General features: G+C 64.1%; 110 protein-coding genes, 1 tRNA gene and 1 pseudogene (1 of these 112 only partly in view). 28 read left to right on the forward strand and 84 right to left on the reverse strand.

Going from position 1 to position 113,193, the window contains the following annotated elements; all coding sequences use genetic code 11:
* The coding region (locus GGQ64_RS27640; RefSeq protein ID WP_210300354.1) for a hypothetical protein at window positions 1-181 on the forward strand (181 nt) is incomplete at its 5' end.
* A 101-nt stretch (window positions 182-282) separates the two neighbouring features.
* Here the strand turns inward: GGQ64_RS27640 and GGQ64_RS21690 are convergent.
* The 15 genes and pseudogenes from GGQ64_RS21690 to phnG form a co-directional block, all read right to left on the reverse strand.
* On the reverse strand, window positions 283-789 hold the full coding sequence (locus tag GGQ64_RS21690) for a TIGR00645 family protein (RefSeq protein ID WP_183807434.1): 507 nt from the start codon (window positions 787-789) through the stop codon (window positions 283-285).
* A 77-nt stretch (window positions 790-866) separates the two neighbouring features.
* On the reverse strand, window positions 867-1,460 hold the full coding sequence (gene phnN, locus GGQ64_RS21695) for a phosphonate metabolism protein/1,5-bisphosphokinase (PRPP-forming) PhnN (protein ID WP_183807601.1): 594 nt from the start codon (window positions 1,458-1,460) through the stop codon (window positions 867-869).
* 23 nt (window positions 1,461-1,483) lie between these two features.
* Complete coding sequence (locus GGQ64_RS21700) at window positions 1,484-2,623, reverse strand: alpha-D-ribose 1-methylphosphonate 5-triphosphate diphosphatase (RefSeq protein ID WP_183807435.1); 1,140 nt, start codon at window positions 2,621-2,623, stop codon at window positions 1,484-1,486.
* A 1-nt stretch (window position 2,624) separates the two neighbouring features.
* The gene (locus GGQ64_RS21705) at window positions 2,625-3,335 is read right to left on the reverse strand and encodes a DUF1045 domain-containing protein (protein ID WP_183807436.1); all 711 of its coding nucleotides are present in this window, start codon (window positions 3,333-3,335) and stop codon (window positions 2,625-2,627) included.
* 111 nt (window positions 3,336-3,446) lie between these two features.
* Window positions 3,447-4,793, reverse strand: coding sequence for a phosphonate ABC transporter, permease protein PhnE (phnE, locus tag GGQ64_RS21710; protein WP_183807437.1), 1,347 nt, complete (start codon window positions 4,791-4,793; stop codon window positions 3,447-3,449).
* Entirely contained in the window at window positions 4,793-5,713 is a 921-nt protein-coding gene (gene phnE, locus GGQ64_RS21715; protein WP_246422854.1) for a phosphonate ABC transporter, permease protein PhnE, read from the reverse strand. The genes phnE (GGQ64_RS21710) and phnE (GGQ64_RS21715) overlap by 1 nt, the downstream gene beginning before the upstream one ends.
* Before the next feature lie 126 nt (window positions 5,714-5,839).
* Window positions 5,840-6,745 (reverse strand): phosphonate ABC transporter substrate-binding protein, encoded by a 906-nt coding sequence (gene phnD, locus GGQ64_RS21720; RefSeq protein ID WP_183807439.1) that lies wholly within the window; start codon window positions 6,743-6,745, stop codon window positions 5,840-5,842.
* 91 nt (window positions 6,746-6,836) lie between these two features.
* Window positions 6,837-7,691, reverse strand: a complete 855-nt coding sequence (phnC, locus tag GGQ64_RS21725; RefSeq protein ID WP_183807440.1) for a phosphonate ABC transporter ATP-binding protein — start codon at window positions 7,689-7,691, stop codon at window positions 6,837-6,839.
* Window positions 7,692-7,821: 130 nt separating this feature from the next.
* A pseudogene (locus GGQ64_RS21730) lies at window positions 7,822-8,440 on the reverse strand (DapH/DapD/GlmU-related protein).
* Window positions 8,437-9,144 (reverse strand): phosphonate C-P lyase system protein PhnL, encoded by a 708-nt coding sequence (phnL, locus tag GGQ64_RS21735; protein WP_183807441.1) that lies wholly within the window; start codon window positions 9,142-9,144, stop codon window positions 8,437-8,439. Before phnL ends, GGQ64_RS21730 begins: the two are co-directional and overlap by 4 nt.
* Window positions 9,145-9,199: 55 nt before the next feature.
* Window positions 9,200-9,976 (reverse strand): phosphonate C-P lyase system protein PhnK, encoded by a 777-nt coding sequence (gene phnK, locus GGQ64_RS21740; protein WP_183807442.1) that lies wholly within the window; start codon window positions 9,974-9,976, stop codon window positions 9,200-9,202.
* A gap of 196 nt (window positions 9,977-10,172) precedes the next feature.
* The gene (locus GGQ64_RS21745; protein WP_183807443.1) at window positions 10,173-11,066 is read right to left on the reverse strand and encodes an alpha-D-ribose 1-methylphosphonate 5-phosphate C-P-lyase PhnJ; all 894 of its coding nucleotides are present in this window, start codon (window positions 11,064-11,066) and stop codon (window positions 10,173-10,175) included.
* Window positions 11,063-12,175, reverse strand: coding sequence for a carbon-phosphorus lyase complex subunit (locus GGQ64_RS21750; protein WP_183807444.1), 1,113 nt, complete (start codon window positions 12,173-12,175; stop codon window positions 11,063-11,065). Before GGQ64_RS21750 ends, GGQ64_RS21745 begins: the two co-directional genes overlap by 4 nt.
* Window positions 12,176-12,178: 3 nt before the next feature.
* Window positions 12,179-12,787 carry a phosphonate C-P lyase system protein PhnH gene (phnH, locus tag GGQ64_RS21755; protein ID WP_183807602.1) on the reverse strand — a complete coding sequence of 203 codons (609 nt, stop codon included), beginning with the start codon at window positions 12,785-12,787 and terminating at the stop codon, window positions 12,179-12,181.
* Window positions 12,784-13,254: a phosphonate C-P lyase system protein PhnG gene (phnG, locus tag GGQ64_RS21760; RefSeq protein WP_183807445.1), complete on the reverse strand. Its 471-nt coding sequence runs from the start codon at window positions 13,252-13,254 to the stop codon at window positions 12,784-12,786. The genes phnH and phnG overlap by 4 nt, the downstream gene beginning before the upstream one ends.
* A 130-nt stretch (window positions 13,255-13,384) precedes the next feature.
* On the opposite strand from phnG, the gene phnF reads away from it, so the two are divergent.
* Window positions 13,385-14,107 (forward strand): phosphonate metabolism transcriptional regulator PhnF, encoded by a 723-nt coding sequence (gene phnF, locus GGQ64_RS21765; RefSeq protein WP_183807446.1) that lies wholly within the window; start codon window positions 13,385-13,387, stop codon window positions 14,105-14,107.
* A gap of 62 nt (window positions 14,108-14,169) precedes the next feature.
* On the opposite strand, the gene GGQ64_RS21770 is transcribed toward phnF, so the two are convergent.
* Both GGQ64_RS21770 and GGQ64_RS21775 read right to left on the reverse strand, forming a co-directional pair.
* The gene (locus tag GGQ64_RS21770) at window positions 14,170-14,334 is read right to left on the reverse strand and encodes a DUF1328 domain-containing protein (protein ID WP_183807447.1); all 165 of its coding nucleotides are present in this window, start codon (window positions 14,332-14,334) and stop codon (window positions 14,170-14,172) included.
* 168 nt (window positions 14,335-14,502) lie between these two features.
* Complete coding sequence (locus GGQ64_RS21775; protein WP_183807448.1) at window positions 14,503-14,700, reverse strand: CsbD family protein; 198 nt, start codon at window positions 14,698-14,700, stop codon at window positions 14,503-14,505.
* A 187-nt stretch (window positions 14,701-14,887) separates the two neighbouring features.
* On the opposite strand from GGQ64_RS21775, the gene GGQ64_RS21780 reads away from it, so the two are divergent.
* Window positions 14,888-15,043: a DUF3309 family protein gene (locus GGQ64_RS21780; protein WP_112599171.1), complete on the forward strand. Its 156-nt coding sequence runs from the start codon at window positions 14,888-14,890 to the stop codon at window positions 15,041-15,043.
* A gap of 34 nt (window positions 15,044-15,077) precedes the next feature.
* Complete coding sequence (locus GGQ64_RS21785; protein WP_183807449.1) at window positions 15,078-15,338, forward strand: glycine zipper domain-containing protein; 261 nt, start codon at window positions 15,078-15,080, stop codon at window positions 15,336-15,338.
* Between the two features lie 75 nt (window positions 15,339-15,413).
* Here GGQ64_RS21785 and GGQ64_RS21790 read toward each other — a convergent pair whose 3' ends face one another.
* On the reverse strand, window positions 15,414-15,599 hold the full coding sequence (locus GGQ64_RS21790; RefSeq protein WP_183807450.1) for a NepR family anti-sigma factor: 186 nt from the start codon (window positions 15,597-15,599) through the stop codon (window positions 15,414-15,416).
* A 150-nt stretch (window positions 15,600-15,749) separates the two neighbouring features.
* Here GGQ64_RS21790 and GGQ64_RS21795 point away from each other — a divergent pair, with 150 nt between their 5' ends.
* Complete coding sequence (locus GGQ64_RS21795; protein ID WP_183807451.1) at window positions 15,750-16,553, forward strand: response regulator; 804 nt, start codon at window positions 15,750-15,752, stop codon at window positions 16,551-16,553.
* Between the two features lie 88 nt (window positions 16,554-16,641).
* On the opposite strand, the gene GGQ64_RS21800 is transcribed toward GGQ64_RS21795, so the two are convergent.
* From GGQ64_RS21800 to GGQ64_RS28225, 8 genes are all read right to left on the reverse strand, one after another.
* Window positions 16,642-16,989 (reverse strand): RidA family protein, encoded by a 348-nt coding sequence (locus GGQ64_RS21800; RefSeq protein WP_183807452.1) that lies wholly within the window; start codon window positions 16,987-16,989, stop codon window positions 16,642-16,644.
* 158 nt (window positions 16,990-17,147) lie between these two features.
* A complete protein-coding gene (locus tag GGQ64_RS21805; RefSeq protein ID WP_343059538.1) occupies window positions 17,148-17,669 on the reverse strand; it encodes a gluconokinase in 522 nt (173 codons plus the stop codon).
* A 10-nt stretch (window positions 17,670-17,679) separates the two neighbouring features.
* Window positions 17,680-18,507: a dipeptide ABC transporter ATP-binding protein gene (locus GGQ64_RS21810; RefSeq protein WP_183807454.1), complete on the reverse strand. Its 828-nt coding sequence runs from the start codon at window positions 18,505-18,507 to the stop codon at window positions 17,680-17,682.
* Window positions 18,504-19,358, reverse strand: a complete 855-nt coding sequence (locus tag GGQ64_RS21815; protein WP_183807455.1) for an ABC transporter ATP-binding protein — start codon at window positions 19,356-19,358, stop codon at window positions 18,504-18,506. The genes GGQ64_RS21810 and GGQ64_RS21815 overlap by 4 nt, the downstream gene beginning before the upstream one ends.
* Window positions 19,358-20,275: an ABC transporter permease subunit gene (locus GGQ64_RS21820; protein WP_183807456.1), complete on the reverse strand. Its 918-nt coding sequence runs from the start codon at window positions 20,273-20,275 to the stop codon at window positions 19,358-19,360. Before GGQ64_RS21820 ends, GGQ64_RS21815 begins: the two co-directional genes overlap by 1 nt.
* Before the next feature lie 12 nt (window positions 20,276-20,287).
* Entirely contained in the window at window positions 20,288-21,292 is a 1,005-nt protein-coding gene (locus GGQ64_RS21825) for an ABC transporter permease subunit (RefSeq protein WP_183807457.1), read from the reverse strand.
* 97 nt (window positions 21,293-21,389) lie between these two features.
* Window positions 21,390-22,985 (reverse strand): ABC transporter substrate-binding protein, encoded by a 1,596-nt coding sequence (locus GGQ64_RS21830; protein WP_183807458.1) that lies wholly within the window; start codon window positions 22,983-22,985, stop codon window positions 21,390-21,392.
* A gap of 194 nt (window positions 22,986-23,179) precedes the next feature.
* The gene (locus GGQ64_RS28225) at window positions 23,180-23,545 is read right to left on the reverse strand and encodes a hypothetical protein (protein ID WP_343059546.1); all 366 of its coding nucleotides are present in this window, start codon (window positions 23,543-23,545) and stop codon (window positions 23,180-23,182) included.
* Between GGQ64_RS28225 and GGQ64_RS21835 the strand changes: the two genes are divergently transcribed.
* Both GGQ64_RS21835 and GGQ64_RS21840 read left to right on the forward strand, forming a co-directional pair.
* On the forward strand, window positions 23,486-24,076 hold the full coding sequence (locus GGQ64_RS21835) for a helix-turn-helix transcriptional regulator (protein WP_343059544.1): 591 nt from the start codon (window positions 23,486-23,488) through the stop codon (window positions 24,074-24,076). The two genes, GGQ64_RS28225 and GGQ64_RS21835, sit on opposite strands and share 60 nt — an antisense overlap.
* A 197-nt stretch (window positions 24,077-24,273) precedes the next feature.
* A complete protein-coding gene (locus GGQ64_RS21840) occupies window positions 24,274-24,681 on the forward strand; it encodes a response regulator (RefSeq protein ID WP_183807460.1) in 408 nt (135 codons plus the stop codon).
* Window positions 24,682-24,756: 75 nt separating this feature from the next.
* Here the strand turns inward: GGQ64_RS21840 and rirA are convergent, their stop codons facing one another.
* Window positions 24,757-25,221, reverse strand: a complete 465-nt coding sequence (rirA, locus tag GGQ64_RS21845; protein ID WP_183807461.1) for an iron-responsive transcriptional regulator RirA — start codon at window positions 25,219-25,221, stop codon at window positions 24,757-24,759.
* A 168-nt stretch (window positions 25,222-25,389) separates the two neighbouring features.
* Here rirA and GGQ64_RS21850 point away from each other — a divergent pair, with 168 nt between their 5' ends.
* The gene (locus tag GGQ64_RS21850; RefSeq protein WP_183807462.1) at window positions 25,390-26,424 is read left to right on the forward strand and encodes a Fe(3+) ABC transporter substrate-binding protein; all 1,035 of its coding nucleotides are present in this window, start codon (window positions 25,390-25,392) and stop codon (window positions 26,422-26,424) included.
* 110 nt (window positions 26,425-26,534) lie between these two features.
* Here the strand turns inward: GGQ64_RS21850 and GGQ64_RS21855 are convergent, their stop codons facing one another.
* Window positions 26,535-28,031, reverse strand: a complete 1,497-nt coding sequence (locus tag GGQ64_RS21855; RefSeq protein WP_183807463.1) for a CoA-acylating methylmalonate-semialdehyde dehydrogenase — start codon at window positions 28,029-28,031, stop codon at window positions 26,535-26,537.
* A 119-nt stretch (window positions 28,032-28,150) separates the two neighbouring features.
* Here GGQ64_RS21855 and GGQ64_RS21860 point away from each other — a divergent pair, with 119 nt between their 5' ends.
* A complete protein-coding gene (locus GGQ64_RS21860; protein WP_183807464.1) occupies window positions 28,151-29,032 on the forward strand; it encodes a LysR family transcriptional regulator in 882 nt (293 codons plus the stop codon).
* Window positions 29,033-29,364: 332 nt separating this feature from the next.
* Here GGQ64_RS21860 and GGQ64_RS21865 read toward each other — a convergent pair.
* Window positions 29,365-29,441: transfer RNA gene (locus tag GGQ64_RS21865), tRNA-His, on the reverse strand.
* A gap of 168 nt (window positions 29,442-29,609) precedes the next feature.
* Window positions 29,610-30,059 carry a phasin gene (locus GGQ64_RS21870; RefSeq protein ID WP_183807465.1) on the reverse strand — a complete coding sequence of 150 codons (450 nt, stop codon included), beginning with the start codon at window positions 30,057-30,059 and terminating at the stop codon, window positions 29,610-29,612.
* 233 nt (window positions 30,060-30,292) lie between these two features.
* Between GGQ64_RS21870 and GGQ64_RS21875 the strand changes: the two genes are divergently transcribed.
* Both GGQ64_RS21875 and GGQ64_RS21880 read left to right on the forward strand, forming a co-directional pair.
* Window positions 30,293-33,922, forward strand: coding sequence for an ATP-binding protein (locus tag GGQ64_RS21875; protein WP_183807466.1), 3,630 nt, complete (start codon window positions 30,293-30,295; stop codon window positions 33,920-33,922).
* 246 nt (window positions 33,923-34,168) lie between these two features.
* Window positions 34,169-35,752 (forward strand): ABC transporter permease, encoded by a 1,584-nt coding sequence (locus GGQ64_RS21880; RefSeq protein ID WP_183807603.1) that lies wholly within the window; start codon window positions 34,169-34,171, stop codon window positions 35,750-35,752.
* 274 nt (window positions 35,753-36,026) lie between these two features.
* On the opposite strand, the gene GGQ64_RS21885 is transcribed toward GGQ64_RS21880, so the two are convergent.
* A complete protein-coding gene (locus tag GGQ64_RS21885) occupies window positions 36,027-37,979 on the reverse strand; it encodes an acetoacetate--CoA ligase (protein WP_183807467.1) in 1,953 nt (650 codons plus the stop codon).
* A gap of 183 nt (window positions 37,980-38,162) precedes the next feature.
* On the opposite strand from GGQ64_RS21885, the gene GGQ64_RS21890 reads away from it, so the two are divergent.
* Window positions 38,163-39,998 carry an AsmA family protein gene (locus GGQ64_RS21890; protein ID WP_183807468.1) on the forward strand — a complete coding sequence of 612 codons (1,836 nt, stop codon included), beginning with the start codon at window positions 38,163-38,165 and terminating at the stop codon, window positions 39,996-39,998.
* 40 nt (window positions 39,999-40,038) lie between these two features.
* Here the strand turns inward: GGQ64_RS21890 and GGQ64_RS21895 are convergent, their stop codons facing one another.
* From GGQ64_RS21895 to GGQ64_RS21915, 5 genes are all read right to left on the reverse strand, one after another.
* Entirely contained in the window at window positions 40,039-40,857 is an 819-nt protein-coding gene (locus GGQ64_RS21895) for an ABC transporter permease (RefSeq protein WP_183807469.1), read from the reverse strand.
* 2 nt (window positions 40,858-40,859) lie between these two features.
* Complete coding sequence (locus tag GGQ64_RS21900) at window positions 40,860-41,771, reverse strand: ABC transporter permease subunit (RefSeq protein ID WP_183807470.1); 912 nt, start codon at window positions 41,769-41,771, stop codon at window positions 40,860-40,862.
* A gap of 4 nt (window positions 41,772-41,775) precedes the next feature.
* On the reverse strand, window positions 41,776-42,915 hold the full coding sequence (locus GGQ64_RS21905; protein WP_183807471.1) for an ABC transporter ATP-binding protein: 1,140 nt from the start codon (window positions 42,913-42,915) through the stop codon (window positions 41,776-41,778).
* Between the two features lie 75 nt (window positions 42,916-42,990).
* Window positions 42,991-44,091, reverse strand: coding sequence for a polyamine ABC transporter substrate-binding protein (locus GGQ64_RS21910; RefSeq protein ID WP_183807472.1), 1,101 nt, complete (start codon window positions 44,089-44,091; stop codon window positions 42,991-42,993).
* A gap of 179 nt (window positions 44,092-44,270) precedes the next feature.
* Window positions 44,271-45,683: a helix-turn-helix domain-containing protein gene (locus tag GGQ64_RS21915; RefSeq protein WP_183807473.1), complete on the reverse strand. Its 1,413-nt coding sequence runs from the start codon at window positions 45,681-45,683 to the stop codon at window positions 44,271-44,273.
* Between the two features lie 240 nt (window positions 45,684-45,923).
* Here GGQ64_RS21915 and aceA point away from each other — a divergent pair, with 240 nt between their 5' ends.
* The 3 genes from aceA (at window position 45,924) to GGQ64_RS21930 (ending at window position 48,873) form a co-directional block, all read left to right on the forward strand.
* Complete coding sequence (aceA, locus tag GGQ64_RS21920; protein WP_183807474.1) at window positions 45,924-47,213, forward strand: isocitrate lyase; 1,290 nt, start codon at window positions 45,924-45,926, stop codon at window positions 47,211-47,213.
* A 99-nt stretch (window positions 47,214-47,312) separates the two neighbouring features.
* Complete coding sequence (locus GGQ64_RS21925; protein WP_183807475.1) at window positions 47,313-47,552, forward strand: SMc00767 family acetate metabolism repressor; 240 nt, start codon at window positions 47,313-47,315, stop codon at window positions 47,550-47,552.
* 220 nt (window positions 47,553-47,772) lie between these two features.
* Window positions 47,773-48,873, forward strand: a complete 1,101-nt coding sequence (locus tag GGQ64_RS21930) for a helix-turn-helix transcriptional regulator (protein WP_343059539.1) — start codon at window positions 47,773-47,775, stop codon at window positions 48,871-48,873.
* A gap of 138 nt (window positions 48,874-49,011) precedes the next feature.
* On the opposite strand, the gene GGQ64_RS21935 is transcribed toward GGQ64_RS21930, so the two are convergent.
* From GGQ64_RS21935 to GGQ64_RS21950, 4 genes are all read right to left on the reverse strand, one after another.
* On the reverse strand, window positions 49,012-50,847 hold the full coding sequence (locus tag GGQ64_RS21935; RefSeq protein ID WP_183807476.1) for a methyl-accepting chemotaxis protein: 1,836 nt from the start codon (window positions 50,845-50,847) through the stop codon (window positions 49,012-49,014).
* A 151-nt stretch (window positions 50,848-50,998) separates the two neighbouring features.
* Window positions 50,999-53,530, reverse strand: coding sequence for a methyl-accepting chemotaxis protein (locus GGQ64_RS21940; RefSeq protein ID WP_183807477.1), 2,532 nt, complete (start codon window positions 53,528-53,530; stop codon window positions 50,999-51,001).
* 276 nt (window positions 53,531-53,806) lie between these two features.
* The gene (locus GGQ64_RS21945) at window positions 53,807-53,959 is read right to left on the reverse strand and encodes a hypothetical protein (protein ID WP_183807478.1); all 153 of its coding nucleotides are present in this window, start codon (window positions 53,957-53,959) and stop codon (window positions 53,807-53,809) included.
* Between the two features lie 228 nt (window positions 53,960-54,187).
* A complete protein-coding gene (locus GGQ64_RS21950; RefSeq protein WP_183807479.1) occupies window positions 54,188-55,369 on the reverse strand; it encodes an aminoacetone oxidase family FAD-binding enzyme in 1,182 nt (393 codons plus the stop codon).
* A 429-nt stretch (window positions 55,370-55,798) separates the two neighbouring features.
* Between GGQ64_RS21950 and GGQ64_RS21955 the strand changes: the two genes are divergently transcribed.
* From GGQ64_RS21955 to edd, 5 genes are all read left to right on the forward strand, one after another.
* Window positions 55,799-57,235: a glutamine synthetase family protein gene (locus GGQ64_RS21955; RefSeq protein WP_183807480.1), complete on the forward strand. Its 1,437-nt coding sequence runs from the start codon at window positions 55,799-55,801 to the stop codon at window positions 57,233-57,235.
* Between the two features lie 96 nt (window positions 57,236-57,331).
* A complete protein-coding gene (locus GGQ64_RS21960; RefSeq protein WP_183807481.1) occupies window positions 57,332-58,618 on the forward strand; it encodes an NAD(P)/FAD-dependent oxidoreductase in 1,287 nt (428 codons plus the stop codon).
* A 93-nt stretch (window positions 58,619-58,711) separates the two neighbouring features.
* Window positions 58,712-60,184, forward strand: coding sequence for a glucose-6-phosphate dehydrogenase (gene zwf / locus GGQ64_RS21965; protein WP_183807482.1), 1,473 nt, complete (start codon window positions 58,712-58,714; stop codon window positions 60,182-60,184).
* Window positions 60,185-60,193: 9 nt separating this feature from the next.
* The gene (pgl, locus tag GGQ64_RS21970; RefSeq protein WP_183807483.1) at window positions 60,194-60,892 is read left to right on the forward strand and encodes a 6-phosphogluconolactonase; all 699 of its coding nucleotides are present in this window, start codon (window positions 60,194-60,196) and stop codon (window positions 60,890-60,892) included.
* A 157-nt stretch (window positions 60,893-61,049) separates the two neighbouring features.
* A complete protein-coding gene (edd, locus tag GGQ64_RS21975) occupies window positions 61,050-62,870 on the forward strand; it encodes a phosphogluconate dehydratase (protein ID WP_183807484.1) in 1,821 nt (606 codons plus the stop codon).
* A 252-nt stretch (window positions 62,871-63,122) separates the two neighbouring features.
* On the opposite strand, the gene GGQ64_RS21980 is transcribed toward edd, so the two are convergent.
* From GGQ64_RS21980 to GGQ64_RS22005, 6 genes are all read right to left on the reverse strand, one after another.
* Entirely contained in the window at window positions 63,123-63,533 is a 411-nt protein-coding gene (locus GGQ64_RS21980) for a hypothetical protein (protein ID WP_183807485.1), read from the reverse strand.
* Between the two features lie 107 nt (window positions 63,534-63,640).
* Window positions 63,641-64,732 carry an ABC transporter ATP-binding protein gene (locus tag GGQ64_RS21985; protein WP_183807486.1) on the reverse strand — a complete coding sequence of 364 codons (1,092 nt, stop codon included), beginning with the start codon at window positions 64,730-64,732 and terminating at the stop codon, window positions 63,641-63,643.
* 38 nt (window positions 64,733-64,770) lie between these two features.
* On the reverse strand, window positions 64,771-66,423 hold the full coding sequence (gene bglA / locus GGQ64_RS21990) for a beta-galactosidase BglA (RefSeq protein WP_183807487.1): 1,653 nt from the start codon (window positions 66,421-66,423) through the stop codon (window positions 64,771-64,773).
* Between the two features lie 26 nt (window positions 66,424-66,449).
* Window positions 66,450-67,595: a carbohydrate ABC transporter permease gene (locus tag GGQ64_RS21995; RefSeq protein WP_183807488.1), complete on the reverse strand. Its 1,146-nt coding sequence runs from the start codon at window positions 67,593-67,595 to the stop codon at window positions 66,450-66,452.
* Between the two features lies 1 nt (window position 67,596).
* Window positions 67,597-68,607, reverse strand: a complete 1,011-nt coding sequence (locus tag GGQ64_RS22000) for a carbohydrate ABC transporter permease (RefSeq protein ID WP_183807489.1) — start codon at window positions 68,605-68,607, stop codon at window positions 67,597-67,599.
* A 123-nt stretch (window positions 68,608-68,730) separates the two neighbouring features.
* On the reverse strand, window positions 68,731-70,071 hold the full coding sequence (locus tag GGQ64_RS22005; protein WP_183807605.1) for an ABC transporter substrate-binding protein: 1,341 nt from the start codon (window positions 70,069-70,071) through the stop codon (window positions 68,731-68,733).
* 319 nt (window positions 70,072-70,390) lie between these two features.
* Between GGQ64_RS22005 and GGQ64_RS22010 the strand changes: the two genes are divergently transcribed.
* Entirely contained in the window at window positions 70,391-71,446 is a 1,056-nt protein-coding gene (locus tag GGQ64_RS22010) for a LacI family DNA-binding transcriptional regulator (protein WP_343059540.1), read from the forward strand.
* Between the two features lie 41 nt (window positions 71,447-71,487).
* On the opposite strand, the gene folD is transcribed toward GGQ64_RS22010, so the two are convergent.
* Window positions 71,488-72,387 (reverse strand): bifunctional methylenetetrahydrofolate dehydrogenase/methenyltetrahydrofolate cyclohydrolase FolD, encoded by a 900-nt coding sequence (gene folD, locus GGQ64_RS22015; protein WP_183807491.1) that lies wholly within the window; start codon window positions 72,385-72,387, stop codon window positions 71,488-71,490.
* A 408-nt stretch (window positions 72,388-72,795) separates the two neighbouring features.
* Between folD and GGQ64_RS22020 the strand changes: the two genes are divergently transcribed.
* On the forward strand, window positions 72,796-73,578 hold the full coding sequence (locus GGQ64_RS22020) for a WecB/TagA/CpsF family glycosyltransferase (RefSeq protein WP_183807492.1): 783 nt from the start codon (window positions 72,796-72,798) through the stop codon (window positions 73,576-73,578).
* A gap of 94 nt (window positions 73,579-73,672) precedes the next feature.
* On the opposite strand, the gene GGQ64_RS22025 is transcribed toward GGQ64_RS22020, so the two are convergent.
* The 23 genes from GGQ64_RS22025 to GGQ64_RS22135 all read right to left on the reverse strand — a co-directional run bounded on the left by GGQ64_RS22025 (window position 73,673) and on the right by GGQ64_RS22135 (window position 96,294).
* A complete protein-coding gene (locus GGQ64_RS22025; RefSeq protein ID WP_183807493.1) occupies window positions 73,673-74,200 on the reverse strand; it encodes a hypothetical protein in 528 nt (175 codons plus the stop codon).
* A complete protein-coding gene (locus GGQ64_RS22030) occupies window positions 74,197-74,565 on the reverse strand; it encodes a hypothetical protein (protein ID WP_183807494.1) in 369 nt (122 codons plus the stop codon). Before GGQ64_RS22030 ends, GGQ64_RS22025 begins: the two co-directional genes overlap by 4 nt.
* A gap of 14 nt (window positions 74,566-74,579) precedes the next feature.
* Entirely contained in the window at window positions 74,580-75,152 is a 573-nt protein-coding gene (locus GGQ64_RS22035) for a rod-binding protein (RefSeq protein ID WP_183807606.1), read from the reverse strand.
* 319 nt (window positions 75,153-75,471) lie between these two features.
* Window positions 75,472-75,870 carry a hypothetical protein gene (locus GGQ64_RS22040; protein ID WP_183807495.1) on the reverse strand — a complete coding sequence of 133 codons (399 nt, stop codon included), beginning with the start codon at window positions 75,868-75,870 and terminating at the stop codon, window positions 75,472-75,474.
* A gap of 8 nt (window positions 75,871-75,878) precedes the next feature.
* Window positions 75,879-76,628 (reverse strand): flagellar biosynthetic protein FliR, encoded by a 750-nt coding sequence (gene fliR / locus GGQ64_RS22045; RefSeq protein ID WP_183807496.1) that lies wholly within the window; start codon window positions 76,626-76,628, stop codon window positions 75,879-75,881.
* Window positions 76,625-78,712, reverse strand: a complete 2,088-nt coding sequence (gene flhA, locus GGQ64_RS22050; protein ID WP_183807497.1) for a flagellar biosynthesis protein FlhA — start codon at window positions 78,710-78,712, stop codon at window positions 76,625-76,627. The genes fliR and flhA overlap by 4 nt, the downstream gene beginning before the upstream one ends.
* A gap of 159 nt (window positions 78,713-78,871) precedes the next feature.
* Window positions 78,872-79,138 (reverse strand): flagellar biosynthesis protein FliQ, encoded by a 267-nt coding sequence (fliQ, locus tag GGQ64_RS22055; RefSeq protein WP_183807498.1) that lies wholly within the window; start codon window positions 79,136-79,138, stop codon window positions 78,872-78,874.
* The gene (flgD, locus tag GGQ64_RS22060) at window positions 79,131-79,559 is read right to left on the reverse strand and encodes a flagellar hook assembly protein FlgD (RefSeq protein WP_183807499.1); all 429 of its coding nucleotides are present in this window, start codon (window positions 79,557-79,559) and stop codon (window positions 79,131-79,133) included. The genes fliQ and flgD overlap by 8 nt, the downstream gene beginning before the upstream one ends.
* Complete coding sequence (gene flbT, locus GGQ64_RS22065; protein ID WP_183807500.1) at window positions 79,553-79,999, reverse strand: flagellar biosynthesis repressor FlbT; 447 nt, start codon at window positions 79,997-79,999, stop codon at window positions 79,553-79,555. The genes flgD and flbT overlap by 7 nt, the downstream gene beginning before the upstream one ends.
* Window positions 79,996-80,343 carry a flagellar biosynthesis regulator FlaF gene (gene flaF, locus GGQ64_RS22070; RefSeq protein ID WP_183807501.1) on the reverse strand — a complete coding sequence of 116 codons (348 nt, stop codon included), beginning with the start codon at window positions 80,341-80,343 and terminating at the stop codon, window positions 79,996-79,998. Before flaF ends, flbT begins: the two co-directional genes overlap by 4 nt.
* A gap of 37 nt (window positions 80,344-80,380) precedes the next feature.
* Complete coding sequence (locus GGQ64_RS22075; RefSeq protein ID WP_183807502.1) at window positions 80,381-81,442, reverse strand: flagellar hook-associated family protein; 1,062 nt, start codon at window positions 81,440-81,442, stop codon at window positions 80,381-80,383.
* 4 nt (window positions 81,443-81,446) lie between these two features.
* Window positions 81,447-82,880, reverse strand: a complete 1,434-nt coding sequence (gene flgK, locus GGQ64_RS22080) for a flagellar hook-associated protein FlgK (protein ID WP_183807503.1) — start codon at window positions 82,878-82,880, stop codon at window positions 81,447-81,449.
* A gap of 38 nt (window positions 82,881-82,918) precedes the next feature.
* Window positions 82,919-84,145, reverse strand: coding sequence for a flagellar hook protein FlgE (locus tag GGQ64_RS22085; protein ID WP_183807504.1), 1,227 nt, complete (start codon window positions 84,143-84,145; stop codon window positions 82,919-82,921).
* Between the two features lie 128 nt (window positions 84,146-84,273).
* Window positions 84,274-84,945: a transcriptional activator Rem gene (gene rem / locus GGQ64_RS22090; protein ID WP_183807505.1), complete on the reverse strand. Its 672-nt coding sequence runs from the start codon at window positions 84,943-84,945 to the stop codon at window positions 84,274-84,276.
* Window positions 84,946-85,214: 269 nt separating this feature from the next.
* The gene (locus GGQ64_RS22095) at window positions 85,215-85,757 is read right to left on the reverse strand and encodes a transglycosylase SLT domain-containing protein (protein ID WP_425488532.1); all 543 of its coding nucleotides are present in this window, start codon (window positions 85,755-85,757) and stop codon (window positions 85,215-85,217) included.
* The gene (locus GGQ64_RS22100) at window positions 85,717-87,186 is read right to left on the reverse strand and encodes a flagellar hook-length control protein FliK (RefSeq protein WP_183807506.1); all 1,470 of its coding nucleotides are present in this window, start codon (window positions 87,184-87,186) and stop codon (window positions 85,717-85,719) included. Before GGQ64_RS22100 ends, GGQ64_RS22095 begins: the two co-directional genes overlap by 41 nt.
* Window positions 87,183-88,526 (reverse strand): chemotaxis protein MotC, encoded by a 1,344-nt coding sequence (gene motC / locus GGQ64_RS22105; protein WP_246422846.1) that lies wholly within the window; start codon window positions 88,524-88,526, stop codon window positions 87,183-87,185. The genes GGQ64_RS22100 and motC overlap by 4 nt, the downstream gene beginning before the upstream one ends.
* Before the next feature lie 4 nt (window positions 88,527-88,530).
* On the reverse strand, window positions 88,531-89,685 hold the full coding sequence (locus GGQ64_RS22110) for a flagellar motor protein MotB (protein ID WP_183807508.1): 1,155 nt from the start codon (window positions 89,683-89,685) through the stop codon (window positions 88,531-88,533).
* Window positions 89,682-90,407 carry a hypothetical protein gene (locus GGQ64_RS22115; RefSeq protein WP_246422847.1) on the reverse strand — a complete coding sequence of 242 codons (726 nt, stop codon included), beginning with the start codon at window positions 90,405-90,407 and terminating at the stop codon, window positions 89,682-89,684. The genes GGQ64_RS22110 and GGQ64_RS22115 overlap by 4 nt, the downstream gene beginning before the upstream one ends.
* A gap of 294 nt (window positions 90,408-90,701) precedes the next feature.
* Complete coding sequence (locus GGQ64_RS22120; protein ID WP_183807509.1) at window positions 90,702-91,691, reverse strand: flagellin N-terminal helical domain-containing protein; 990 nt, start codon at window positions 91,689-91,691, stop codon at window positions 90,702-90,704.
* Between the two features lie 400 nt (window positions 91,692-92,091).
* A complete protein-coding gene (locus GGQ64_RS22125) occupies window positions 92,092-93,270 on the reverse strand; it encodes a flagellin N-terminal helical domain-containing protein (RefSeq protein ID WP_183807510.1) in 1,179 nt (392 codons plus the stop codon).
* A 270-nt stretch (window positions 93,271-93,540) separates the two neighbouring features.
* The gene (locus GGQ64_RS22130) at window positions 93,541-94,716 is read right to left on the reverse strand and encodes a flagellin N-terminal helical domain-containing protein (RefSeq protein WP_183807511.1); all 1,176 of its coding nucleotides are present in this window, start codon (window positions 94,714-94,716) and stop codon (window positions 93,541-93,543) included.
* Window positions 94,717-95,118: 402 nt separating this feature from the next.
* Complete coding sequence (locus GGQ64_RS22135) at window positions 95,119-96,294, reverse strand: flagellin N-terminal helical domain-containing protein (RefSeq protein WP_183807512.1); 1,176 nt, start codon at window positions 96,292-96,294, stop codon at window positions 95,119-95,121.
* Window positions 96,295-96,707: 413 nt separating this feature from the next.
* On the opposite strand from GGQ64_RS22135, the gene GGQ64_RS22140 reads away from it, so the two are divergent.
* Window positions 96,708-98,618 (forward strand): O-linked N-acetylglucosamine transferase, SPINDLY family protein, encoded by a 1,911-nt coding sequence (locus GGQ64_RS22140; RefSeq protein ID WP_246422848.1) that lies wholly within the window; start codon window positions 96,708-96,710, stop codon window positions 98,616-98,618.
* Window positions 98,619-98,792: 174 nt separating this feature from the next.
* Here GGQ64_RS22140 and fliP read toward each other — a convergent pair whose 3' ends face one another.
* The 14 genes from fliP to GGQ64_RS22210 form a co-directional block, all read right to left on the reverse strand.
* Window positions 98,793-99,533 carry a flagellar type III secretion system pore protein FliP gene (gene fliP, locus GGQ64_RS22145; protein WP_183807514.1) on the reverse strand — a complete coding sequence of 247 codons (741 nt, stop codon included), beginning with the start codon at window positions 99,531-99,533 and terminating at the stop codon, window positions 98,793-98,795.
* Window positions 99,530-100,033, reverse strand: coding sequence for a flagellar basal body-associated FliL family protein (locus GGQ64_RS22150; RefSeq protein ID WP_183807515.1), 504 nt, complete (start codon window positions 100,031-100,033; stop codon window positions 99,530-99,532). The genes fliP and GGQ64_RS22150 overlap by 4 nt, the downstream gene beginning before the upstream one ends.
* A 36-nt stretch (window positions 100,034-100,069) precedes the next feature.
* Window positions 100,070-100,780, reverse strand: coding sequence for a flagellar basal body L-ring protein FlgH (gene flgH, locus GGQ64_RS22155; RefSeq protein ID WP_183807516.1), 711 nt, complete (start codon window positions 100,778-100,780; stop codon window positions 100,070-100,072).
* Window positions 100,777-101,319 (reverse strand): MotE family protein, encoded by a 543-nt coding sequence (locus GGQ64_RS22160; protein WP_183807517.1) that lies wholly within the window; start codon window positions 101,317-101,319, stop codon window positions 100,777-100,779. The genes flgH and GGQ64_RS22160 overlap by 4 nt, the downstream gene beginning before the upstream one ends.
* Window positions 101,316-102,431: a flagellar basal body P-ring protein FlgI gene (locus tag GGQ64_RS22165; protein ID WP_183807518.1), complete on the reverse strand. Its 1,116-nt coding sequence runs from the start codon at window positions 102,429-102,431 to the stop codon at window positions 101,316-101,318. Before GGQ64_RS22165 ends, GGQ64_RS22160 begins: the two co-directional genes overlap by 4 nt.
* Window positions 102,428-102,943 (reverse strand): flagellar basal body P-ring formation chaperone FlgA, encoded by a 516-nt coding sequence (flgA, locus tag GGQ64_RS22170; protein WP_183807519.1) that lies wholly within the window; start codon window positions 102,941-102,943, stop codon window positions 102,428-102,430. The genes GGQ64_RS22165 and flgA overlap by 4 nt, the downstream gene beginning before the upstream one ends.
* Window positions 102,944-102,963: 20 nt before the next feature.
* Window positions 102,964-103,746 (reverse strand): flagellar basal-body rod protein FlgG, encoded by a 783-nt coding sequence (flgG, locus tag GGQ64_RS22175; protein ID WP_183807520.1) that lies wholly within the window; start codon window positions 103,744-103,746, stop codon window positions 102,964-102,966.
* Window positions 103,747-103,757: 11 nt separating this feature from the next.
* Entirely contained in the window at window positions 103,758-104,102 is a 345-nt protein-coding gene (gene fliE, locus GGQ64_RS22180) for a flagellar hook-basal body complex protein FliE (protein WP_183807521.1), read from the reverse strand.
* Window positions 104,099-104,518: a flagellar basal body rod protein FlgC gene (gene flgC / locus GGQ64_RS22185; RefSeq protein WP_183807522.1), complete on the reverse strand. Its 420-nt coding sequence runs from the start codon at window positions 104,516-104,518 to the stop codon at window positions 104,099-104,101. Before flgC ends, fliE begins: the two co-directional genes overlap by 4 nt.
* A 2-nt stretch (window positions 104,519-104,520) precedes the next feature.
* Entirely contained in the window at window positions 104,521-104,904 is a 384-nt protein-coding gene (gene flgB / locus GGQ64_RS22190) for a flagellar basal body rod protein FlgB (protein WP_183807523.1), read from the reverse strand.
* Window positions 104,905-105,086: 182 nt separating this feature from the next.
* Window positions 105,087-105,641, reverse strand: coding sequence for a flagellar protein (locus tag GGQ64_RS22195; protein WP_183807524.1), 555 nt, complete (start codon window positions 105,639-105,641; stop codon window positions 105,087-105,089).
* A 3-nt stretch (window positions 105,642-105,644) separates the two neighbouring features.
* Window positions 105,645-107,054 carry a flagellar protein export ATPase FliI gene (fliI, locus tag GGQ64_RS22200; protein ID WP_183807525.1) on the reverse strand — a complete coding sequence of 470 codons (1,410 nt, stop codon included), beginning with the start codon at window positions 107,052-107,054 and terminating at the stop codon, window positions 105,645-105,647.
* Window positions 107,055-107,066: 12 nt separating this feature from the next.
* Window positions 107,067-107,792 carry a flagellar basal-body rod protein FlgF gene (gene flgF / locus GGQ64_RS22205; protein WP_183807526.1) on the reverse strand — a complete coding sequence of 242 codons (726 nt, stop codon included), beginning with the start codon at window positions 107,790-107,792 and terminating at the stop codon, window positions 107,067-107,069.
* Window positions 107,792-108,571: a DUF1217 domain-containing protein gene (locus GGQ64_RS22210; protein ID WP_183807527.1), complete on the reverse strand. Its 780-nt coding sequence runs from the start codon at window positions 108,569-108,571 to the stop codon at window positions 107,792-107,794. The genes flgF and GGQ64_RS22210 overlap by 1 nt, the downstream gene beginning before the upstream one ends.
* Window positions 108,572-108,756: 185 nt before the next feature.
* Between GGQ64_RS22210 and motA the strand changes: the two genes are divergently transcribed.
* The 5 genes from motA to flhB all read left to right on the forward strand — a co-directional run.
* Window positions 108,757-109,635 carry a flagellar motor stator protein MotA gene (gene motA / locus GGQ64_RS22215; RefSeq protein WP_183807528.1) on the forward strand — a complete coding sequence of 293 codons (879 nt, stop codon included), beginning with the start codon at window positions 108,757-108,759 and terminating at the stop codon, window positions 109,633-109,635.
* Window positions 109,636-109,650: 15 nt separating this feature from the next.
* Window positions 109,651-110,586 (forward strand): FliM/FliN family flagellar motor switch protein, encoded by a 936-nt coding sequence (locus GGQ64_RS22220; RefSeq protein ID WP_246422850.1) that lies wholly within the window; start codon window positions 109,651-109,653, stop codon window positions 110,584-110,586.
* 52 nt (window positions 110,587-110,638) lie between these two features.
* Window positions 110,639-111,232, forward strand: coding sequence for a flagellar motor switch protein FliN (fliN, locus tag GGQ64_RS22225; protein ID WP_183807530.1), 594 nt, complete (start codon window positions 110,639-110,641; stop codon window positions 111,230-111,232).
* A gap of 38 nt (window positions 111,233-111,270) precedes the next feature.
* Window positions 111,271-112,305, forward strand: a complete 1,035-nt coding sequence (gene fliG / locus GGQ64_RS22230; protein WP_183807531.1) for a flagellar motor switch protein FliG — start codon at window positions 111,271-111,273, stop codon at window positions 112,303-112,305.
* Between the two features lie 152 nt (window positions 112,306-112,457).
* Window positions 112,458-113,193 carry the 5' portion of a flagellar biosynthesis protein FlhB gene (gene flhB / locus GGQ64_RS22235; RefSeq protein WP_183807532.1) on the forward strand. The gene runs 341 nt beyond the window's last position, so 736 of the gene's 1,077 nt are visible here — the first part of the coding sequence; the start codon lies at window positions 112,458-112,460; its stop codon lies off the right edge, out of view.

Below are 113,193 nucleotides of genomic sequence, written 5' to 3' on the forward strand. Positions count from 1 at the left end.
CTTCAGAGCGAGTTCGTCGGTCGCCAGCAGCGCCGCCGCCCTCGTTGGTGAGCCGGTTTCTAAGACCAACATCAAACCAAGTCAACAGGGATTTTTCAAAAATGTCGCAGAAAGTTCATTTTGGAAATCGATCAGAGAATCACCCCCAGCGCCCGGTTCATTGGTCGAATTGCGGGGATAACGGCGACCAGCCCGCTTGACACGGAAAAGGTGCCAACGGTTCCCCGCGGCGCCCTCCTATTTCCCGTCGCCCCCTCAAGGGCCGATCCGCAGGCCCGACGGTCAGGCCTTGATCTTCAACTGCGTCATGATCTTTTCGAGATAGCCCAGCAGCACGGCGGAGGCGACGAAGGCGAGATGCATGAAGGTCAGCCACATCAGCTGGTTGTCGGTGAACCTCTGGGCGTTGAGGAATATCTGCAGCAGGTGGATCGAGGAGATGGCCACGATCGAGGAGGCGACCTTGATCTTGAGGCTGCCGGAATCGAGCTTGCCGAGGAAGGAGACTTCGGCCTCTGCCTCGTCGAAGCGACTGACGAAATTCTCATAGCCCGAGATCATCACCATCAGGACCAGGCTCGCAACCAGGGCGGCATCGATGAGGCCGAGCATGGCGAGGATCATCTCGGCATCGTCGAAGACGAAGACGTTCTGGGCGACCTTGTAGAGCTTGTAGACGAAGGAGACGGCGTAGATGGCCAGTGCCGCGACGAGCCCCAGATAGAAGGCGACGAGGATCCACCGGCTGGAAAGGATGATCCGTTCGACCAGGATTTCTAGGGACTTCATGAGGCGCTCCGTCAACGTCTTTCGATTTGCTGGCCCTGATTAGCCAATGGCCGGAATTCGGGCAAGTGCGACCGCCGTCAGCTTTCGACGGTTTGATCCAGCAGGCGGACGAAGGCCGTCCCGGCCGTCTCGAGCGCGCCGCTGTTGTCGATGATGACCTGGTCGAGGTCCATGTCCGGCCCGCGCGGCTGGCGATCAAGGCGGCCGGCGATGGCATCGCCGCTTTCGCGGCCACGTCGCGCGAGCCGCTCGGCGCGGACCTCGGCATGGGCCGTGATGGTGACCACCTTCAGGCGCGGAAATGCGGCGACGAGGGCCGGCAACGCCTGCCGGCTGCCGTTGACGATCGCCACCGCGCCGCGCGCGATCTGCGCCTGAACCTCGGCCGGAACGCCGTAGCTGAGGCCATGCGCTTCCCAGGAAACGCAGAAGCTGCCCTCGTCCTTCATCCGGGCGAAGGTGGCCGCATCAACGCCGATATGCGCCTCGCCGCCTGCATCCGACGGGCGGGTGATCACCCGCCTGGCGAAGACGAAGCGTTCGTCGCCCGAAAAATGCCGGGCAGCGTAGCCCATCACGCTGTCCTTGCCGGCGCCGCTCGGCCCGACGACGACGATCGTCGTGCCCATCTGCCCGCCGGCTGCGGGTGTCGCCGTATCCCCGGCCGCCATCCCTGCCCTGCCCGTCATGCCGGTCATGCCACGCGCGTGCCCTGGCGCCAGACGGAACGGACGACCGGGACGCCGTCGGGGCGACGCACGCGGACGAGATCGGCGCGCAGGCCGACGGCAATGCGGCCGCGATCGTCGAGGCCGACGGTGCGCGCCGGCGTCGCCGAGACCATGGCGATCGCCTTCGGCAGGCTGATCGCCTCGTTCTCGTCGGAGAGGATGAAGGGCGCCTGGATCAGGCTGAGCGGCACATAGTCGGACGAGAGCACGTCGAGCACGCCCATCGTCGCGAGGTCGCGCGCGGCGATGTTGCCGGAGTGCGACTTGCCGCGGACGATGTTCGGCGCGCCCATCAGCACGCTCATGCCGGCGCCGTGCGAGGCCCTGGCCGCCTCGACGCTGGTGGGGAATTCGGCGAGCCGGATGCCGTAGCCGATCGCTTCCTCGACATGGTCCAGCGTCGCGTCGTCATGGCTTGCCACCGCAATGCCGCGGGCGGCGCAATGGGCTGCAATCGCGTCGCGGTGCCGCTTGGCATAGCGGGCCGACAGATCCTGCTGGCGCCGGCAGAACTCGGCAAAGGCCTCGTCGGTCATGCCGCGCTTGGTCTTGTAATAGAGCGTGTACTGTTCCATCGTCTGGAACTGGCGCTGGCCCGGCGCATGGTCCATCAGCGAGACGAGCCGCACCTGCGGATCGTTCTCGAACTCCTCGAAATGGTCGAGCACGTTATCGGTGGAAACTTCGCAGCGCAGGTGGATCAGGTGATCGGCGCGCAGCCGGTCTTCCCGCCCCGCTTCTGCGAGCGCATCGGCCATGGCCCGCATCTCGCCCTTCTCGAAGCCGCCGTCTGCGTCCGAGCCCATGCGCAGGCAGTCGAAGACGGTGGTGATGCCGGAGGAGGCAACCTGGGCATCATGGGCCTGGATTGCGGCGGTCGTGTTCCAGCGCACGCCGGGGCGCGGCGAATAATGGGCCTCGAGGTGGTCGGTATGCAGCTCGACGAGGCCCGGCAGCAGATAGTCGCCACCGATGTCCTCGCCGGCCACCGTCGGCGTGTCGGAAATCTCGGCGATCAGGCCGTCGCGGATCACGACCGCGCCGTGGACGATGTCGTCCTCCAGCACGATCCTGGCGTTGGTGAGGGTCAGTTCGGTCGACATGTCAGGCGATCTTTCTGTTGGCTGCGCCGCTGCTGAGGGGGAACAGCGAATGCACGGTGAAATCTGCGCCGCGGGACGGTTCGCGGAAAAGGGCTATGCCGGAGATGGAAAGCGGGCGTCCATGGAACTCGGCGAAATACCGCAGCAGCGCCTCTTCCATGGCCGGCGCGATATCGGCAGGCACCCTGCCCGTCAGCGTCATGTGGAAGCGGAAGGTGTCGAAAACGTAGGGATAGCCCCACTGTACCAGGTTCTGGCGCTCCTCGCCGGTCAGCTCGTCCGGCCTGCGCCTTGCGATATCGGCCGAAGACAGGGGCGCGCGGAAACCCTCGAACCGACGCACGACCTCGCCGGCGAAGGCCTGCAGCGGCGCGCATTCCTCTGAGGGGACGAGGGCGAAGAAGGATCCGAGACGGTCGACGACAACTTCGGGAATGTCGAAGCCCTCCATGGCGGCGGCAAAGCGGGCGACCTCGGCCACAAGCTCGGCTTCGCTGCGGCCCTCGGCGAGCTCGAACGGCGCCTTCAGGGTGGCATGGAAGCCGTATCGACGCGGATCCGCCGTCAACGCGCTCAATGCCGGCAGGTCGAAGCCGGTCACGGCCGGCTGCTCCAGCGGGGCGCCGTTGAAGGCGTTACGGCCGAGCCAGCGGGCGCCGGCGAGCGTCAGGCTGTCGCTCGCGGCCGGGGTGAAATAGAGGGCATATCGCACAATCAGACGTCCTGTTTTTAGTTCCTTGCGCCCGATGGGCGCGCCTTTAGCGCCTTAGAGGAGATTCGTGTGGCAGCATCATGCCATTGCCGGCTGCAATTTCCATTCCTCTCAATGGTGGGTGCGGCCGATCAGCCGCGACCGCAGCGCATTCGAAATCCCGTCGAAGACGAAGACGACGAGAAGAATGAGCAGCACCATATAGGCGACTTTGTCCCAATCCGCATTCGTTCCCATCGCCTCAAGCAACTTGAGGCCGATGCCGCCCGCGCCGACAGCGCCGATGATCGTTGCCGATCGCATGTTCGATTCCCAGAAATAGAGCGACTGCGACACGAAGACGGGGAGGACCTGCGGCAGAACACCGAAACGGTTGACGATCACGGGCGACGCGCCGACCGATTTCACGCCCTCTCGCTGCTTGTCATCCACGTTCTCCAGCGCTTCGGCATAGACCTTGCCCAACGCGCCGGTGTCGGTAAAGAAGATGGCGGCGATGCCGGGGATCGGCCCGGGGCCGAAGCCGCGGGTGAAGAACAGCGCCCAGATCAGCATGTCGATCGAGCGCAGGAAATCGAACAGGCGCTTCATGCCCCAGTTGGCGATGCGGCTCTGGGTGATGTTTCGCGCCGCGACGAAGGCGAGCGGCAGGGCGACCAGCGTCCCCAGCAGCGTTCCGACGAACGCCATGACCAGTGTCTGCATCAGCTTCGACAGAATGTCGGCGTGCTGCCAGGTGCCGTTGGCGAGAAAGTCGTCGACCATGGCGGCGATATTCGAGCGGGCCGGGTCGACGCGTTCGCCGGAGACGGCAAGCCAGGCGAGCTCGGAGAACGACTTGCCCCAGAACGGCGAGTTGATGTCGAAGAAGAAGTTGGCCCAGCCGAGGAACCGGCGCTGGACAAAGACTTGCGAGGTGCGAATCTCCGCACTCCCCTCGAAGCCGAAGTCGACGTTCACCTTGCTGCCGTCCTGCACGAGTGCGCCGGGCGCACCTTCCGGCAGAATTGCTGCATCCGACGAGATTTCGACGGGATAGGCGACGCCGTCGACATAGACGTCGACGCGTGCGGGACGGACGTCGAGCCGGTTTTCCGCCCCGTCATAGATGACGCTGTAGCCGCCGTCTGCCAGTGGACGGAGCCAGGCAATGTCGGCGCCTTCCGGGTATTGCCGGCGGCTCGACCATTGCGGCTGGACGGCGCCATCGACGAAGCGCAGGCGCGGTTGCGCGCGCCAGGAATACCAGTCCTGAACATAGACCGTCGCGCGGTCCCAGCGTCCGTTGACGAACGCCGGGCCGACGTTGAAGGCGACAAAGCAGACAGCAAGATAGACCAGCGTCACCCCGACGCCGATCGCAAGGCCCCAGCGCTGCCAGAAGCTGCGGCGGAAGACCTCGGGATAGGCGGAAAGCAGGCGCTCGCGTTCGGCGGTGTTGAGCGTGGTCGGCGACATCAGGCGGCTCCCCGTCCGAATTCGAAGGACTGGTTGCCGATCAGGCGGCGGCGCAGCCAGGCGGAAAACTGGTCGACGGCGATGACGGTGACGAACAGCAGGATGACGATGGCATAGGTCTTTGCGGCGTGGTCACGGCCGATCGCCAGCCGGAAGACCTCGCCGATGCCGCCACCGCCGACGGCGCCGATGATGGTGGACGCCCTGATGTTGATCTCGGCACGCAGCAACGCGTAGGACACGAAGTTCGGCAGGACCTGCGGCACGATGGCGAAACGGACGCGCTCGACCCAGCTGGCGCCTGCCGCGCGCAGCCCCTCATCCGGACGCATGTCGGCATTCTCCACGACCTCGAAGAACAGCTTGCCGAGCGCACCGATGGTGTGGACCGTGATCGCGATGATGGCCGCGATCGGGCCGATCGACAGGATCGCGGTCAGGAGGCCGGCGATGACGATCTCGGGAAAGGCGCGCATCACCTCCATGATGCGGCGCACGACCCAGCGCGTGGCACCGGCACCGACAAGATTGGTGGAGGCGAAGAAGCAAAGCACGAAGGCGATGGCCGAGCCCAAGATGGTCGCGATCAGCGCGATATTCACGGTGATGATGAGCTGGTAGATGAAGTGCGGAATATAGAAGTTTTCCGTCACATAGACCCGCTCGGAGGTGTAGTCGTATTTCAGCGAGCCATCGTCATAGGGCGACGGCAGGTCGAACATGGCGCGCACGATCTCCATCGGGCTATCCGGAACGAAATTCCGGATGAAATCGAACATGTAGGGCAGCCGTTCGAAGAACTTGCCCGAATTGGCGGCATTGGCAAAGTCGAGCGAGGCCCAGAGCGCAACCAGGAAGATGGCGATCGCGATCAGCGTGTAGATGCGCCGCGTCCTCAGTTGCTGCTGGTAGTGGTGCATGACCGAGGCGGCTGAAGGACCGAGGCCGCCGATCGCATTTCCGGCCGTCGCATTGGCCATGCCATTCTCTCCTTGGAAAAACGGGCGGCACCCGCATGGATGCCGCGCGCTGTCTTCGATGACCGATCAGCCGCCGATGACGGACTTACGGGCGTCGATGATCGTCTGGTAGAACGACTGGTCGACCTGGATGTAATCCTTGTTGGCGCCCTGGGTGTAGGCCTGGAAGCAGGCCAGATCCTTCTTCGGCAGCTCAAGGAAATAGGCTTCGACCTTGGCCTTCATGTCGTCGGGAAGCTTGTTGGAAAGCATGAGCGGGCCGTTCGGGATCAGCGGCGACTTCCAGACTTCGACGATGTCGTCCATGTCGAGGTTGCCCTTGTTGACCATCTGGTAGAGGTTGCCGCCGGTGTAGCCTTCCTCCCAGTTTCCGACGCCCGATCCGAAGGTCGTGCCGACGTCGAACTTGCCGTCGAGGACGGCGAGGACGAGGTTCTCATGGCCGCCGCCGAAGCCGCTTTCAGCGAAGTATTCCTTGACCGGTGCGCCGATTTCCTTCGGGAGAGCAACGTTCGGAACGAGATAGCCCGAGGTCGAGTCCGGGTCGGCGAAGCCGATCTTCTTGCCCTTGGCGTCGGCGAGCGTCTTGATGCCGCTATCCTTGCGGGCGACCATGATCGAGTAGTAGCCGCTGGAACCGTCCGACTGCGTGTAGGTCAGGATCGGGTCGACGGCATTCTCGTCTTGGAGGTAGATGGCTGCGTAGGAGGACGCGCCCATCGAGGCGATGTCGATCGTGCCGCCGAGCAGACCCTGGATGACGCCGTTATAGTCCGGCGACGGGAAAATCTGGACTTCGGCGACGCCGGTCGCGGCCTTCAGGCCGTCGGCGACGCACTGGGTGTTGCGGATCTGGTCGGCTTCGTTTTCCGAGCCGTCGAGGCCGATACGCAGAACCTTGACGTCCTGGGCCAGGGCGGACCCGGTCACGACGGCCATCGCAACGGCGGCGAGCAGAGCTTTCTTCAACATTTCGTTCTCCTTGTTGCCGGCCCCCAGCCGGCGATCGCTTCAAAGCGTGTATGGTCATGCCCTTGACGCGGGCGGTCGATCCCGGCGGGCGTCAGATGCCTGCCAGTGCCAGCGGCTTGACGCCGGCGGATTCCTTGAGATTGTCCTGCACGGGCGCACCGGCGCCGCGGATGCTGGTGGACGTCACGGACTCGTCGATCTCCGCGCCGTCCGCGCCGGTGCCATAGATCGCGCGGACCGCGTCGGCGTCGAGATCGCGCGGCGCGCCGTCGAAGACGACCTTGCCGGCCGACATGCCGATGATGCGTTCGCAATAGTTGCGGGCGGTATCGAGCGTGTGCAGGTTGGTGATGACGGTGATGCCCTCGCGCTCGTTGATGTCGCGCAGGGCGTCCATCACCACCTTGGCGTTGAGCGGGTCGAGCGAGGCGATCGGCTCGTCGGCCAGGATCATCTTCGGCTGCTGCATGAGGGCGCGCGCAATCGCCACGCGCTGCTGCTGGCCGCCCGACAGCGTTCCCGCCATTTGCAGCGCCGTCTGCTCGATGCCGAGGCGCTCGAGTGCAGCGATCGCCATGATGCGCTCCTCGCGGGTGAACATGTTGAGGATGCTGAGCGCGGTGGAGCGATGGTTGAGGCGGCCGAGCAGGACGTTGGTGAGAACGTCCAGGCGCGGCACGAGGTTGAACTGCTGGAAGATCATGGCGCAGTCGCGCTGCCAGTTGCGAAGGGCAGCCCCCCGGAGCGAGGAGACCTCGACGTCGCCGAAATGGATGGAGCCTTCGGTCGGATCGACGAGCCGGTTGATCATGCGCAGCATGGTCGACTTGCCGGCGCCCGAGCGGCCGATGACGCCGACCATCTGGCCCTGGGGAATGTCGACACTGACGGCGCTGACTGCGGCTTTGCCGCCGAACCGGCGCGTGACGTTCATCAGGCGGAACATGGCTTCCCCTTCAAGGCTTGTTCATTGACACTGCTGCGGCTTTAAAGGCGGTCAATGAAGGCCGAATGTCAGTTTCGTGTCCGTTTGATAACAATCCACACAGCCCGGATTTCCAGGGCTTTGACGGAATTCAGGCGCCGTATTTGACAAGGAAGGCTTCGGCGTCGAGCGCGCGGAAGTCATCGAGGGCGCCGCGCAGGCGGGCGTGGTCCCAGTCCCACCAGGCAAGCCTTTCGAAACGCTCGGCAATATCGCGGCCGAAGCGTTCGCGGATCAGCTTTGCCGGCACGCCGCCGACGATCGTGTAGGGGGCGACGTCCTTCGTCACCACCGCGCCGGAGCCGATGATGGCGCCATTGCCGACCGTGACGCCCGGCAGCACCGATCGAGCCATGGCCGATCCAGACGTCGTGACCGATGACGACACGATGCGCGCGCCGCCAGGCGAAGAAATCCTCCTCCTTGTCGGCATCCGGCCAATAGTCGCCGGCGCGATAGGTGAAGTGGTGCAGCGTCGCCCGCCACATCGGGTGGTTGGTGGCGTTGATCCGGACCGAAGACGCGATGTTGGCGAACTTGCCGATCGTGGCGCACCAGACCGAGCCGTCCTCCATGATGTAGGAATAGTCGCCGAGTTCGGTCTCGCTGACACGGCAACGCTCGGAGATCTCGACGAAGCGGCCGAGCGTGCAATCGGTGACGGACGCCGTTTCGTGGACGAGCGGGGTGTGTTCGGACAGCTTGGTCATGCCGCTGCCCTCCTGGGCGAGAAGGCGGAGACGTCGACGATGGTGCCCGCGACCTTGGTGCGCACGTCGTCGTCGTGGAAGATGCCGAGCAGCGCCACCCCTGCCCGTTTCTTCTCCTCGATCATGCCGACGACGACCTCGCGGTTCTTCGCGTCCAGCGAGGCGGTCGGCTCGTCGAGCAGCAGGATGCGGTGGTCGGTGATGAAGCCGCGGGCGATATTGACGCGCTGCTGCTCGCCGCCGGAGAAGGTGGCCGGCGGCAGCTGCCAGAGCTCGCGCGGCAGGTTGAGGCGGGCCAGCATCGCTTCGGCCCTCTCGCGCGCCACCGCCGGGATCGCCCCGCCTTCGACCAGCGGCTCGGCCACCACGTCGACGGCTGCGACCCGCGGCACGACCCGCAGGAACTGGCTGACATAGCCGAGCGTGACCCGGCGGACGGCGAGCACGGTGCGCGGATCGGCGCTGGCGAGATCGACGAACTGCCCTTCGTGCTCGACCAGGATCTGGCCGAGGTCGACGCCGTAGTTGCCGTAGACCATCTTCAGCAGCGAGCTCTTGCCGATGCCGGAGGGACCGCCCAGGACCACGCATTCGCCGGCCTTGACGGAGAAGTTGACGTTTTCGACGACCGGCAGGCGGATGCCGTCCCGCAGGTGCATGGTGAAGCTCTTTGCGACTTCGGATACGACGAGTGGGGTCGCCATGTTCGGTGTCCTTTGTGCTGGAAACGCGTGCCGGAAGGCGGCTCGGGCCTGTGGCTCAGACCTGCAGGATGGAGGAGACGAGAAGCTGGGTGTAGGCCTCGCGCGGATCGTCGAGGACGCGGTCGGTCAGGCCCTGCTCGATCACGTGGCCGTCCTTCATCACCATCATCCGGTGCGACAGCAGGCGGGCGACGGCGAGGTCGTGGGTGACGACGATCGCCGACAGGCCGAGGTCGTGGACGAGGCCGCGGACGAGGTCGAGCAGGCGCGCCTGCACCGAGACGTCGAGGCCGCCGGTCGGCTCGTCCATGAAGACGAGGCGCGGCGCGGTGACGAGATTGCGGGCGATCTGCAGGCGCTGGCGCATGCCGCCGGAAAAGGCGCGCGGCTGGTCGTCGATGCGGTCGAGACCGATCTCGACGCGGCGCAGCCAGTCGCCGGCGGTCTCGCGGATGTTGCCGTAGTGGCGATCGCCGACTGCCATCAGCCGCTCGCCGACATTGGCGCCGGCCGAGACCGTCATGCGCAGGCCGTCGGCGGGGTTCTGGTGGACGAAGCCCCAGTCGGTGCGCATCAGGAAGCGGCGTTCAGCCTCGCCCATGCGGGCGAGATCGCGCATCTGTCCGTCGCGCATCCGGTATTGGATCGTGCCGGAGGTCGGCATCAGGCGGGTGGCAAGGCAGTTCAGCAGCGTCGTCTTGCCGGAACCGGATTCGCCGACGATCGCCAGCACCTCGCCCGGCCAGAGATCGAAGGAGACGTTGCGGCAGCCGATCCGCGCGCCATAGAATTTCGAGATGTCGCGGACCTTGAGTAGCGGGGCGTCGGTCATCGGGTGGCCTCCATAGTGCGGGAGGCCATGGCACCCCCCTCTGCCCTGCCGGGCATCTCCCCCTCAAGGGGGGAGATCGGCCAGAGGCAGGAACCTTGTTCACATTGCAACGTCAACGAGGAGCGAAACGTCGCTCCATGCAATCTCCCCCCTTGAGGGGGAGATGCCCGGCAGGGCAGAGGGGGGTAAGCGCAGCTCATTCGGCAGCCGCCTTGCCATAGGCCAGCATCGTGCCGCAGTGGCCGTGGTCGCGGCGGTCTTCGCAATGGTCGGTGTCGGAGCAGACGAACATCCGCCCGCCGCGGTCGTCGAGCACGACCTCGTCGAGGTAGACGTTCTCGGCGCCGCAGAGCGCGCAGGGCCGCTCGAATTTCTGCACCTCGAAGGGATGGTCCTCGAAATCCAGGCTGACGACATCGGTAAACGGCGGCAGAGCGTAGATGCGCTTCTCGCGGCCGGCGCCGAACAGCTGCAGCGCCTCCGACATGTGCATCTTCGGATTGTCGAACTTCGGCGTCGGCGACGGGCTCATCACGTAGCGGCCCTCGACCTTGACCGGATAGGAGTAGGTCGTGGCGATATGGCCGTTCCGGGCGATATCCTCGTAGAGCTTGACGTGCATCAGCCCGTATTCCTCGAGCGCGTGCATCTTGCGGGTCTCGGTCTCGCGCGGCTCGAGGAAGCGCAAGGGCTCGGGGATCGGCACCTGGTAGACCAGCGTCTGGCCGGCGGTCAGCTTTTCCTCGGGGATGCGGTGGCGCGTCTGGATGATCGTCGCCTCGCGCGTCTTCGTCGTCACCGCGACATTGGCGACCTTCTGGAAGAAGGCGCGGATGGAGACGGCGTTGGTGGTGTCGTCGGCGCCCTGGTCGATGACCTTGAGCACGTCTTCAGGTCCGAGGATCGCCGCCGTCACCTGCACGCCGCCGGTGCCCCAGCCGTAGGGCATCGGCATCTCTCGGCTGGCGAAGGGGACCTGGTAGCCCGGAATGGCGATCGCCTTCAGGATCGTCCGGCGGATCATCCGCTTCGTCTGCTCGTCGAGATAGGCGAAGTTGTAGGTGGCGAGTTCGGACGGAACGGCATTCATTGGGCAGCCTCCAGGGTGTCGTCGCCGGGTTCTTCGCGGCTGCGCTCATCATGTTCCCGCCGCATCCGCCGCATCAGATCGAGTTCGGCCTGGAAATCGACGTAATGCGGCAGCTTCAGGTGCTCGACGAAGCCGGTCGCCTGGACGTTGTCGGAATGGGAGATGACGAATTCCTCGTCCTGCGCGGGCGAGACGACGTCCTCCTCGAACTCATCGGTGCGCAAGGCGCGATCGACCAGCGACATCGACATCGCCTTGCGCTCGTTCTGGCCGAAGACGAGGCCGTAGCCGCGGGTGAACTGCGGCGGGCTCTTCACCGAGCCCTTGAACTGGGTGATCATCTGGCACTCGGTGACCTGGATGCGGCCGAGCGAGACGGCAAAGCCGAGTTCCGGCAGGTCCAACTCGACCTCGACCTCGCCCATGCGGACCTCGCCGACGAAGGGATGGTTGTTGCCGTAGCCGCGCTGGGTGGAATAGGCGAGCGAAAGCAGGAAACCCTCGTCGCCGCGGGCCAGTGCCTGCAGGCGCAGGTCGCGCGCCATCGGGAACTCGAGCGGCTCGCGCGTCAGGTCGCCGGGGACGTGGCCCGCCGGCAGTTCGCCGTCGCCCTCGACCAGCCCCTCTCCCGCCAAGATGTCGGACACGCGCATGACGGGCTCCTGCTCGCCGTCGCGCTGCAAGGGCTCTTCCACCTGTTCGTCGCGAAGAAGCGAGGGATCGAGCAGACGGTGGGTGTAATCGAAGGTGGGGCCGAGCAACTGGCCGCCCGGCAGGTCCTTGTAGGTGGCGGAGACCCGGCGCTCGACCAGCATCCGCGACGTCTCGACCGGCACCGAATAGCCGAAGCGCGGCAGCGTGGTGCGGTAGGCGCGCAGGATGAAGATCGCCTCGATCATGTCGCCGCGCGACTGGCGGATGGCGAGTGCTGCGATGGCGCGGTCATAGAGCGAAGCCTCGGCCATCACGCGATCGACGGCCAGCCCGAGTTGGGCAACGATCTGCTCGATCGTGATCGACGGCAGCGAGCGGTCGCCGCGGCGACGGTCGGCGAGCAGGCGATGGGCATTGGCAATGGCGGCCTCGCCACCCTTGACGGCAACATACATGGCTCAGGCCTCCCGGTTCTTGATGACGGTGGTGCGCGGCAGGCAGAGGACGCGGTCGCCGGCAACGAGGATCAGGTCGACGCCGCGCGGAAACATCGCCCGGTTGGCTTCGGCCAGCGCCACGAACGTGTCCGGCAGACCCTGCGGGGCGATCACCGCCTCGTCGCGGATCCCGGGGCCCGACAACTTCAGCGGGCGTCCGTCCTCGAAGCTGTCGACCTCGACCACCAGCGTCGCGGAGCGGTCCGGATATTCCTGAGTGCCCGGCGAGAACAGGGCGAAGCCGGGCAGCACTGCCTCTTTCTCGACGAAGGCGAAACGGGCCTCGTGCTTCTCCCCAGTGATGGGGGCGCCGGTGTGGAACGACAGCCAGCCGGGCAGCTTCGATCTTGCCAGCTGCGGCGTCAGCCAGACGGGCGTGTCGTGGTCGCAGAGCGTCAGCGCGACGGCACCGGCAGCAACGCCGAGCGGCTGCGGCGGCCGTGCCGTGGCCGCGATCGTGCCGATCGTGCCCGGACGGGCCATGCAATCCATGACCGTGCGGAACACGGATTGGGCGGCAAGGACCGGCTCGGCGAAGGCGCCGGAAAAGATCTGCGTATCGGCCATCAGTCGTCTCCCCGGACCATGGTGAAGAAATCGACGCGAGTGGCGGCCGTCTCGCGGGCCTTGCGCGTGTCCTCGCCTTCGATGCGCTCCGCGATTTCGGCGAGCAGGCGCTCGGCCGCCGGTGCGTGTTCGGGCAGTTGCAGCAGCGCATCGAACACGGCCGCCAGCCGGGCCTTTTCGCCGTCGGTGCCGAGCGCCTGGCCGTGGCCGACGACGCCTTGAAGGCGGACGCTGGCGCGCGTCGCCGTCACCTCGCCGAGATTGAACGGCTGGCCGCCGCCGCCGATCCGGCCGCGCACCATGACGAGCCCGGTCTCCGGGCCGCGGACCGGCTCGGCTTCCGGCCTCTTGGGCAGCGCCGCCCAGGCCTGCTCCAGCTCGCTCCGCGTCGCCTTCGCAAGCAGCCCCATGGCTTCTCTTCGCCTTTCCGGCGCAATGTCCGAGGGGATCTGGTTCACGCCAGGTGCCATCGCCAATTCTCCAACTGTGTCTCACCAGTTGTCTATTGATCTAGACAACTATACATCGTATGATCCCGTCTTACCGGTCGAAGATGACAGGCTTGTGACGGAGCGGAGAGAGACGAATGCGGGGACAGGAATGATCGAGCGCCGATCAGGCGTGGCGCTGTGGCGGCAGATCGCGGACAGGATGCGCCTCGCCATCAACAATGGCGACTATGACGAAACCGCCATGATGCCGTCGGAGGCGACGCTGGCGGAGAAATTCGGCGTCAACCGGCATACGGTGCGGAGTGCGCTTTCGGCGTTGGCGGACGAAGGCATGGTGCGGGCGGTTCAGGGCGTGGGTACGCTGATCGAGCGGCGGGACCGGCTGACCTTTCCGATCTCGCGCCGGACGCGCTTCTCGCAAGGCCTCGGGGACCAGGCGCGGGAACTGCAGAGCAAGCTGATCGAACAGACGATGGAACGGGCAACGCCGGTCATCGCGACCGCGCTCGAGATCGCGCCGGGGACCGACTGCATCCGGCTGGATACGCTCGGGATCGCTGATGGAAAGCCGATTTCATCGGCGACGAGCTATTTTCCGGCCGAGCGGTTCGCCGGGATCGGCGCGGCCTACCAGCGCACGGGCTCCATCACCAAGGCGCTGGCCGAGCTCGGCGTCGACGACTACGTGCGCCGCTCGACGGAGATCTCGGCGATCCACGCCGAAGGGGCCGACGTCCGGTTGCTGAAGCTCTCGCCCGGCGCCATCCTGCTCGTCACGACGGCGATCAACGCCGATACCCGCGGCGACCCCATACAATATTCCCGGTCGCGCTTTGCCGCGGACCGGGTCAAGTTCTTCGTGGAATCCTGAATAGAGAAAGGGCGGAGCCCTGAGGCCTCGCCCTTATCGCTGTGCGTCATTTCATGCGCGCATCAGACCCGCCGGGACCAACCGAACAGCAGGGATATGACCAGCAGCGCCAGGAATACGAAGAACAGAATCTGCGCGATGCCTGCGGATGCGCCGGCAATACCACCGAAGCCAAGAACGCCAGCGATAAGCGCGATGACCAGGAAGACAACAGCGTAGTAAAGCATACCGGGAACTCCTCTTTTCATTGTCGGGGGAAGAACGGGGATGCCAGTAAAAAGTTCCGCGACGAATATTCGCACAACGCGGCAAATTTCATTTCGACAAACATAAACCGCCGCGACGACGGTCGCGGCGGTTTCCGAACGCCGGTCGTGGACGCCGGCCATGAATGATCAGTGGCGGCGCTGCCATTCGTCGATCTGGCGCTCGGCCTCATCCTTAGCGATACCGTAGCGCTGCTGGATCTTGCCGGCGAGTTCGACACGGCGACCGTTGATGACGTCCAGATCATCGTCCGTCAGCTTGCCCCACTGTGCCTGGGCCTTGCCCTTGTATTCGGTCCACTTGCCTTCGATGATGTCCCAGTTCATGTGCATCTCCTTTCGGATTGGGTTACGGGACATAAAACGCCCGGGTCCCGCGATCGTTCCGCCGAAACACGAAAACCTAAGGCCCGGACTTCGTTTTCGAATTTCTATTTCGCCGGGGAACAAACCTGTTTGTCACGCATTTACCGGCCATCGAAACAGAACTGCCTATCCTCTGGGGAGACGACTGATGCTTGGTACGGTACTACTCATCATCCTTATACTGCTTCTGATTGGCGCGCTGCCGAACTGGGGCTACAGCCGAGGCTGGGGATACGGGCCCTCCGGCGGGCTTGGACTCATCGTCGTCATTCTGCTTATTCTCGTCCTGATGGGACGCATCTGACGCGCACGCCATTTCAACAAAGGAAGACAAAACAATGAGGAATCTTATCGTCGCCGGCGCCATCGCCCTTTCCGCCCTGGCGGTCACGTCCTGCACGCAGACCGAAAGGGGTGCCACGATCGGTGCCGCGTCCGGTGCGATCATCGGCGGGGCTGCTACGGGTAAAGTCGGCGGCGCCGCAGTCGGGGCCGTGGCCGGCGGTGCAATCGGTGCCTTGATCGGCAATGCCAACGAGCCCGGGCGCTGCATCTACCGCGACCGTTACGGCCGCCGTTATGAGGCACGCTGCCGCTAGGCGACGAGCCAGGGAAACAGGAAACGGGCCAATGGCCCGTTTCTTTGCGTGTGTCGGCCAGCGACGCGCTGTATGCTACGGGGTCCGGGCCTTGCGCTCGGCCTCGTCCAGCTTCTCGAGAAGATCGAGCAACTGGTCCGGCAGCGGTTCCGTCTCTATTGACTCGTAGAAGGACTTCAACTTGCGGCCGACGACACTGTTTGGATCGAGGGAATCCAACGAACTGCCCGGCTTCCGTCCGCCTGTCGCGGGCTTACGCATCACCGTGTGCTCCTTGATCCTCGCTCAACCATCTTCGTTTGGCCCCAAACCACCCGTATCGAACCGGGTTTCATTTCGCACCAAATTCGTTTCCGTGAGATGAATTTACAGGAAACGCGCCGGTTTCGAAACAAATTCAGGGAGAAGTAAATGTCACTATCCACCCGTATCGCACCTCATCTGCCCTTATTGCGGCGATTTTCGCGTGCCGTGACGGGATCCCAGACCTCCGGAGATGCATATGTGGCAGCGATGCTCGAAGCGCTTGTCGATGACATAACGCTTTACCCGGAGCGTTCGAATGACCGCATCAGCGTTTTTCGCCTCTACTGCACGGTCTTCGACAAGGTCCATGTGAGCATCCCGCAGACCGCCGAGTCTCCCTTCGGCTGGGAGCGGCAGGCCGCGGCCAATCTCGCCCATGTCACGCCTGCAGCCCGCAAGGCGTTCCTGCTCGTCGCCGTCGAAGGCTTCGAGCTTGCGGAGTGCGCCGATATTCTCGACGTTTCCGAGGACGAGGTGAGAGAGGCGCTGAACCAGGCGTCGCGCGAGATCTCCCAGCAGGTTGCGACCGACGTGATGATCATCGAGGACGAGCCGTTGATCGCGATGGACATCGAGGACATGGTGACGGCCCTGGGCCACCGCGTCACCGGTATCGCACGCACGCATGCCGAAGCGATCGAGCTCTACAACCGCAAGAAGCCCGGCATGGTGCTGGCCGACATCCAGCTCGCCGACGGCAGCTCGGGCATCGACGCCGTCAACGACATCCTCAAGACCAGCACCATCCCGGTGATCTTCATCACCGCTTTCCCGGAGCGGCTTTTGACCGGCGAGCGGCCCGAACCGGCCTTCCTCGTCACCAAGCCGTTCAACCCGGAAATGGTCAAGGCACTGATCAGTCAGGCGCTGTTCTTCGACGAACGCGCGCGGCTCGCCAAAAGCGCCTGACACAAGACGGCGCCGGGACGAGAGCCTGAGAACGAAAAGGGGCGGACCAGTTTGCCGGTCCGCCCCTTTTTTCTGACTTCCGCGCAGCTTAAGCCTGCACGGCGGTGACGATGATCTCGACGAGATATTCCGGGCCGGCAAGCTTGGATTCGCCGGTTGCGCGCGCGGGGGCATGCCCCGGGGCGACCCAGGCGTCCCAGACGGCGTTCATCTTCTGGAATTCCGTCATGTCGGCCATCCAGATCTGGGCGGAAAGGATGCGGGTCTTGTCGGAGCCGGCGAGCGCCAGCAGGCGATCGATCGAGGCCAGCACCTGCTTCGTCTGGGTTGCGACGTCTGCTCCGGGTTCGCCGACCTGGCCGGCCAGATAGACGACGCCGTTGTGGACGACGGCCTGGCTCATGCGCGCGCCGGTTTCAAAGCGAGTAATGGTCATCGGTTCGTTCCTGTCTTTATTCGTCTAGCCCTGTGGCCTGCACTCGCCTAAGCGCGCGGCGACCACCCGCCGGCGGGTATCGGAAGCGGCGGAAGGTCTATACGATTGCCGGCGCCGCTTTGCCAGCGCGATTGTGCCGGAGGGCGCTGCGGGCGGCGTTACCGCCGCCACTGCGCGCGCAGCCGTTCCAGGCTCGTCGCGACAATTTCGTCCAGCGGCGCATCGATATCGACGGTGACCACGCCCTCTTCCCCGCTTGGATCCTCCAGCGTCGCAAGCTGGCTGTCGAGCAGGCTTGCCGGCATGAAGTGGCCCTTGCGCTCCTGCATGCGGCCGATCAGGAGCTCGCGGCTGCCGCGGAGAAAGACGAAGGACAGATCGCCCCCCGCTTCCGCCCGCAGGCGGTCGCGGTAGGCGCGTTTCAGAGCCGAGCAGGAGGCGACGATGGGCGCCCCTGCCCCGGTTACCGTGTGCAGTTCGGCGCCGATCCGGTCGAGCCAGGGCCAGCGGTCGGCGTCGGTCAGGGGAATGCCCTTCGACATCTTGTCGATATTGGCCTGCGGATGAAGCTGGTCGCCTTCCAGGAAGCCAGCGCCAAGCGCTGCGGCCAGGCCCTCGGCGACCGAGGTCTTGCCGCAACCGGAAACGCCCATGACGACGACGGCCCTGCCGGTGCTCACCCCGAGGATCCTAGGCGCGCTTGCGCCGCTCGAGGCGGGCGCGGATCGCATCCACGTCGACGCGCGGCGTCGCGGCGAACAGCGTCTTGGTGTAGCTGTGCTGCGGATCGTCGAAGACCTGGTCGCGGCTGCCGTATTCGACCGCCTCGCCGAAGTACATCACCATCACTTCGTCGGCGATGTGGCGCACGACGGATAGGTCGTGGCTGATGAAGACGTAGGTCAGGTGGAACTCGTCCTGCAGGTCGGCCAGAAGGTTCAGCACCTGCGCCTGCACGGACAGGTCGAGTGCCGAGACCGGCTCGTCCAGCACGAGGAGGCGAGGATTGAGCATCAAGGCACGGGCGATCGCCACGCGCTGGCGCTGGCCGCCGGAAAACATGTGCGGATAGCGCGTGTAGTGCTTCTCCTCCAGCCCCACCTTCTTCAGCATCGCCATGGCCCGGTCGCGACGCTCGCCGGCCGGGATCTTCGTGTTGATGACGAGCGGCTCGGTGAGGATATCGCCGATCTTCTTGCGCGGGTTCAGCGAACCGTAGGGGTTCTGGAAGACGATCTGCACCTTGCTGCGCATGTCGGAGGACAGCGGCTCGCTGGCGATGTCGACTTTCGTGCCGTCGATCAGCATATCGCCGGCGGTGACCGGATCGATCATCGTGACCATGCGGGCGAGCGTGGACTTGCCGCAGCCGCTCTCGCCGACGATCGCGAGCGTCTTGCCCTCCTCGACCTTGAAGCTGACGCCCTTGACCGCGTGGACGGTCTTGCCCTTCTTCAGCAGGCTGCCGGGAATGTGGTAGTCGCGCACGAGATTGCGCGCTTCGAGAACGGGGGTCATCGTACGGCTCCCTCGAAGATCTGTTGGTCGGTGAGGTTTTCCGTGATCGTCGGCAGGCGGCCGCCGACGGCGTTTTCCGGCAGAGCCGAAAGCAGCGCCTTGGTGTAGACGCTCCTGGGGTTCTGGAAGAGCGACAACACGTCGGCCTCCTCGATCTTCCTGCCCTTGTACTGCACGATGACGCGATCGGCGGTCTCGGCGACCACGCCCATGTCGTGGGTGATCATGATCAGGCCCATGCCGTGCTCGGCCTGCAGCTTCATCAAGAGGTCGAGGATCTGCTTCTGGATCGTCACGTCCAGCGCGGTGGTCGGTTCGTCGGCGATCAGGAGCTTCGGATTGCAGGCGAGCGCGGTCGCGATCATCACGCGCTGGCACTGCCCGCCCGACATCTGGTGGGGGAAGTGGCCGAGGCGCTCCTCGGGATTGGGGATGCCGACCAACTGGAACAGCTCGATCGCCCGGTCACGGCGCGCCTTGCGGTTCAGGTCGGTGTGCACCCGCAGCACCTCCTCGATCTGGTAACCGACGGTGAAGCAGGGGTTGAGGCTGGCGACCGGCTCCTGGAAGATCATGGAGATCTCCCGGCCGATGATCTTGCGCCGGTCGGCGTCGCTCATCTTCTGCATGTCGCGGCCGTTGAACAGCAGCTTGTCGGCGGTGACCTTCGCCGTCCAGGGCAGAAGACCCATGGCGGCGAGCATGGAGACGGACTTGCCCGAGCCGGACTCGCCGACGATGGCGAGAACCTCGCCCTCGTCGACCTTGAGCGAAACGCCGTCAACGGCCCGGAAAGGTCCCGATGCCGTCTGGAACTCGACGACCAGGTTTTCGATTTCGAGGAGCGACATCACGACCTCTTCAACTTCGGATCAAGGGCATCGCGCAGGCCGTCGCCCATCAGGTTGATGGCGAGCACGGTGATGAGGATGGCCAGACCGGGGAAGGTGACGACCCACCAGGCGCGCTGGATGAACTCGCGCGCCTCGGCGAGCATCGTTCCCCATTCCGGCGTCGGCGGCTGTGCGCCCATGCCGAGGAAGCCGAGGGCGGCCGCATCGAGGATCGCGGCGGAGAAGGCGAGCGTCGCCTGGACGATCAGCGGCGCCAGGCAGTTCGGCAGGATCGTCAGGAACATCAGCCGCAGCGTGCCGGCGCCTGCGACCTTCGAGCCGACGACATAATCCTTGGTGCGCTCCGTCATGACGGCGGCGCGCGTCAGGCGCACGAAATGCGGCTGGTTGACGAGCGAGATCGCGATCATGGCGTTCAGGAGGCCAGGGCCGAGCACCGCGACCAGGACGAGCGCCAGCAGCAGCGACGGGAACGCCAGGATGATATCCATGATGCGCATGATGAAGGTATCGATCCGGCCACGGAAGTAGCCGGCAACGAGACCGATCAGCACGCCCGAGACCACCGACAGCGTCACGACGACGAGACCGATGAAGAGCGAGAAGCGCGCACCGTAGATCAGGCGCGAAAGGATGTCGCGGCCGACGGCGTCGGTGCCGAGGATATGGCCCCAGCTGCCGCCCTGCTGCCAGACCGGCGGCATGAGCAGCATGTCGCGGTTCTGGATGCTGGGGCTGTGCGGGGCGACGAACGGCGCGAAGACCGCGACGAAGAGGATGATCAGGAAGACCACCAGGCCGATGACGGCCCCCTTGTTGCGGGAGAAGTAGAACCAGAATTCGGACAGGCCGGACGGCGGCGGCGTGACCCCGGCGACCTTCGGATCAGCGGCCTTGGTATCGATTACAGTCATTTGAGCCACCTCCTAGTGCCGGATCCGCGGGTTGATGAACCCGTAGAGCAGATCGACGATGAGATTGACCAGCATGATGACGCCGGCGATCAGCATCAGCCCGCCCTGAACCACCGCATAATCGCGCTTGAACACCGAATCCACCATCCACTTGCCGATGCCCGGCCAGGAAAAGATCGTCTCGGTCAGGATCGCGCCGGCGAGCAACACGCCGACCTGCAGGCCGATCGTGGTGATGACGGGGATCATGGCATTGCGCAGCGCATGGATGCCGACGACGCGCAGCGGCGCCAGCCCCTTCGACCGTGCGGTGCGGACATAGTCCTCGCCCAGAACCTCGAGCATGGCCGACCGCGTCTGCCGCGCGATGACGGCGAGCGGGATCGTCGCCAGCACGATCGTCGGCAGGATCAGGTAGGTGACCGCCGACTTGAAGGCGCCGGCCTGCCCCGACAGGAGGCTGTCGATCAGCATGAAGCCGGTGACCTGCGGGAAGAAGTACATCAGCGAGATGCGTCCCGAGACCGGGGTCCAGCCGAGATAGCCGGAGAAGAAGATGATCAGCAGCAGGCCCCACCAGAAGATCGGCATGGAATAGCCGATCAGGGCGGCGCCCATGACGGTCTGGTCGATCCAGGAACCCCGCTTCACCGCCGCCAGCACGCCCGCCGGAATGCCGAGGCACACGGCAACGATGATGGCGCAGAGCGAGAGTTCCAGCGTCGCCGGGAACAGTTGCAGGAAGTCATCGAGCACCGGACGCTTGGTGACGATCGAGCTGCCGAAATCGCCGGTGACGAGCCCGCCGAGATAGTCGAAGTACTGGATGTACATCGGGCGGTCGAGGCCGAGCTGGTTCATCAGTTCGGCGTGGCGTTCGGGCGACATCACCCGCTCGCCGGACATCAGCATGACCGGGTCGCCGGGAAGAAGGCGGATGAACGAGAAAGCGATGAGCGATACCCCGAGGAACGTGGGTATCAGGACGGCGAGCCGTCCGAGTATGAAGCGTAGCATGGGAGCCAGATCCCTTATTGGAAAACCGGCGACCCGAATGTCCTCGAGCCGCCGGCCATTGCACGCTCTTTGCGGCGTGCCGTTCTCGTAGCCGATATTACTCGGCGATGTCCACGCCTTCGAAGACGAAGTCGCCAAGCGGGGACTGGACGAAGCCCGAGACCTTCTTGCTCATCGGAACGACGGCGAGCGAGTGGTCCAGCGTGTTCCAGGGCGCTTCGCGCTTGAAGATGACCTGGGCCTCTTCATAGAGCTTCGTGCGCTCGGCAACGTCGGAGGTTGCCTTCGCCTTCGTCATCAGGTCGTCGAACTCCTTGTTGCACCACTGCGCGCGGTTGTTGCCGCCCACGGCATCGCAGCCGAGCAGGGTGTCAAGGAAGTTGTCCGGGTCGCCGTTGTCACCCGTCCAGCCGAGGATGGCCGCACCGTCGCGGTCCTTGGCGGAGGAGAGCTTGAGGTACTCGGCCCATTCGTAGGAGACGATCTCGGCCTCGACACCGATCTTGGCAAGGTCAGCCTGCATGAGCTCGGCGGCACGGCGCGCGTTCAGCATGTAGGGACGAGCAACCGGCATGGCCCAGATCTTCATCTTGAGGCCCGAAACGCCGGCGTCCTCGAGCATCTTCTTGGCCGCTTCCGGATCGTACTTGTCGTCTTCGACGGCATCGTTGTACGACCACATGGTCGGCGGGATCGGGTTCTTGGCGACGGTTGCCGCGCCCTGGAAGACCGCGTCGACGATGGCCTGCCGGTTGATCGCCATGTTGAGGGCCTTGCGGACCTCGACCTTGTCGAACGGCGCAACCAGCGTGTTGTAGGCGAGGTAGGCGACGTTGAGGCCGGCCTGCTCGGAGATGTGCAGGTTCGGATCGGCCTTCAACTCGGCGACGTCAGCTGCGTTCGGATAGGACATCAGGTGGCATTCGCCGGCCTTCAGCTTCTGCGCGCGAACGGCAGCATCGGTCGTGATCGCGAAAACGAGATCGTCGATCGGCTGCTTGCCGCCCCAGTAGTCCGGGTTGGCCTTGTAGCGGATTGCAGCGTCCGGCTGGTAGGCGACGAAGGTGAAGGGACCGGTGCCGAGCGGCTGCTGGTTCATCAGCTCCATCTTGCCGTCAGCCTGAAGCTTGTCGGCATATTCCTTCGACACGATCGAGATGAAGGGCATGCCGAGGTTCGCCAGCAGCGGCGCTTCCGGGCGCTTCAGCGTGATCTTGACCGTCAGATCGTCGACCTTCTCGATCTTGTCGATGACATCGGGCAGGCCCATGCCGGAGAAGTATTCCCAGGACGCACCCGGAACGTACTTGTTCCAGGCATTGTCTTCCTTGTACTGGCGCTCGAACGAGAAGATGACGTCATCGGCGTTCAGTTCGCGCGTCGGCGTGAAATACTCGGTCGTCTGGAACTTCACGCCCGGACGCAGCTTGAAGGTGTATTCGGTGCCGTCCGCCGAGATTTCCCAGCTCTCGGCCAGCGCAGGCTCGACTTCGGTCGTGCCGCGCTTGAATTCCACCAGCCGGTTATAGACCGTGTGCGCGGCCGCGTCGAAGGTCTGACCGCCGGTGTAGAGACCGGGGTCGAAACCTTCCGGTGACGCTTCCGAGCAATAAACGAATGTCTTCGACCAGGCGGCGGATGCCATCATCGAGGCAAGTGCCGTGGCGGCAAGGAGAGTTGTCAGCTTTTTCATAGCGTGCTTCCCAGATTTTGCTTCTTATTCTCGTGTTTTCGGTCTCGGGAGCCGCGGGGCCCCGGCCTTGCGCGGATGGAACGATATTTGTCGCAGGAATGCAATAAGCCCGCTAATAAATTTATCCAGATGTAAAACAGTAGAGAAAAATCCTCCAACACAGGTTTTTCGGCGCCAATTTTAGCGGATGTACCCTACAGCTGGCAATGGCGCATGCCATGCGGCGTCGCCGTTCGGCATCCATCACGTTCCCATCGGCCGATAATCCCAAAAAAGGCGAAAATGCGTTGGCCGACGGTAAAGATGGCGTGATAAGTCTTGCCCCGACCGCCAGCAACGCTAGACTCCGCGGCAGAAATCTGGGGAACCGCGTGGCCGCACTCTCTCAGCAGCATCGTCGGTACGACTTCGAAGGCGATTTGGACAAGGCTCTCAATCGCGTCGACTTCTTCCGATTGTTTCACGGCATCGCCTTGCGATACGGGTTCGAGCACTTCTGCTTGTTCCAGGTTGCAGCCGAGATGGAGGGAAGCAATTTCTCCAGCAAGCTCGTCCTGCACGATTTGTCCGCCGGCCTCGCGGAGACCTATGACAAGCGGCACCGCTTCAGCGAATCGGACATCTGCAAGAGCCTGCGCCGTTCCGTCATCCCGACGGTCTGGCGCGCCCGGGACCAGGGCGCCTCGGGCGACGATGCGGAACACAGCCTCCTCGTCCATCTCGGTTTCGACCTCGCGGTCGTCGTGCCGTTGCAGGCGACATCGGGCGCGCGCTACGCGGTCATCTTTCTGGGCGACAACGGAGACATCGCACGCCAGCAGCATGTCGAGCTCTGCTATGAGGCGAACTGCGTGTTCGACTATTTCCACCGCGCCGTCCTTTCCGTCAGGACGGGCATGGGCCTCACGCCGCGCGAGACCGAAATCCTGCGCTGGATCTCTTATGGAAAGACCGCCAGCGAGATCGCACTGATCGTCTCCGTCTCGGAGCACACGGTCAACTCGCACACGGCAACGATCCTGAAGAAGCTCGATGTCGTCAACCGCACCCAGATGGTCGCAAAGGCGATCCGGGAGCAGATCATTCTCTGATAACCCAATATCCCTTGGGTAAAGCAACGCAGGGCAGGCAATCACAGGGCCGGGGGTTGTGAAGTGTCTCAGGTTGAACCAAAGTCGCATCGAGCTGGAAGAAGAAGAATCCGGCAGTTCGGCCAACAGTTGCTTCGCGCCGCCGCCAGTTATCGCTCTGGCGACAGCATCGAGCACCAGATCAACCCGAGTTCGTCATGACAGTCCCAGTAAACATCCTGCTCGTTGACGACGATCCCGCGGAAAACGTGATCATGCGGGCGGTGATGCGCAAGGTCACCAACGTCACGATCAAGCTGCACTACGTCGAGACGGTGGAGGCCGCGCTCGCATTCATCCGGTCCGCCGAGCCGCAGCTCGACCTGATCCTGATGGACAATCGCCTGCAGCCGCAGGCCGACTTCCGCGAAACCGTGCCCGAGCTTCGGCAGAACGGTTACATCGGCCCGATCGGCGTGATCTCGTCCTCCATCACGGACGCCTATTTCCAGAGCATCGACGACTACGGCGTGGATTTCCGAATCGACAAGGCGGAGCTGGACCCGACCGCCATAGGCTTCATCATCCAGGAATTTGTCGGCAAGGACATCCGCGCGGCCCAATAGACAACCGTTCCGGCACAACGAAAAAGCCCGCTCGGAGCATCCGAAGCGGGCCTTTGTTCATTCAGGACCGTGTGGTCAGGCAGCGGGCTGGCGCCGGGCCGCCGTTTCCTCGAGGCCCAAAAGGAAGCCGATCTGGGGGCGCGCCTTGACGAGATCGTCGATCGTGTACTGCTGCAGGACGTCGAAAAAGGCGTTCAGCGCCTTGCGAAGCGCCGCATTCAGCCCGCAACTGTCGACCAGCGGGCACTCCACCTCGCCAGCCTCGAAACACTCGGCCATCGCAAAGGAATCCTCGGTCACCCGGACAACGTCGAAAAGGGTGATCGCGCTGGCCGCCTTCGGCAGGCGGACGCCGCCGTTGCGGCCGCGCACCGTCTCGATCAGCCCGGCGCGGGTCAGCGGCTGCAGGATCTTGAAGAGGAACAGCTCCGATACGCCGTATGCCCTGGCGATCTCCGGAACCCGGCTCAGCTTGCCTTCATTCGCCGCGCAGTACATCAGCATCCGCACGGCGTAGTTAGTCTGCTTCGTCAGGCGCATTGCCGGCTCCAAATCCGTTCGATTGAATCTACATATAGGATGGATCGTAGTTTGGAACAATTCAAAAAAGCGGAAAATCAAATTCATGTTAGCGCTGGGTCACGTGTTGACTTGGCAGGGTACCGGACTAAAGGTGACTGCTCCAGTCCAGAAAAAAGGAGGATACCCGTGACCAACTTGAGACGATACGCGCTGGCTGTTGCGCTTACGACAGGAACGGCCGTGCCCGCGTTGGCCGACGGCGAAGTCAACATATACTCCTATCGGCAGCCGGACCTGATCAAGCCGCTGCTGGACCGCTTCACGGAAGAGACCGGGATTGCGACGAACGTGCTCTTCCTCGACAAGGGCCTGGTCGAGCGAATCCAGGCGGAAGGCGAGAACTCGCCGGCCGACATCATCCTGACCGTCGACATCAGCCGCCTGACCGAAGCCAAGGACGGCGGGGTGACCCAGCCGATCAAGAGCGCCGTCGTCGACAGCGACATTCCGGCCCAGTATCGGGATCCGGACGGCGGCTGGGTGGGCCTGACCACCCGCGGACGCGTGGTCTACGCGTCGAAGGACCGCGTCTCCCAGGACACAATCACCTATGAGGAACTGGCCGATCCGAAGTGGAAGGGCAAGATCTGCACGCGTGACGGCCAGCACTCCTACAATATCGGCCTGATCGCCTCGATGATCGCCGAGCACGGCGAGGCGGAAACCGAAACGTGGCTGACGGGGCTGAAGAACAACCTCGCCCGCAAGCCCGACGGCGGCGACCGCGACCAGGCCAAGGCGATCTTCGCCGGCGAGTGCGATCTCGCCCTCGGCAACACCTACTATGTCGGCCTGATGCAGACGAACGAAAAGGAGCCGGAGCAGAAGGACTGGGCCAATGCCATCAAGGTGCTGTTCCCCAACACCGACGACCGCGGCACGCATGTGAACATCTCCGGCGTGGCGATGGCCAAGTATGCCCCGAACAAGGAAAACGCACAGAAGCTCGTCGACTTCCTCGCCTCCGGCGAGGCGCAGGAGATCTATGCCGAGCAGGTCTTCGAATATCCGGTGATGCCGGGCAAGGAACCGGCGGACGTCGTCAAGGCCTTCGGCACCATCAAGCCGGCCACCCTTCCGCTCGCCGACATCGCTGCCAACCGCAAGAAGGCCTCCGAACTGGTCGACAAGGTCGGCTACAACGAAGGGCCGGAAATGTAAGCCAGGCGGCACCCATCGCAAACAGGAACGGCGGCCCTTGGGCCGCCGTTTTCATTTTCACCAAGCAGCGCAGAGCCGGGCGCATGCGCCCCCTGCCCCGCATCATCGCCTCACTTCATCGTCGGCATGACGAATTCGGCGCCGTCCTTGATGCCCGACGGCCAGCGGCTCGTGACCGTCTTGGTGCGCGTCCAGAACCTGATCGAATCCGTGCCGTGCTGGTTCAGGTCGCCAAAGGATGAGGACTTCCAGCCGCCGAAGGAGTGATAGGCCAGCGGCACCGGGATCGGTACGTTGACGCCGACCATGCCGATGTTGATGCGGCTGGCGAAGTCGCGGGCCGCATCGCCGTCGCGGGTGTAGATGGCGACGCCGTTGCCGTATTCGTGCTTCATCGGCAGCGACAGCGCTTCCTCATAGTTCTTCGCGCGGACGACCGACAGGACCGGGCCGAAGATCTCGGTCTTGTAGATGTCCATGTCCGGGGTGACGTGGTCGAACAGGCAGCCGCCGACGAAGTATCCGTCCTCGTAGCCCTGGAGCTTGAAGTCGCGGCCGTCGACCACGAGCTTGGCGCCTTCCTCGACGCCGCGGTCGATCAGGCCACGGATGCGCGCCTGGGCTTCCTTGGTGACGACCGGGCCGAGATCGGCCTTATCGTCGGTGTAGGGGCCGATGCGGAGGCTTTCGACCATCGGCGTCAGCTTGTCGATCAGGCGGTTGGCGGTTTCCTCGCCGACCGGGACTGCGACCGAGATTGCCATGCAGCGCTCGCCGGCGGAGCCGTAGCCCGCGCCCATCAGCGCGTTTGCAGCCTGGTCGAGGTCGGCGTCCGGCATGATGATCATGTGGTTCTTGGCGCCGCCGAAGCACTGGGCGCGCTTGCCGTTCATCGCAGCCGTGCCATAGACGTAGCGGGCGATCGGCGTCGACCCGACGAAGGATACGGCCGAGATATCCGGATGTGTCAGGATCGCATCGACCGCAGCCTTGTCGCCGTTGACGACGTTGAGGATGCCCGCCGGCAGGCCAGCCTCGATCATCAGTTCGGCCAGCCGCAGCGGCACCGACGGATCGCGCTCGGACGGCTTCAGGATGAAGGCGTTGCCGCAGGCGATCGCGGGTGCGAACATCCACATCGGGATCATGGCCGGGAAGTTGAACGGGGTGATGCCGGCGCCGACGCCGACGGCCTGGCGGATCGAATACATGTCGATGTTCGGGCCGGCACCTTCGGTGAACTCGCTCTTGGCGAGATGCGGGATGCCGATGACGAACTCGCAGACCTCAAGGCCGCGGACGACGTCGCCCTTGGAATCCTCGACCGTCTTGCCGTGCTCCTTCGACAGCAGCTCGGCCAGTTCGTTCATGTTGTCGTTCAGGAGCTGGACGAACTTCATGAAGACGCGGGCGCGGCGCTGCGGGTTGGTCGCGGCCCAGGCGGGCTGGGCGGCCTTGGCCACCTCGACGGCTGCGGCAAGCTCGGCGTCGCTCGCAAGCGCAACCTTGGCCTGGACCTCTCCGGTCGCCGGGTTGAAGACGTCGGCCGTGCGGCCGCTCCTGCCAGCGACGTGCTTGCCGCCGATGAAATGTCCGATCTCGCGCATGGGATATCCTCCGCTGTTTATGGAGAGATGATCGCACTACAAATTGCTCAACACAATCGCCTGATGTAAGCAACCGTTGTGCAAGAATTATAGCCCGCGGGATCGGAGAAGGCGAAACGATGAACTGGGACGACGTGCGCATGTTCCTGGCTGTGGCCCGGACCGGGCAGTTGCTTGCCGCCTCCCGCCGCCTCGGCGTGAACCACGCCACCCTCAGCCGCCGGGTCACCGCCCTGGAGAAGGAGATGAAGACGCGGCTTCTGGTCCGGCGGACGAACGGCTGCGACCTGACGGCGGAGGGAGAGGTGTTCCTGCATGCCGCCGAGCGGATGGAGACCGAGATGCTGTCGGCGCAGGAGAAGATCGGCCGGATCGACGCCGCGGTCGCCGGAACGGTGCGCATCGGCGCGCCGGACGGTTTCGGCGTGTCGTTTCTGGCACCCCGGCTCGGCAGGCTGACGGCACGCCATCCCGAGCTGAAGATCCAGCTCGTGCCGGTGCCCCGCTCCTTCTCGCTGTCGCAGCGCGAAGCGGACATCGCGATCACGCTGGAGCGCCCGGAACAAGGCCGCCTCGTCTCCTCCAAGCTGACCGACTATACGCTCGGCCTCTATGCGGGCCGCAGCTATCTCGCCGAGCGCGGCGCGCCGGAGGATATCGAGGCGCTCAAGGACCACCGCCGGATCGGCTATGTGGAGGACCTGCTGTTCACCGCCTCGCTCGACTTCACCGGGGAAGTGATGCGCAACTGGAACGCCGCCTTCGAGATCTCGAGCGCCACGGGCCAGACGGAGGCCGTGCGTTCGGGCGCCGGCATCGGCATCCTACACAACTACATCGCCCGGCAGGATAAGGACCTGGTCCGCATCCTGCCGGAGACGACGATCCGCCGCGCCTACTGGACCACCTTCCATGAAAGCGCCCGGGACCTCGCGAGGGTGCGCACGGTCACGGCATTCGTGCAGGAGCTGGTCGAGAGCGAGCAGTCGATCTTCGTGTAGGAACGGGGAGCCGCGCTGAACGGTGTCGCGTCCGGGGGCCTACTGGGGGTCAGGACCTAGGAGCGCCCGTTCATGTCAAAGACCACCCAGCGGAAGAACAGGTAGACTGCGACGGATACGATGACGAGCGGGGTCAGCACGGAGAGATCAAGCATATCATTGCCTTGTTGCCGTTGGCGCTGCCTCATGCAGCACATCTAATATGCCGCCGGCGCCTTAACGCGCGGTGGAGCGGCATGGTAAACCGACCGGAAAGACAGTCTCTTGCGGGGAATGCGCGGCACTTTCGCGAACGCGCGCATCGGGACGAGGGAAGGGATATCAAGAAAAAATGGTACGGTTGGAGGGGATCGAACCTTCGACCTCAGGTGCCACAAACCTGCGCTCTAACCAACTGAGCTACAACCGCACACGAGCGCTGATCGCGCTTGGGGGCTCACATACGGGGGCGATGCGGATATTGCAAGCCCCTTGTTGCCCCTTTGCATACTAAAAAGGGCCGGACGATGCGTCCAGCCCTTTCTGGTATTTCCAATGCCCTGCCGGCGCTGCGCGCGGCCGGGCCAGGACCGCGCTATCAGGCGGCCTTGAAGGTCTTCAGCGCCTTTTCGGCGGCAGACTTGCCGGGTTCGGCGACCTTCTCTGCGACCTTGCGGGTGGCTTCCTGCATGGTCTTGGCCTGCTCTACCACGACTTCGGCCTGCTTGCGCAGGAAGGCGGTCTGCAGTTCGAACAGTTCGGACACGGACTTCACGCCGAGCAGCGCTTCCATGTGGGACAGCGAGTTTTCGGCATTGATGCGAAGCGCGTCGATCGCCGTCAGGCCGAGTTCCACCGTGCCGGCCTGGGCGCTTTCGAGGGTGGCCTCGACCACCTTGGTCGCGTCCTCGGTGGCGGTCTTCAGCTTGGCATAGGCGTCCTTCGTCTGGGCGGCGCCCTTTTCGGCGAAGTCGCGGAAGCTCTCGGAGACCTTTGCCGGGTCGAATGCGGCAAGGGAAAATACATCATCAGTCTTCTTGGTTGCCATTTCGATCGTCCTTGGTTCGGCCCTCGTCGTGAGGGCCGCTCTATAGTGATGAGGCGCTTATATACGATCTTATTGTGCATTGCAACATAATTGTGCGGCGCACAATGTTAACCCTGCCGCCGGAAAGACGGGGAGCGAGCCGGGCGCAAAGCTGGACCCTGCGCGGGCGCGCCGCTATTAATAAAGCGTTAAGCGTGCGGCGGTGGCCGCCGTCAACTCATGTCAGGCTGCCGATGTCCGCTCATCAGTACCCCTTTATCGATGTCGCCGTCCACGAACGCGTGCGCCTGCCGTTTGCCCGCGGCGAGGCCGTGGTGCTGTTTTCGATCGACATGCGCCAGGTGCTGTGGAGCAACGGCCGCGGGGCGGCGCTGTTCGGCCATGGCTCGATCTACGATTTCCTGGATGCGCCCGTGCCGGAAGGCGACGTGGTCTTCCGGCAGCTCCAGACCGCAGCACGGCAACTCGGGCAGAGCGGACTTGGGCGCAACCTCCTGCTGCGGATCGGCACCGGCTATCGCGGCCTGCCGGTGAGCGCCCATGTGGAGCGCATTTCGCTGGCGCCGGGGCAGGATGCGGTCCTGTTCAGCACGCCGGCTGCCGGCAAGGGCGAGCCGATTTCCGAGCGCGCGGCCTCGCTGCTGACCGGCTTCGACGACCCCGACACGCACATGGCCGTGCTCGACGGCGAGGGCGATATTCTTGCCGCATCCTCCGGTTTCGCGGCCCTCGGCATCAGCGAGGACGCGCGCCGGCGGATGGTCGCGGCGGCGCGGCGGGAGAGCGACGGGCTGGTAAAGCGCCCGGTTCCGACCGGCAAGGGCCTGCTGCCGGCAGCGCTCGGCCGGATCTCGGTCGATCCCGCGCTTAACCTGCTCTTCGCAGTGGAGACCATCCTCGGCCACATGGATCACGAGCAGGACGCGGCGACCGCGGCCGAGATCGAGGCGCCCGTTCCCGCGGATGAGGCAATCCCGTCCGCTGCCGCACCCGCAGTCCCGGCGGACGGACAAGACGAACCGGGCCACGAGGCGGAAGAGCGTGCCGCAGCAGACCTGCCGGACGGCGAGATTGCCGCTTCGGCGGACCGCGAACCGGATGAGAGGGACGTCGGTGATATCGGTCCCGGCGACGCTCCCGCTGCCCTGCCCGCCGAGGCGGAGGACGACAGCGCGATGGCGGAGACGAACGCGTCTGCCGAGGCAGCGACGTCTGCTGCGACCGCCGATCCGGCCGCCGCGTCGTTCGCCCCCTTCGAGCGGGCGTCGCGCCCGGTCCGTTTCGTCTGGAAGATCGATGCGGAAGGGCATTTCAGCGAACTTTCGGGCGAATTTGCCGAGGTGGTCGGACCTCAGGCGGCCGACGTCATCGGCCTGCCGTTCGCCGAGGTTGCGCAGCGCTTCGGCTTCGACAGGGACGGCACGATCGCCGAGCTACTGCGCCGGCGCGACACCTGGTCCGGCAAGACGATCCATTGGCCCGTCGAGGGCACGCGCCTGCGCGTCCCGGTCGATCTCGCCGCCCTTCCCACCTATTCGCGGACCCGAGAATTCGACGGCTTTCGCGGCTTCGGCATCGTCCGGACGGCCGACGCGATCGAGGACGAGAACGCGCTCGGGCTTGCGATCGCAGGCGCGGCGGAAGCGGAAACGGAAGCGGGGATTGCCGCGGAGCACGACGAAGCCGAGGCTCCGCCATCCGCCGACCCCGACACCTTCGGCGACGAAACGGCTCCTGCCCCCGCCCCGTCCGTGCTTGACGAACTTCTGGCGGAGGAGGCCGAGGGAGGGGTCCCAGTTGCCGAAGACACCACGGCGGGCGCCGAGACGGGCGACGACGATGCACCCGACAGCGCGCTGGAGGACGATGGGCTGGGGGACGATGCGCCCGGAACCGGGACGGACAGTCATGCGGACGACGACTTCCGCGGCGAGCGCCCGGCATTGCGGCTGGTCGACACCTCAGTGCGGCGCCATTCCGAGAAGGTCGTGCAGCTGGACAACCGCCGCGGCCGCGTCGGCGCGCTGACGACCGGCGAGCAGGCCGCCTTCCGCGAGATCGCACGCCAACTGGGAGAGACCTTCGGCAAGCGTCGATCCGGCGAAGTTCCTGCCGCCTCGGGCGACGGCGAAGCTGCGCCCGGCGACACAGCGCCATCGCCCACCTTACACGAAGAGCGAAACGATATCGATGGCGGACAGATGGCGGCTTCGGCATCCGTCGACGTGCCGCCGGAGGACCGGGACGAAATTCCCGGCCTCGAGGTCGGCGAGCATGCGGACGACGTACCCGCCAAGAGCGTCTCGATCACCGGGCGGCGCACGGCCATGGACTACGGGCTCACCGCATCGGTCGTAGATGCCCTGCCCGTCGCGCTCTTGATCCACGCCGGCGATCTCTTGATCCACGCCAACCCGGAATTCCTGGAACTGACCGGCTTTGCCTCGCTGGATGCGCTGGAAGGCGCCGGCGGCCTCGCCGTCCTGCTCGATCGTCCCGCGGCGGAAGACGCCGCACCCGACGGGACGATGCTGCTGCGGCATGCGGACGCGAAAACCCCGATGGCCGTCAATGCGCGGCTCCAGTCGATCCGCTGGGAGAGCGGCACCGCATTGATGCTGGCCCTTTCGCCGGCCGCCTCGCCCGTTCCGTCGCCGGCGGACAAGGCCGCTGTCCAGGCGCGCACCGAGGCCAAGGCAGGTGGCACGTTACCCGAGGACGACGAGGAGGAGACGCTCGAGGCCCTGCGTGACGAGGCGAGCGAGTTGCGCTCGATCCTGGAGACCGCCACGGATGGCGTCGTGATCGTCGACCAGGAAGGCGAGATCCGCTCGATCAACCGCTCGGGCAGCGCCCTGTTCAACTATGACGAGGGCGAGATCCGCGGAAAGCCGTTCGCCATCCTCTTTGCCCATGAGAGCCAGAAGGCGGTCATCGACTATCTCGCCGGGCTGGCCGGCCACGGGGTCGCGAGCGTCCTGAACGACGGCCGCGAGGTGATCGGTCGCGAGGCTTCGGGCGGGTTCATTCCGCTGTTCATGACGATGGGGCGCCTTTCCTCCTCCAACGGCTACTGCGCGGTCATCCGCGACATCACGCAGTGGAAGCGCACGGAAGAAGAGCTGCGCAACGCCAAGCGTGCAGCCGAGACGGCCAATGCGCACAAGAGCGATTTCCTCGCCCGCGTCAGCCACGAGATCCGCACGCCGCTGAACGCGATCATCGGTTTCTCCGATATGATGGCAGGCGAACGCTTCGGGCCGATCGGCCATCCGCGCTACGTCGAATATGCCAACGACATCGGCCGCTCGGGGCGGCACGTGCTCGACATCGTCAACGATCTCCTCGACATTTCCAAGATCGAAGCCGGCGAGATGGAGCTCGACTTCTCCTCCGTTGGCCTGAACGAGACCGTGTCGGAGGCCGTGTCCCTGGTCCAGCCGCAAGCAAATGGGCAGCGCGTCATCATCCGCACGTCGCTGTCGACCTCCGTGCCGCCGGTGGTGGCGGACCTGCGTTCGATCAAGCAGATCGCGCTCAACATCCTCGCCAACGCGATCCGCTTCACGCCGTCCGGCGGCCAGATCGTCGTGTCGACTTCCTACGAGAACAACGGCAGCGTCGTGCTTCGCATCCGCGACACCGGCGTCGGCATGACGCGCAGCGAGTTGGAGCAGGCGATGAAGCCGTTCCGGCAGGTCACGACGGGCGCGCGCAAGCGCGGCGACGGCACCGGGCTCGGGCTGCCGCTGACCAAGGCGATGGTCGACGCCAACCGGGCGCACTTCGCCATCAGTTCCAGCCCCAACGAGGGCACGCTCGTGGAAGTCACCTTTCCCTCCCCGCGCGTCTTGGCAGTGTGAGACGATTGCGCTAGTGCAGGACAGCGCGGGCCGATCACGTCGCATGGACATGGTGACAGGCTCCTCCGGCCAGATCGCTGCAACATCTTAAGACGACAGGTCTTTCGCGGGGGCCGGGCGGACGAGAGGACGACAGCATTGCAGGCACTTTCCAGCCTTGCCCATCCCAAGGCCGCTCGCGGGCCGGGCGTGAACGGACACCGCACGCTCGTAGCCACCGCCCTCTTCACGGCCCTGATCGTGCTGATGCCGCTGATCGCCATCGTCGCCATCGCGGCCAGCGGATCGGCCAGCGACTGGCCGCACCTGATCGACAACGTCCTGCCACGCGCCACGCTGCGCACCCTCGGGCTGCTTTTCGGCGTGGCGACGGCGACCGCGGTGACGGGCGTGATCACCGCCTGGCTGACGGCGAGCTGCGAGTTTCCGTTGCGCCGCCTGCTGACCGTGTTGCTGGTGCTGCCGCTGGCGATCCCGTCCTATCTCTCCGCCTATGCCTTCGGGCAGTTCCTGGACTATACCGGCCCGGTGCAGACAGCATTGCGCGCAGCCTTCGGATTTTGCACGCGGCGGGATTACTGGTTCCCCGAGGTGCGCACCACCGGCGGGGCGATCCTGGTCATGGCCAGCGTCCTCTACCCTTACGTCTACCTGGCGGCGCGGGCGATGTTCCTGATGCAGGGGCGGGCGGCGGCCGACGTGGCGCGCACGCTCGGCGCCGGGCCGCTGACCGTCTTCGCCAAGGTGCAGATCCCGATGGCGCGCCCGGCGATCATGGTGGGATTGACGCTCGTGGCCATGGAGACGCTGAACGACATCGGCGCCGTCGAATATCTCGGCGTGCAGACGCTGACCTTTTCGATCTTCGACACCTGGCTGAACCGGGGCAGCCTTGCAGGTGCTGCGCAGATTGCGTGCGTCATGCTCGTCTTCGTCGCTGTCCTGCTCACGATCGAGCGCGCCGCGCGCCGCAGGCAGCGCTTCACCAGCAACAAGACGACGGCAGCCGTGGCCGATTCGGTGCGCCTGAAGCTCAAGGGCTGGAAGCGCTGGACGGCGGTGGTCGCCTGCCTGCTGCCGCCGGCGCTCGGCTTTGCCATACCCGTGCTGGTGCTGGGCTCCTATGCGCTGCGCCGCCTCGACCAGTTCGCCTCGCTGCGCCTGCTCTCGGCGCTCTGGAACAGCGTGCTGATCTCGTTTTCCACGGCCTGCGTCGCGGTCCTGCTGGCATTCCTGCTGGCATATGCGGCGCGGACGACCCGCTCGCCGGTGGCAGCGCTCGCCGGGCGCCTCGCCTCCTTCGGCTACGGCGTGCCTGGCACCGTGCTTGCGATAGGCGTGCTCATACCGCTCGCCCGCCTCGACAATACGGTCGCATCCTTCACGCGCGAATGGTTCGGCTTCTCCACGGGGCTGCTTCTGACCGGCAGCGGCGTTGCGATCGTTTACGCCTGCACCGTGCGTTTCCTGACCATGGCCGAAGGCACGATCGATGCCGGCTTCCACAAGCTGTCGCCGCATCTCGACATGGCCGCCCGCACCCTCGGGCGGACGAGCGCGCAGACGTTGCGCAGCGTGCTGCTGCCGATGATGCGACCGGCCACGCTGACGGCGGCGCTGATGGTCTTCATCGAGGCGATGAAGGAACTGTCGGCGACGATCATGCTGCGGCCCTTCAACTTCAACACGCTGGCGACGCTCGTCTACGAGGATGCCTCGCGGTCCAAGGTGGAGGATGCCTCGGTCGCCGCGATCATCATCGTCGCGGCAGGGCTCGTCCCGGTGTTCCTCGTGTCGCGTTCCCTGAACGCGACCAACGGCGGGCGATAAAAAAGGGGCGACCTTTCGGCCGCCCTCAAGAAAGTTCGATGCTGTCCAACTAAAGCGTCAGAGTAAGACGTCATGCCATCAAGGCGGCCTGGCCGCCGAACCGTCCTCGCATTGGACGTGCTCAAGTCGAACCGACCATGGCCGTTTCCACCTTAACAAATCCTTACCCGACGACATTCAAACGGCCGGAACCATTCACATCTCCTTGAGTTTGGTTAATTCGAGCGGCCCGAATTCGTTAACGCAGCCAGTAGCTTATTTAGATCCGGCTTTATCAGTCCTTCAGCTGCGGCAGATCGGCGTAGAGCGCCAGTGCCTCGGGATTGGCGAGCGCCTCCCTGTTCTTCACCGGGCGCCCGTGGACGACCTCGCGCACGGCGAGCTCGACGATCTTGCCGGACTTTGTGCGCGGGATGTCGGCGACGGCGACGATCTTCGCCGGCACGTGGCGCGGAGAGGCGCCGGTGCGGATGCGCGTGCGGATGGCCTTCTCCAGGGCCTCGTCGAGCACGAGGCCAGGCGCCAGGCGGACGAACAGGACCACCCGGACGTCGTCGTCCCAGTCCTGCCCGATGCAGAGCGCCTCGGCCACCTCTTCCATCTGCTCGACCTGATTGTAGATCTCAGCCGTACCGATACGAACGCCGCCCGGATTGAGCGTGGCATCCGAGCGGCCGTGAATGACGATGCCGCCGTGGCTCGTCCACTCGGCAAAGTCGCCATGGCACCAGATGTTGTCGAAGCGGTCGAAATAGGCGGCCCGGTACTTCGCCCCGTCCGGGTCGTTCCAGAACATCACCGGCATCGACGGAAAGGCCTTCGTGCAGACCAGTTCGCCCTTTTCCTGGCGCACGGGCCGACCCTCCTCGTTCCACACATCGATCGCAAGGCCGAGACCCGGCCCCTGGATCTCGCCGCGCCAGACCGGCTTCAACGGCACGCCGAGGACAAAGCAGGAGACGATGTCGGTGCCGCCCGAGATCGAGGCCAGTTGCACGTCCGGCTTGATACCCTCGTAGACGAAACTGAAGCCTTCCGGCGACAGCGGCGATCCGGTCGATGTCAGCAACCGGAGCTTCGACAGGTCATGGCTGGTGCGCGGCGTCAGCCCGCCCTTGCGCACGGCGTCGATGTACTTCGCCGACGTACCGAACACGGCGAAGCCTTCCTCGGACGCATAGTCGAACAGGATGTTTCCATCGGGATGAAAGGGGGAGCCGTCGTAGAGGCAAAGCGTGGCGCCGACCGCGAGCCCGGAGGCCAGCCAGTTCCACATCATCCAGCCGCAGGTGGTGAAATAGAACAGCCGGTCGCCTTCCGTCAGGCCGCAATGATAGCGGTGCTCCTTGAGGTGCTGCAGAAGGGTGCCGCCGGCGGAATGGACGATGCACTTGGGCACGCCGGTCGTGCCGGACGAAAACAGGATGGAGAGCGGGTGGCTGAACGGCAGCCGCAGGAAGGTCACGCCTTTCGCCTCATAGGGCGCGATCAGATCGGCCACCGTCCTGCCGTCGCTGACAGCCGCTGCCACGGCGAGCGCATCGCCGGCATAGGGGACGACGAGCACGGGCACGCCGAGGCTGCCGGCAACCGCTTTCACCTTGGCGCCCACGTCCTGCAGCTTGCCGTTATACCAGTAGCCATCGCAGGCAATGAAGAGCTTCGGCTCGATCTGACCAAAGCGGTCGAGGACGCCCTGCTCGCCGAAATCGGGCGAACAGGAGGACCAGATGGCGCCGATCGAGGCTGCGGCCAGCATGCAGGCGATGGTCTCCGGCAGGTTCGGCATCATCGCGGCGATACGGTCGCCCTGGCCTATTCCCATCGCCGAAAAAGCCTGCTGCAGGCGCGATACCATCGCATGCAGATGAGACCAGCTCCAGCGATAGGAGACCTTGTCCTCGCCGCGGAAGATCAGCGCATCGCCATCGCCGCGACCGCGCAGCAGGTTCTCCGCAAAATTCAGCGTCGCATCCGGGAAGAAGCGGGCATCCAGCATGCTGTCGCCATCGACGAGCGCGCGCTCCCCCCGATCACCGATAACCCGGCAATCCTCCCAGACGGCCGACCAGAATGCAGCGCGATCCTCCACCGACCACGCATGGAATGCGTCGTAGCCGTCGAACGACCGGCCGACCTCTTTTCCACAGGCGTTCATGAAGAGCGCCATCGGGCTCCTGGCTAGCACTTCGCGGGACGGTTCCCAAAGCGGCTTTTCCTCGATCATGTCTTCCTCCACTCCAACGCCTTTTCTATAGCATGGTGCGTCGCAGTATAAAGCCCGGACGGCCGCCGCCAGGATGCCATATGCGCCATTTATGCGTGCGCCGGATTTGATTTCTTCGGCACGAGGGCCTATCCCCTCACGGCAGCGGAACGCACATCCGCCGGGCAATGGGCAAACAACGCAATGGGTCTTCTTCGATACCTTCGGCCGAAGCTGCTGTTGCGGCTGCTGGCGGCAATGGTCGTTCTGGCATTGGCCCTGCGCCTTGCCGGGCCTACGCTCGTTTCCTCCGACAGGATCCGCGACGAAATCGAAGCCAACCTGTCGGCCTGGACCGGTGCGGAGCTGGAATTCAGCGGCACGCCGCGCTTCAGCTTCTGGCCCGCTCCGCATATGGCATTCGAAGACGTGCGGCTGCGCTATCCGGGCTCGCCGGCGGGCGATGGCGACGATCTTCTGACGGCCGACCAGATCGCGGTCGACTTCAGCGTACTCGGCTCGCTCCTGGGAGCGCCGGACCTCGGAGACGTCGAACTCGTCAGGCCGCTCTTTCACATCCGCCGCGACGAAAGCGGCCTGCTCAACTGGCGCGGCAGCGAGGGGATCGAACAGGCGTTATCCGACGACCGCAAAGATCAGCAGACAACGGCTCCATTGCCGCAGTTCGGCACGCTGCTTGTTCGCGAGGGAGTGATCGTCGTCGACGACCGCAGAAGAGGCCAGCACTATCGTATCAGCGACGTGGCCGGGAAGATCGCGTGGCCGAAGCTTTCGTCGGACCTCGACATTTCGCTGAGGGGCGTGATCAACGGCGAGGTGGCCGAGTTGCAGTTCGCCGCCGACGCACCTGCCCGCCTGCTGAACGGCCAGGACGCCGACATTCGTCTTTCGGTGCATTCCGATCCGGTGAAGCTCGATTTCGACGGAACCGCAAATCTGTCGAGCAATGCCTTTGCAGCCGGCAGGATCGCACTGGCCGTCCCCTCCTTCTCCCGCCTGCTGGACTGGACCGGAACGCGTTTCACACCGGCCGCCAAGCTGGGCGCCATAACGCTGGAGGGCGACGTCACCACCAGCGAGCACACCGCGCGGATCGACAAGCTCGTGCTCGACATCCAGGATTCGCGCGCGACCGGCATACTGGACGTCAGCCTGCCGCCGAAGAGCACGCCGAAACTCGAGGGAACACTGGCCTTCGACAAGGTCGACCTCGCGGCCATGATCGGCGCTTATGCGCCCGTGCTGCGCGAGGGCGACACACCCCTTCCCGCACCCCCGCTGAAGATCGACGGACTGGACCTGGACCTGCGGTTCTCCGCCAGGGAGGCGTTGCTCGAGCCGCTTGTGCTGACCGATTTCGCCGCGGGCATTCGCACGTCCGGCGGCCAGACATTGCTCGACATCGGCGACGGGACCGTGCTCGGCGGCAGCGTGAGCGGACAGGTCGCCACCACGGACCAGAACCGCAAGCCAGGCGGGGAGCTGCAGTTGTCCTTGCGGGACGTCGACCTCGGCGCGTTGATCGGCCTTTCGGGCCTGTCGGGACCGCTGCCGAACGGTCGCGGGTCGGCCGACCTCAGCCTCTTCACCGAGCAGCCGTTTGCGCGCTTCGACATCGCCGGCCTCGTCGGAACCTTCCGGCTGCGCTTCGACCAGGGCAGCATTGCCGAGTTCGACCGTCCGGAATTCGAAAACCGCGCGCGCGGCGCCAGCGTGTTCAACATGACGGAGGCCGCAGACGGCGCGTTCGAATTTGCGAGTGCGGCGATCGAAGGGCGCGTAGACCGGGGTCTCGCCGAAATCACCCGCGCGACGTTCGAGGGGACCGAGAAGACCCTTTCGATCTCCGGCACGATCCCCTTCCGGCATGGCAGCATCGCACTGGCAGGGTCGCTGGCCCCGCACAGGCAGGACGACGTGAGCGTGACGGAACCGGCCATCAACTTCCTCGTCAGCGGCACCTGGCCGGCCCCGGTCATCTCGCCGATGGCGATCCTGATGGGCATCCCCGCCAACTGACAGGGATCGGCGGGGCGGCGGCGGCCGAGACGAACCGGTCCTACGTGCCCGCGAAGGCGGCGTGTTCGTCGCGCTGGCGCTGCAGTTCCCGCCGCTTGGTCACGATCGAGGCGATGATCACGCCAACGGCGACGAGCGCGATCAGCAGCGTGCAGGCTGCGTTGATCTCCGGCGTGACGCCGAGGCGAACCTGGCTGTAGATCTTCATCGGCAGGGTCGTGGCCCCGGGGCCCGAGGTGAAGCTCGCGATGACCAGATCGTCCAGCGACAGCGTGAAGGCCAGCACCCAGCCGGAGAACACCGCAGGCGCGATGATCGGCAGCGTCACCTCGATGAAGGTGCGAAGCGGCGTGGCGCCGAGATCAAGGGCCGCCTCCTCGACCGAGCGGTCGAAGGAAAGCAGCCTCGACTGCACGACGACGGCGACGAAGCACATGGTTAGCGTGATATGGGCCAGCGTCACCGTCCAGAAGCCGCGGTCGAAGCCGATCGCCACGAACAGCAGCAGCAGCGACAGGCCGGTGATGACCTCGGGCATGACGAGCGGCGCGTAGACCATGCCGGAAAACAGCATGCGGCCGCGGAAGCGGGTGAAGCGCACCAGCGACAGTGCCGCCATCGTGCCGAGCACGGTGGCAATCGTCGCCGACAGGAGCGCGACCCGGATCGTCACCCAGGCTGCGTCCATCAGGCCCTGGTTGTTGAAGAGAGAGACGTACCACTTGATCGAAAAACCTGCCCAGACGGTGACGAGACGGGATTCGTTGAAGGAGAAGACGACCAGAAGCACGATCGGCAGGTAGAGAAAGGCGAAGCCGAGCGCGACCGAGACGATGTTGAACCGGGACCATTTCGTCATGGCTATTTCCCCCGCTCTTCGGCTTTCGCCTGCATGTTCTGGAAGAACACGATCGGCACCACGAGGATGAGAAGAAGCACCGTCGCCACCGCCGCCGAGAGCGGCCAGTCGCGATTGGAGTTGAACTCCGTCCACAGCGTCTTGCCGATCATCAGCGTCTGCGAGCCGCCGAGCAGGTCGGGGATGACGAATTCGCCGACAGCCGGAATGAAGACCAGCATGCAACCGGCGACCACGCCGGCGAGCGACAGCGGGAAGGTGACCTTCCAGAAGGCGCTGATCGGCGGGCAACCGAGGTCCTGCGCGGCCTCGATCAGCGAATGGTCCATCTTCTCCAGCGCCGAATAGATCGGCAGGATCATGAAGGGCAGGTAGGAATAGACGATGCCGATATAGATCGCCCAGTTGGTGTTGAGGATGATCAGCGGCTCGTTGATGAGGCCGAGGCTGAGGAGGAGCTGGTTGAGCAGCCCCTCCGGCTTCAGGATCGCGATCCAGGCATAGACGCGGATCAGGAAGCTCGTCCAGAACGGCAGGATCACCAGCATCAAAAGGGTCGGCCGCCAGGTGCGCGGCGCCTGCGCCATGCCGTAGGCGATCGGGTAGGCGATCAGGAGCGCCAGGAACGTCGATATACCGGCGATCTTGATGCTCGACAGGTAGGCATTGATGTAGAGCGCGTCTTCCGTCAGCCAGATGAAGTTGTCGAAGCTCAGTTGGCGGATGTTGTCGACGATGCCGGCGATGCCGTCGGCAAGCCGGAAGACCGGCTCGTAGGGCGGCTGCGCGATCGCGGTGGTCGACAGCGAGATGCGGAAGACGATGACGAAGGGGACGAGGAAGAAGAAGACCAGCCAGGCATAGGGAACGAGGATGACCAGGCGGCTGAAGATGCGGGAGCCGAGCTTGGTCATGGCCTCAATCCTTCAACACGACGCCGGCAGTCTCGGCAAACGAGACCCAGACCTTCTCGTCGTAGCCGATCGGGTTCTCCACCTCGCGCTGCGCATTCAGCATCGAGGTCTTGACGACCTTGCCGCTCGGCAGCCTGACGTGAAAGACGGTCATGTCGCCGAGATAGGCGATGTCCCAGATTTCGCCTTCGGAGGCGTTGATCGAGGCGTCTGCGGGTGCGGCCCGGCTGACCTTGAGCTTTTCCGGTCGGACCGCGAACGCGGCTCCCGCCCCGATGGCTGGCGATGCGTCGCCGACGGTGCGCACGGTGAAATCGTCGCCGGCGATCTCGATGCGGCCGTTGCCAGCGGCCTTCACCTTCCCTTCGAGGATGTTCACGTCGCCGATGAAGTCCGCGACGAAGCGGGAATTCGGCGCCTCGTAGATCTCGGCCGGCGTCGCCACCTGGATGACGTTGCCGTGGCTCATCACGGCGATCCGGTCGGCCATGGTCATGGCCTCCTCCTGGTCGTGGGTGACGACGACGAAGGTCAGCCCCAGCTGCTGCTGCAGGTCCATCAGCTCGAACTGGGTTTCCTCGCGCAGCTTCTTGTCGAGCGCGCCGAGCGGTTCGTCGAGCAGCAGCACCTTCGGCCGCTTGGCCAGCGACCGGGCGAGCGCAACGCGCTGGCGCTGGCCGCCGGAGAGCTGCTGCGGCTTGCGCTTGGCGAACTGCTCGAGCTTGACGAGCTTGAGCATCTGCGTGACGCGCTCGGCGATCTCGGCCTTCGGCATGCCGTCCTGCCTGAGCCCGAAGCCGATGTTGCTCTCGACCGTCATGTGCGGAAACAGCGCGTAGGACTGGAACATCATGTTGACCGGCCGCCGGTAGGGCGGGATGCCGGCGATGTCCTGGCCGTCGAGGATGATCTCGCCCGAGGTCGGCCGCTCGAAGCCCGCCAGCATGCGCAGGAGTGTGGATTTGCCGCAGCCCGAGGCGCCGAGAAGGGCGAAGAACTCGCGGTGGTAGATGTCGAGGGTCAGGTTGTCGACGGCTGTGAAATCGCCAAACTTCTTCGTGATGTTCTTGAAGGATATGAAAGGCTTGGAGTCCGGATCCGCCCACGGCGCGAAGGAGCGGCGGATATTGCCCAGTGATTTCATTGGCTGTCCCCGATTGTTTTTGGCCGCAACAGCAAATTGCCCGGAAGTGGTTCCGGGCAATCTGCATTCCTTTTCTTACTGGCCGGTGACGACCTTGGTCCAGGTGCGGGTCACGACCCGCTGCGTCTTCGGATCGTAGGGCAGCTTGGTGTAGAGCTTGGCCATCGCGTCCGCCGGCGGGTAGATCGCCGGATCGTCGAAGACTTCCTTCGAGATCAGCGGCTGGGACGCCTTGTTGCCGTTGGCGTAGAAGATGTAGTCCGACGCCTTGGCGGCCACTTCCGGCTTCATGATGTAGTTGATGAAGGCATGCGCCTCCTCGACATGGGGCGCATCGGCGGGGATGGCCATCATGTCGAACCACATCAGCGCACCGCCGGCGGGGATGGTGTAGTTGACTTCCACGCCCGCGCCGGCTTCGGCCGCACGGTCGCGCGCCTGCAGGACGTCGCCGGACCAGCCGAGCGCCAGGCAGATGTCGCCGTTTGCGAGCGCGTTGATGTATTCGGAGGAATGGAACTTGCGGATATAGGGCCGGATCGAGGCCAGCAGTTCACCGGCCTTCTCCAGGTCGGCCGTGTCCTTGGAGTTCGGGTCGAGACCGAGGAAGTTCAGCGCGGCGGGGATCACCTCCTCGGCCGTATCGAGCACGTAGATGCCGCAATCGCCGAATTTCTTTGCGATCTCCGGATTGAAGATCGCGTCCCAGCCGGGGGCTGCGTCGGATCCGAGGATCTCCTTGGCCTTGGCCACATTGTAGCCGAGACCCGTCGTGCCCCACATGTAGTCGATCGCGTATTCATTGCCCGGATCGTAGACGGCGACGCGCTGCGAGACTTCGTCCCACATGTTGGAGAGGTTCGGCAGCTTCGACTTGTCGAGCTTCTGGAAGACGCCGGCCTGGATCTGGCGCTGCATGAAGTTGCCGGTCGGAACGACGACGTCGTAGCCAGTGCCGCCGGCAAGCAGCTTGGTCTCGAGCGTCTCGTTGGAATCGAAGACGTCGTAGACGACCTTGATGCCCGTTTCCTTGGTGAAGTCGGCCAGGATCGACTCGTCGATGTAGTCGGACCAGTTATAGACATTCACCACCTTTTCCTGCGCCTGCGCCTGCACGCCGGCAAAGGCGGTGAGGGCAGCGAAGGCGACAGTCGCCACAAGGTTGCGTCTTTTCATCAATTGGGCTCCCAGTTTGTAAAGTTTAGCCGTTCCCGGAGGCGGTTCGATTTGCGATTATCGTTCTTTTTCAAGGCGCGACAAGCGTCATCTTTTGCTTGACGGCGCACATTGGTATCACATTTCCGCCATTCCTATCATATTTGAAATCGCTTTCGCACGGCAAAGCAAGCGGAAAATCACTGGAAGTCGAAAAGGGAGAGGCCGGCCACCATCTCGTCCAGGCCCAGCGGGCGCGTCACCGGCGGCTCGGCGCGGCCCAGACAGCCCTGCCGCTCGCACAGGCGACAGGCGGCGCCGACGGCCACGGGCGGCGGCTGCACGGCTTCGCCATAGGCCGTCTCGGCAGCTGCGACGGCATCGCAGCCGAGAAGCAGCGCTGTCCGGCGCACCCGTTCGCCGAAGGCCGTGTGCGGCCCGTCAAGCGTGCGCGATACGGTGAGAAACGCCGCACCGTCCGGCATCTCGACCCGCTCGGCCAGGACCTGTCCGGGCTGCGCGAACGCCGCATGCACGTTGAGCTTCGGACAGCCGCCGCCGAAACGCGCCTGCGGGAAACCCTGCGCGCCGGCCCGGCGCAAACGGTGGCCGGCCACGTCGAGCTCCAGCAGGAAGAAGGGAGGTGCTGCCTGCCCCGGGCGCTGTAGCATGGTCAGCCGTGTTGCCGCCTGCTCGAAGGAGACGGCAAAGCGCGTGCGCAGGAGGTCGATATCGAAGCGCGCGCGCTGGGCGGCAGCCAGGAAAGCGTCATAAGGCATCATCAGAGCGTGCGCCGCGTTGCGCGCGAGTTCGAAGCGGGCGATACGGCGCGCCTCGTTGCCCGAGAGCGTCAGCCGGTCGAGTTCGGCTGCGATCTCCTCGCGCAGCGCCAGTTGCACCGCCTCCATGGCGATCTCGCGCAACTGGTCATGCGCCGACAGGCGCTCCGACAGGAAAAGCCGCATGGAATGGCGGTCGAAGCGGCGGCGCAGCGTCGGCATGGCATGGACCGGCAGCAGGCGCACCACGACGCCGTGCTCCTTCTTCAGCCAGGCCTTCAGGGCACCCGCAAGATCGTCGCCCGGGGCCAGCGCCGCATGGAAGGCCTCGGCTGCCGCGTCGATCGCCTCGAAATAGTTGGACCGTTGCTCCAGCTTCTCGCGCACCTCGTCGATCGGCAGGCGCGCGCCGGCCAGCGAGGTCGCCCTGCCCTCGCGCGACAGGACTTCGGCGAGATCGGAAAGACGCGAGGCCTGTTCGCGATAGGCGCGGTAGAGCTTGACGATGCCGCCGGCGACGTTGGGGGCGGCATCCGCCACCTCGACCAGTTCCAGGTCGCCCGGCAGTTCGCCGGACAGCAGGGGATCGGCGAACACTTCCTTCAGTTGGGCGACACTGCCACCGGCCTCGCCCTGCAGGTCCTCCATGTCGACCTTGTAGACGGAGGCGAGCCGCAACAGGAGCTGCACCGTCAGCGGACGCTGGTTGCGCTCGATCAGGTTGAGATAGGAGGGAGAGATCGACAGCGCCTCGGCCATGGCGGTCTGGGTCAGGCCGAGGCCGTTGCGGATGCGCCGAACTCTGGGGCCGGCGAAGATCTTGTTCTCAGCCATCTGTCAATCCTTTGACACCCGCCTGACTCTGGCGCGCCGACAGCGAGTTTTACATAATTTACAAATTAACAGCGCCGACTTGTCAAGCGCCTCACAGCATAACCCGTTTTGGTCGCTTGAATAATCGAAAATCCTCGCGCCGTCCCGCGCTGCAATGTAAATATTCAGACATCACAGCGGCGGGGCATACATTCAAGGACACGGCTCCGCCTTTGACAGACCGGATGGAGGACAGACAGCATGACCGATTTTTACAATCTCGTTCCCAGCGCGCCTGAGGGCCGCTTCGACGGCATCAGCCGGCCCTATTCGGCAGAGGACGTGAAGCGCCTGCGCGGCTCCGTCCAGATCCGGCATTCGCTGGCGGAGATGGGGGCGAACCGGTTGTGGCAGCTGATCCACGAGGAGGGTTTCGTCAATGCGCTCGGCGCGCTTTCGGGCAACCAGGCGATGCAGATGGTTCGCGCCGGGCTGAAGGCGATCTACCTGTCTGGCTGGCAGGTCGCAGCCGACGCCAACACGGCCTCGGCCATGTATCCCGACCAGTCGCTCTATCCGGCCAATGCGGCCCCCGAGCTCGCCAAGCGCATCAACCGCACGCTGCAGCGCGCCGACCAGATCGAGACCTCCGAAGGCAAGGGCCTGTCGGTCGATACCTGGTTTGCGCCGATCGTTGCCGATGCGGAAGCAGGCTTCGGCGGGCCTCTCAACGCCTTCGAGATCATGAAGGCCTTCATCGAGGCGGGTGCCGCCGGCGTGCACTACGAGGACCAGCTCGCGTCTGAAAAGAAGTGCGGCCACCTCGGCGGCAAGGTGCTGATCCCGACGGCCGCGCATATCCGCAACCTCAACGCCGCGCGCCTCGCCGCCGACGTCATGGGCACGCCGACGCTCGTGATCGCCCGCACCGATGCGGAGGCCGCCAAGCTCCTGACGTCGGACATCGACGAGCGCGACCAGCCATTCGTCGACTACGACGCCGGCCGCACGGTCGAGGGCTTCTACCAGGTGAAGAACGGGATCGAGCCCTGCATCGCCCGCGCCGTTGCCTACGCGCCGCATTGCGACCTGATCTGGTGCGAGACCTCGAAGCCGGATCTGGAGCAGGCGCGCCGGTTCGCCGAGGGCGTGCACAAGGCTCATCCGGGCAAGCTGCTGGCCTATAACTGCTCGCCGTCCTTCAACTGGAAGAAACACCTGGACGACGCGACGATCGCGAAGTTCCAGCGGGAGCTGGGCGCCATGGGCTACAAGTTCCAGTTCATCACGCTCGCCGGCTTCCATCAGCTGAATTTCGGCATGTTCGAGCTGGCGCGCGGCTACAAGGACCGCCAGATGGCCGCATATTCGGAGCTGCAGGAGGCTGAGTTCGCCGCCGAGGCCAACGGCTATACGGCCACCAAGCACCAGCGCGAGGTCGGCACCGGCTACTTCGACGCCGTGTCGCTGGCGATTACCGGCGGCCAGTCGTCCACCACGGCGATGAAGGAATCGACCGAGCACGACCAGTTCCGCCCGGCAGCGGAGTAGCCTGAAGCATCGCGCAGATGCCCCTCACGTGGCGGCAGCCGAATGAGGGGCAAGGCCAAGGAATTTTCGTTCAAGAACCCCGTAAAGAGGAGAAATGCCATGACCGTCCAGACCCGCGTCAAGGAAAGAGCAGAAGAGCAGTCGTCGGCGATGTCGCCCGACCAGCAGGCGATGATCCGCATGGTGGCCAACGACCTCCACCGCCTGAACCATGCCGTCATGAAGGCTGTCGAGGCCGGCGTCTCGGTCGAGCTCGTCCGCTCCGCGCGCCATCACGGCGGCGATGGAAACTGGGGTGACTTGCTCATCCCGGTCATCGTCACCCAGGGCAGAGCGTAGAGCGACGCGGACGGTCGCCGGGTGTCCGCCCCGGCAACCGCCAGGAGGGGCCGGTGGCGACACCGGCCCCTCTTGCATGCGCATCACGGGGATGCGCTTTCTCCTGTCGGCCACGCAATCAGCGGTTCATTGACAAAGCATTCCGATCCTGCACTTTCCGATTGCGCAATGCGTTAGATGGCACTTAAATGCGGTTGTGCCATGGAGTGGGGAGCTCGCGGTGCAAAATGGGGTTGCCGGTCGATCGGAACTGACGGATCTCGTCTACGGAAGCCTGTTCGGCGAATGCAGCTGGCAGCACTTCATGGACCGGCTAGCCACGACGCTGCCGAACGGAAAATCAGCGTTCCACTACCAGGACCTGACCTCTCCTTTGGCGCAGGTCGGACTCGTCTCCGGTTTCGGCAACGACGAAGTCGAGCAATTCCACAATCACTACGCCGCCGTGAACCCCTGGATACCGCGCACGATGCTCGTTCCAGTCGGCCGGGGCATGACGGGAGAAAGTATTTTCCCCCGCGAGGAACTGGCCAGGACGGAGTTCTACAACGACTGGCTGAAGCGGCAGACAGGCTGCGAGACGGCAATCGGCGTCACCATCCTGCGAGATTCGAGCAGGACCTTCATCCTCTCCACCTGCACCTCGTCGACGGATCCCGCGTTCAACCACGAGGCGGCGGGGCTCTACACGCACCTTTCGCCGCATCTCAGGCGGGCCGTCGACTTCATCCGCAGGGGCGAGTTCGCGACAGGCGAAAGACAGACCGGACAGTCGCTGTTCGACGCCATCGGCGCCGGCCTGTTCCATGTCTCGGAGACGGGTGGCATCCGGTCGATGAACGAGCGCGCCCGGCGGATGATCGAGGACGGCGCACCCGTGCGCCTCGGGACGAACGGCCGGATCGCGATCACCGACCCGCGGGCGGCCGAGACCCTGCAGTTCCTGCTGTCGCGGCAGGGCGTGCAGGTGGAGCCCTATCTTGCGACCTTGAAGGCGACCGACGGCAGCGCCCACCGGCTGACGCTGGTTCGCCTGACGTCCGAGCCCATGACCGAATTCCTGAACGGCCCCACCGTGGCGATCATCATCGAGCCGATGACGGATTTCAGTGAACCGCGCAGCGAGCGCCTCCAGGCGAACTACAAGCTGACGCCGAAGGAAGCGCGGATCGCCGCTGCGATCGCAGCCGGGCTTTCGCTGCGGGAAATCGCCGACAGCGATGGCGTCAGCTATGAGACCGTCCGCTCGCACGTGAAGAACATCTACGGCAAGATGGAGGTCAGTTCGCAGGCCTCGCTGGTCGCGCGCCTGCTGCGGTGACATCGAAGGGACCGGCCCCTCCGGCGCGCCGTTGCTGACGCACAAGGAAAAGCCCGGCGGGATAGCCGGGCTTCTTCCATTTCATAACGGGCTAGCAATACCGATCGAGGCTGCCGGTCGTGATTTCAGGTCGCCGCTTCAGGCGGCCTGGCGAAGCCGTTCGGCCCCCGCGCCGAGGCGGAAGCGGTCGACCAGCGCCATCAGTGCGTCGGCCTCGGTGGCGAGCTGGCGGCTCGCCTGCGTCGTCTGTTCGACCATCGCGGCGTTCTGCTGGGTCATCTGGTCCATCTGGTTGACCGACGTGTTGACCTCCTGGAGTGCGGCCGACTGGTCGCGGCTGGCCGTGGCGATCGTTTCTACATGCTGGCTCATGGCAGCGACCTGGGAACTGATGGTGGCGAGCACCGCACCCGTCTCCTGGACGAGCCGCGAGCCGGCGCCGACCTCATGGGTCGACTTCTCGATCAGCGACTTGATCTCGCGGGCGGCGTCTGCGGAGCGCTGCGCCAGTTCGCGGACTTCCTGTGCGACGACCGCAAAACCCTTGCCCGCCTCGCCGGCGCGCGCGGCCTCGATGCCCGCATTCAGCGCCAGCAGGTTGGTCTGGAAGGCGATGTCGTCGATGACCTCGATGATCTGCTCGATCTGGCGGGAGGCATCCTCGATCCGGCCCATGGCGGAAATGGCGCTGGTGACGACGGTGCTGGAGTTGTCGGCGCTCTTCCTGGTTTCGCCGGCCTTCTGGTTGGCTTCCTGCGCACGCTCGGCGGAGGAGCGGACGGTCACGGTGATCTCCTCGACGGCGGCTGCCGTCTCCTCAAGGGAAGAGGCCTGGGTTTCGGTTCGCCTGGACAGCGAATCGGCCGATTGCAGCATCTCGCCGCCGCTGCGCTGGATCGACTGCGCATTGGCGCGGATCTGCAAAAGCGTGTCCTGCAGGCGTACGAGCGAGGTGTTGAAGTCGCGGCGCAGGTCGTCCAGCCTGCCGCCGAACGGCGTGTCGATCTGCCGTGACAGGTCTCCCTGCGCCAGGCGGCCGAGGCCCTGGGCGAGCGCGTCGACGGCGAAGGCGATCTGCCGGTCCGTCTCCTGCTTCTCGCTGTCGGACTGTGCGCGTTCCCGGGCAGCTTCCTGCTGCTGTTCGGACGCCTCGCGCTCGACTGCGATCTTGCGCAGGGCATTGTCGCGGAACACTTCGAGCGCGCGGCCGATCTGCCCGAATTCGTTGGCGCGGTCGCGACAGGGAACCTCCGCTTCGAGACGGCCGTCGGCGATGTCGCGAACGGCGGCGATCAGCGATTTCAGCGGGCGGACCGAGAAGCGGACGGCGACATAGGACAGCGTGCCGAAGATCGCAAGCGCAACCAGGCCGGCAATCACAGCCATGATCTGCAACTCATGGATCTTCGCGTAGTAGACCTCCATCGGGATGCCGATGAACATCAGGCCGACATTGACGCCGGCTGCGGACTTGACCGGGACATAGCCGGTCATGAACTGGCGGCCGAAGAGCTCCGCCGGGCCGTAGAACGCCTCGCCCCTTGCCAGCACCGCCTGGGCGGGATGGTCGGCTGCGAGCCTGGTGCCGACGGCGCGGCTGCCGTCCTCCTTCTTCACGTTCGTGGAGACGCGGACGTAGTCCGCCCCCTCCTTGCGGAAGATGGTCGCGACGCCGGCGATCGACTGGGCGGTGCGGTCGACGAGCGCATGATCGGTGAAATCGGGGACGGATTCGGCGGTCGCCGAGACGAGGCGGTTGTCCGTCACGTCGATCTGGGAGCCGTCGATCACGCCGGCGTAGAGAACCGCCATGCTGCGGCTTGCGTCGCGGGCATTGTTGCCGGCCTCCTGCAGCACGTACTGGCGGAGATTGTAGTGCATGACGCCGACGATCACCGCACCGCTCAGAAAGATCAGTGCGATCGTCATTGCCACATACTGGGCGGCTATGGAGGTCTTGAGCATGCGAAACATTGGCGTCTCCTATATTCCAGGAGGCCAGTTTAGAATTGACTTGATAATAAAATCTGAAACTTAGGCGAATTGTCTGATAAATTGCAATTTTTGTCCGTCACACGGGCCGGTACAGGCCCGGCAAGCCGGGCCTGTAGTGTGAGGCTTTCGCTCAGGCGGCCTCGTAGCGATCGCCTTCATCGGCTGCAGATGCCTCCAGGCGGAACTGCTGGACAAGCATGGTCAGCGTGTCGGCCTCGCTGGCAAGCTGACGGCAGGCGACGGTCGTGGTCTCCACCATCGCGGCGTTCTGCTGGGTCATCTGGTCCATCTGGTTGACCGAGCCGTTGACCTCATTCAGCGCGGTCGCCTGATCGCGGCTGGCCGTTGCCATCATATCGACATGGTGGCTGACGGTGACGATCTGCTGGCTGATCGAGGCCAGGACGGCCCCGGTATCCTGCACCAGGCGGGCACCGTTGCTGACTTCCTGCGTCGACTTGTTGATGAGCCCCTTGATCTCGCGGGCGGCATCGGCGGAACGCTGTGCCAGCTCGCGCACTTCCTGGGCGACGACGGCAAAGCCCTTGCCCGCATCGCCGGCACGTGCGGCCTCGATGCCGGCGTTCAAGGCGAGCAGGTTGGTCTGAAAGGCGATGTCGTCGATCACCTCGATGATCTGCTCGATCTGGCGCGCAGCGGCCTCGATCCGACCCATGGCATCGATGGCGCTGCCGACCACGGCGGCGGAGCTGTCGGCGCTGCGCTTGGTCTCGACCACGACTGCGTTTGCCTCGGTCGCCCGCTCGGCGGAAGACCTGACGGTAACCGTGATCTCGTCGACGGCGGCCGCCGTTTCTTCGAGCGATGCCGCCTGCGCTTCGGTCCGCTTGGAGAGCTGGTCGGCGGAGGAACGCAGTTCCGTACCGTTCTGCTGGATCGACAGGGCGTTGTGGCGGATCTGCCCCAGCGTGTCCTGAAGGCGGGCGAGAGAGGCGTTGAAGTCCTGGCGCAACTGCTCAAGCCGGCCGGTGAAGGGCGTCTCGATCTGTCGGGACAGATCCCCCTGCGCAAGCCGGCCAAGACCGGCCGCGAGCGCGTCGACGGCAAAGTCGATCTGGCGATCGAGCTCGCGCTTCTCGGCATCGTTTCTGGCGCGGTCGGCTTCGGCGACCGTGCGGTGCTCCTCGCTCTCCGCCTCGATGCGGATTTTCGACAGCGCGTTCTCCTTGAACACGTCGAGCGCACGGGCCATGTCGCCGATCTCGTCGCGGCGAGCCCCACCATCGATGGCGGTGTCGAGCATGCCGTCGGCGATCCGGCGCATCGCCGCGGTGATCTGGCCGATGGGACCCTTCAGCGTCAGGACGAGGGCGCCGCCGGCAAGAACCGCGATCACGATGCCCGCGATCGTCGTCAGCACCGAGATCTGGTTGGCCTGGTCGCGCTCGACGGAGGCATGGGCTTTCTGGTTTTCGGCAAAGGCGGTCAGCTGGTTCCAGATGCTGTCGATCTCGGCGGCGGCAGCGGTGAACTCGGACTCGCGTTGATGGCTGATGTCGACGAGCGCGGCGCTGTCAGCATCCATGCCGTCGATGATGGGCTTGAGCGTGGTGTTGAGCCTGGCGAAGAACTCGATGTCGCCGGCGGTGACGGAGAGGCCCTCAAGGTTCTGACGCAGCATGGTGAACTGCTGGGCGATCTGGGCCTGGCCCTGCTTGTTCGCATTCTCCAGGAAGCCGGCGGCGGCGATGCGGATCGAGTAGATCGCGTTGACCAGTTCGCGCGTGCTCGCAAGCGCCGCGGTCGACTTCAGCAGCGCCTCGTCGAGCCTTGAGAAGGTCATCGTCGCATCGCGCATCTTCACGCCGGCTGCAGCCTGCAACTGGATGCTCGTCTGGCGGAAGCGCGTGACGAGGCGGCCGATTGCCGTCGCATTTTCCTCGCTGACGTTACCGCTCGTGGCCAGCGCGCCGATTTCCGCGATCGTCTTCTGGAATGTGTCGAGGACAGCCTTCTGGTTGTCCGGCAAGCTCATGCGTATGCTGTTCGCCAGTGTCTCGAGACCGCCTCGCTTGTCGGCGGCCAACTTCACCTTGGCCTCTGGCGCAGGTGCCTTGGAAAAGGCGGAACTGAAGGCGTTCAGTTCGTCGCTGGCACCTTTCAGCCGTTCGGCTTCGCGCATCAGGGTCTTGGCGGCATCCTCGTCGGAACGCACGGAAAGCTCCATGGTGCTCGCCGCGTCGAGGATCCTCATCTGCTCGCCGAACAGACTGCGCAGGCCCTTCTGCATCGACTGTCGCAGCGAGACTTCGTTCTCGTAGAGCGTCCAGAGCTGGCCGACGCGCTCGCCGATCCTGGCGCTGCCGTCGACGGCCTGCTGGAGTTGGTTGCGCCCCTCCTCGTCGGTGACCTGGGAAAGCGTGTCCGCAAGCACGTCCTGCTGTGCAGCGATCTTCTCGACGACGGCGCCGCGCGTCTCTTCCGACGTGTTCTGGAGGAAGCCGTTCATTCCCGCATAGACGTCCTTGAAACCGCTCAGCGATTGCAGGACGCTGTTGGAAATCTCCATCCTGCCTTGCAGCAGGCCAGAAGCATAAAGCCCGGTCAGGCCGACGGCGCTGATGCTGACGACAAATGGAAGGATGAACAGAACGACTTTCGTCTGGATCTTGAAGCGGGCAAGAACCCGGTCGATTAACATCGGGGCAACACTCCGTGCGAGCGACCGCCTCCCTGCCCACCTGATGTGAGTCTCCCAAGGGCCGGTCCGCCGAAACTGCATTGGATTGATACGGATTTTCGCCGTGTGGCCCCGGACGCACTCATTGCATGACCGCAGCACGATCTTTCGTGCACACGGTCCGGGCCAATATCCCGTGATCATCAGCGGGAAGCTTTAAAAAACTTCGAACTTTCTCACTAATTCCTAATACTCGATCACTTTTTTGTCGTACGGGCGACAACCGTGGCGAGGCGCTCAGTAAAGGCTTGCCAGCGAGAGTGCGATCCCCGCCAGGAGCAGGGAGGCCGCGGCGCAGTTGGCGGCGATGGCGATCATGCGGCGGCGGCTTTCCTCGGCGGCTGCGATTGCGATCGCGCGGGCGACGGGGCGGCGGTGAACTGCGGGCATGGCAAGACTCCGGTTACGAGCTACGGGAATCCCGGTTGATCCGGCCAGCCGGCCCACATCATGTTGTTTCAACCGCTCCGCGTGGGACCAAACATCGGCTCCACGAACGGCGGAAACGCCGGCTTGCAGGCAGGATCAGCCCGTACCTCTTAATGAAGGGTAAAGCCTGCCGCGTCCTCGCGCGAGCCCTACTTTCGCATGGCTAATACAAGCTTTCCGCGCCCGGCGTCAGACCGACTGGCCGGCCGCGTAGCCGGACGCCCACGCCCATTGGAAATTGTAGCCGCCAAGCCAGCCGGTGACGTCGACAGCCTCGCCGATGAAATGCAGGCCGGGGACGGACTTCGCCGCCATGGTGCGCGAATCGAGCTCGTCGGTATCCACGCCGCCGAGCGTGACCTCGGCCGTCCGGTAACCCTCCGAGCCTGCCGGACGAACCCGCCAGCGGCGGATATGGTCGGCAAGCGCGGCATACCTATGGCCCGGAATTGCCGCGACCGGGCCGTCGATGCCGGTCTGGCTAATCACGAGTTGCGCCAGCTTTCGCGGCATGTGCTCGGCCAGGACCGTCTGCACCGCCTGCCGTCCGTTCGTCGCGCGCGCCGCCGCAAGCACGGCAACCACATCGAGGTCGGGCTGCAGGTGAACGGTGATGTCGTCGCCCTCCCGCCAGAAAGACGAGATCTGCAGGATCGCCGGGCCACTCAGCCCGCGATGGGTAAAGAGCATGGCTTCGCGGAACTCCGCCTTGCCGTGGCCGACGATAGCCTCCACGGAAACGCCCGGCATGCCATCGTGAAGCCCAAGGGCCTGCGGATCAAGCGTCAGCGGCACGAGCGCCGGCCGCGTCTCGACGAGGCGCAGGCCGAACTGTTCGGCGATGCGGTATGCGAACCCGGTGGCCCCCATCTTCGGGATCGACTTGCCGCCCGTCGCGATCACGAGCGAGGCTGCGTCGCAGGCGCCGTTGCCGGTGGCGACACGGAAACCGCCCACCGTGCGATCGATCGCGGCCACCTCGGTCGAAAGCTGCAGTTCCACCCCGACCCCGCGCATCTCCTTGACCAGCATGGAGATGATGTCCTTCGCCGAATGGTCACAGAAGAGCTGGCCCAGCGTCTTCTCGTGCCAGGCGATGCCGTGTCGCTCGACGAGGTCGAGGAAGTCGCGCGGGGTGTAGCGCGCCAGCGCCGACTTGCAGAAATGGGGGTTCTGCGAAAGGAAGTTCTTCGGGCCGGCATGGATGTTGGTGAAGTTGCAGCGGCCGCCGCCGGAAATGCGGATCTTCTCGCCGGGCGCCTTCGCATGGTCGATCACCAGAACGCGCCGGCCGCGCCTGCCCGCCTCGATCGCACACATCATGCCGGCAGCACCGGCACCGATGATGACCACGTCCTTCTTGTCCGCCACGCCGCTTCGTCCCCGTTTCCTCCCTCCCATCCTGTTCCCGTGCGGGATTGTCAACCTGTCACGCCCGCCCGGACAGCTTGCCGCATTCGCCCTCGCGCCCCTAGAGCGTGCTGTTGTGATTTGGAGACAATTCTGTTGGTTCAAGCGGCGCTGGCTGATTGGCCGGCCGGCGCGCGTCGTAGCCAAAGCATACTACCAAGTCGGCCGGCCAATCAGCCGGCCCGCTTCAACCAACCCGAAGGGCCGGGCATCTTTTCGTCAGGGCAAAGGCGAGCGCCTCGAACGTGCCTTCGGGTGTGCCCTTCGTCGCTCGCCTTTGCCCTGACGAAAATCTGCTCCGGCAGAATGGCTCCAAATCACAACAGCACGCTCTAGCCAAGGGCCAAACTCCGGATATGATGGCGCATTCGAAACCACCCACGGTGTGTCATGCCCTCAAAAAAGACCGTTGCCTCGACCGTTCAGAAATCCAGCCGCTCGTCCCAGATCCCTCCCGCCCTCTCCGCCCTGCGTGGCGTCGGCAACTGGAAAGAAGCAAGCGACTGGCTGAAAATCCGGGGCATCGAGGACATTGAGTGCATCACGCCTGACCTTGCCGGCGTGCCGCGCGGCAAGATGATGCCGTCCTCGAAATTCACCTCCAACACCTCGCTTGCCCTGCCCTCGGCGCTCTACCGACACACGATCTCGGGCGAATATCCCGAGGAGACGGGCAATTTCCGCTACGAGCCGCGCGACAGCGACCTGAAGCTCTTGCCGGACCTTTCGACGCTGTCGATCGTGCCCTGGGAAAGCGACCCGACCGCGCAAGTGATCTGCGACATCGTCGGCTCCAACGGCGAGGACGTCGCCTACACGCCGCGCAACGTGCTGAAGAACGTCCTGCGGCTCTACAAGGACCGCGGCTGGCGGCCGGTCGTGGCGCCGGAAATCGAGTTCTACCTGGTCGCGCTCAACGACGACCCGGACTATCCGCTGCATCCGCCGAAGGGCCGCTCGGGACGCTCGATCCTCGGCGGACAGGGCTATTCGATCGCCGGCATCAACGAATTCGACGAACTGATCGACGATATCTACCACTTCTCCGAAAAGCAGGGCCTGGAGATCGACACCCTCATCCACGAGGAGGGACCGGCCCAGCTCGAGATCAACCTGCGCCACGGCGATCCGATCGAGCTTGCCGACCAGGTCTTCATGTTCAAGCGGACCATCCGCGAGGCGGCGCTGAAGCACGGCATCTATGCCACCTTCATGGCCAAGCCGATGCAGGGCCAGCCGGGCTCGGCCATGCACATCCACCAGTCCGTGGTGGACATCAAGACCGGCAAGAACGTCTTCTCCAACCCGGACGGCTCGCCTTCGAAGGAATTCTTCCACTTCATCGGCGGCATGCAGAGCTATGTTCCGAAGACGCTGGTGATGATGGCTCCCTACGTCAACTCCTATCGCCGCCTGACGCCCGAAATGTCGGCGCCGGTGAATGTCGCCTGGGGCTACGACAACCGGACGACGGCCTTCCGCATCCCCGTCTCCGACCCCGCCGCCCGGCGCGTGGAGAACCGCCTGCCCGGCTCGGACGCAAACCCCTATCTCGCGCTCGCAGCCTCGCTCGCCTGCGGCCTGCTCGGCATCATGAACGCTGCCGAACCGACGGCGCCCACGGACGACACGGCCAACGAGGGATCGATCGACCTGCCACGCGGCCTGCTCGAAGCCGTCTCGCTGCTGGAATCCGACCCGGCGCTGACCGGTGCGCTCAGCCCGGAGTTCATCGGCCTCTATGCCGGCGTCAAGCGCGGCGAGTTCGAAACCTTCATGCAGGTGATCAGCCCCTGGGAGCGCGAGTTCCTGCTGCTCAACGTCTAGGGTCGGTTGCCCGGCGATCCCGAACGGCCTGTTCCATCGCGGACGGGCCGGAGGGCGGCCGGGCCGGCTCGCAAACCCATATCCGGAAGCATTCCCATGTCCTGGCAAAGCCCCATTTCACCCGGCATCTCCTGGTACGAAGCGACCGTCGGCGAGCGCGCCGAGTACCCGCCGATGGAAAGCTCCTGCGAAACGGACGTCGCGATCATCGGCGGCGGCTTCACCGGCCTGCAGGCCGCCTGTCAGTTGGCGTCAAAGGGCGTGCGCGTCGTGCTGATCGACGCCAACCGCTTCGGCGATGGGGCCTCGGGGCGCAACGGCGGCCAGCTCGGCACCGGCCAGCGCGCCTGGCCGGAGGAACTGGAAGACGAGATCGGCTACGAGCGCTCGAAGGGGCTCTTCGACCTTGCCGAACATGCCAAGCAATACCTTTTGGACTTCGCCACAAGCCGTGGCCTCGACATCGAGTACATGCCGGGACAGATGAACGTCTCGCACAAGAAGGGGCTGGAGAGGGACTATCGCGCCAACCCGGAGATCGCCGCCAGCCGCTACGGCTATACGCATTCGGCCTTCATGGACCGGGAGGAGACGCAGGAGCGGCTCGGCTCGCGCTTCTATCTCTTCGGCGTGCGCGATACCGGCACCGGCCATATCCATCCGATGAAGCTGCTCGTCGGTCTTGCGAAGGCCGCAGCCGAGGCGGGGGCCGTCCTGCACGAACAGACCGCTGCGACGAGGATCGAACGCAGCGGCGGCAAGGCCGTGATCACGACGGCCAGGGGAACCATCACCGCCGACCGCGCACTGATCGCCTGCAACGCCTATATCGGCAACCTTGAGCCGAAGACGGCGGCGCATGTCATGCCGATCCGGTCCTTCATCGGCGCCACGCCTGTCCTCGACGCCTTCCCGAAGGTGCTGCCCGGCGGCGAGGCGGTCGCTGATTCCCGCTTCGTCGTGCGCTATTTCCGCAAGAGCCGCGACGGGCGGCTGCTGTTCGGTGGCCGCGAGGCCTATACGGCCGACAACCCGCGCGACATGACCGAGCACATCCGCCGCCAGATCGCCGAGATCTATCCGGCGCTTGCCGGTATCGAGATCGCCCATGCCTGGGGCGGATCGGTCGGCATCACCATGCCGCGGCAGCCTTATGTGCGCGAAGTCATGCCGGGAATAACCTCGATCGGCGGCTATTCCGGCCACGGCGTGATGCTGTCCAACTACTGCGGCAAGCTCTTCGCCGAGGAGGTGACCGGCGGAAGCGCGGAGCTCGACATGCTGAAGTCGCTGAAGATAAACGCCTTTCCCGGCGGACTTTCGCTGCGTGCGCCGCTGCTGTTCCTGGCGATGACGTGGTACGCCTTTCGCGACAAGTTGTGATACACCTAGGGACGATTTTGTTGCGCCGCACGCTGGCCATTTTAAATCGATTAGATTATAACGCCGACAACGCGAACCAGATCGAGAATTGCAATGAGCAGTCAAATCATTCCCGTCGAGCCGTTCGACTATGTTGTCTTCGGCGGCACCGGTGACCTCGCCGAACGCAAGCTCCTGCCGGCGCTCTACCACCGGCAGATCTCAGGCCAGTTCACCGACCCCACGCGCATCATCGGCGCCTCGCGCGCGGCCATGACGCATGAAGCCTATCGCGAGTTCGCCACCAAGGCCTTGAAGGAATTCCTGAAACCGGGCGAGTTCGACGCCGAGGAGGTCAGGACCTTCACCAACCGCCTGTACTACATCTCGGTCGACGCCAAGTCCGAGCAGGGCTGGGACGACCTGAAGAGCATTCTCGACGAGGGCAAGGAGCGCGTGCGCGCCTTCTATCTCGCCGTGGCGCCTGCGATCTTCGGCGAGATCGCCGAGAAGATCCGCGACCACAAGCTGGTCACCAAGCAGACCCGCATCGTCGTCGAGAAGCCGATCGGCCGCGACCTCGCCTCGGCCACCGAACTGAACAACACCATCGGCCGGGTGTTCCGCGAAGACCAGATCTACCGGATCGACCACTATCTCGGCAAGGAGACGGTGCAGAACCTGATGGCGCTGCGCTTTGCCAACGCGCTCTACGAGCCCTTGTGGAACTCCGCCAATATCGACCACGTGCAGATCACGGTCGCTGAATCCGTCGGGCTCGAAAGCCGCGCCGGCTACTACGACAAGGCGGGCGCGCTGCGCGACATGGTGCAGAACCACATCCTGCAGCTTCTCTGCCTCGTGGCGATGGAAGTGCCCTCGTCAATGGATGCCGAAGCCGTCCGCGACGAGAAGCTCAAGGTCCTGCGTGCGCTGAAGCCGATCGACGAATACAATGTCGAGCGGCTGACCGTGCGTGGCCAGTACCGGGCCGGCGCGTCTGCCGGGGGGCCGGTCAAGGGCTATCTCGAGGAACTGGAAGGCGGCGTCTCCAACACCGAGACCTTCGTCGCCATCAAGGCTGAGATCGGCAACTGGCGCTGGGCCGGCGTGCCTTTCTACATCCGCACCGGCAAGCGCATGGCAAGCCGCGTCTCGGAGATCGTCATCACCTTCAAGCCGATCCCGCACTCGATCTTCGAGCCGGCGGCCGGCCGCATCGAGGCCAACCAGTTGATCATCCGGCTCCAGCCGGACGAAGGCGTCAAGCAATGGCTGATGATCAAGGATCCCGGCCCGGGCGGCATGCGGCTGCGCAACGTCTCCCTCGACATGACCTTCGCCCAGGCCTTCGAGGCGCGCAATGCGGACGCCTATGAGCGGCTGCTGCTGGACGTCATCCGCTCCAACCAGACGCTGTTCATGCGCCGTGACGAAGTGGAAGCCGCATGGCACTGGGTCGACCCGATCCTCAAGGCCTGGGACGCCACCGGCCAGCAGGCGCAGGGTTATACCGCCGGCACCTGGGGACCGAGCCAGGCGATCGCGCTGATCGAGCGCGACGGCCGAACCTGGCACGAGAGCTGAGGGCTTGTGATGGCCAACAAGCTGCACGAATTCAAGGACACCGCCGCCCTCGCCGAGGGGCTCGCCGACGCCGTCGCCTCGGTGCTGAACGTGGCGATCGCCGAACGCGGATCGGCCTCGATCGCCGTCTCGGGCGGCTCGACGCCCAAGCAGTTCTTCAAGGCGCTGTCTGCGCGCGAACTGGACTGGTCGAAAGTGACGGTGACGCTGGTGGACGAGCGTTTCGTCCCCGCCGACAACGCGCGCTCGAACCACCTGCTGGTGGAGGAAAACCTGCTTCAGGGAGAGGCGGCCAAGGCCCGCTTCCTGCCGCTCTATCGCAAGACGGCGACGATCGGGGAAGCTGCGCGCCTGGCGAGCACCGACATTGCCGCCGTGGCTGTTCCGCTCGACGTGGTCATCCTCGGCATGGGCAACGACGGCCACACGGCCTCCTTCTTCCCGGGCGGCGACCGCCTGGCGGAAGCCTTGTCGCTCCAGACCCCGCGCGGCGTGATCACCATGGAGGCGGAAGGGGCGGGCGAACCGCGCCTGACGCTGACATTCTCGAGCCTGCAGGACGCCCATTTCCTCGTGCTGCATATCGAGGGGCAGGCCAAGAAGGATACGCTGGAGAAGGCGCTTGCCGGCGGCGAGGAGAGCGAAATGCCGGTGCGGGCGGTCCTGAACCGGGCGAAGACGCCTGTCGACATCTACTGGGCGCCATAGCGCGCCCGGCGCGACGGCCGAGGCCGCAGCGCCCGCGACGAAAGAGCGGCGGCGAACCGTCCGCGATGCGAAACCGGACCTTTGCCGTGACAACCCGACCGCACGTTCGGCCGGGGCCGCAGGAACATTGCAATCGAGAGAAATCAGGATAGCACCCATGTCCGCCGATTCCCGAATTGAAGCCATCACCGCCAGGATCGTGGAACGATCGAAGCCCCTGCGCGAGCGCTACCTGGATCGCCTGCGCTCCGCTGTCTCGAAGGGGGTGCATCGCTCCGTGCTCGGCTGCGGCAACCTTGCGCACGGATTTGCCGTCTGTTCCCCCGCCGAGAAGGCGGCGTTGGCGGGCGACCGCATTGCCAATCTCGGCATCATCACCTCCTACAACGACATGCTTTCCGCCCACCAGCCGTTCGAGACCTATCCGGCGCTGATCCGGCAGGCGGCCCACGAGGCCGGCGGCGTGGCGCAGGTGGCCGGCGGCGTGCCGGCCATGTGCGACGGCGTCACCCAGGGGCAGCCGGGGATGGAGCTGTCGCTGTTTTCGCGCGACCTGATCGCCATGGCGGCCGGCGTCGGGCTGTCGCACAACATGTTCGACGCGGTCGTCTATCTCGGGGTCTGCGACAAGATCGTCCCCGGGCTTACGATCGCGGCGCTCACCTTCGGCCACCTGCCGGCGATCTTCGTTCCCGCCGGGCCGATGACCTCGGGCCTGCCGAACGACGAAAAGGCGCGGGTGCGCCAGCTTTTCGCGGAAGGCAAGGTCGGACGCGAGGAACTGCTCGAGGCCGAATCCAAGTCCTATCACGGCCCGGGAACCTGTACGTTCTACGGCACGGCGAACTCCAACCAGATGCTGATGGAGATCATGGGCTTCCACATGCCCGGCGCCTCCTTCATCAATCCGGGTACGCCGCTGCGCGACGCGCTGACCAAGGAAGCGGCCAGGCGCGCGCTGGCGATCACAGCCCAGGGCAACGAGTTCACGCCCGCCGGCGAGATGATCGACGAACGCTCGATCGTCAACGGCGTGGTTGGCCTTCACGCCACCGGCGGCTCGACCAACCACACGCTGCATCTCGTCGCCATGGCGCGCGCGGCCGGCATCGTGCTGACGTGGAAGGACATCTCCGACCTTTCCGACATCGTGCCGCTGCTCGCCCGCGTCTATCCGAACGGGCTTGCCGACGTGAACCATTTCCATGCCGCCGGCGGCATGGGCTTTCTGATCAAGGAACTCCTGAGGGCCGGCTATCTGCATGACGACGTGCGCACCGTCTACGGACAGGGGCTGCATGCCTATGCGATCGATCCGAAGCTCGGCGAGGACGGCAACGTGCGGCGCGAGCCTGCGCCGATCGTCAGCCACGATCCGAAGATCCTGGCCAATGTCGAGCATCCCTTCCAGCGTACGGGGGGCCTGAAGATGCTGACCGGCAATATCGGCAGCGCCGTCATCAAGACTTCCGCCGTCAAGCCCGAGCGCCACGTGATCGAGGCGCCGGCGAAGGTATTCCACGACCAGGCGGGGTTGAACGCGGCGTTCAAGGCCGGTCAACTGGAGGGCGATTTCGTCGCCGTGGTCCGCTTCCAGGGCCCGAAGGCCAACGGCATGCCGGAACTGCACAAGCTGACGACCGTGCTCGGCATCCTGCAGGACCGCGGCCAGAGGGTGGCGCTGCTCACCGACGGGCGCATGTCCGGCGCATCCGGCAAGGTGCCGGCGGCGATCCACGTGACGCCGGAAGCCGTTGACGGCGGCCCGATCGCCCGCATCCGCGAAGGTGACATGATCCGGCTCGACGCCGTCCACGGAACGGTCGAAGTGTTGGAGGACGCGACGACTTTTGCGGCCCGCACGCCGGCGACCGCCGACCTCACTGAGAACGAATTCGGCATGGGGCGCGAACTCTTCGCCCCGTTCCGCGCCATTGCCGGTCCGGCGGACCACGGGGCGAGCGTGCTGTTCGCCTGACCGGCGGGAGAGTTTGGTGGAGGCGCGAATAGCCCCTCATCCGGCCTGCCGGCCACCTTCTCCCCGCAAAGCGGGGCGAAGGGACGCGTGGCGACGTCTCGCCATCCGGCGGCCGGTGCGATTCAATGTGGCGAGGATGCCCGTCGTGATTTGAGCAAACGGTGCGGCATTTCCCCTTCTCCCCGCCTGCGGGGAGAAGGTGGCGGCAGCCGGATGAGGGGCAGCCCATGGCTCCTCAAATCGACCCGCGCTTCAGCCGCCGTAGATGTCGAGCGTCCGGTTGCGATGGTTCGGATGGGTCGAATAGACGAACACGCGCTTCATGTCCTTTTCGGCGAGCAGGCGCAGGAACCGGGCCTCGACGATGTCGTTGTCGTAGACGCGCAGCGCGAGGCAGCCGATCATCGGGATGCGGGCGCTGACGATGTCGAGATAGAAGTTCTTCGGCAGGCTGAACCTGGTCGATATCCTGAGGACCGCGCCGCTGCGCGACAGCTTGACGATCTCGCATCGGCGGGAGGCGAGATTGACGATACCGCCCGTCTCGGTGAACTCGATACGCGCCTCGTTGCAGGTATCCTCCATCGGGAAGGTCTTTTCCCGATCGTACATGAAGGATTCTTCCTTGCTCAGATAGTTCGAACGCTCCTGCGACAACTGCATGCCCAATCCCGGTATTCCCGCACTTCTTCTGGCAGGAAAGCTAGGTCGGAAAACCTTAAAATGGCGTTGAACACCCATATCAAAAGGCACCACCCTGTGTCGGATCGCTACAGGGCGCGGTAGCTGATGCCGTCCTTGTCGAAGAGGTGCAGCTTGCTGCGGTCGGCCAAAAACCGCACCCTGTCGCCGCGCCGGACGGCCTGGATTCCGGGTATCTTGGCGATGATCGGCTCGCCCTCGACGAGCCCTTCGATATAGAGAAGCGTCACCTCGCCAAGCGCCTCGACGATGGCGACGGTTCCTTCGAACAGGAAGTCCGCACCGGTCGTGACCTGCAGGTCCTCCGGTCGAACGCCAAAGCTCACATCCTTGCCGCGTTCTGTCTCAGGCGTCCCGATGTCGAGCGTCATCTTCATGCCGCCCTTCAATTCGACCGTCGTCGTTTCCCCGGCCGTGACCACCTTTGCCGGCAGGACGTTCATGGCCGGCGAGCCTATGAAGCGGGCGACGAACAGGTTGGCCGGCCGCTCGTAGAGTTCCAGCGGGGCGCCCACCTGCTCGATGTGGCCGGCGGAAAGCACGACAATGCGGTCGGCGAGCGTCATCGCCTCCACCTGGTCGTGGGTGACATAGATCATCGTCGTATCGGCCATGCGTTCGGAAAGCCTGGCGATCTCGATGCGGGTGGCGACACGCAGGGCTGCATCGAGGTTGGACAGGGGCTCGTCGAAGAGAAAGACCTTGGGGTTGCGGCAGATGGCGCGGCCGATCGCCACCCGCTGGCGCTGGCCGCCCGAAAGGGCCTTCGGCAAGCGGTCGAGATACTTGGTGAGTTGCAGCATTTCCGCTGCCGACCGCACGCGGCGGTCGATCTCGTCCTTGCTCTCCCTGGCGATGCGCATGCCGAAGGCCATGTTTTCGTAAACGGTCATGTGCGGGTAGAGCGCGTAGGACTGGAACACCATGGCGATGCCGCGCTTGGACGGCGGCACATCGTTGACACGTTCGCCGTCGATCATCATGTCGCCGGCAGTGATCTCCTCGAGCCCGGCAATCATCCGCAGAAGCGTCGACTTCCCGCAACCGGACGGCCCGACGAAGACGATGAATTCGCCTTGGCTGATGTCGAGGTCGATGCCGTGGATCACGTCGACTGCGCCGTAGGACTTGCGGATATCCTTCAATACCAGGCCCGTCATGCTGCCTCCCCTTTTACTGCTCGTCACACCCCTGCTCTTCACGCGTAGCGGGCGAAGAACCCGCCCCATGCCGAAAGTGCGATCGTCTTTTCGTTCAGTCTGCTTTCAAAGCCATGCCCTTCCAGGGCCTCGATCGCCGCTGCCGGGCGCTCGACCTCGCAGGCCTCGTCGCCCATGTTGAACAGGCAGAGGATGCGCTCATTGCCATGGCTGCGGATGAAGGACAGCACCCCAGCGCTTGCCGGGACGAATTCGATCTCGCCCTTCACCAGCGCCGGATGCTGGCGGCGGAAGGCGAGGAAGCGGCGATAGTGGTTGAGAACCGACCCCGGGTCGTCCTCCTGCGCCGAGACGGCAGCACCGAGATGAGCCGCCGGCACGGGAAGCCACGGGCGCGCGGTGCTGAAGCCGCCGTTGATCGCCGAAGCATCCCAGGGCATCGGCGTGCGGCAGCCGTCCCGCCCCTTGAAATCCGGCCAGAACTGGATTCCGTAAGGGTCCTGCAGGTCCTCATAGGAAAGTTCGGACTCCGGCAGCGCCAGTTCCTCTCCCTGGTAGATGCAGACGGAGCCGCGCAGCGACATCAGCAGCGATGCCAGCAGCCTGGCATGGGCAGCATGATCGGCAACGCCTGCGCCCCAGCGGCTGACATGGCGCATGACGTCGTGGTTGGAGAAGGCCCAGCAGACCCAGCCGTCCGGGGCCGCCTTCTCGAGCGCATGCTGGACCGCGGCAACCGAGCCCGGGGTCGGGACGTCCGGCGCCAGGAACTCGAAGGCGTAGCACATCTGCATCTTGTCGCCGCCGGCGGTGTATTGTCCGGCAATCTCCAGCCCGCGCTGGCTGTCGCCCACCTCGCCGACGGCAGCGATCGCCGGGAACTCGTCCATCAGCGCGCGGAATCGCTTGAGGAACTCAAGGTTCTCCGGCCGGTTCTTGTCGTAGAGATGTTCCTGGTAGTTGTAGGGGTTCACCGCGGGCGCGGTCTGCGCGTTGCGGCGCTCCGGCGCAAGCGGCGGATTGTCGCGCAGTTCCTTGTCGTGGAAGTAGAAGTTGATCGTATCCAGCCGGAAGCCATCGACGCCGCGAGTCAGCCAGAACCGGGCGACCGACAGGAGCGCATCCTGGACCTCCGGGTTGTGCAGGTTCAGGTCCGGCTGCGAGGTCAGGAAGTTGTGCATGTAGTATTGCAGCCGGGTCGGATCCCACTGCCAGGCCGAGCCGCCGAAGATCGACAGCCAGTTGTTGGGCGGGGTCCCGTCCGGCCTGGAATCCGCCCAGACATACCAGTCCGCCCTCGGGTTCGTCCGGCTGGAACGGCTTTCGACGAACCAGGGGTGCTTGTCGGACGTGTGCGAAAGCACCAGGTCGATCATCACCCGGATGCCGAACCGATGCGCCTCGGCGACCACCGCGTCGAAATCCTCCAGCGTCCCGAAGATCGGATCGACATCCTCGTAATTGGCGACGTCGTAGCCGAAATCCCGCATCGGCGAGGTGAAGAAGGGGGAGATCCAGATGGCATCCACGCCCAGCGAGGCGACATGCGGCAGGCGCTGGGCAATGCCCTTCATGTCGCCGATGCCGTCGCCGTTCGTGTCCTGGTAGGAGCGCGGATAGATCTGGTAGATCACCGCGCCGCGCCACCAGTCCTTGTCGACCGCAGGCAGGGATGCATTTATCGTCGTCATTCTCGGTCCTGTCTCTTTGCTTTGTTTCAGCCGCCCTTGACCGATCCCGCCAGCAGGCCGCGCACGAGATAGCGCTGCAGGGCGAAGAAGACGACCAGGGGGACGATGATGGTGATGAAGGCCGAAGCCGTGAGGATCTCCCAGTTGCCGCCGCGCGAACCGAGCAGGTTGACCAGGCGCCCGGTCAGGACCAGCTCGTCATTGCCGGTGCCGAGGAACACGATCGCGACGAGCAGGTCGTTCCAGGTCCAGAGGAACTGGAAGATCGCGAAGGAGGCGAGCGCGGGAAACGACAGCGGCAGGATGATCTTGACGAAGATGTCGAAGTCGCTGGCACCGTCGACGCGCGCCGATTCCATGATCTCCTTGGGGAGGCCTGCCATGTAGTTGCGCAGGAGATAGATCGCCAGCGGCAGTCCGAAGCCCATGTGCGCCAGCCAGATGCCGACATAGGTCTTGGCGGGGACGCCGAAGAAGGCGCCGACGCCGTTATAGAGCTTCAAAAGCGGGATCAACGACATCTGCAGCGGCACGACCAGCAGGCCGACAACGACGGCGATCAGGATCGCCCGGCCGGGAAACTTCATCCAGGCCAGCGCATAGGCGCAGAAGGCGGCGACCAGGATCGGGATGATGGTGGCGGGAATTGCGACCGTCAGCGAATTGATGAAGGACTGGCCGATGCCCTCGGCACTGAGGACCTCGCGATAATTGTCCAGCGTGAAGCGCGGCGGAACGGCGGCGGTGTAGAAGATGCGCTGGCCACGCGAGCCTTCCATGCGGGTGTCCGAGACGATCTCGAAGCTGCCGTCGGCCTTGACCGTCAGCTTCTCGCCATCGTTGAGTTCCGCCGTTTGGCCCGGCTGGAAGGCTGCCGGATCGCGGCTGTTGAAGCCGAAGGCGGAGACCTCGCCCTGCTGGCCCTCCAGAAGATTGCCGGAAAGCACGAACTTGCCGTCCCTTTCCGTCTGCGTCTCCGGCGACGGGGCGCGAAAGACGACGTTCTGCGTCGAGGTCGAAAGCGCCGTCCACCAGCCGGAGACGGCAAGCTGGTCCTTGTCGCGCAGGGAGGAAATCAGAAGGCCGGCCGTCGGCAGCGTCCACAGGGCCACGAGCAGGAGAACGGAGAGGTGGACCACGAAGGTCAGGGGCGAACGGGTGGCGCCGGGCATCTCAGTGGCCTCCGGTTTCGCGCATGGCGTTGCGGATATTCCAGATCATGATCGGCACGACCAGCACCATGATGACGACGGCGATCGCCGCCCCCCGGCCGAAATCGCCGCCGCCGCGGAACATCCAGTCGAACATGAGGTTGGCAAGCACCTGCGTCTGCCACTGGCCGTTGGTCATCGCCAGAACGATGTCGAAGACCTTGAGCACGAGGATGGTGATCGTGGTCCAGACGACGGCGATCGTGCCCCAGATCTGCGGTATCATGATCTTGAAGAAGATCTGGAAGCCGTTGGCGCCATCGATGACGGCGGCCTCCAGCGTCTCCTCCGGGATGCCCCTGAGCGCTGCCGACAGGATCACCATGGCAAAGCCGGTCTGGATCCAGATCAGGATAACCATCAGGAAGAAATTGTTCCAGAACGGCAGCGTGATCCAGGCCTCCGGCGAGCCGCCGAACCAGGTGACGATCGCGTTCAGGATGCCGATCTGCTCGCTGCCCTCGGCGCGATAGTCGTAGACGAATTTCCAGATCACCGCGGCGCCGACGAAGGAGATCGCCATCGGCATGAAGATCAGCGTCTTGGCGATGTTTCCCCACCAGATGCGGTCCGTCAGAGCCGCAATGACCAGGCCGAAGAAGGTCGAGAGCGCCGGGACCACCAGCAGCCAGAGGAAATTGTTGAAGATCGACTGGCGGAATTCGCTGTCGCCGAGCATCCAGACGAAATTGCCGAGCCCGAGGAAGGTCTGCCCCGTCCGGTCGTGCAGGCTGAGCCGGACGGATTCGAATACCGGATAGACGAGGTAGACTGAAAGCGCCAGCAGCGCCGGCAACATGAACAGCCAGGGCCGGATGGCGTTCGTCGTCCGCAGGTTCTGCGACGCCTTCGCGCCCGACAGGCCCTTGGACGGGAAGATCCGGTCCAGGAGCCAGTTGGTGGCGAAGAAGTAGAAGGCGCAGGCGAGCACGCCCGCGATCATCGTCCCTATGGCAAACACGAGTTGCTGCATGATCCCCTCCTCCCGGACGCTTCGCGCGTCTCGGGCGATCCTCCGGTCGGGCGGCGGCACCGGCCTCGCGCCGATGCCGCCCCTTCGTGAGCCGGACGTCCGCCGGCTCCGGTGGGAGGCCGCCTACTTGATGGCGTCCCAGGCCTTCTGGATGCCTTGCGCGACATCGGCGGAGGACTTGCCGCCGACGAAATTGACCATGCCGGTCCAGAAGGCACCGGCGCCGATCTTGCCGGGCATCAGGTCGGAGCCGTCGAAGCGGAAGGTGGTGGAGTTCAGGAGGATCTCGCCCTGCTTCTTCATCGGCGCGTTGGCATAGGTTTCCTGATTGGCGCTCTTGAACGGCGTCAGGAAGCTCGACTGCGCCATCCACAGCTCATGGGCGATCGGGGTCTTGAGGAAATCCATGAAGGCGCGCGCCGCCGGGGTATCCTTGGTGATCATCGCCAGCGTGCCGGCGCCGAGAACCGGATTGCCGAGCTCCGCCTTCGAGGCATAGGGCGGCATGTAGAAGAAGTCCGCATCCTCGCCCACGACCGTGCCCTCGGGGAAGAACGAGGGGATGAAGGAGGCCTGATGGTGCAGGTAGCACTTCGGCGGCGAGGCGAAGAGGCCCTTCGGGCTGTCGCGGAAGTCGGTCGACGCCACTGCCGCAGGCCCGCCGGCAGCGAATTTGTCGGTCTTGGCAAACCAGCCGAACTCGTCGATCGCACCGGTGACGGCGGGATCGTCGAAGGGAATCGCGTTGGTGACCCACTTGTCGTAGGTCTCCGGCGTCTGGGTGCGCAGCATCAGATCCTCGACCCAGTCGGTCGCCGGCCAGCCGGTCGCTCCACCCGAACCGAGCCCGATGCACCAGGGCGTCTCGCCGTCGGCGACGATCTGCTCGGTCAGGGCCTTCAGTTCCTCCATCGTCTTGGGGACCTCGTAGCCGGCGTCCTCGAAGTTCTCAGGCACGTACCAAACCAGCGACTTCACGTCGATCTTGTAGGGTAAGGCGAAGAGCTGCGCGTTCCCGTCCTTGCCCTTGTAGGTCGAAAGGTCGACCCAAGACTGGCCGGCGGCGTAGTTGTCGAGCAGCCACTGCTTCGTCTCGTCGCCCAGCGGGGTGAGGTAACCCTTGGAGGCCAGGTCGGCGATGAGGCCAGGCTGTGGCAGGATCGCGACGTCCGGCGGGCTGCCCGCCTGCGTATCGATGACGATCTGCTGCTCGTAGTTTTCCGACGACGAGTACTTGATCTCGGCGCCCGTCGCTTCCTCGAAATAGGCGTAGACGCTCTTGAACAGCACCTCGTCCTCGCCGCGCCAGGGGCCGAAGATCGTCAGCGTCTGGCCCTTCAGGTCATGACCCTTGCTGAACTCCTCGAAGCTCGCCCAGTTGAACTTTCCGTCCTCGCCGGGCGCGAATTTCAGTTCGGCCGCGCCCGCAGCACCCGCCAGCAGCGACACCAAAGCTGCCGTCATCAAGAAATGCTTCTTCACGTGATTTCCTCCCACGATGTGCCCGCATCGAACGCCGGCTTCTCCAAACTCGCTCTGAAAACTCGCCCTGTCATTTCCCATTCTTCTCAAAGCGCTTTGGAAGGAAGAATCCCCTATCGACGCCACCGCGTCAAGCCTCTTCCTCGAAGGGCGGCATTTGACGCGCCACCTCCTGCGTTGCAGCAAGGTTTTGCGATGCAAACAATCGATTTCGCTTTCAAAGGCGAAATTGCTGATGCTACATGAAGGCGGCGCTGGACGGGAGGATCTCAAAGCGCTTCGAATCGCGAAGGCAAGCAACGTGAACCTCAAACAGCTGTCGCAGCTCCTCGGTCTTTCGCAGACGACGGTTAGCAGGGCCCTCAACGGGTATCCGGAGGTCAATGCCGAGACGCGCGAGCGCGTTCTTGATGCGGTGCGCCGGACGGGCTACCGGCCCAACCGCGCGGCACAACGCCTCGCCACCGGACGGGCAGGCTCGATCGGGCTGGTGATGCCCACGGCGCACGGATACCCGTCCGATGTGCACTTCGGCGAATTTCTGGCCGGGCTGGGCGACGAGGCCGTGCGCCACGACTTCCACTTCGTCATCAATCCGAGCCATCCCGACGACGAGGAGGCGACGTGCAAGCGGCTGGTCGCCAGCGGCAATATCGACGCGCTCTTCATCGCCTACATGCGCGAGAAGGACCCCCGCGTCGCGCTGCTGAAATCTCTGTCGGTCCCCTTCATCGTGCACGGCCGCTCGATCGGGATTCCGACCGACTATCCCTACCTGGACATCGACAACACCGCCGCGTTCCACGATGCGACGAAACTGCTCATCCAGCTTGGGCACAGGCGGATCGCGCTGCTGAACGGCCCTGCCCATTTCGCCTTCGCGATCCGCAGGAAGAGGGGCATGGCGGCGGCGCTCGCAGAGAGCGGGCTGACGCTCGACGAAACCTGCGTGCAGCACTCGCCGATGACGGACGAGCACGGCTTTTCCGGCATGAAGCGGTTTCTCGACCTGCCCGAATGGCCGACCGCGATCCTCTGCTCCAGCACGGTGCTGGCGCTCGGGGCCGTGCGGGCGCTGAACCAGGCCGGGCTCAAGATCGGCTCGGACGTTTCGCTGATCGCCCACGACGACGTGCTGCCGATGCTGAAGCCGGAGAATTTCAGCGTGCCGCTGACGACGACGCGCTCATCGCTGCGCAGTGCGGGCTCGCGGATCGCCAAGCGGCTGATCTCCCGCATTCTCAAGCTGGAGATCCTGCCGGAGCAGGAGTTGTGGAGGGCGGAACTGATCGTGCGCGCGTCCACCGGACCGGCGCCGCATCGGGCCGGCCGGGCGAACGAGCGATCGGCCGGTTAAGGCACGGCGCAGTCTCGGCTCTTTAGCCCGGAGCCTCTGTTTCAGAAGCGCGGTGGCTTGAGACCGGCCCGGCGATAAGCGGCGATCACTGTGTTGGCCATGAGCATGGCGATGGTCATCGGCCCGACCCCGCCGGGAACCGGCGTGATCGCGCCCGCCACCTCGGCGCATTCGCCGAAGGCGACGTCGCCGACGAGGCGCGACTTGCCCTCTCCCCTTTCCTGGGCGGGCACGCGGTTGATGCCGACATCGATCACTGTTGCGCCCGGTTTAACCCAGTCCGCCTTGACCATCTGCGGCCGGCCGACCGCGGCGACGAGGATATCGGCGTTGCGGCAGACGGCGGCGAGATCCTTCGTGCGGGAATGGGCCGAGGTCACGGTGGCGTTGGCATTGAGGAGCAGTGCGGCCATCGGCTTGCCGAACAGGTTGGAGCGGCCGATGACGACGGCGTTCAGCCCGGAAAGATCGCCACCGCGGATGCCGCGCACGAGCACCATGGCGCCGGCGGGTGTGCAGGAAATCAGGCCGCCCTCGAGGTCGCCGGTGGCAAGCTTTCCGGCATTGACGACGTGCAGGCCGTCCACGTCCTTTTCGGGCAGGATGGACTGGATGATCGGTTCGGACTGCAGGTGTCTCGGCAGCGGCAGTTGCACCAGGATGCCGTGGATCGTGTCGTCGGCGTTCAGCTTCTGGACGAGCGCGGCCAGTTCTTCCTGCGTCGTTTCCTCGGGCAGCGTATGCTGGACCGAGGTGAAGCCGCACTCCTTTGCCATGCGGCTCTTCGAAGAGACGTAGGCGTGGCTCGCCGGATCGTCGCCGACGATGACGACCGCCAGACCCGTCTTCACGCCTGCTTCCTTTTCCAGTTTCCCGGCCGCGGCCTTGACGGCCTCGATCACGGTGGCGGCAACCTGCTTCCCATCAATAGTGGTGGTCACGTTCTTCTCCTCGCGCGTACCGCGGAATCTAGTGCGGGCCATATGGCTGCAATGGCCTCTCAGCGCCCTATGCTGTCCAAAATCGTACTTTGCAAGTCCCCGACCGGGCGACGGAGTGGCGCAGCCCTTCCGCTGCGGAGACTTCTTTCCTTCGCCCACGGCGGAAAAAGCGGGAAAGGCGGCCCCGGAAACGCCATCGGCGCGAGGCTTGGTAAAGAGATCGCTAAGGCGACGGATCGGACTTTAGCGGACAACTTAAGCTAAGCTTGAGCGCGAAGTGATACACGCTGGCGGAGCATGAAGGAGCCTCGCCGCGATGACCGTTCGCCTCGCCTGTAGCCACCCCATTTCCACGGACCGGACGCCCCTTCGTTCGGCCTGGCTCGGCGCGCGCTGTGGAGGCCGGGCATGAACGTTCAATCGGGAACGACGCTCCGGGCGTCGCAGCGCGACATACTGGGCCTGCCGGTCTGCGATCTCGACTGGGCCGGCGCGTTCGACTTCGTCGCCGGCATCGCCGACATGCCGATCGGTACGACGACCGTCGCCTTCCTCAATGCCAACAATGCCAACCTGATGATGCGCGATGCCGAATACCGCAAGGCGCTGCAGCGGCAGATCGTGCTGCCGGACGGGCACGGCGTGGACATCGCATCGCAGATCTTCCACGGCCAGCCGTTCCCGGCCAACCTCAACGGGACCGACTTCGTCCCTGGCCTGCTGACCTACATGGAGAAGCCGAAGCGGGTGGCGCTGATCGGCGCGCGGCAGGACGTGCTGCTGATTGCGGCCGAGAAGTTCCGCGAGCACACGCCCTGGCACGAGTTCCATGCCATCGCTGACGGCTATTTCAAGGAGAGCGAATCCCAGGCCGTTATGGACAAGATCCGCGACCTGGCGCCCGATATCCTGCTGGTCGCGATGGGGACTCCGATCCAGGAGAAGTGGATCGACCAGCACGTCACCCCCGGCCATGCGCGGCTCGTGATCAGCGTCGGCGCGCTCTTCGATTTCGTCGCCGGGCGGGTTCCGCGCGCGCCGTCCCGCATGCGGCGCCTGCGCCTGGAATGGCTGTTCCGGTTCCTCCAGGAACCGCGGCGTCTGTGGCATCGCTACGTCGTCGGAAATCCGCTGTTCCTCCTGCATGTCGCGCGCTACAAGCTGGCGAGCGTCTTCGGCCGCCGCGGCTGAAGACACCCGGAACGAGAAAGGGCACCGCGAAGCCCTGAATCGCGGCGCCCTTGATCTGCCCGTCAACGACAGACAAATTTCTCAGGCAAATCTCTCAGGGAGCAGTCGGGTCGGCAGGTGCTTCCGGCGCCTCCCGGGTGCGAACGATCGCGGTCCCGCGCCGAGGCGGCTCCTTGCCGACTTCGAGCTTGGCGATGTAGTCGATCTGCTCGATCAGAACGTCTTCGACGACCTCCCCGCCGAAGCGCTTGTTGAGGCCGTCCTTGATCCTGCCCCGGAAAGCCTCGACGTCGAAGCTGTCGAGCTTCTCGACATCGATCAGGCGCTGCCCGACGAGCAACGAATAGAGTTCGTCGGTGATCACCTCGCTCAGAGGAACCGGCTGCCTGGCTGCAAGTTCCCTGTTAGCGGTATAGGACAGCCGGGTGAGGAAATAGCCCTTGACGGCTCCGTCGGAGATGACCGGGATCGTTGCCTGGCTGCCCCTGACGAGATCGAGCGCGGCCGCGCGCGCGGCCGCCTCCTCGTCAACCCTCGGAGCGGCCGCCATCTGCATCGAGAAATAGACGGATCCGAGGGTGAGGACGCAGATCCAGGCACCGACGAGGATGAGCTTGATCACGGCTGGTATCCCAGCCGGAACTGCTCCTGCGAATAGGTGCCGTCAGCTTCCTGCTCGCGCATGGCGTCCTTCAAGAGTTCCACCACCGAGCGAACCGCTTCGAGGTGCGCGGATACGCGCTGGGCATTGACGACCAGCTTCTCGCGCAGCTTCTTCAGTTGCGGGGCGAACGCCCTCGGCATCTCCTCGGCCGGCACGTCGCGCGACAGCATGGAAAGCTCGTAAAGGCAGCGGCTCTTGTGGGCGTTCGACGTCTGCAGGTCGAAGGCCGGATCGGCGCCGATGCCGGCGTTTTCCGCATCGACGATGGATTCAAGCCGGTTCAGTACGGTACGGATGCGGAGATCGTTCGTTGTCATGTCCATTTATATTCCTCCGATCAGGCTGTCTTGTTGTCGTTGTCGTTATTGATGCCAGCGGCACTCACGTCGCCGAACGTGTCGCGCTGGAGCTGCTGAACCATCGCCGTCGCCACGCGCTGGTCATTGGGATCGATCCTGGCGATGTCGCCGGCGGCGTTCTTCTTCTCTTGATCCTTCATGAGGCTTGCCGCGATACCAATGCCGCCGCTTTGGGCGATCACGTCGCCGATCTGCTCCGCCATCATCCCGCGCCAGATTTCGCCCGTCGTGCCCTTGCCGTAGACCTCTTCGCTGTCTGCAGGCAGCATCGACTTGACGAAGTTCTGCAGCACCATGGCCTCGAACTTGCGGTAGGTGGCGGGGATCTTGTCGGCCGCAGCGCCGCCGGAAGCCGAAGCCGCCGTGGTCAAGGCCGTGTCGCGGTTGAGGATGCCGACGGCGGCGCCGAACCCGTTTCCGGCATCGGCCAGACTTGTCGCCTCGAAGCTCGCACGCTGCGACTTGAGCTTGGTCTGCGCTTCCTGGACTGCCGACGGATCGGCGGCGCGCACGACATCGAGCACGAGATCGCTAGGGGGGGAAATTGCCACGGTCAGTTGCCTCTCGGGTATCACGCGGCCGCGGCCGCCATCATGACGGAACGCCAGCCTGTTCATCGCGAAGACCCCGCACCACCGGCTCTGCGAAGCAGATCTGCTCCATCGGGCGCTCGGCTTTCCGGCAGGGGTTGCATCCCTCGTCTTGAATTTGGAGTATGGTCGCTCAACCTTACGGGAGGCTGATCACCCCGACGTGATCCCCGAACGGCAGATGCGCTGATCCTTCCGGAACGGGCCGGCAGCGCAAATTTATAAAATATATAACAATATCAAAAATATAAAACTTCAGTATCGGTTTCAGACGCCGCATTCAGCGGTCGCGGTCCTTTCCATGGGCGATATGCTGGTCGATGAGATCGTAGACCGCGTTGTCCGCTTCCTCGCGGTCTTCCAGGTTCCGCGCGTCGTGCATCTGCTCGGCCAGGCGGTCTGCCTTGGTGCGTTCGCGCACGATTCGCATCTCGTGCATCTGCTGAACGCCGGCCAGCATCACGTCCTTCTGCCTGAGCTTGCCGATCTGGGCGGCATAGATGTCGGAGAAATTGCGATGGACCGGATTGAGGGAGACGATGGCCGCGGCCACCGCATCCATCGTCTCGGCCACCTCCTGCCGCTGCTGCGTCGCCAGCGCGAGATCCATTTCCGCCATCTGCTCCAGATGGCGCTGGACGGCCACGAGACGTTTCAGCTTGTCAGAGCGCTTGGCCATCGAAACCCTCATCGCCCTTCGAATACCGGAACGAAGCCGTTGGCAAAGATCTCCAGCAATGACGAGACCCCGAAATAAAGCAGGAACAGGCCGCCTGCGATGATGAACGGCAGCGAGATGAAGTAAATCGGCATCTGCGGCGCCAGCTTGTTGATCAGGCCGACGGCGACGTTGAAGAGGAGGCCGTAGATGATGAAGGGGCTGGCGAGCCGCAGCATGATGCTGAAGGTCTGCACCAGCGTGTCGGTCAGAGTGATCAGCGCGCTTTGCGGATTGAACCCGCCCATGGGAATGGCCGTATACGAATCCACCAGCGCGCGAACGACGATATGATGGAAATTCAACATGAACAGAGCCATGAGCCCGGCGAAACCGATCAGGTTCGTGAGCTGGTTCTCCGCCGTGTCTTCGAGGACGTCCTGCGAGGGGGGCGAGTTGAAACCGATCATCATCGTCAGCGTCGTGCCGGCGAACTGCAGGCCGAGCACGTAGTAGCGCGTGATCAGGCCGATCACCGCCCCTGTCAGCGTCTCGAACAGGATGATCTGGATATAGGTAAGGGCCGTCCCTTGCGTCTTCGGATAGATCGTATCCCACAGGATCGGCAGGACCGCGATGGAGATCGCGACCGCGACGAACAGCCTGATCTGCATGGGAAGCCGCGCCGAGGCGAAGCCCGGCAGGAGCATGAAGCAGCCGCCGACACGGCAGAAGGCGGCGAACAGCGCCAGCACCATGCCCTGCGGATCGGTGATCATGAGATCGAGCCGAGGATCTTGATCTCGATGCCCTTCGCAAGCTCGACATGCGACAGGACCGGCAGGGTGGCAAAGAGGCGCTCGATGATCATGCGGACATAAGTACGGGATTCGGGCGAGGTGACCAGTACGAAAGGCGTTCCGCGGTCAAGGAATTCACGGATAACTTTGGTCGCCTGTTCGCTGAACTCCTCGAGCTGGCGCGGATCGATGTCGAACTCCACGACCTCGCCCTTGGCATCGCGCTTGAGCGCCTGGTGAAAGACCATGTCCCAGCGATTGCCGAGACGCAGTACCGGCAGGACACCGTTTTCGGCAAGGTCGCCGCAGATCTGCTGGGCCATGCGGATGCGCACATGCTCGACGATCTGCTCGGTCTTGCGCACGTGCGGCGCCAGTTCGGCAACCGCTTCGAGGATCAGATGCAGGTTGCGGATCGACACGCGCTCGGCGAGCAGCAGTTTCAGCACCGCCTGCAGGCCGGAATAGGACATGTGCGATGAGCAGATCTCGTCCGCAAGCTTGCGGTATTCCGGATCCAGCCGCTCGATCAGGATCTTGACGTCCTTGTAGGAGAGAAGCTGCGGCAGGTTGTTGCGGATGACTTCGGAGAGATGGGTCAGCACCACCGAGACGTTGTCGATCGGGTGGAAGCCTTCGCGGCGGACATCCTCGGCAAAGGTCTCCAGGATCGAGACGGCCGGCATGCCGAAGGCGGGCTCGCGGATCTCGTCGCCTGGCACGCTCGGCTTGCGCCCGCCGCCGGTGACCACGAGGACTTCGCCGACGCGAACGACGTTCGAGGCGACCGTCGTGCCGTGGATGCGGATGTGGTAGGCCTTGTCGGCAATCGAGATGTCGTCGGACACCTTGATCTCCGGCACGACGAAGCCGTACTGGGTGGCGAATTTCTTGCGCATCTTGCCGACGCGGAACGCCAGTTCCTGATGGGCGCCGAGAAGCCTGGTCGAGACCTGCTTGCCGAGCAACAACTCGATTTCGGCGGTCTTGAGCGCCGACTTGACCGAATCCTTGTCGGCTTCCTTGGTCTGCTGCGCGTTCTTGGCTTCCACTTCGCGCCGCTGCCTGCTTTCTTCCTCCTGCCGGCGCGGAATGACCCAGCCGCCGAAAGCCATGATGCCGCCGAGCACCATGAAGGGAAGGAAGGGCAGGCCCGGCATGACCGCGAGCAGGGCCATCAGGGCGGCAGCCACCATGAGGGCGCGCGGATAGCCGCTCAGCTGGTTGACGACGGCCTGGTCGGTCGAGCCCGGCGAACTGCCGCGCGAAACGAGAAGGCCGGCCGCCAGCGATACGATCAGGGCGGGGATCTGGGAGACGACGCCGTCGCCGACGGACAGCTTGACGAAGACGTCGGCTGCCTCGCCGATCTCCATGCCGTGCCGGAAGTAGCCGATGATGATCCCGCCGAAGATGTTGATCGCGGTGATGAGGAGACCGGCGATCGCGTCGCCGCGGACGAACTTCGAGGCGCCGTCCATCGAGCCGAAGAACGAGCTCTCGTCTTCCAGCTCGCGGCGGCGGCGCTGGGCCTCCTTCTCGTCGATCAGGCCTGCGGACAGGTCGGCGTCGATCGACATCTGCTTGCCGGGGATGGCATCGAGGGTGAAGCGGGCGCCCACCTCGGCGATACGCGTCGCACCCTTGGTGATGACGATGAAGTTCACCGTGATCAGGATCAGGAAGACGATCAGACCGATGACAAAGTCGCCGGACATGACGAGGCTCGAGAACCCGGCGATCACACTACCCGCGGCGTCATGCCCCTGGTGGCCATGCGAAAGGATGACGCGCGTCGTGGCGATGTTCAGCGACAGCCGGATCATGGTGGCGATCAGCAGGATCGTCGGGAAGGACGAGAAGTCGAGCGGCTTCTGGATCCAGAGCGACACCATCAGGATGAGCACGGAAAAGGCTATCGAGAATGCCAGGCCCATGTCGATCAGGAACGGCGGAATGGGCAGGAACAGGATCGAGAGGATGGCGATGATGCCCATCGCAAACGCGATGTCCCGGCCGCTCGGAGAAACCTTGGGGATGGAGAGTGAAGGTACCTGTGCCATTTTCGTCCCGTCTCGTCATGAGAGGCGCGGTCCGCTCAGGACCGCAATGCTGCCGGAACGTGTAGCGCGCGAAACTTGCGCGAGGGTGGCAGTTCGGACGAATGGCTGGTCAGGGCATGTCGAGGTCCAAAACCGCCGCACGCTTTTGCGCGACAGGTTCTAGAAGCCGGATTCGATCCGGGAGAAGATGACGTCGCTGAAAATGGAGATTTGTGCGCCGATGAAGGGCGCAGAGATTGCAACCGTGACGAGCACGGCGAGAATCTTCGGAACGAAAGTCAAGGTGACTTCCTGGACCTGGGTCAACGCCTGGATGAAGGCGATGACGACGCCGACGATCATCGCCGCCAAGACCGCCGGGCCGGCCGCCACAATGACGGTCCAGATGGCGGCCTGGGCAATGTCGAGGGCGTCTGCCTCATTCATCGGCGGTTTGCTTCACCTTTACGCCAGGTCCAATGACGAGTTTCTCGCCCGACTCAAGCGTTGCAACGATGCCATCCGTATACAGCGTTACTTCCTTGACGACACCCGAAATCTTGCCGTCCTCGCTGGTGACCGTCCGGCCGATCACGGAATCGGCTTCCTGCAGGGAGGTGCGCTGGAGCAGGCTCTCCAGGTTGCTGTTCGTCTTCACCGTCTGCTCGACCTGCGAGAAGGTGGCAAGCTGCGCCATCTGCGCGGTCGCGTCCATCGGCTCGGTCGGGTCCTGGTTCTTCAACTGCTCTACGAAAAGCTTCAGAAAGCTCTCGTAGTTCAGCGTGGTGCTCTTCGTATCGCTGGAGGATTCGGTGCCCGACACGGTGGGCGTGTAGCCGTTGGCGGCGGCAGAGACGGGCGTTACCATATGGCGATCTCCTTGCGGATATGTTCCACCGTGGCCGGCGTGATCTCGTGATTGTTGAGGATCTGGTCCTCGATCGGATAGAGCGCACGAATGGCCTTGAGGGCCTCGAACGCGCGTCCCTGCGTGACCAGTCCGTCGATCCGCTTCAGTTCCGCGAGCACTTCCTCGTTGCGGAAGCAGTTCAGCAGCATGATGACCGACTTGCGGAAGATCGCCGTCGATTGCTCGGCGCCATCCGGATTGATCAGGATCATCTGGGCGATGAAGTAAAGCTGACGCAACGGCGTCGTCGCCTGTTCCGGCTGGAGAACATGGTTCTCGAGCAGGAACGTGACGTCGTTCAGGAATTCCAGGGCGACCTTCCGGTCGACCCGCAGTACCGCGCCGTTCACAAAGATGCGCTCACCCGATTTCAGCGAGATCCGCAAGGTGCTTTTCATTTTATGCCATCCCTGATGATGGTTGTTATGTCGATGATGCCCTGGAAATTGGTCGATTCACGTTTTCGGATGCGATCGGCTTCCCCCAGTATCCAGAGGGCGATTGAAATGAGATTGGCGCGCAGTTCCTTGTCGAGCTGGTTTTCGGGGTTGCCGAGATCCTCGACGAAACGAATCCAGACTCGCCGCGTGAAGTAGACGGCTTCGATGGTGTCCCTGCCGTAGGAGGTGCTGGCCTGCGCCTTGCGCAACAGCTCGATGGAACGGTCGAGTACCTGCCGCTCGCGGCCTCTGGCGGTCTCGACGCCATCCTCCATGATCTCGACATATGAGAACTGGTACATTTAGACACCCTTCATGTTTGTCATGCATCTCTGATCATCAGAGATAGTTGACCAGGCTCATGTTCTGGAGCTGGGCGGTCAACGTGTATGCAAGTTCGAGTTGCGTCTGGAGTGAGGTGATGCGGGTCGCGATCTCGTCTTCATCGACCATTTCGAGACCATTGATGCTGGTCGTCAGGATGCTGGACTGTGCGCCCAGCGAAACATTCGCCTGCTCGACGCGCGCCTCGGAAACCCCGAGCAGCGAGCGTTCGGAATCCACGCCTGTAATTGCCGAGCCAATGTACTCGAGCGACTTGTCGCTGACTACCTTGCGCGTCTCCGTACCGATATTGAGATTAAGAAGTTCGTAACCGATGACTGCACCGAGCGCGAACTTGCGCATGCCGTCGGTGTTCGCGTTGGTCGAACTCTGCACCACCTCGGAGTTGCTGATGCGGCTCGTCATGTTCTGGTCGGAGGCGTTCGACCAGTCGGTCGCCCATGTCCCCGCGGCGGTCGTGTCCATGAACATGGTCTCGACATCGGCGATGAAGCCTTCCATCTCTGCCGGCGTGATGTCGGCAACCTGGGTGTCGTCCTGGTCGAAGCCGAAATAGGTCAGGAACGCCTGGTCGAACGTCGCCTTGGCCGGGGAGGCTGCGTCGAGGTAGCTGTTCATCGGCATGACATCGGTGTCGATGCCGGCAAAGAGATACTCGCCGCTGAAGGATGTGTTCGTCGCGCTGGTGAAGAGTGCAATGGCGCCGCCGAAGCTCTCCTTCGTGCGGTCCAGCTGGTCCAGCGATTCTGTGCCGGAAAGCGCGACGAGGGTTTCCATGACGGTATTTGCCGCCTCGGAGACCTGACCCAAGGCTTCCTGGGATGCAGACAGGCGCTGGGTCGTCAGCGAATTGGTGCTCTGCAGCGATTGCAGGCGCTGCAGGTCGCGGTGCAGGTTGAGCGTGCGCGCGGTCTTCGCCCCGAGTTCCACCCCGAGGTCGGCATGGCGGAGCGTGACGAGCTCCTTCTGCCGGTCCATCAGCTCGGACTGCGCTTCGGAGATCGTCCGCAGCAGCGTGGTCTGCATGGCGATGTTGGAAACAAACGACGTTTTCATTGCCTTAACCTGCTGCCTGGAGGAGAGCGTTCATCATCTCTTCGACCGTCGATACCAGCTTGGCCGATGCCTTGTAGGATTGCTCGAGATCGAGGAGCAGCGAGAGCTCCTCGTCGAGGCTGACTGCGGTGACGTTCTGGAGCGACGACTGGGTCCGGGAGAGAAGAGCCGCCTTGTCGTCGCTCGCCGTGACCGCGGCGCTGCGCAACTGCTCGACCCAGCCGATGGAGTTCGTCGAGAAATTCAGGATGCTGGTGCCTGTGTCGATGCCGGTTGCGACATCGAAGGTCATGTCTGCCGCAAATGCTGCGGCATAGCTGTCCAGCAGGGTCGAGAAGCTCGCGTCGTTGTTGGTGTTCTGGTTCAGGTTGACGCCGTCGCGAAGCAGCATCGGGTTGCCGCCCGCTGCTGTGATCAGGTCCGGATTGACGATGATGTTGGCGGCGAGGCCATCGGTCAGCGTTGCCGGGACGACGTTCGATTCGAGCGGACCGTCCATCCAGGTGAAGAGCCCGGGCAGGTTGTTGTCCTCGAACATCGTGATGACGGCGCGCGCCATCTCGTCGAGCTGGGTCTGGTAGGTAGGCGCGATGTCGTCACGGAGCTGGAGGAGTGCGGGGATGCTTCCCTGGGCGCTGGTGTTTCCGCCCACGCCCGCTTCCACGGCAACGCCGTCGATGTAGAGCTGGTTTCCGACGGTGCCTGCGGTATAGGTCGTCGTGGGCGCGAAGGTCACCTCGCGCGGCACGGTCTCGAACAACACGGTGCCGTCGCTCGTGTAAAGCGCCATGTCGTTGTTCGTGCGCGTCACCGTGGTGAGACCGACAATCTCCGAGATCTGGCCCAGGAGCTTGTCACGCTGGTCGAGCGCGTCGTTGACATCGGTGCCGGCCGCGGTCCCCGCCTTGACCTGGTCGTTGTAGGTCTTGAATTCCGCAAGCAGCCCGTTGAGCTCGCCGACGGCAAGAGCGATGTCGGCGTCAGCCTCGGCACGCAGTTGCTGGACGTCCGCCGAGGAGGAGTTCAGGGCGTTTGCCACATCGACGGCATTTGCGACGACCGTCTCGGCAAGCGACTGCTCGCTCGGCCGGTCGGCAAAGGTCTGGAGATTGTCGCGCAGCGTCGCCAGGTAGTTGCCGACGGAGAGTTCGTAGTCGTCGCCGCCCAGAGTGCTTCTGATGCGCTCCAGGCCGGCGAGCGTGGTGTCCTGCGCAGATGACTTGGAAATGCTGAGCAGGTTCTGCTTCTGCAATGCGTCGTTCTGGGCGCGGTAGGTGTGGACGACCGTGGCTCCGCTTGCTGCGGAAGCCAGAACGGCGGCACGGCGGTTGTATGCGGTGTTGCTCGCATTGGCAATGTTGTTCGACGCGACCGCTGTCTGCAGCGCCGTGTTCGAAAAGCTTGACTGGGCAATCTTTATTGCCGTTGAAAGCGACATCGTATCAACCTACCGTTCTATTGAAGTTGCCGTTACCGTCAGCGTACGAGGTTGACGAGAACGTCCATCAGTTCGGAGCCGGTCTGGAAGACCTTCGAGTTGGCCGTGTAGTTGCGCTGGGACTCGATCATGCTGGTCAGTTCCTCGGCGATATCGACGTTGGAATCTTCCAGCGCGCCCGAGAGGATCGTCCCGTAGCCGCTGTTGCCGGCATAACCCATGACGATGACGCCGGACTCGTTGCTCTGCGAGTAGATGTTGCCGGCGAGCGGCGTCAGGTTGTCCGGGCTCTGGACGTTGGCCATGGCGATGCGGAACTTGGGGATCAGGTCGCCGTTGTCGTACTTCACCGACAGGATGCCATCGTCGCTGATCTCGTAGCCGGAGACTTCGCTGGGTTCGCTGCCGTTGATGTCGCCATCTGCGCCAAACTCTTTATTCAGCTGCGTCGTTCCGGCCAGGTTGATGTCGAGCGCGCTGAGTTCCGGCGCACCGGCACCGACCCCGAAGGTCATGCCGGCAGTGGAGAGCATACCGTCAGCAGGCGTGATCAGGTTGCCCGTGTTGTCGAATTCCAGGGTCTCGGCGGCGAGCGTCGTGACCGTTCCGCTGACCGGATCGGTGTAGGTCACCGTCAGGTCCCACTCGCCGGCAGTGGCGGTCGTGGAATAGGTGAAGTCCAGCTTGCGGGTGTTGCCGAGGCTGTCATAGGCGACCAGCGAGGTCGCCTTGCTGTAGGGATGCGCCTCGTTGGAGGGCAGGTTCACAGCCAGCTCGCCTTCCGTCGACGGCGTCGCCGTGAGCGCGCCGTCGGAGAGATTGATCTCGGAGAGGCCGTCGTAGCCGTTGATGACGATCGTCGGATCGGCCGTCGAGGAATATTCGTAGCCCATCAGCTTGTAGCCGGCGGTGTTGCGCAACGATCCGTCATCCATCGGCGTGAAGGCACCGGCGCGGGTCAGGTACTCGACGCCATCGGCTCCCTGGACGATGAAGAAGCCGTTGCCGTTGATGGCAAGGTCCGTCGCCGAGGTCGTATAGGTGAACGTGCCCTGCGCGGAGATCGAGTAGCGGACGTCGGTGGTGACGCCGCCGGAATTGTAGGCCCCGCCGGTGGACGGCAGGATCAACGATGAAAACTGGGTCGAGGCCTTCTTGTAGCCCGTGGTGTTGGCGTTCGCGATGTTGTCGGCGACCGCGCTCAGACGGTTTGACTGGGCATTCATGCCCGAAACGCCGGTTCTCATGGTTCCGTAGAGGCTCATGCTTTGATTCCTCGCTATTCAAATATGGGACGAGAGTATGAGGTGTGCCTTGCGTGAGGCTGTATGCCGGTGGCCTTGCGCCACCGCCGCGTTTTGTGCGCAGGCCGCAGGGGCGGCCCGCACGGCAATCAGCTCCAGTCGATGCAGTAGCCGAGGAAGCGCTTCGAATCGATCGGATCGAAGCCGAGCTTCTTGCGGAGCTTCTTGCGAAGCTTGCTGATGTGGCTTTCGACCACGTTCTCCTCGACGTCCTCGTCGAAGATCCCGTAGATCGCGTTGAAGATCTGCGTCTTCGACAGGCGACGGCCGCGGTTTGCGACCAGGTATTCGAGAATGCGGCGTTCGCGCCGCGGCAGGGGAAACACCGATCCCTCGATCTCCGGGTCGCGACCGTCCGAGTAGACCCGGATCGGTCCGATATCAGTGAAGTTGGCCAGCGCTTTCAGCCGCCGGCGGATCGCCGCGGCCCGGGCCAGGATCTCGCGCGGATGCACCGGCTTGCGGACGACATCGTCCACGCCGCAATCGAAGAAGGCCAGCGTCGTCTCCAGCGACGGGGTGTCGCTGACTGCGATCACCGGCGCCTGGGAACGATCCCGGATCGCCCGCGGCAGTTCCATCGTCTGCTGGCCCTGGCCGATCAGGAACGCCTCGACGGCGTCCAGATCGCTGTCCGCAGCCGAACTGACCCATTCCCCGAATTCCTTCGGATCAAAGCCCGTCGAGGGCACGCCCTCGCGACCAAAGAGTGAAGTATACCCGTCCTTAACGAGCTCGCGCTCATCAACCACTACGATCATTCGTCCGCCTCCGAATCAGTGTGGTGCTTCGTTAAGAGAGTGGTACGAATCGTGGGAATCAGCGGCAATTAGATAAAATCATCTGATTTATTTAATAATTGATTAACCACTTGGAGGCGATTTGATCTACATCTAGTGGGTCATGCGCGATCTACGACTATTTCATGGTGGAAAAGTTAACGGCCATGGGATTCAATCCTTGCCAGCCTTAAAGTGCGCCCATTGCCGCCACATTTGGGCGAAGGCGCCTTTTTCAATTTTTGATTGAATCAGTGACAGAAGGTGCGGGCGTTCTGCGTCCAGCTGCCATAGCCCGTCGCGACCAGGTTGGCGATCACGCGGCAGACATAGCGCTTCTGTGCCGGATCGTTGTTCGGACCGGCATGATAGCGGGCGACCGCCATGGTCCAGGTCTCGTGTCGCGCATGCAGTTCGGACAGGAAGCGCGCAGCATATTCGACGTTGCGGCGCGGGTTCAGCATTTCCGCCGGCGAGGAGAACTCCGAGCCGTGGAAGTGATGGTTGATCTGCATGCAGCCGAGGTCGATCAGCTTCGCGCCGCCGGCCCGAGCCTGCTGGAACCTTTGCAGCGCCTCGCGTTCGCTGCTGGCGAAGTAGGCCTTGCCCTCGATGTTCAGCGCGTAAGGCTGCAGCGATCCCTTCCGGCCGGTCTCGGCGAGGCCGACCGAATAGAGGATGCCCGCCGGGATGCCGTACTTCGAGGCAGCCGAGAGGATCTCGCGCTCGCAACTGCCCGTGGACGCCTTCGCCTCAGAGGAAGACCCCGCCACCAGAGCCACGGCGCTGGTCATTGCTAGTGAGGTTATCCACCTGGCCATATTCATGCGCCGGTCCTTCGTTGAATGCTGTGTTGGCGGCCTGGCGGGACTCGCCGCCCTGCTGGCGTCCGCTGCCGCCTTCGCGCGCCTGCTGCTGCTCGGCGAACTGCGCCTGCGAATCCCCCTGCGAATTCCCCTGCCCCGCGGCGCTGCCGCCACGGTCGGTCGTCGGCGCCATTTGGACGCTGACCTGGTCGATGGTGAAGCCGTGGCCGCGCAGCGCCTTGACGATCGCGTCGTGGTCGTCGCTGAGGTTGCGGAAGGCCTTGCCCGTCTCGACCTTCAGGTCGACGATCAGCGTGTCGCCCTGCAGCCTCAACGAGGCCGTGACCGTGCCGAGGTCGATCGGCTGGAGTTGAATCTTGAGCGTATTGACGACCTTGCCGGTCACGTCCGGTGCACTGTCGAGTTGCTCGGCCAATGCGGCAGCCCACGAGGGGTCCTGCGCAATGGCGGACGTCACGGCCGAGATGTTGCCCTGCGGGGCCAGGCCCAGATATCTGCGCGAGTCCAGCACTGCAACGGACTCGATGCCGCCCGGCAGCCTGGCCTGCTCGGACACCGCCGACCCCTCGCCCTTGCCACCGATCGCGATTTCGAGCGACGTCGCCTTGCCGTCGGCGCGCACCAGCCGGAAGATCTGATCGGTGTCGCCGCCGGCCGCATTGGCCGCCTGTGCTCCAGCTTCGGCCCCGTCCTGCGCTGCACCGGCAGGCAGCACAGCCGCAGTGCCGGCCCGGCCACCCGGAATGCCGAGCATGGCCTCGGTGGAATCTCCGCCGGTCGCCACCTGCCCCGCCTTGCCGCCCTGGACGGCCTGCGCCTGGCTTGCCGCAGCCGCAATCACCCCGGGCGGCGTTCCTGCCGCCGGCTGGCTCGACTGCTCCCCCGTCAGCATCGAAAACAGGCTGTCCAGCGCGTCGCCGGCATCGCCATCGTCACTTTCGTCGGTGCCGGTGCCCTCCGGCTGCCCGGTCTCGTCCGCACCCATCGCTGGCAGCCCGGCAATCGCCTCCGTGGGCAAGGGCACCTCCGCTGCTTCGGCCGGAGCCGTCACCTTGCCCGGCGCGTCCGCGCCGAGATCCGCCGTCGTCGACGACGGCCGCGTCTTTTCCAGGAGCTCCGCCGGGATTCGCTGCAGCAACGACACGGACGTCGCCTGATCGCTGTCGCCGTCTGTCGTCTGCACCTTCAGGGAGAGCGTCTCAGCACCGTCCTGCTCCATTCCCGCATCGGCGAGGCTCTTTCGGCCCTGCGACGCCGAGCCGCTGCCTTTTGTCGAGACGCGGTCGAAGGTTTCGGAAAACTGCCCCTTGGCGTCACCGTCCGTCTTCGATTTGCCGGTGCCACGGCTTGTCCTCGCCTCAACCTGGCTCAAAGTGCTCGTGTCGATACTGGTCAACTTCCCTCTCCCTCCAGGAGTTTGTCGATCTCGTCGAGTTTCGATCGTCCCGTCGCAACGAATCCGTCGAAGGCGGGATCGGCCGCCTTTTGCGGCTCCCCAATGGCTGCTTCTTCTGGTGTCGGCGAAGCCGATGCATCCGCCGCCGGATCCTGCGCGGCCGGTTCGGCCGCAACGGCGATCGGGCTCATGCGTTCGTCTTCGCTTACATTTTCGGCCGGATCCGGCGCATCCTGACCGGCCGCCGCAGCTACGGGCTCCAACTCTGGTGCCGGCGCGTCTACGGTGAGCACCGGCGGACGCAGAACCTCCTCGGCAATCTGGCGCGCGGCCTCCTTCAGGGCGCGATCCTTCGCCGACAGGTCGTCATCGGGGATCGCCGACAGCCGCTCCATGGCCTGGGTGACATCGGAGGACGAAATGGAAGCGAGGCCGGAGTAGAGATCGGCCAGCGTCCGCGGTCCCTCGTCACCGTCGCTGGTGAGGGCCTGCGCCCTTTCGGCGGCAACGGCCGCGAGCCTGCTTTTCCCGGAGATCGCCGATAGGCGCGCCATGCGCAGATAGACTTCCCGCTGACGCGGCTCGTCCATGAATGACAGGATTTCCTGAATGGTCTCCTCGCCGATCTTTTCGAAGTTCTCCACGGCGAGCTTGACGAAGAGATCGGCGAACTGGCTCGCATAGGGCGAATGCAGGAACCTGCGGGCGTATCGGCTGGCATAGGCGACGCCCTTGTCGACCATGCCGTTCTGTTCGGCGACATAAATCGAGCGGCGCAGCGCGGCCTCCTCGACGATCGTGCCGGGAGCGATCAGGCGCGCCCAGTCGAAATAGGTCAGGGCCAGGTTGGGGTCCTTGCGAAGGACCGAATTGGCCGAGACGAGCGCCAGATAGGGCGCGATCTCGAGGTTCTTGTATTCGGGGAAGATCTCGGCGACCGTCCGCGTGCTGGCCGCACCGCGACCGCTGATATAGTTGCGGACGGATTCGGTGATGCGCTGGTCGAAATGACCGGACACGTCGTTCTTCGCCAGAAGCTCAAGCGTCTCGGGATTGCCGCCGCTCATGGCATAGACCAGCGCAGCATCGACGTTGCGAGGGTCGGCAAAGATCGAGGGATCGGCCGTACGCAGACGCTCGTCGATGGTCGACAGCATAAAGCGCTGCATCTCCATGGCGGAGTGGTCGCCCATCACCACGGTGTCCTGCACGTACTGCAGCGAGCGGATCATCTTGTAGGGCGCGAGATCCTCCATGTTCTGGGCATACGCCGACGCTGCGAGCCCGAAGCCCGCAGCCAGCGCCAGTCCGAATGTCGCAAGCCCCCTTGGCGGCCTCATCGCGCTAGCCCTCGTTTGCCTGGATGAGGATCTCGATGCGGCGGTTTGCATCCGCCATCGGATCTTCCGGCACCTGCGGGCGGCGGTCGGCAAAGCCGCTGACCTGGCTGACGCGCTTCTCGTCGAGCCCGCCACGGACCAGCATGTAGTAGGCGCTCTGGGCGCGCGCCGAGGAAAGCTGCCAGTTGTCGCCGTTCCCACGGAACGGACGAGCGTCGGTATGGCCGCGGATTGCGACCGCGCCTTCCCGCTCGGAGAGGATCTTGCCGATCTTCTCCATCGCAATCACCATCTCCTTGTTCGGTAGTGCCGATCCGACGGTGAACATCGCCGAATCCGACTGGTCCATCAGGCTGACGAGAAGCCCGCCTTCCGAAGGCGTCACCGTCAGGCCTTCGGCGAGCTTGCCGAGGGAGCCGATGTTCTGCACGATCTCCTGCTGCAGTTCCTTCGCGTCGGCTTCCTGCCTGGCGGCGTCGGCCGCGTCCTTGCCGGCTGCGTCCTCCGGCTTTCCGGCCGCGTCGGCGCTGGCGGTCTCTGCCGGCGTCGATACGCTTTCGCTACCGGCGCTGGTCGCCTGGCTGATCTCGACCTGTTGCGTCCAGAAGTCCGGGTCGAAGGGATCGCGATAGGCTTCGCCGCCGGCAGCGCCGGTCGCCGGACCGGCATCGGACGCGCCGCCGTCACCCTTCGCGCTGACATTGGCCTGCTGCCCGACTTCCTGGGCGATCTCGGAGAGGACGGAATACGGGTTCTGGAAGAAATCGGCCTGCGAATACTGGCTTTCGTCGCCCGCGGTCGTGCTCTGCTGCTTGCCCTGCTCGGCGCCATGGGATTGCGACTGCTTCTCGCCGTCGCTGTTCGACTTGTCCTGCGTGTCCTCTCCCTCGGCCTGCTTTCCGGGCTTTTTGAGAGACTTGTCCGCCGGCTTGTCATCAGTCAGCTTGATCGGATTGAAATAGGAAGCGACGGAGGCCTTGGTCTCCTCGTTCGCCGCATTGATCAGCCACATGACGAGGAAGAACGCCATCATCGCGGTCATGAAGTCCGCGTAAGCGATCTTCCAGGCGGCGGCGTGGTGATCGCCCTCGTGATCGCTATACCGCTTGACGATGATGATCTCGTTCTTGCCGTTGTGGTGATTTTCGCCTTCGCTCATGCCAGCACCCTGCGTACGGTATCAGCCCAGGCCGCCATCCGCGTCACCAGGACCGTGTCCCCGAACTCCGCTGCAAGATCGAGATCGTCCGCCTCCAGGTGTCGCAGGACCATCGGAGCGCCTTCCACGAATTGCAGCTTCAATTGTTCAAACAGATGCGACGGGCCCTTGACCGTCACGACGATGCCGTCTCCTTCCGGAAGACCGGCACGGATCATCGTCGCCAGATCCGCGACCGCCTGCCGGGCTAGCACCTCGTCGAGCACCGGCGCCAGAACGTTTGCCGCCTGGCTCGCCACGAGATCGGCGAGCATATCGGTCATCGTCGTGAACCTTTCGGCGATCATGGCCGCCGAGTGCCTCTCGAGGTGATCGCGCAGCGCTTCGATTTCAGCCGCGTGGGCCTTGCGCAGTCCTTCGATCTCCGCCTGGTGGCGGGCGCCGAGTTCTGCTTCCGCTTCGGCACGTCCGGCGGCAAAGGCCTGCTCGCGCTCCGCTTCGACGTCGATCTGGGGTTCGGGCGCGGACAAATCGAACGCGGGCTCCTCGGCGAGACTTCCGGGTCGGGCGAATGCACCGTCATGCAGGAAGGACGGCTGCGGCCGCCGCGGCTCGCTGAAATCCTTCAGATATCTTGCAAGCTGCAAACTCATCGCGCCGCGTCCTTCGACGTGCCCGTCCGCAGCGCAGACGAGGCGGCGCGCTTCCTGCAACCCGACCATGCCCCCTGCCCCGATTCATTCCCACGCTTCCACACAGCTGCCATGTCTCCTTGGACTTCGCGCCGGCCGGATACGGCTGCCGGCGCACAATCTTCCTGACTGCAGGTTGCGAAGCTAGACGGTCAAACTTGTGCGAGGATGAAGGGCCGGACGGAAGGTCTTGGGCCGCGCCAGGGCAAGTCGCGCGGCCCAAGCATCCCGAAGCGCCGTTGACCTCGGCGCCCGGTCTGGATGCGCGTGCGATCGCCGGGACCAAAGTGGCCCCGCAACACGATCCACGTGCCGAACTGCCTGTTACTGCTGGAACAGCTGGAGAATGTTCTGCGAGTTGGTATTGGCGATCGAGAGCGACTGGATGGCCAGCTGCTGCTGGGTTTGCAGCGCCTTCAGTCGCGTCGATTCCTCGTTCATGTCCGCGTCCACGAGGCGTCCGACGCCGGTATCGATCGTGTCGATCAGCGTTGCGACGAAATCCTCCTGCATGTCGATGCGGCTCTGGATCGAGCCCAGGCTCGAGGCGGCGCTCGTCATGGCCTCGAGCTGCTCATCGACGAACTGGGTCATTGCGTCCAGGGCGTCGACATCGTCGTGCGGTCCTGGCGGTTCTGCGATGTCGAGCTGCAGGGCGACAGTGCCGAGATCGGTGATGTCCAGCGTCACCACGGAGAAGTCGAGCGACGTTGTGCCGTTCATCGCCAGCTTGTCGAGGATACCGAGATTGCCGCCGCCGGTATCGAACAGGACGGTGTCCTCGTTCAACGGATAGTCGACGGTCGTCACGCCGACCGTGCCGGACGCGTTTCGGATGAAGGAGGCCACGACCTGCTTGGTGACCGTGACAGGCGTCGCCGTGGTGCCCGTGACGTCGCTGATATCTTCCTGCAGCCAGTTCTCGCCCGAGAAGGAGGCCGATTCGGAAATGCTCTTCAGCTGCTGCTGCAACTGGTTGATTTCTTCCTGGATCTTGGACCGGTCCGTGCCGACGCCATAGGCGGCGACGAGCTTGGACTTGATCTCCTGGACGACCTCGATGGCGCTTTCCATGGCCGCATAGGCGGTGTCGATCTTGGCAGCGCCGAGGCCGAGCGCGTCCTGAACGGTCGCGAGCGCGCGGTTGTCCGAGCGCATGGTGGTCGCGATCGACCAGTAGGCGGCGTTGTCGGCGGCGGTCTCTACCTTGAGACCGGAGGAGACGCGTGCCTGGGTGGTTTCGAAGCTGCGATCGATTGAACGGAGGGTTTGCAGCGCCGCCATCGCGGCCGCGTTGGTCAATATGCTAGCCATCGTCTATGCCTTGTCTCGGAGAGAGATTGCAGGCCGGAGTGAGAGCACCGGCAACGGTGGATTCGCGTCATGCGCGCTGTCGCCAACCGTTTGCCCTGGGCGACAGTCCATCATTCTTAACGAATGCTTAACGGCCGAATGGTTAACAAAAAGTTAACGCCGTCGATGAGCAGGGAAGGTTCGTTGAGAAAGCGTAAACATTCGACAATCGCGCAAGCCTGGCGCAAGGCATGCCTGGGGTCGCAGCGCCCAGATTTTGGCATGCGGCAGAACCCGGCGCATGGGCGCACGCCGAAATCGGGGCATTTCCGGCCGCAACAGCAAACCCCGCGGCTCCTTTCGGAACCGCGGGGTTTCTCCTTCAGCGCGGGACGAAGCCGCCCCTAGCCGGGGGCGCCGCTTACTGACGGAAGAGCGACAGGATGTTTTCGGATGCGGTGTTGGCGATCGAAAGCGCCTGGATGCCGAGTTGCTGCTGCGTTTGCAGAGCGCTGAGGCGGGTCGATTCCTCGTTCATGTCCGCATCGACGAGGCGGCCGATGCCGCTGTCGATCGAGTCGGTCAGCCTGGAGATGAAGTCCTCCTGCATGCCGATGCGCATGGAGATGGAGCCAAGTGCGGCGGTGGCGCTGGTGATGGCTTCCAACTGGTGGTCGACGTGGCTGATCAGCAGGTCGATGACATCTTCGTCGGTGAGTGTTGCATCACCAAGATTGGTCTTTGCGGTATCCAGATCGGCGATGTCGAGTTCGTAGACGGAGGTACCGTCAGCGAAGACGTTGGCGATGGTGGTCTGCTCGGCTGCCGTGATCGTCTTGTCGGCTGCACCCGTGACCTCAACCCACTTGTTCTCGTCGGCCTTGATGTAGAAGTCGGTTCCATCGGTCCAGATGCCGTCGGCGTTCTCGGCAAAGGCGCTGGTGACAACCGTCGAGTCGACGGCCGTGTAGTAGCTGCCGTTGACCTTGGCGACGTCGAACTGCAGCGCGTCCTTGTCAAGGATGCCCATGTTGTTGCCGCTGGTGTCGAACAGCACATTGCCGCTGTCCAGCGGGACATCGATGGACTGGACCTTGACGTTGCCGGCGGAGTCGCGAAGGAACGAGCCGACCACCTGCTTGACGATCGATTCGCCCGTTGCGACATCGGCGCCGTTGGTCGCGCTGACGGCGGCCTTCAACCAGTTTTCGCCCGAGAAGGATGCCGAGTCGGTGATCGACTTCAGCTGGTCCTGAAGCTGCTGGATTTCTTCCTGGATCTTGCTGCGGTCGACGCCGGTTTCGCGGGCGGCAACGAGCTTGTTCTTGATTTCCGTGACCACATCGACCGCGCTTTCCATCGCGGCATATGCAGTGTCGACCTTGGCGGCACCGAGGCCGAGGGCGTCCTGGACGGCGGAGAGCGCGCCGTTGTCCGAACGCATCGTCGTTGCGATCGACCAGTAGGCGGCATTGTCGGAGGCGGTGCCTACGCGCAGGCCGGAGGAGACGCGCGCCTGGGTTTCTTCCATGCTGTCGTCGAGAGAGCGGAGTGTCTGGAGTGCGGCCATGGCCGCATTGTTCGTCAAGATGCTGGTCATTGGAAAATTGCCCCTTCAGTGGCTGATTTGAAAAGGGACATCCCGGGATTGCCGGGAACGATGGAATGGCCTGATGCCCGTTAACCCGTTCTTCGTCTTGGTTAACCCATCGTTTCGATGGCACCAGATAATGCGAACATGGTTAATGAAAGTTAAACAGGGTTTACCGATCTTGGTGTAGCGCCAGCGATTTTCTGCCTCCGGAACATGAAAACCGCGCCCCTTTCGAGGCGCGGCCAGTTGATTTTCGATCTATCGAACCGTTTGCGATTAACGGAAGAGCGACAGGATGTTTTCCGAAGAGGAGTTGGCGATCGAGAGCGCCTGGATGCCGAGCTGCTGCTGCGTCTGCAGGGCGCTGAGGCGGGTCGATTCCTCGTTCATGTCTGCATCCACCAGGCGGCCGACACCCGAGTCGATCGAGTCGGTCAGCTTGGAGACGAAGTCTTCCTGCAGGTCGAGGCGCATGGCGACCGAGCCCATGTCGGCGGCAGCGCTGGTGGCTGCTTCGAGCTGGCGGTCGACGTGGCTGATCAACCGGTCGATGATGTCCTCGTCGGTCAGCGTGGCGACGCCCAGGGCGGTCCGGGCGGCGTCCAGGTCGGAGATGTCGAGCTCGTAGACAGACGTACCGGATGCGAAGACGGTGGCGATCGTGGTCTGCTCCGTCGCCGTGACCGTCTTGTCGGCTGCACCCGTGACCTCGACCCACTTGTTCTCGTCGGCCTTGATGTAGAAGTCGGTTCCATCGGTCCAGATGCCGTCGGCGTTCTCGGCAAAGGCGCTGGTGACAACCGTCGAGTCGACGGCCGTGAAGTAGCTGCCGTTGACCTTGGCTACGTCAGCCTGCAGGGCGTCCTGGTCAAGAATGCCCATCTTGTTGCCGCTGGTATCGAACAGCACGTTGCTCGAGTCCAGGTCGACATCGATGGACTGAACCTTGACGTTGCCGGCGGAGTCGCGGGTGAACGAACCGACGATCTGCTTGGTGACGGTTTCAGCCGTTGCGACATCCGCACCGGCGGTCGCGCTGACGGCGGCCTTCAGCCAGTTTTCGCCGGAGAAGGAAGCGGAGTCGGCGATCGACTTCAGCTGACCCTGCAGCTGGGTGATTTCTTCCTGGATCTTGGACTTGTCGACGCCGGTTTCGCGGGCGGCGACGAGCTTGTTCTTGATCTCTTCGATAACGTCGATCGAGGATTCGAGACCGGCATAGGCGGTGTCGACCTTGGCGGCGCCGAGGCCGAGAGCGTCCTGGACGGCGGAGAGTGCACCATTGTCCGAACGCATGGTCGTTGCGATCGACCAGTAGGCTGCGTTATCGGCGGCTTCGCCAACGCGCAGACCCGAAGAAACGCGCGCCTGGGTTTCTTCCATGCTGGAGTTGATGGAGCGCAGCGTCTGGAGAGCGGACATGGCTGCGATGTTGGTGAGAATGCTCGTCATAGTTGATTGCCCCTTAATGGCTGACTAGGAAGGGACATTCCGGTTTTACCGGCGAACGACGGTCAACATCATGCTTGTTAACCCTTTATTATGCTTGGGGTTAACCCGTCGCTTCGATGGCCCTAGATAATCGCAGGATGGTTAAAGAAGGGCTAAGAGCAACGAGAAAGGCGGTGTCCTTCAAAAAATTTTGCAACCTTTGCGCGCCCGTGCGCGTGTCAGAACTTGCTTAAAAAAACGATAAAGCCGCACCCGTTTCCGGATGCGGCTTCCTGACGATCTGTGACGGGGGTCAGCCTCCCCGGCATCGATCCATCTTTCCTTGCACTGCCGGCACAGCGGAAAGTCACCGCCATGCCGGGGTAGAAGAAGCAGCTCCCGTTTCCGGGAGCCGCCATTGTCTTAGCGGAAGAGCGACAGGATGTTCTGCGAGTCGCTGTTGGCGATCGAGAGCGCCTGGATGGCGAGCTGCTGCTGCGTCTGCAGGGCGCTGAGGCGGGTCGATTCCTCGTTCATGTCGGCATCCACCAGACGGCCTACGCCGCGTTCGATGGAGTCCGAGAGCTTGGAAACGAACTCTTCCTGCAGGTCGAGGCGCATCGAGACCGAACCCATGTCGGCAGCAGCGCTGGTGGCTGCTTCGAGCTGGCCGTCGATGTGGCTGATCATCCGGTCGATGGCATCCGCATCGGTCATGGTCGCGTCGCCGAGAGCACCCTTCAGGGCATCCATGTCAGAGATGTCGAATTCCGAAACCGATGTGCCGGCTGCGAAGACGTTCGCAATCGTGGTCTGCTCGGTTGCCGTGACCGTCTTGTCGGTCGCGCTCGTGACCTCGACCCACTTGTTCTCGTCGGCCTTGATGTAGAAGTCGGTTCCATCGGTCCAGATGCCGTCGGCGTTCTCCGAGAATGCGTCGGTGACAACCGTCGAGTCGACGGCCGTGTAGTAGCTGCCGTTGACCTTGGCGACATCAGCCTGCAGGGCGTCCTGGTCGAGAATGCCCATCTTGTTGCCGCTGGTGTCGAACAGCACGTTGCTCGTGTCCAAGTCGACGTCGATGGACTGAACCTTGACGTTGCCGGAGGAGTCGCGGGTGAACGAACCGACGACCTGCTTGGTGACCGTTTCAGCCGTTGCGACGTTGGCGCCGTTGGTCGCGCTGACGGAAGCCTTCAGCCAGTTTTCGCCGGAGAAGGAGGAGGCGTCGGCGATCGCCTTCAGCTGGTCCTGCAGCTGGGTGATTTCTTCCTGGATCTTGGACTTGTCAGCCGAAGATTCCTGGGCAGTGACCAGCTTGTTCTTGATCTCCTGCATGACGTCGATCGAGGATTCGAGACCGGCATAGGCGGTATCGACCTTGGCGGCGCCGAGGCCCATTGCCTCGCTGACAGCAGAGAGTGCACCGTTGTCGGAGCGCATGGTGGTTGCGATCGACCAGTAGGCGGCGTTGTCCGTTGCGGTACCGACGCGCAGGCCCGAGGAGATACGGTTCTGCGTGGTTTCCAGGTTGCTGGAGATGTTACGCAGGGTCTGGAGAGCAGACATTGCGCTAGCGTTGGTGAGAATGCTTGCCATATTCGTTTGTCCCTTTGAACGAAATACTTTGTGGGGACATGCCGGGCTCCCTTAATCCTACCGGCGACGACGGATCGACTTCATGCCACTTGGTTTCATTATTTGGGTTGAGAAACCAAACCTGTCGTGTCGGGAAGGAATATCTCGCCCAAAGCTTTCGCGTTGATTAATTTCGCGGTTTTCGCGCCGCGTCCCAAAATCTATAGTTAATGGTCCGCAAGTTTATATGGTTAAAATTGTAAGTCTAATTCAGGCTACAATTGACCATGGCCAGCATCATCCGCGCCTGCGCGCCCGCGAGAGGACGGATACACGCAAGCTTCATTCCCTATAGGTCGCCAATCCCCAACGTGGCCGAAGGCGCGAACCCGCGTCACTGCCTGCAGGATGTCTTTCAAACGGAGCGTCGCATCTTGTCCACGACCATCTCATTCGCCGCCGCATCAAAGGAATATCAGAAAGGGCGATACGGACAGGCCCTTTCGGTGCTGAACAAGCTGCTTGAGGTCCAGAGGGACGGCAAGACCTACGCGCTTCTTGCCAGGACCATGCTGAAAGTGGGGATGAAATCCGACGCGGCCATGGTCTTCGACATGGCCGCCGATCAGGAAGATGCCAACGCCACCGAATATCGCCGGAAGGCGATGATGCTTCATTTCGAAGGCGGCAGAGACGATGAGGCGCTCGTCGCCGCCAAGCGGCTTTTCGAGAAAGCGCCGTCCGACCCCGATGTGGCCTACGTCCTGGCGACGATCTTCCTCAAGCGCGGCGAACGCGACATTCTCGAGGGGATACGGAAGCCGTTGCTGGCGAGCGCCAATCCGCAGCATCTCGTCCTGGCCAGCCAACTCCTGACCAACGAGCTGGGCAATGAAAACGACCTTGTTACAACCCGGAAGATTCTCGAGAAAATCCCGGGGAACAATGTCGTTCGCTCCATCTACCTGCAGATGGCAAGGGAACTGAACGACTACGAGGCCATCGCCAGGCACGAGCCGATCATCATGGCGGCAATCGAAAGCGGCAACCTCGGTTTCCTTGACCACGAAGGGCCGTGGCCAAATCTGCACTGGTGCGGGGATGAGGGAACAAACCGGCTTGCGACCTACAAATTACCGACACTCCCGGAGAACGCGACTACTCTTCGACGGGCCATGAGGCATGCCTGGTCGGACAAGATCAGGATCGGCTATCTTTCATCCGATCTCTGGTCGGATCACGCGACGATGAAACTGCTGCGAAGCGTGCTCGAACGGCACGACAGGAACAAGTTCGACATCACGCTCTTCTGCTACACGCCGTCCCGCCTGCTGCAAATGAACGACGCAGAGCGCAGCGCCTGGGGCGGGATCGTGCGGGTGGCCGACATGTCGGACATGGAAGCGGCATCGGCGATACGCGAAAGCCAGGTCGATATTCTCATCGACCTCAAGGGCCACACGAAGGACGGCCGGCCCGGGATCCTCAACCATCAGGCAGCGCCGATCCAGGTCGCCTGGCTCGGCTTTCCCGGCTCGACCGCAAACATCGATCTCGACTACGTGATCGGGGACCGCCACGTCCTGCCGGATTCGTCCAAGCCGCACTACCACGAGAAATTCTGCAGGCTTCCGGACACGTATCAGCCCAACGATTCGACCAACCGTCCGCCCTTGCGCCCGCAAGGCCGGGCCGATCTCGCATTGCCACAGGACAGGTTCCTGTTCGCCTCCTTCAACCACAACCGCAAGATCTCCCCCGAGGTGATCGAGCTCTGGGCGCGGATCCTCAAGCGTTCGCCCGAGAGCAGCCTGCTGCTGCTGGCGGTGTCGGAGCGGTCGCGGGAGAACATCCTGAAGAAGTTCAAGAGCGAGAAGATCGCGGCGGAGAGAATTCTGTTCACGCCGAAGATGGAGTACGAGCAGCACCTCAATCGTCTTCAGGCAGCCGACGTCGGCCTCGACACCTTCCCGGTCAACGGCCACACCACGACATCGGAACAGCTCTGGGGCGGCCTGCCCGTCATCACCGTCAAGGGCACCAACTTCGCCTCGCGCGTCAGCGAGAGCCTGCTGCATGCGATGAACCTGCCGGAGCTCGTTGCGGAGGACAAAGACGCCTATGTCGATCTTGCCGTATCCTGCTACGAGAACCCGGAGAGCCTGGCGGCGTGCCGGGCGAAGCTGCAACAGAACCGCCTCGTCGCCCCGTTGTTCGATTCGGAGCGCTTCCGCCTCCACCTCGAGGCAGCCTACGAGATGATGCGCGATCGCGCACGAAGCGGTTTGGACCCCGACCACTTCGACGTGCCCGCCCTGCCCGTCCGCACGACGCCGATCCAGTAGGAAGTCAAGCGCGCGCCCTCGCGCGCACCACCGCGGGCGCGCTCCCCGGCCGGAGCGACCTGTCGGGAATCAGTCTCTCCGCAAGCGAAAGCATCCATGCGGAAACCGCGGCGCCGGCCGGTTGGTCGGGAGAGACGCCGTGCCTGTGGTGAAGGTGGGGTGCCTGCGCTACCGTTACTGGAACGAGCGCACCAGACTGCCAACGAGCAGGTTCCAGCCGTCGATCAGGACGAAGAAGAGGATCTTGAAGGGCAGCGAGATCGAGGTCGGCGGCAGCATCATCATGCCCATCGCCATGACGATGGTGGCGACGATCAGGTCGATGACGAGGAAAGGCAGCACGACGAGGAAGCCGATTTCGAAGCCGCGCCGGATTTCCGAGATCATGAAGGCCGGTATCACGGCGCGCAAATCGACCTTGCCGTCCACCAGCACCGTCTGGCCGCGCTCCTGGGCAAGCGTGATGAACAGTTGCATGTCCTCGTCGCGCGTGTTCGCGGTCATGAACTCGCGGAAGGGCTCGGCAACCCGCCGCGCCGCTTCGCCCTCGTCGATCTGGTTGGCAATCAGCGGCTGGATACCCGTCTCCCAGGCGCGGTCAAACGTCGGCGTCATGACGTAGAAGGTCATGAACAGGGCGAGACTGACCAGGATCATGTTGGACGGGGTCGTCGCGAGGCCCATGCCGGAGCGCAGGATCGCAAAGGCGATCACGAAGCGCGGGAAGCTCGTCACCATGATCAGGATGCCCGGCGCGACCGAGAGAACGGTCAAAAGCCCGAAGGTGCGGATGATCCAGGAGGCGACCGATCCGTCGATCGGGGTGGTGAGCAATTGCGCCGGCGTCTGCTGGGCAAGCGCCACGCTGGTCATCGCCATCATGGCAACAAAGGTCGTCGTGAAAAATCGAATCATTCGATCACAAAGGTCCGGAACATGATGTTGGTTACGCGTCCTTCGGAGCGCAGGTCAACCCGCTCCTTCAGGTCGTCCCGGAGATATTGGAAGCCGCGCGGCCCCTGGATCTGCTGCAGCGACACGGTGCGCATGTAGGCCATGATGTCCTGGTGGACCGCTTCGGCAATAACGGGATCCGGAAGCCCGTTGAAGGCGAGCGCAATCTCCATGCGCACGAGGTTGTCGGCGGGATAGGCAAGATTGCTGGTGAAGGGCTCGAGCGCCACGATTCCGTTGGCTTCGGTGGCGAGGCGCGGAATTCCGCCGTCCTCGGCCGTGCCGGCTTCCGTCACGGTTGCCGCAGCCGCAACCTCGGGCTCGGCCGGGGGTGGGGCAAGCAAGTTGCCCAAGAACCAGCCGCCGCCGCCGGCCGCGACGCTGAGGCCGGCGACGATCGCGATGGTCAATACGAGCGGCGGCTTCTTCTTGCCTTCGTCGTCCTGGTCCTGGTTCGCCATGTCCGCATTCCGTCTGTTGCTTTTTGAAGGGGCCGATCAGATCGGCGAGAACAGGTCGACGAGCTGCTGGCCCCATGGCGGCTGCTGCACCTCCGTCAGGCGGCCGCGGCCGCCATAGGAGATGCGGGCTTCGGCGATCTTGTCGTAGGAGATGCGGTTGTCCGAATCGACATCCTGCGGCCGGACGATGCCGGCTACGTTGAGAATGCGCAGTTCGTGGTTCACGCGCACTTCCTGCGAGCCGCTGATCAGAAGATTGCCGTTTTCCAGCACGCTGGTCACGACGGCGGCCACGAGCAGGTTCAGCTTTTCGGACCGCTCGGTCTTGCCGTCGCCCTTGGTGCTGGTGGACGAACCGTAGGTCAGGTCGCCGTCGGTGCCGAACGAGAAATTATCGCCCTCGCCGTCGACGGAGAAATTCATGCCGCTCTTGTTTGTGCGGCTGCGATCGGTCTTGTTGTCGAAGGTCGCCTCGTCGTTCAGGCGGATCGTCACCGTCAGGAGATCGCCGACGTTGATGGCGCGCGAATCCTTGAACAGGTTCGACTGGGAATCGCTCCAGATGGAGTAGCCGGACATCCGGGTGTGCGGCTGCTTCGGGTACATGGCCATCTGCGGCGTCTGCGAATATTGCAGGCCGCTGCCGATCGGGCTCATGGCCGGCGCCTGGCCGATTTCCCTCAGCGCCTGGTTGGCGCAGCCGGACAGGAGCGAGGTGGCCATCATGGCGAGGGCTAGCTTCTTCATGACGGGTCCTTCGAGGTATTCGGGTCGGATGCGGCCGCGATGATACTGGCGAGCCGCGCGGCCTTTTCGGCCTCCATCTCGCTCAGGATCTGGCCGGACATGCGCGGATTGAGTTTCATGACGATCGCGGAGGCGACCTCGGGATCGATCTTTTCGAGCTGGGCGGCGGCGGCATCGGCCGGCATCTTCTTGTAGATCTCGATGAGGCCGGCTTCCGCGACCTTGAGGAAATCGTTGCGGCGCTTCAGCCAGTCCTCATACTCCGCGCGGCGCTCCTCGAGGGTGGCGATCCGGCTGTCCACGTCCTGCTGCAGCTTTTCCAGTTCCTGCTTCTGCAGCAGGTAGCGCTGGTCGCGCGCCTTGTCGGAGATGTTGGTGCAGAATTCGCGTATCTCGTCGGCCGTAGCCGCGCTGGTGACGATGACGGGCCGCCCCTCGGCCAGCGCGCCGGGAATGGCGAGCATGAGAGCGCCGGCTGCCGGCAGCAGCAGGCTGCGCAGGGTCCGGAGGATGGGGAGCTGTTCGTTCCTGTTCGTCATTGCAGCACCAATTCTGCCTGGAGTGCACCGGCCGACTTGATCCCCTGCAGGATCGAGATGATCCCGTCAGGCTTCACACCGATGCTGTTGAGCCCGGCGACAAGGGTCCGGAGATTCGAGCCGTTCAGGATGGCGACCGTGCCGCCGTCCTGCTGGGCGACGATGTCGGTGTTCGGTTCCACCGCGGTCACGCCGTCGGAGAAGGGTGCCGGCTGGACGACCTGCGGCATCTCGGTGACCTGCACCGTCAGCGTGCCGTAGCTGACCGCGACCTCCGAGATCCGAACGTCCTGGCCGATGACGATGGTACCCGTGCGCTCGTTGATGACGACGCGTGCAGGCACGTCCGTCTCGATCACCAGGTTCTCGAGTTCCGCCATCAGGCGGGCGAGATCGGCGCGCTTCGGCTTCTGGACATAGACCGACTGCGAATCACGGGCATCGGCGATCCGGCCGCCGTAGCGGGTCCCGGCATAGCGGTTGATCGCATCGGCCATGCCGACGGCAGTGGAAAAGTCGGGATTGCGCAGCTGCAGCACCAGATCGGTACCGTCCTTGAAGCGGGCCGGCAGCTCGCGCTCGATGATCGCGCCGTTCGGCACGCGGCCTGCGGTGGTCACACCCTGCTGGAGCGTTGCGGCCTCCCCTTGGGCGTTGAAGCCGGTGACCACGACCGAACCCTGCGCCACGGCATAGATCTGGCCGTCGGCACCGGTCAAAGACGTCATGACGAGCGAGCCGCCACGCAGCGAGGTCGCATCACCGAGCGAGCCGATGGTCACGTCGATGCGGCTGCCCGGGCTTGCAAACGGCGGCAGGGTTGCCGTGACGAGCACGGCCGCGATGTTTCTCGCCCGCGAGCGCTCGCCCTGCGTATTGATGCCGAGGTTCTGCAGCATCGATTGCAGCGATTGTTCGGTGAACGGCGAGGAACGCAGGCTGTCGCCCGTGCCCTGCAGGCCGACGACGAGGCCGTAGCCGATCAGCTGGTTGTCGCGGCCCGCCTGCAGCGACGCCACATCCTTGATGCGCGCGGCCGAATGCGCCGGCGCAATCGAAAGCGCCAGCCCGACGAGGACGCCCACGAGGCGGGTGAGGAACGCTCTTGTCATTTTGCCACCACGTGCACTGTCCGGTCCTCCATGACGGTGCCGGTAACGATCACGCCGGAATCGAGGTTGCGGACCTTGATGAGATCGCCGACCGCGGCATCGTCCAGCGGCGATCCGGAGGCCGTGATGACCAGCGGGCCGTTGCGGAAGACGAGACGAACCGCCTTGCCACGCGAGACGGCGAAGGGTTCGCGCAGCGACGAGACGAGGATGATGCGACCGGCCACGAGCGTCCGCCTGGTCACCATGCCGTTGACGGCCTCGATCCGCTCGGCGTAGCCGGGGGCGATGTTCGGGTTGGTGACCGCCACTTCCTCCAGCTCGGTCGCATCGAGCTGTTCGCCCGGATAGATGGTGCGCTTGGGAATGACGGCGAACCGTCCGTCGGCCAGAGCGGGCACGGCCGGCACCGCCAGGGTTCCGGCCACGGCGATCAAGGCGAAAGCCAGGAGTGCCCCGGCCCGGCCGGCGGCGCGCTTTCGTGCAAGGTTCTTTCTCGGGCGAAACATCATGTCTCCCTCATCTCACGCGGCTAGCGGAGGTTCTGGCTGACGACCTTGGCCATCTCGTCTGCCGCCTGGATGATCTTGGAGTTCATCTCGTAGGCGCGCTGGGCCGAGATCAGGTCGGTGATTTCCTTGACCGGATCGACGTTCGAGGCTTCCAGGTAGTTCTGCTGGATATAGGCGACGCCCGCTTCGTCCGGGACCCCGACCGTCGCGTCGCCGGAGGCCTCCGTCTCGCGGAAGAGGTTCTCGCCCAGCGGCTCGAGGCCGGCCTCGTTGACGAAGGTCGCAAGCGTCAGCTGGCCGAGTTCCTGCTGTTCGCCGTCCACGGTGGCGAAGACCTGGCCGGAACGGTTGACGGTGACCTCGGTGGCCTCCTGCGGCACCACGATGCCGGGCGTCACGGAGTAGCCGTCGAGCGTCACGAGCTGGCCGTCTGCGTTCGTGTTGAACGCGCCGGAGCGGGTGTAGAGGACCGTGCCGTCCGGCGCTTCGATCTGGAACCAGCCGCGGCCGACCAGCGCCATGTCGAAGGAGTTGCCGGTCTGGGTGAGCTGGCCCTGCAGGTGCAGGTTTCGTACCGCGGCGGTCTTCACGCCGAGGCCGATGATGGCACCTTCCGGCACGATCGCCTCGTTGCCGCGGTTCGGCACGCCCTGGGCGCGCTCGGTCTGGTAGAGCAGGTCCGAGAACTCGGCGCGGGCCCGCTTGTAGCCGGTCGTATTGATGTTGGCGATGTTGTTCGCGATGACCTCGAGATTGGTCTGCTGCGCGTTCATGCCGGTGGCGGCGATTGCAAGAGCTTTCATGGCACGTTCCTTCAGATCTGCATCCGGGCGACTTCGAGATAGGCGGTGACCACCTTGTCGCGGATTGCGATCGCGGTCTGGAGCGTCTGCTCGGCGTTCATGACCGCATCAACCACTTCGCGCGTGTTGGCCTTGCCTTGGACGCTCTCGAAGGACTTCGTCTCGCTCGCCCGCAGGCTGCCGACCGCATCGGTCGCCATGTCCCCCATAATCTGAGAGAAGCTCAGGGGCTGGGCAGCGTTCGCAGCCGCGGACGGCTGCATGATGCTGGAGGAAGAGACGCTGTTCTCCGTCAGGGTGCCGGAAAGGGGCGAGGAAGAGGTGAGCTTGCTAACGCTCGTCAGCGATTCAATCATTGCGATGCCCTCAGAAGATCGATCGTCGCACTGATGAGGTCGCGCGACTGGCGGATGCTTTGCAGATTGGCCTCATAGGACCGGTTGGCTTCCCGCATGTCGGCCATTTCGACCAGCACGTTGACGTTCGGGATCTTGACCATGCCCTTCTCGTCGGCCGCGGGGTTGCCGGGATCGAACTCGGCGGTGAAATTGCTTTCGTCCTCGGCCAGCCGGTCGACTTCCACCAGCGAGGCGCCGACGCTGCGGTCGAGCTCGGCGACGAAGGTGATGGTCTTGCGCCGATAGGGATCGGCGCCGGGCACGTCACCGGTCGAACGGGCGTTGGCCAGGTTCTCCGAAACGATGCGGATACGGGTGGACTGCGCCTCCAGGCCGGAGGCTGCAACTTTCATCGATGCAATAAGCGGATCCATTTTCAAGTCCTGACAGTCATCAGCATCATGCGATGAAACGCTTTGACCAGGCCGGCGCTGAGTTCATACTCCCGCTTGACCTGGCCCTGCTTCATCAGTTCTTCGGCGAGCCCGACGGAGTTGCCGGAAATCTGGACGCCGACATCGTCGTTGGCTTCGACGTCGGTGACCTCGCTGGCCAGCGACCCTTCGGTGAAGTGCATCGGATTGGTCGCAGCCATGCGGATACCGGCGTTCTCCAGCACCGACTGGAACGGCGTCACGTCCTTGGCCATGTAGCCGGGCGTATTGGCGTTGGCGATGTTGCCGGCAACCACGGACTGGCGCACGGAGAGCCACTCTGCCTGCTTGGATGCCAGTTCGAAGAATTGGATTGGTTGCGTCACGGCGAACTCCACTTTGTTGTCCCGAACCTAGGGACCTAATCTTGCGTGGGACTTGCCGGGGTTGCTGCAGTGCGCGAGATGCCGGATCCTCACCCGATTCTCAGGGAAAACGGTCCCTTCGACGCAGAAAAGCCGCCGGGGCGAGCGGCGGCTCGTCGAAGGCCCGGACGGGCGTTTGCGAATCAGTTGCGCTTGAAGACGTCGCCGTTGGAGGTGACGATCACCCAATTGCCGTCGCGCTGCTCGAGCGTGGCCAGCCGGCTGTTGTCGGGCAGGATCGAGCCGACGCGCACGATGTACATGCCCGAGGCGTCCTCGATCAGCGCACGGCCGTTTGCGACGTGCATCAGGCGAAAGCCGTTCGGGGTCGGCAGCGGCTGTTCGAGCGGGTTTGCCGGTGTGCCGGACCTGCCCTCGCGGCCGAGGTTGGGCACGGTTGCGGTCTTGACCGGATCGAGCTCGCGGCGGGGCGCTGCATCGTCGTCATCGATCATCGCCGCCGGGGAAACGCTCATCACCTCGCGGGCCGGCGTCTCCGGCAGGTCGCGCCGGTCTCCCTGCCAGAGCGGGGGAACGGAGAATTCCTGTGGATTGAGGAACACATACCATGGAAAGAAGGCCGCCATGGCCGCAAGGCTGATGCCGGCGGTGATGAGCAGCCGGTCCGTGACGCTGCTGACTTCCTGGTCGGGTCGCCGAAGCGGCGGGACTGCCTTGTCGGCGTCGAAATCGGTCATGGTCTACCCCCTTGCCCTCGCATTGCCGGCGGCCGGCTGGTTGGCCGGCGCATTGCGCAGCGCCAACGCCAGGTCCGCGAAGGAATCGGCGGCGGGCTTCTCGCCCGGCGTCTGGCGCAACACGTCGTAGATGATGGGAACCTGCTTGATCGCCATGTCGAGATCCGGATCGCTGCCGGCGCGATAACCGCCGATCAGACGCAGGTCGCGCGTCTCCTCGTAGCGGTGGACCAGCGCCTTGAGCCGCGCCACCAGCTTCTCCTGGTCGGCCGTCCAGGCCTTGCGGGCCAGACGCGAGATCGACGAGAGCGGATTGATGGGCGGATAGCGTCCCTCGTCGGCGAGGCTGCGCTCCAGCACGATGTGGCCATCGAGAATGCCGCGCGTCGAATCGGCGATCGGGTCGTTGTGGTTGTCGCCGTCGACGAGGATGGAGATGATCGCGGTGATCGTTCCGGTCCCCTCGGCGCCCGGCCCTGCCCGCTCGAGCAGCCGCGGCAGTTCGGTGAACACAGACGCCGGGTAGCCGCGCGCGATCGGCGGCTCACCGGAGGCAGTCGCGACCTCGCGGATCGCATGGGCGAAGCGGGTGACGCTGTCGATGATCAGGAGGACATTGTCGCCCTGGTCGCGGAAATGCTCGGCGATGGTGACGGCCGTCAGCGGCGCCATCTTGCGCAGCATCGGGCTTTCGTCGCTGGTTGCGACCACCGCCACCGATTTCGACAGGTTGTCGCCCAGGGTATCCTCGATGAATTCGCGCACTTCGCGTCCGCGTTCACCCACCAGCGCGATCACCACCTTGTCGAAGGCGTCGGCGCGGGCGAGCATCGACAGAAGCGTCGACTTGCCGACGCCGGAACCGGCGAAGATGCCGAGACGCTGGCCAAGGCAGAGGGGTGCGAAGATGTCGATCGCGCGGACGCCGGTGGAAAAGCCCTTCTCGACGCGGCTGCGCGTCATCGACGGCGGGGCGGTGTTGGAGATCGAGCGGCGGACATCGCCCTGCGGCAGGGCTCCCCGCCCATCGATCGGCTCGCCCAGCGCATTGACCGTGCGGCCGCACCATGCCGCCGCCGGCGCGACGCGGAAGGCGCCCTTGCGGATCACCGTGTCGTGAATGCCGATCGGCTCGCCCGGTTCGATCGGGCACACGACGACGCTGTCGGGCTCGACCCGCACGACCTCACCGAGATGGATGCCGGTGGGGCTGCGGTGCGCGACAAATTCGCCGAGCCTGACGTGACGCGACAGGCCGGTGACGGTGTAGTTGCCGGCGGCGATCGTCTGCACGTGGCCGCCGTGCGCGACGGAGAACTCCGGATTGGAGTAGCGTTTCACGAGGCCTGCCAGCGCGCTGAGCTTGCGTGCACCGTCGCTGGCCGGCTGATCGCTGGTGTTCGTATCCGTCATCATCATGCCGCGTTACTGGCTGCCGCCGAAGGTCTTGATGGCGCTGTCGATCGAGGATTCGCTCTGCTGCAGCAGCGCGTTGATGCTCTCGAAGGCGCGGGTCACGGTGATGAGCTGCGTCATCTCCGCGATCGCGTTAACGTTGGATTCCTCGACATACCCTTGCGCCACACCGGCATCGATCCGGTCGACGACCGGCTCGGGCGCGAGCGTCGGGATGATGCCGCTGTTTCCGGCGCGCACGAAGCCGCCGGAGAGATCAGCCTCGAACAGGCCGAGTGCCGCGATCGGCTGGCCGTTCTGGTTGAGCTGGCCGTCGGCGCTGATCTTTACAGAACCGGCATTGCCGTCGATCTGGATCGGTGCGCCGCCGGCATCGAGCACCGGATAGCCGTTGAGCGTGACGAGATCGCCAGCCTCGGTCAGGGTGAAGCGGCCGTCGCGCGTCAATGTCTGCCCGGCGGGCGTTTCGATGGCGAACCAGGCATCGCCGCGGATCGCGAAATCGAGCATGCCGTTGGTTTCCGTCATGCCGCCGTGACGCGTCGACAGGAACTCACTGCCCTGGTCCACGAACGCGACCTTGGCCTTGCCGTTATCGGCGACGACGTCGTTGAACTTGATCTCGGTCGCGCGGAAACCGACGGTATTGGCGTTGGCGACGTTGTCGGCGAGCGTGGTCATGCGGCGATCGAGTGCGATCTGGGACGAAAGCGAGACGTAAAGCCCGGTTTCCATTAGCGGCCTCCGAGTTTGAGGTTGTTGATGGAGATGAGGAGATCGGTGGAAATACCGATCACGCCGCCCGCCTGGAAAGCGGGCAGTTGGCCGCCCGGCGTGGAAGGATGGTCGATCTCCCACAGGGCGGTGAAGCGTTCGAGAAAGGTGCCGACCTTCACCGGATCCTGGAAGTCGGCGATGTCGAGGACGTCTTCATAGTAGGCCGACTGGCGGTCGACGTCGGTTGCGACGAACGCGTCTGGCAACTGCAGGACCGCGCGAACGACCTGGGAGAGCGCCGGATCGGCGATGATCGAATATCCGCTGGTGATCGCCGGCGCCATGCGCTCGAAATAGAGGGCGAGCCGCACGCCGGAATTCTCGCTGCCCGCATTCACCTCGAGGGTCTGGCGATTGTACTTGTCGACGACACCCTTCTGGGCGCGGTCGAAGCTCGTCGCCGCCTCGCCATAGCGGGCGAAGTTCAGCGAGGCCACCAGGTCCTTGTAGCGGCTGTCGGAAAGCTTGTTGGCGAAGGCGTCGTCGGCCTCGGTGCCCTCGGCGAGGACCTTGCGCATGAAGGCCTTGGCATAGGCCATGTCTTCGAGGCCGTGCGCCTTCATCGCATAGTTGTAGAGGCGACTGTCGGCAAAGAACTCGTCGATCGTCTTGATGGAGCCGATCTTGTCCAGATAGTACGCGCTCTCGCGCTTGACGTCCGGTTGCTCGGCAACGCGCTCCAGCGACGTCGCCAGGTCGGCGGTGATCAGTTTGTAGCTGGTATATGTCGTGGTCACGATGGCGGCCGCGCTTTCCGGTGTTGCGGGGCACAGTGCCCCCTCTCGCGAGGCAACCTGCGCCACTTTGCTTGCGCGAACCTGTAACTCCTGCTGATTTCAAGGAAGCGGAAGGTACAGCCTCACACAAGGCTGGCCCCCTATTCAGGTCTCGTCAGAAATATGTCGGGGCTTGTGGGCTAGCAATGAACATCATCATCGGTCTGATCGTAACTTTCGGTTGTGTCCTTGGCGGCTACATGGCCATGGGCGGGCATCTCGAAGTCCTCGCCCAGCCGTTCGAGCTCGTCATCATCGGCGGCGCCGGCATCGGGGGCTTCATCATGGCAAACACCATGAAAGTCGTGAAGGATACCGGCAAGGCGCTCGGGGAGGCCTTCAAGCACAAGGTTCCCAAGGAGCGGCACTATCTCGATACGCTCGGCGTGCTCTACAGCCTCATGCGGGATCTGCGCACCAAATCGCGCAACGAGATCGAAGCCCATATCGACAACCCCGACGACTCCTCGATCTTCCAGTCGGCGCCCACGGTGCTGCAGAACAGGGAGCTCACCGCGTTCATCTGCGACTACGTGCGCCTCATCATCATCGGCAACGCCCGCGCCCACGAAATCGAGGCGCTGATGGACGAAGAAATCCAGACCATCACGCACGACAAGATGAAGCCGTATCACGCGCTGAACACCATGGGCGACGCCTTCCCGGCCATCGGTATCGTGGCGGCGGTCCTCGGCGTGATCAAGGCGATGGGCGCCATCAACGAGTCGCCTGAAATCCTCGGCGGCAAGATTGCGGCCGCACTCGTCGGCACCCTTCTCGGCGTGTTCCTTTCCTATTCGATCGTTTCGCCGATCATCGCCAACATCAAGTCCGTGCGTACCAAGCAGAACCGGCTCTACGTCATCGTCAAGCAGACGCTGCTCGCCTACATGAACGGCTCCGTGCCGCAGGTCGCGCTGGAATACGGCCGCAAGACGATCTCCGCATACGAGCGTCCCTCGATCGACGCGGTCGAGCAGGAAATGATGAACCCCGGCGGCAGCAACGACACAAAGGCGGCCTAAATGAGCGGGAACAACATGACAGCCTCAGCAAAGTCGAAACAGGACCCGATCGTGCTCGCGCGCCTCACCGGGCAGCTCGGCGACCGGGAGACCATCTCCAGGCGCTGCGCAGCACTCGGGGAGGTGTTCTCGGAGTTCCTTCCCGACGTCTTCGAAAGCGAGCTCGGCTTCGACGTGGCCGTGACCTATGCCGGATACGAAATCGGCCGCTTCGGGCAGCTGGTCTCGGGGCTCGGCGGGGCGATGGCGCTGTCGGACTGCTCCCTTCGCAACTGGAGCGACCAGTACGTCGTCGTCTGTGACAGCCCCTTCATCATCACGCTGATCGAAAACATGCTGGGAGCGTCGCGCGATACGATCGAGGAGCCGGAACCCCGCGCGCTGTCGCCGATCGAGCTCGACATCGCCGCCATGGTGTTCGACAGGATATGCGGCGTGCTCAAGACCGCCGTCGGCGACCACAACGGCTACGAGCCGATCATCGGCCCCGCCTACAACGTGGAAGGCCGCAAGGCGCCGGCCGACGGCTCCGAGGAGACCTTTGCCGCGACGGTGAAGATGTCCGTCGGAATCGGCCCGGTCCTGTCGAGCTTCTTCGTGGTCGTTCCGCAAAGAGCGCTGCTGAAATCGACCATCGCCCCGCCGCGGCCGGCAAATTCCGCCAGGACGCGCAAGGAATGGAGCGAGCAGCTGAGTGAACAGATACGCCGCTCGAAGGTCACCCTCCAGGCACGCATCAAGCTCGAGAGCCAGACGCTCGACACGATCAGCCGCCTGCAGGCGGGCGACATCATTCCCTTCCACGATTCCGGCGACGTTCGCGTCGACGTCAGCGCGAACGGAAACAAGCTCTACGTCTGCGAGTTCGGGCGTTCGGGCGCGCGCTACACGGTTCGGGTGAAGGATACCTACGGCTCGGAAGACGAGCTGCTGCAACACATCGTCGGATAGGATCAGGCCCGGCAGCACGCCTCGGGCAAGTTTCAAATGGAATAGTGATCACATGGCACCGAAAAAAGCACCTCTTGCAGACGATCTCGCCGCGGCCGTCACCGCAAACGACGCCGAGCTCGAACAGGCAATCGACGACCTCCGCGGCGTCCTGCAGCAGGATGCGTCAGCCGCACCTGCCTCGGAGTTCGGCATGGACTTCCCGGCCGGCGACGACGGCGACGCCCTCGCGGCGTTCGGCGGCGACTTCGGCTCCGATACGACCGAAGCCGGCTTCGGCGGAGATTTCGGCAGCACCGACACGGCGGCCTTCGGCGATGCCGGGTTCGGCGGGCAGGACTTCGGCGGCGCCGGCCTTGGAGAGATGCCTGCGCGTCCGGGCAGCGCCATGGAGGCCAACCTCGGCCTCATCATGGACATCCCGATCGACCTGCAGATCGTCCTCGGCTCCTCGCAGATGCTGGTCTCCGGATTGATGGGCCTGACGGAGGGCGCCACGATCGCGCTCGACCGGCGCATCGGCGAACCGGTCGACGTGATGGTGAACGGCCGGGTGATCGGCCGCGGCGAAATTACCGTGCTCGAGAACGACGACACCCGCTTCGGGGTCAAACTCATCGAGGTCAAGAGCACATCCCACAACTGAAATGAGCTGATACCGGTGAAAGGTTTCAGGAGGCATCCATGATGGATTTCGACAATTTCGGCAGCACTGCAGTCGGTGCGCCGCTCAAGCCCGTCGACAAGGCAGCCGCCGTTCTTCTGGCGATGGGCAAGCCCGTGGCCGGCAAGCTCCTGAAGTTCTTCACCCAGGGCGAGTTGCAGGGTATCATCGCGGCGGCGCAGAACCTGCGCCCCATTCCCCCGCAGGAACTGCTCGAGCTCGTCAACGAGTTCGAGGACCTCTTCACCGAGGGCGCGGGCCTGATGGACAACGCGAAAATGATGGAGGGGATCCTCGAAGAGGGGCTGACGCCAGACGAGGTGGACGGCCTGCTCGGCCGCCGGACGGCATTCCAGGCCTACGAGACCACCATCTGGGACCGCCTGCAGGACGCGGACGCGATCTTCATCAGCCAGTTCCTGCTGAAGGAACACCCGCAGACCATCTCCTACATCCTGTCGATGATGCCTTCCGCCTTCGGCGCCAAGGTACTGCTCGAGGTGCCGGAAGAACGCCGCGCCGACATCATCAACCGTACCGTCAACCTCAAGGACGTCAGCCCGAAGGCGGCGGTGATCATCGAGGGGCGTGTCCGGGAAATGATGGATGCCTTCGAGGCGGAGCGGAACTCGCCCGGCTCGAACAAGGTCGCCGAGATGATGAACGAGCTGGAGAAGAACCAGGTCGACGAATTGCTTGCCTCGCTGGAGACGATCAGCACCGCCTCCGTCAGGAAGGTCCGGCCGAAGATCTTCCTGTTCGACGACCTGCTCATCATGCCGCAGAAGAGCCGCGTATCGCTGTTCAACGACGTTGCCGGCGACATCATCACCGCCGCCCTGCGCGGAACGTCGATGGAACTGCGCGAGGCCGTCCTGTCGTCGATCGGCGCACGCCAGCGCCGCATGATCGAATCGGATCTCGCAGCCGGCGACGTGGGCAATCCGCGCGAAGTCGCGATCGCCAGACGCTCGATCACCCAGGAGGCGATCAGGCTGGCGGCCGCCGGACAGATTCAGTTGAAAGAAAAGGAAGAGGCCGCAGCCGCAGCCTGAGCCGGCTTGACTCGCCCCATTCAAAGATCGACCGTTCCGGGGACCCGAATCTGAAAAGGTTCGGGTCCCTTTCTATTTGTCGGTATGGCGAACCACGCGTTGACGGCCGGCCGACCCTTTTGCCGCAGAGCGCTTTCCGGAAGGACCTTTCCATGGCCGACGACGAGGACAAGGAAAGCAAAACAGAAGCCCCGTCAGAGAAGAAAATCCGCGACGCGGCGGAGAAGGGAAATACGCCGTTCGCGCGCGAAATTCCCGTTTTCGCCTCCACCGTGGCGATCTACCTCTTTCTCGTGTTCTTCCTGCCCGGCGGCTTCCTGCGCGTCACCGAGACGCTGCGGGACCTGTTCGGTCAGCCGGATGCGTGGGACCTGGAGAACAGCGGCGACGTCGTCGCCCTCTTCCGCCATCTCGGCTGGGAGGCCGGCGTGCTGCTGCTGCCGGCGCTGGTGATGATGATGCTGTTCGGGCTGGCCGCATCGATCCTGCAGAACATGCCGAGCCCGGTGCTGGAGCGCGTGCGCCCGCAGATGTCGCGCCTGTCGCCGATCAAGGGATTTACCCGCATCTTCGGCAAGCCCGGGCTCGTGGAGTTCGGCAAGGCGCTGATCAAGGTCGGCGCGGTCTCCGTGGTCGTCGTCCTGGTCCTGTGGGACGACTATTTCGCAACGCTGGATGCGATGTTCTCCGATCCGGCGGTGATCTTCCAGACCCTCGCCAGCAAAGCGAACACGATCATGGTGATCATCCTTTTCGCCACCGCCGTGATCGCCGCGATCGACTTCGCCTGGACGCGTCATCACTGGTATTCCGAGCTCAAGATGACCAAGCAGGAGGTCAAGGAGGAACACAAGCAGGCGCAGGGCGACCCGATCATCAAGAGCCGGC

Source organism: Mycoplana azooxidifex (genome assembly GCF_014196765.1).
Taxonomy (GTDB): Bacteria; Pseudomonadota; Alphaproteobacteria; order Rhizobiales; family Rhizobiaceae; genus Mycoplana; species Mycoplana azooxidifex.

Coding starts and splice junctions, on each gene's coding strand:
- flgA (WP_183807519.1), bottom strand. CDS start 102,943: ATGATGTTTCGCCCGAGAAAGAACCTTGCACGAAAGCGCGCCGCCGGC.
- GGQ64_RS22110 (WP_183807508.1), bottom strand. CDS start 89,685: ATGAGCGAAGGCGAAAATCACCACAACGGCAAGAACGAGATCATCATC.
- motC (WP_246422846.1), bottom strand. CDS start 88,526: ATGAGGCCGCCAAGGGGGCTTGCGACATTCGGACTGGCGCTGGCTGCG.
- GGQ64_RS22000 (WP_183807489.1), bottom strand. CDS start 68,607: ATGCAGCAACTCGTGTTTGCCATAGGGACGATGATCGCGGGCGTGCTC.
- GGQ64_RS21945 (WP_183807478.1), bottom strand. CDS start 53,959: ATGCCCGCAGTTCACCGCCGCCCCGTCGCCCGCGCGATCGCAATCGCA.
- GGQ64_RS21770 (WP_183807447.1), bottom strand. CDS start 14,334: ATGCTTTACTACGCTGTTGTCTTCCTGGTCATCGCGCTTATCGCTGGC.
- phnC (WP_183807440.1), bottom strand. CDS start 7,691: ATGTTCCGCCTGATGAACGTCACGCGCCGGTTCGGCGGCAAAGCCGCA.
- GGQ64_RS21810 (WP_183807454.1), bottom strand. CDS start 18,507: ATGACCCCCGTTCTCGAAGCGCGCAATCTCGTGCGCGACTACCACATT.
- GGQ64_RS21875 (WP_183807466.1), top strand. CDS start 30,293: ATGTCCGCTCATCAGTACCCCTTTATCGATGTCGCCGTCCACGAACGC.
- GGQ64_RS22085 (WP_183807504.1), bottom strand. CDS start 84,145: ATGAGCCTCTACGGAACCATGAGAACCGGCGTTTCGGGCATGAATGCC.
- phnG (WP_183807445.1), bottom strand. CDS start 13,254: ATGGCACCTGGCGTGAACCAGATCCCCTCGGACATTGCGCCGGAAAGG.
- GGQ64_RS21825 (WP_183807457.1), bottom strand. CDS start 21,292: ATGCTACGCTTCATACTCGGACGGCTCGCCGTCCTGATACCCACGTTC.
- fliI (WP_183807525.1), bottom strand. CDS start 107,054: ATGACGGATACGAACACCAGCGATCAGCCGGCCAGCGACGGTGCACGC.
- aceA (WP_183807474.1), top strand. CDS start 45,924: ATGACCGATTTTTACAATCTCGTTCCCAGCGCGCCTGAGGGCCGCTTC.
- GGQ64_RS22125 (WP_183807510.1), bottom strand. CDS start 93,270: ATGACCAGCATCTTGACGAACAATGCGGCCATGGCCGCACTCCAGACA.
- fliE (WP_183807521.1), bottom strand. CDS start 104,102: ATGATTGAATCGCTGACGAGCGTTAGCAAGCTCACCTCTTCCTCGCCC.
- GGQ64_RS21855 (WP_183807463.1), bottom strand. CDS start 28,031: ATGCGCGAGATCGGACATTTCATCGGCGGCAAGCACGTCGCTGGCAGG.
- GGQ64_RS21925 (WP_183807475.1), top strand. CDS start 47,313: ATGACCGTCCAGACCCGCGTCAAGGAAAGAGCAGAAGAGCAGTCGTCG.
- GGQ64_RS21860 (WP_183807464.1), top strand. CDS start 28,151: ATGAACTGGGACGACGTGCGCATGTTCCTGGCTGTGGCCCGGACCGGG.
- GGQ64_RS21700 (WP_183807435.1), bottom strand. CDS start 2,623: ATGTCGACCGAACTGACCCTCACCAACGCCAGGATCGTGCTGGAGGAC.
- GGQ64_RS22220 (WP_246422850.1), top strand. CDS start 109,651: ATGACAGCCTCAGCAAAGTCGAAACAGGACCCGATCGTGCTCGCGCGC.
- GGQ64_RS21750 (WP_183807444.1), bottom strand. CDS start 12,175: ATGTATGTTGCCGTCAAGGGTGGCGAGGCCGCCATTGCCAATGCCCAT.
- GGQ64_RS21785 (WP_183807449.1), top strand. CDS start 15,078: ATGAGGAATCTTATCGTCGCCGGCGCCATCGCCCTTTCCGCCCTGGCG.
- GGQ64_RS21980 (WP_183807485.1), bottom strand. CDS start 63,533: ATGCAGTTGTCGCAGGAGCGTTCGAACTATCTGAGCAAGGAAGAATCC.
- flgD (WP_183807499.1), bottom strand. CDS start 79,559: ATGGTAACGCCCGTCTCTGCCGCCGCCAACGGCTACACGCCCACCGTG.
- GGQ64_RS21880 (WP_183807603.1), top strand. CDS start 34,169: ATGCCGCTGATCGCCATCGTCGCCATCGCGGCCAGCGGATCGGCCAGC.
- phnN (WP_183807601.1), bottom strand. CDS start 1,460: ATGGCGGCCGGGGATACGGCGACACCCGCAGCCGGCGGGCAGATGGGC.
- fliG (WP_183807531.1), top strand. CDS start 111,271: ATGATGGATTTCGACAATTTCGGCAGCACTGCAGTCGGTGCGCCGCTC.
- GGQ64_RS22120 (WP_183807509.1), bottom strand. CDS start 91,691: ATGGCTAGCATATTGACCAACGCGGCCGCGATGGCGGCGCTGCAAACC.
- GGQ64_RS22005 (WP_183807605.1), bottom strand. CDS start 70,071: ATGACGGCAGCTTTGGTGTCGCTGCTGGCGGGTGCTGCGGGCGCGGCC.
- GGQ64_RS21690 (WP_183807434.1), bottom strand. CDS start 789: ATGAAGTCCCTAGAAATCCTGGTCGAACGGATCATCCTTTCCAGCCGG.
- GGQ64_RS21960 (WP_183807481.1), top strand. CDS start 57,332: ATGTCCTGGCAAAGCCCCATTTCACCCGGCATCTCCTGGTACGAAGCG.
- GGQ64_RS22135 (WP_183807512.1), bottom strand. CDS start 96,294: ATGGCAAGCATTCTCACCAACGCTAGCGCAATGTCTGCTCTCCAGACC.
- GGQ64_RS21775 (WP_183807448.1), bottom strand. CDS start 14,700: ATGAACTGGGACATCATCGAAGGCAAGTGGACCGAATACAAGGGCAAG.
- phnE (WP_246422854.1), bottom strand. CDS start 5,713: ATGCACCACTACCAGCAGCAACTGAGGACGCGGCGCATCTACACGCTG.
- GGQ64_RS21955 (WP_183807480.1), top strand. CDS start 55,799: ATGCCCTCAAAAAAGACCGTTGCCTCGACCGTTCAGAAATCCAGCCGC.
- phnD (WP_183807439.1), bottom strand. CDS start 6,745: ATGTTGAAGAAAGCTCTGCTCGCCGCCGTTGCGATGGCCGTCGTGACC.
- GGQ64_RS21995 (WP_183807488.1), bottom strand. CDS start 67,595: ATGCCCGGCGCCACCCGTTCGCCCCTGACCTTCGTGGTCCACCTCTCC.
- GGQ64_RS21910 (WP_183807472.1), bottom strand. CDS start 44,091: ATGAAAAGACGCAACCTTGTGGCGACTGTCGCCTTCGCTGCCCTCACC.
- GGQ64_RS22020 (WP_183807492.1), top strand. CDS start 72,796: ATGAACGTTCAATCGGGAACGACGCTCCGGGCGTCGCAGCGCGACATA.
- GGQ64_RS22030 (WP_183807494.1), bottom strand. CDS start 74,565: ATGGACATGACAACGAACGATCTCCGCATCCGTACCGTACTGAACCGG.
- phnL (WP_183807441.1), bottom strand. CDS start 9,144: ATGGCGACCCCACTCGTCGTATCCGAAGTCGCAAAGAGCTTCACCATG.
- phnK (WP_183807442.1), bottom strand. CDS start 9,976: ATGACCGACGCCCCGCTACTCAAGGTCCGCGACATCTCGAAATTCTAT.
- flbT (WP_183807500.1), bottom strand. CDS start 79,999: ATGAAAAGCACCTTGCGGATCTCGCTGAAATCGGGTGAGCGCATCTTT.
- flgC (WP_183807522.1), bottom strand. CDS start 104,518: ATGGATCCGCTTATTGCATCGATGAAAGTTGCAGCCTCCGGCCTGGAG.
- flhA (WP_183807497.1), bottom strand. CDS start 78,712: ATGGCACAGGTACCTTCACTCTCCATCCCCAAGGTTTCTCCGAGCGGC.
- rem (WP_183807505.1), bottom strand. CDS start 84,945: ATGATCGTAGTGGTTGATGAGCGCGAGCTCGTTAAGGACGGGTATACT.
- GGQ64_RS22165 (WP_183807518.1), bottom strand. CDS start 102,431: ATGACAAGAGCGTTCCTCACCCGCCTCGTGGGCGTCCTCGTCGGGCTG.
- GGQ64_RS21905 (WP_183807471.1), bottom strand. CDS start 42,915: ATGAAATCACTGGGCAATATCCGCCGCTCCTTCGCGCCGTGGGCGGAT.
- GGQ64_RS22195 (WP_183807524.1), bottom strand. CDS start 105,641: ATGACCGATTTCGACGCCGACAAGGCAGTCCCGCCGCTTCGGCGACCC.
- flgH (WP_183807516.1), bottom strand. CDS start 100,780: ATGAAGAAGCTAGCCCTCGCCATGATGGCCACCTCGCTCCTGTCCGGC.
- GGQ64_RS21830 (WP_183807458.1), bottom strand. CDS start 22,985: ATGAAAAAGCTGACAACTCTCCTTGCCGCCACGGCACTTGCCTCGATG.
- GGQ64_RS21885 (WP_183807467.1), bottom strand. CDS start 37,979: ATGATCGAGGAAAAGCCGCTTTGGGAACCGTCCCGCGAAGTGCTAGCC.
- GGQ64_RS21815 (WP_183807455.1), bottom strand. CDS start 19,358: ATGTCGCTCCTCGAAATCGAAAACCTGGTCGTCGAGTTCCAGACGGCA.
- GGQ64_RS21915 (WP_183807473.1), bottom strand. CDS start 45,683: ATGGCTGAGAACAAGATCTTCGCCGGCCCCAGAGTTCGGCGCATCCGC.
- GGQ64_RS21800 (WP_183807452.1), bottom strand. CDS start 16,989: ATGACCATTACTCGCTTTGAAACCGGCGCGCGCATGAGCCAGGCCGTC.
- flgG (WP_183807520.1), bottom strand. CDS start 103,746: ATGAAAGCTCTTGCAATCGCCGCCACCGGCATGAACGCGCAGCAGACC.
- GGQ64_RS22160 (WP_183807517.1), bottom strand. CDS start 101,319: ATGACGAACAGGAACGAACAGCTCCCCATCCTCCGGACCCTGCGCAGC.
- fliR (WP_183807496.1), bottom strand. CDS start 76,628: ATGATCACCGATCCGCAGGGCATGGTGCTGGCGCTGTTCGCCGCCTTC.
- GGQ64_RS21935 (WP_183807476.1), bottom strand. CDS start 50,847: ATGTTTCGCATGCTCAAGACCTCCATAGCCGCCCAGTATGTGGCAATG.
- GGQ64_RS22150 (WP_183807515.1), bottom strand. CDS start 100,033: ATGGCGAACCAGGACCAGGACGACGAAGGCAAGAAGAAGCCGCCGCTC.
- flgF (WP_183807526.1), bottom strand. CDS start 107,792: ATGGAAACCGGGCTTTACGTCTCGCTTTCGTCCCAGATCGCACTCGAT.
- flaF (WP_183807501.1), bottom strand. CDS start 80,343: ATGTACCAGTTCTCATATGTCGAGATCATGGAGGATGGCGTCGAGACC.
- GGQ64_RS22115 (WP_246422847.1), bottom strand. CDS start 90,407: ATGGTCGGGTTGCAGGAAGCGCGCCGCCTCGTCTGCGCTGCGGACGGG.
- GGQ64_RS21820 (WP_183807456.1), bottom strand. CDS start 20,275: ATGACTGTAATCGATACCAAGGCCGCTGATCCGAAGGTCGCCGGGGTC.
- GGQ64_RS21895 (WP_183807469.1), bottom strand. CDS start 40,857: ATGACGAAATGGTCCCGGTTCAACATCGTCTCGGTCGCGCTCGGCTTC.
- pgl (WP_183807483.1), top strand. CDS start 60,194: ATGGCCAACAAGCTGCACGAATTCAAGGACACCGCCGCCCTCGCCGAG.
- GGQ64_RS21985 (WP_183807486.1), bottom strand. CDS start 64,732: ATGACGGGCCTGGTATTGAAGGATATCCGCAAGTCCTACGGCGCAGTC.
- GGQ64_RS21870 (WP_183807465.1), bottom strand. CDS start 30,059: ATGGCAACCAAGAAGACTGATGATGTATTTTCCCTTGCCGCATTCGAC.
- GGQ64_RS21940 (WP_183807477.1), bottom strand. CDS start 53,530: ATGTTAATCGACCGGGTTCTTGCCCGCTTCAAGATCCAGACGAAAGTC.
- fliP (WP_183807514.1), bottom strand. CDS start 99,533: ATGATTCGATTTTTCACGACGACCTTTGTTGCCATGATGGCGATGACC.
- GGQ64_RS21745 (WP_183807443.1), bottom strand. CDS start 11,066: ATGAATGCCGTTCCGTCCGAACTCGCCACCTACAACTTCGCCTATCTC.
- zwf (WP_183807482.1), top strand. CDS start 58,712: ATGAGCAGTCAAATCATTCCCGTCGAGCCGTTCGACTATGTTGTCTTC.
- fliQ (WP_183807498.1), bottom strand. CDS start 79,138: ATGAATGAGGCAGACGCCCTCGACATTGCCCAGGCCGCCATCTGGACC.
- flgK (WP_183807503.1), bottom strand. CDS start 82,880: ATGTCGCTTTCAACGGCAATAAAGATTGCCCAGTCAAGCTTTTCGAAC.
- edd (WP_183807484.1), top strand. CDS start 61,050: ATGTCCGCCGATTCCCGAATTGAAGCCATCACCGCCAGGATCGTGGAA.
- GGQ64_RS22095 (WP_425488532.1), bottom strand. CDS start 85,757: ATGACCAGCGCCGTGGCTCTGGTGGCGGGGTCTTCCTCTGAGGCGAAG.
- GGQ64_RS21840 (WP_183807460.1), top strand. CDS start 24,274: ATGACAGTCCCAGTAAACATCCTGCTCGTTGACGACGATCCCGCGGAA.
- phnF (WP_183807446.1), top strand. CDS start 13,385: ATGATCGAGCGCCGATCAGGCGTGGCGCTGTGGCGGCAGATCGCGGAC.
- phnE (WP_183807437.1), bottom strand. CDS start 4,793: ATGTCGCCGACCACGCTCAACACCGCCGAACGCGAGCGCCTGCTTTCC.
- GGQ64_RS22075 (WP_183807502.1), bottom strand. CDS start 81,442: ATGAAAACGTCGTTTGTTTCCAACATCGCCATGCAGACCACGCTGCTG.
- fliN (WP_183807530.1), top strand. CDS start 110,639: ATGGCACCGAAAAAAGCACCTCTTGCAGACGATCTCGCCGCGGCCGTC.
- motA (WP_183807528.1), top strand. CDS start 108,757: ATGAACATCATCATCGGTCTGATCGTAACTTTCGGTTGTGTCCTTGGC.
- GGQ64_RS21790 (WP_183807450.1), bottom strand. CDS start 15,599: ATGCGTAAGCCCGCGACAGGCGGACGGAAGCCGGGCAGTTCGTTGGAT.
- GGQ64_RS21795 (WP_183807451.1), top strand. CDS start 15,750: ATGTCACTATCCACCCGTATCGCACCTCATCTGCCCTTATTGCGGCGA.
- GGQ64_RS22130 (WP_183807511.1), bottom strand. CDS start 94,716: ATGACGAGCATTCTCACCAACATCGCAGCCATGTCCGCTCTCCAGACG.
- GGQ64_RS21780 (WP_112599171.1), top strand. CDS start 14,888: ATGCTTGGTACGGTACTACTCATCATCCTTATACTGCTTCTGATTGGC.
- bglA (WP_183807487.1), bottom strand. CDS start 66,423: ATGACGACGATAAATGCATCCCTGCCTGCGGTCGACAAGGACTGGTGG.
- rirA (WP_183807461.1), bottom strand. CDS start 25,221: ATGCGCCTGACGAAGCAGACTAACTACGCCGTGCGGATGCTGATGTAC.
- GGQ64_RS22040 (WP_183807495.1), bottom strand. CDS start 75,870: ATGGCCAAGCGCTCTGACAAGCTGAAACGTCTCGTGGCCGTCCAGCGC.
- GGQ64_RS21900 (WP_183807470.1), bottom strand. CDS start 41,771: ATGACCAAGCTCGGCTCCCGCATCTTCAGCCGCCTGGTCATCCTCGTT.
- GGQ64_RS21890 (WP_183807468.1), top strand. CDS start 38,163: ATGGGTCTTCTTCGATACCTTCGGCCGAAGCTGCTGTTGCGGCTGCTG.